This is a genomic window from Pectobacterium brasiliense (assembly GCF_013449685.1).
GTDB classification, from domain to species: Bacteria; Pseudomonadota; Gammaproteobacteria; order Enterobacterales; family Enterobacteriaceae; genus Pectobacterium; species Pectobacterium brasiliense_A.
On record NZ_JACDSF010000029.1, the window covers coordinates 1 to 87,350 of the forward strand.

The window sequence follows — 87,350 nt, forward strand, 5'->3', positions numbered from 1 at the left end:
TGTCACCGGGCGTACTTTCCACGCGACCAATCCGTCTCCCTATCCACTGCCCGCTAACAAAACGCGTACCACGCTTCGCTCCAAAACCCATAAAGGCAAAGGTTTTAACGAACTCAGCTTTGAGGATGCGACCGATAACGAAGAGATCTTCCTGCACGCCCAGAAAAATATGGCCGTGCGGGTGCTCAATGCTAAAGATGAGCGCGTGGACTATAACCGCACCACGAGTATCGGAAATGATGAAGAACTGGTGGTCGCCAACAATCGTAAAGTCACGGTGGAAGGCAGTCAGGATCACAAAACCACAGGCCATCATTTATCGCTGACCGAAGGCGATCAGGGTATACAGGTTAAGGGCGATCTGACGCAGAAAATCAACGGCGTATTCAGCGTGGACAGCAATGGTGATCTGACGCTGCAAAGCGGCAGCAAACTGACACTCAGAGTCGGGGGCAGTTTTGTGGTCATCCACGCTGGTGGGGTGGACATCAAAGGACCGGCGATTAACCTGAATTCAGGTGGCAGCCCGGGCGATGTTGCACTCCCTGCCGATCCGGCGATATTGAAAGCGGCCGCCGCCGCAGGGACGATGTTTGTCGCGCACTGTCCGGTAAAGGAGAAAGAAAACAGTGAGTGAAATCGTACAATATGCCGTTATCGACGGTTCCATTGAAGAGGGACTACTGGATTTTTTGGCTGAACACGATGCGCCGCATTGTTGCTTATATGCAGAGCCATTGCAGCAGGAGTTAATCCCGTTGGCTCCCTATTTAGTTGAAGTCACGCAGGAGGTTTCATCCTGGCTGGTGAATAAAACTTCTCCGTGGGGGATCTATTTATTTACGTCGGTAAGCATGAAGGATTTACGCCAACACTTGCGTAAATATTTATAGGTTCTTCTTCCCTCAGAAGATAAACCCGTGTTTTTCCGTTTTTACGATCCACGGAATATCTGGGATTTATGCCATGTTTTGAGTGAATGGGAATTGCATTGTTTTATGGGCCCGATTGAAAAAATGATGACTGTCCATAATGCAATAATCCGGGAAGCGCATTTTCAGCCCGTCCGTGCCCAGTTTCCGCCAACGGCTAAAAATCGAATGAAATTGTTCAGAATCAGCCAACCACAACTTGATTTACTGAATCACTATGCGGAAATGAAATACATCGGGGGGTTAACGACTAAAACGATTACTCAATACGCAGAAAAAATACAATATGTTGTACCGCATACTCCCGAATGGAAAATGAGCCAGACGGATGAGAGCTATCATGACTCACGAGATGAGCCAGAGCGCTTCACAGTCAAAGAGGCTGTGAACGAGTGTTATCATTTTTGTAAGGCAAAAGGCATTGAAGACGATCGCGCTATTCGCGGATTACTGCATTTGTTAATAGAAAAAGAGATGTATTCATTAAAAAAAATCCCGCCGCTATGGCTGGATTTATTAAGTAATGAAAACTTTCCCGGCCATTACCGGGTTGAACGTTTGCTTAAAGACACTCTGGGATATATTCCCCGCTAAAGGAAAAGCCTATGTCTGAAGGAAAAGTCTCACTTGCGGCGGGCAGTGCCTGCGCAAATTGCAATCATCCCGATCCCTGTACTTATGAGATAACGCTCGATGCATTCGATGAGAAAACGCATGCCTGGCCTGTTGAGCAGAACATTCATCTCAAAGTCTTAGATGATGGAACCGGCAGTCAGGGAACGATAAAAATAGAAGGGAAGTGTGAGAAGCCAACCTGTCCGCAGGCCACGTTGGAGAGTGGAAATGAGAAAATTGCGTTAAAGAACGGAACGCCAAACCCCATCACGCTCTATTACAAGAAACCGGCTGATAGTGAGCAGGATGATCCGCCCGTCGATCCGATATGGTCCTATTTCAATCGTATTCATTTGCCCTCTGATGCGATTGCCGCTCCCCATCGTTATCAACTGATTACACAGGGCTGTACGGGGAAAGCGAGTTATGCACAAATAGATGTTTATCCTGAAGTGGAGCTACGGGCTGTTATCGGTTTCAGCTATGCGCTAATGGGAAAAGAACGCACCTGGAAAGAGCGGCGGGATGAACAGGCGGCGGCCAGAAAAAAGATGGAGAATACCCAGCCTAAAAACGGCAATAAACTGCGGAGTGGCTGGACATTGCAGACCGATCAGTTTCAAATTACGCAGGAACAGAAGCTGAATATTGAGTACGGGCTGAAAATCGGTGGTACGGAATATTCGGCCAAGTTTGCGGAGATGACGCGCAATAAAGTCAAAACGATTAAAACGCTGGAACAGATCGGTAAAGTGGAGCGTTTTTTATCGAACATCAACAAATATCTCCTGCCTGAGCCCGACCCCGAAAAAAAGGGAACGCGCGAGTATCGCCTGTTTGATTTCTCCGTTGAGCCAATTAATCTGGGGGTATCCTACGCGTATCAGTGCAAAGACCGTGTTGAGGATGCCACGCATTTTATGGGGCTTTACGCGGCACCCTTCCTTAGCATGAGTATGAAAATAGACCTGATACAGCTTCTGGCGGCCTACTGTAAAGTAGAGCGTATTGCCGCGAAGTGCCGGGAATATATCGCGAAGGGCGGCAGTTCCCTCGAGTGTTATATAAAATTGACGGCAGAGCTGCATTTTTCTGTCGGCGCGGCCTATAAGCAAGCACAGTGGACCTTCGCGCCAGAGGACGACAACAATAAACTGGCTTTTGTTCTAGAAGGGGTTGTCAGCCAATCATTTGAAACAAAAGTACTCTTTGTTGAAATAACCTTAAAGGCAAAAGGAAGCCTCAAAACAGAAGCCGGAATGAAGCTGGATCCACATAAGGACGGTATCGATTTGGTGGGATATCACGATGGGATTAAGGCTGAGGTAGCATTATTGGCTGATTTTAACCGAAGTGAAAAAGAAGGAAAGGTCGACAGCAATCAGTACCAGTACACATCTACAACAGAACTAGCTGGGCCTTTAAAAGCGGATGAATCGGCAATGCGTATTAATCTGTTTGGTAAGGAGCGGGTCATTACCAAGCCGGAAGTGATCCCCGCCCAGCCATGGGCAATGGGATCGAACCCCAAATATAATACAGTACAAAAATCGAGTCGGGAGCCCTGGGGCATGGGCTCTAATCCGAAACGTTGAGCAACAAGGAAAGCACATGATAGGCAAATTTTTTCAATGGAAATGGCTACTACTGTCAGGAGTAATGATGATGTCTACCGCCAATGCTGCTGAGGAACCGTTACGAATTCGCAGCGTATTTGATATTAATTCGGCGTTTTGCGCCATCAAGACCAATGGCGTAATCGGTTTGGATAACCGCCGTTCGGCGGTGGCCGGAAGAGGATTTGGCACCTCCAGCACCAACGCATTAATGGTGCTGGAAAGCGGCGAAAATGAAATTACGGTTGAGATCGGCGCACTGGGCTGGTTCTCAAAAGAGGCTATCAGTGATGATGCACGCAAGGCGTTTAAGCCGGATGCAAGATGTAAAGTCGCCTTGACCGCATTTAAAGGCGAGCAGTCGAAGGTATTAAGCCAGCTCACAATCGCTATTGGTCAAGACGGTATTCCTTATGTGCAATCAGGCGCAGAAGCGGACAGCGCTAAAACTGAAAAGGTAACGGTAAGAAAAATTACTGCACAGCAGGTTGAAAAGGGACATATTCCTGATGATTATTTCAGAGAAAATAATTTCCCTGTCGGCATGGAACTCTATCAGTTTACTAAAAAAGTCCATCTTAAGAATATCCCGGAGTGGAAATGGACAAGAGCTACACCCTTTACTGGGAAGTCGGAGCAGATTCAGGCATTAAAGATTGCTTATCTCGATCTCTGGCATCTTTTTGCTGAAAAAAATAATCAGAAAATAAAGAAATACCTTAATGAGTCATTACAGACATGGGCTGTCACGACCGGGGACAGTGTTGATGAAATATACCGTAATGAGATTTTTTACGAGGATTTAAAAGATTCCTCATTCAAAATGATAAATATTGACTGGGGTGATTATGAGATTGAAATATTAAATAAAGGTAGAATGGTACGTTTTATTAATAAGTCTAACCCTAAATTTTCACCTATATCTTATTTTATCGGTAGCGATGAAGATACTAAGCAAATTGGCTATTTCTCTCCTCTCTTCTCTTTTGTTGATGGAAGATTTATTCCTGTTATCTAGTCTTTAGTAAAGTTTGAAACATATGGATGTCTGGAGTAAGTGAACCACTTACTCCAGTATTTTAATTTAACACCTAAAAATAGTCATGTTATTAGTTGAGGAAATAACAAGTTTAGTGATGAGTATCCTTGGCTGATAACGGAATTGTGTACATTAATTTTTTATTCGTTAAAATAATGTGTAATACTAAATTGAAAATGAGAAAATTTAGGCTGCTATTTTTATTTTAGTCATCGATAAAATTAGGGGGAAATCATGAGGGGGAAATGGTGTAAATGTATGCACGTGGTTTTTGTAGGGCTAATCATGATGTCTACCGCCAATGCTGCTGAGGAACCGTTACGAATTCGCAGCGTATTTGATATTAACTCGGCGTTTTGTGCTATCAAAACTAACGGTGTTATTGGGATGGATAACATCCTCGCTGCTCGCTCAAGCTGACGTAGCACTTATCTGCGAACTCGATGAGCCATAGCGTTTTAGGGGCAGTAATATGGTACGCATACAACACTAAGATCGGCGGTGTACTGACTTAGACTTTTGGTCCGTGAACCGATGAAATCTGTCGCAAATTATTGGCACTACTCAGGCTCTTTAATATCGGAATGATAATCCGCTATGAGTGGGCAGTTATGCCAAAGAAGTGCGAAGGATAATCATCTATCGGGGAATGGTATTTGTAATTTGTGAAAGACACCAATATCGAAAGGAAATCAAAATGGGCAACGCTGTTAAATTAGGCGATAGCGACACAGGGCACGGTAGCCATCCGCCGACGTCTGTCGCTTCAGGTTCATCAACAGTTAAGGTAGATGGCCTGCCGTTAGCTCGGCAAGGCGATCCGCTTACTCCTCATGGCCATGTTCATATCACGGAAATAGGGCAACGTGATCCCTCGCAGGAACAGGCATATGCTTTCATTCTAGTAGAAAAATTCGTCGGCTATACAGTGCCTGATGATAAAGGGAGCCGATTGGCTCCCTTTAACAGACACAGCATTGAGGGTATATCGCGTGATATAAGCGTGGTTTAACCGATAGCGTTTTCTCCTGTCACTCGAATGATTGGGATTAGAGGGGTTTAACGTGCTGCCTCATAAATCTTCTGGCTTTCTTCCAGCGTGATGTCGCGATGCTCGCCCAGAGCAGTCAGACCATGCTCGCTGAGTTTGGCGACCAGCGTCGGAATGGAACTGCCATCCAACTGATAGTCAGACATGTGGGTCGGCACGCCCATCTTCTCGAAGAAGTCACGCGTAGCGGCAATCGCGCCGTCGATGCGCTGATCTTCGCTACCGTCACGCAGGTTCCAGACGCGCTCGGCGTATTGCAGCAGTTTGTCGCGCTTCTGGGCTTTTCTTGCCGCCAGCATGGCGGGCAGAACGATAGCCAGCGTCTGGGCATGGTCAAGACCGTGCAGCGCCGTTAATTCGTGGCCCAGCATGTGGGTTGACCAGTCCTGCGGCACACCTGCGCCAATCAGGCCGTTCAACGCCATGGTCGCGCTCCACATCACATTGGCTCTGACCTTGTAGTTCTCCGGTTCAGCCAGCGCGCGCGGGCCTTCTTCAACCAGCGTCAGCAGTAAGCCTTCTGCAAAACGATCCTGTACTTTGGCATCGACGGAATACGTCAGGTACTGCTCAACGGTGTGAACGAAGGCATCGACCACGCCGTTGGCGATCTGGCGAGCGGGCAGGGTGTACGTCACGACCGGATCGAGCACGGCGAAAAGCGGTTGAGTGTGGCGTGAGCGGAAAGCGAGCTTATCGTTAGTCGATTTGCGCGTGATGACCGCGCCGTTGTTGGATTCTGAACCGGTCGCTGGCAGGGTGAGCACCGCCGCCATTGCGACGCCGCGATCGATTTCCGCGCCGCCGGTTTGCAGAATATGCCACGGGTCTTGTGCGGCCTGATAATCTGCGGCGGCAGCGATAAATTTCGTACCGTCGACGACAGATCCACCGCCAACTGCCAGTAGAAAGTCAATCTTCTCTGCCCGGACGACCTCGACGGCCTTCATCAGCGTTTCGTAAGTCGGGTTCGGCTCAATGCCGGAAAACTCACGGACATTGCGGCCCTCTAAGGCACGATAGACCTGATCCAGCACGCCATTGTGCTTCACGCTGCCGCCGCCGTAAGTGATGAGGATACGGGCATCGGCAGGAGTTTCTTTGCCTAATTCAGCAATCTGGCCTTCGCCAAACAAAATCTTGGTAGGGGTATGGAGTGTGAAATTTAGCATAGGTTATTTGTCCAGTTTAAAGCCCTGTTGGAGGATCGCGGGTAAGACTTTCGGGAAATAAATGTGCTGATAGTAGCTGGCGGTGTTATCACCCCAGTTGTCGCCGTCTGCGCGGCCGGTTTGCTGCCAGTGTGCCACCAGCGTGTGGTTATATTGCTCAATCGCCGCAGGCAGAACGTCCTGATGATAGGTTTCATCATGGCGGAAGGAATTCAGTGGCAGGCGCGGTTTCTGATGCGCAGGGGTATCCACATAGCCAATCGCAACGCCTGCAACGGGGAACGTCAGTTCAGGCAGTTCCAGAAAGTCGATCATCGCCTGTGGGTCGCGACGAATACCGCCAATCGGGACGATGCCTAGCCCAAACGAGCGTGCGGCGGCCATCAGCGTGCCGAGCGCGATGCCGACATCCGTTGTGCCGGAAATCAGGCTTTCGAGGCTTTCATGCGCGTGCTGCTGCTTGTCGCTCATGGCAATCCCAACCTGCGTTTTATGCATATCCAGCACTACGGTGATGAAGACCGGTGCCTGGGCAATCCACGGCTGGCCGCCAGCCAATTCGGCAATGCGTGCTTTGCGTTCTGGGTCGCGGGTGATGATGAGCGAGACCTGCTGAGAGTTCACGGACGTCGGTGCCAGATGTGCAGACTGAATAATGGCATCCAGCACGTCATCGGGAATCGCTTTATCAAGATAGCTACGTTCACTGCGGTGTGAAGTGAACAGTTCAATCGTTTTATTCATGTCTTTTCCCGTGGGATGAAAGGATAACGCTATGCTCAGTATTGTCATCAACCCACGTAAGACGTTCAATGCACATTTCTGTTTGCTTATTGCCTATTTCTCCAAAATACAGGAGAAAATGATGATAATAATTCGCAAATATGTCATTTTGCTGATTCTGTCAGGAGAGAGGCTTCGGACAGGAAAAGCGAACCCGTAGCGAGAGAACACCATTTTGACGCACACCCAATACATGTTAACGGACAGCCAAAGCATGTCGACGGAAAACCCATGTGGGCAGCTTGTTCAGCAATCAACGGTTCAGGAACCAGCCGCACCGCAACAGGCAGAACAGACCGTGCGGCAGCGCATCGTGCAGCAGGCAATACGCTGTTCAGCTAAAAGCTGGACCACGCCTTCGCTCGTCCCGCAGGTCAAAATTCTGTATACGGAACAGCACCATCCGCGTGTTCCAGTCATGTATGAACCGACGATCGTCATCATTTTTCAGGGTCAAAAGATTGGTTATCTGGGCGGGAAAACGTTCCAGTATGACCCGGAAAACTACCTGTTGATGACGGTGCCGCTGCCGTTCGAATGTGAAACGATAGCCAGCGTTGAACACCCGCTGGTGGGGATGGCGATCCGTATCGATATCCAGATGCTTCAGGATTTGCTGATCGACATCGGTGACGATGACAGCGCGATCCGCCCTTGCTCCTGTACGTGCGGCGTGAACAGTGCCCCGCTGACCGATGAAATTTTATGTGCCGTTGAACGGCTGCTGGATGCGATGAATAACCCGCGTGATGCCCGCGTGCTGGGGCCGGCGATTGTGCGCGAGATTATCTATCATATGCTCTGCGGTGAACGCGGTGCGGCATTACAGGCGCTGGTGAATCGGCACACGCACTTCAGCCAGATTGCCAGGTCTCTGCGACGTATCGAAAACCACTATGCCGATAGCCTGAATGTGGAACAGCTGGCGGCTGAAGTGAACATGAGCGTCTCGGCGTTTCATCACAACTTTAAGGCCGTCACCAACACATCGCCGTTGCAGTACCTGAAATCCTACCGCTTACATAAAGCGCGAGTGCTGATGATCAACGAGGGGCTGAGAGCAGGCGTTGCGGCGGCCCGCGTAGGGTATGAGAGCGTGTCGCAGTTTAGCCGAGAATTTAAGCGCTATTTCGGTGCGACGCCGAGCGATGAAGCCACAAGAGTAAAAGCCAGTAACATGGCAGTTGAAGAAAGCTGAAGACGTGAAGAAAGCGTGCCGTTGCCCGATTAGGCGACTGCACGTCTTTTGCGCCACACCATGACAGCCATCCCGATCAGGCCGCTAACCAGCAAAATAATCGGGAGCAGGATCAGGGCGGTCATCACCTGATCTTCATAGCGTTTGACCAGCGGGATATGGCTGAGCGCATAGCCGAGCGTGACAATCCCCCCGACCCACAGCAACCCGCTGAGCCAGTTGAAAATCTGAAAGCGTGTATTGTTTAACCCGGAAATTCCCGCCATTGTTGGCAGCAGCGTGCGGATAAAGGCTAAGAAGCGGCCAACCAATAGCGCCGTCAGGCCGTGGCGGTGGAACAGGTAATGGGCGCGCTGATGGTAATGAGCAGGAAGCTGCAACAACCACCCTTTTACCAAGCGCGTATCACTCAGCCAGCGTCCTTGAAGGTAGCTGAGCCAGCAGCCGAGGCTGGCGGCGATGGTGAGTAGAATCATCGTAGGGAAGAAGCTCATCACGCCTTTAGCAATCATTGCACCCGTGAGCAGCAACAGGCTATCGCCAGGCAGAAAAGAGGCAGGGAGCAGACCGTTTTCCAGAAACAGCGTCGTGAACAGAATGCCGTAAACGACCCAAACAACGTGGGGATCGGCCAGCGCACTAAAATCCTGCTGCCAGAGCGCCTGAATAATGTCGTGAACCACACTCATATTACTTCCCGCCAGTGACGATATTCACTATCTCTCAGGCTGCGGCGTGGGACGCTGGGCTACCTGAAATCTACTGCTTATCAAGCCCTAAAATCGGTATGGGCAAAACGCCTTGCCGCATAATGAGAATACGACAGGGCTTAATGCTTAGTTTTGGTTAAGATAACGCGGTTTTTGGGTAAGCGTTGACTCATTATTATCATAACGCATTACCCACCGCGCCGCAGGGGAAATCAATACGCGACGGTTTTATGGCCGTCACACTTTCTATATTTTATTTCCTACCTGTATTTTTTTCCAGCGGTGAGCTTGCTGACGCCTTGCCAGACTAGGCGCTCAGCCTGCTGAAACCCGCAGCAAGATCGTCAATCAGATCGTCACTGTCTTCAAGTCCAATATGTAAGCGAATAAGTGTGCCGGTAAAGTCCACGCCGCTCACAGGACGAATAGCCGCCAGTTCTTCTGGCTGGTTTGCCAGAATTAGGGACTCAAAGCCCCCCCAGGAATACGCCATACTGAAATGCTCAAAATGGTCCAGATAGTGCGCCAACGTTTCTTTGCTTAATTTCTCTTTCAGGACGAATGAGAACAAGCCGTTGCAGCCGTTAAAATCGCGCTCGTAGAATTCATGCCCTTTGCATCCTGGTAATGCGGGATGATTAACGGCGGCGACTTCTGGCCGTTCCGCCAGCCACTTCGCAATGCGGATGCTGCTTTCCTGATGCTGTTTGAGTCTAACGGCCAATGTGCGCAGGCCACGGCTGGCGACATAGGCGCTATCGGCGTCTGCCATTTGCCCCATCAGATAAGAATGTTCACGCAGCTGTACCCAGCAGCGTTCGTTAGCGACTGCCGTGCCTATCATGGCATCGGAATGGCCGACGATATATTTCGTACCGGCCTGAATCGAGATATCAATATCGAAGTCGAACGCCTTGAATAAAATGCCTGCTGCCCAGGTGTTATCAATCATGATAATAATGTCGGGATTGACGCGGCGCACGGCTTGGACGATGGCGGGGACATCGTGGACTTCCATGGTGATCGAGCCCGGCGATTCAAGAAAGACGACTTTGGTATTGGGCTGGATCAGTTCGGCGATATCGGCACCGATCAGCGGATCGAAATAGGTGGTGCTGACGTTCAGTTTGTTGAGCACTTTCGTGCAGAAATCCTGCGTAGGTTCGTAAGCCGATTCCGTTACCAGAATATGATCGCCTGCCGCGACGAAAGAAAGAATGGCGTTAGAAATGGCAGCCGCACCACAAGGGTACAGTGCGCAACCTACGCCACCTTCTAGTTCAACCATCGCTTCCTGAAACGAAAAGTGGGTCAGCGTGCCGCGGCGACCATAGAACAGCGCCCCCTTTGCTCGGTTAATCGTGGCGTTTTTTTTGTCCTGCACGGTATCGAATACCAGAGAGGACGCGCGCTGAATAACGGGGTTGACGGAGCCGTGGGTGAATTTCTTGCTGCGTCCTGCGGCGACCAATGCTGTTGCCGTTTTTTTGCTTGTCATAACCACTATCACCTTTTCTGTTCAGTTCTGCCGGATGACTCACTACACCGACGATTCCCAACGGCGAATGCAGAGGGAATTGTGGGGCGGGCATGATTGGATGTATAAGCGTTCGATTGATGAGGTCTACGTTATCACGGCTTGGACGGCGTGTGGGCGGGTTTTGTCACGGCGGGAAAATGCGCCGCACCGCTGGCATACCCGTGGAGAACNNAACGGGCTTTCTGCCCGTTCTGCGGTGAGAAGGTCGGAAGTAGGTGAAAATATTTCAGGTCAGAAAATGTCGGGAAAGCGCCATGTTGTTCTGCATTGCATTGAACAGCATGGCGCAATGGGGCGTGAGTTAACCCGTATGGACGCCAAAGAGCTTAGGCAGCCAGAGTGAGATGGCCGGAATATAGGTGACCAGCATTAGGACAACGAAAAGCCCGCAGTAGAAGGGCAGCATCGCCTTAACGACCTGTTCTATCTTCTGCTTACTCACTGCGCTAGCGACGAAAAGTACCGATCCCACCGGTGGCGTAATTAATCCAACCCCTAGGTTAACCATCATAATCATGCCGAAGTGCACCGGATCGATGCCGAGTGATACCGCTACCGGTAAAAGTACTGGAGTGAGGATTAGGATTAACGGCGCCATGTCCATCAGCGTGCCAAGTATCAGCAGCATGATGTTAATACACATCAGGATGACGTACTTGTTATCTGAAATGGAGGTGAAAAACGCGGTAATGCGGCTCGGTAGCTGCATATAAGTCATAACGGCCCCGAAGGCGGCGGCAAAACCGATCAGGATCATCACGATTGTGACGGTTTTCACCGTGCGGTACATCAGCGTAGGCAGCTCAGACCACTTGTAATCTTTATAGATAAACATGGTCACGAAGAACGACCACAGACAGGCGATAGCGGCGGACTCGGTTGCGGTAAAAATACCGGATAAGATCCCGCCCATAATAATGACAACCGTCATCAGTCCCCACAGGGTATCGACAAAGATTTTCAGCGCCTGACGAAAGGGAACTACTTCGCCTTTTGGATAACCCCGTTTATGCGCAAAGCCTACACACATGACCATGAGTGTTAAACCCAGTAAAATACCCGGTAGAATGCCTGCGATAAATAAAGAAGCTATAGACACTGAACCGCCAGCAGCCAGTGAATAAATAACGGAGTTATGGCTGGGAGGGATCAATATTGCCTGAACGGAACCGCTGGCAGTAACAGCAGCGGCGAAGTCTCGCGGGTACCCCTTCTTCTCCATTTCTGGGATCATCACTGAACCGATTGATGCGGTGTCTGCGACGGAAGAGCCGGATATTGCACCGAAGAACGTGGAAGCGACGATATTAACCAGCGATAAGCCGCCGCGAATAAAGCCAACAAAGATATAGGCAAAATTAACCAGACGGCGGGCGATGCCGCCTTCGGCCATAATGGCTCCAGCCAGAATAAAGAACGGGATAGCCAGTAATGAGAATTTATTGACTCCACTGGTGATTTGAATCATCACCGCTTCCAGCGGAATGTCGATCCAAAAGGCACCTATAATGGCACTCAAGCCAACGGAATAGGCGACGGGCACACCAACGGCGAGCAATATCGCTAATGATGCAAGTAAAACAAAGGCATCCATAATACTCGCTCCAGATTAGGCATTGCCCATTATGACCACAGGGCGTTTATCCTGTGGACCAAAGCAAATGCGTTCGATGATGAATAAAAAAGTGATAAATGAACCTATCGGAAGAGGTAAATAAGTTTGCCCAGCACTCAATAATGGAAATTCGGCAACCTGTTGTTCCCACAGTTCAAGACAAAGCTGAATTCCGTAATAAAGAATAAATAGTGTGATTAACATCATTAAAAGATCGGCAAGAAAAGCACAGCCTTTTTTCATCGTTTCTGGTAAACGATCGGTTAACATCGTGACAGCAATATGCGTACATGCACGGTAACTGACGGCAGCACCAATAAAAGTGAAAGTGACCATACAAAGAATTGATATGGGTTCTGGCCAGGATATTCCCTCATTCATGATGTAACGAGAGAATATGCCTATCGGAATAATTATAGTCATGATGAGTAAAGCAAGTCCGGATACCCACATAGCGATTTTATAGAGGATATCCATGGCTAAAATATATTTATTTGCCATCTTATTTACCTGATGAAGATAAGAACGGGTAAATGCATCGTGATTTACCCGTCTTTTTAGCGGTTATTTCACGTCGGCGACGGCTTTAATCAGATCCTGATATTTAGCGCCAAACTGATCGCGTACGGGCTGCGTGGCTTTAAAATAGTAATCGGGATCAATCTCATGGAACTGAACGCCGCCGGCTTTCATTTTATCCAGAGATTTCTGAGTATATTCATTCCACAGCACGCGCTGTTCTTGCTGTGCTTCCTTCGCCAGCTTCAGGATAAGATCCTGATCCTCTTTGGAGAGTTTGTCCCATTTGGCTTTGGAATACAGGAACAGCTCAGGAATAATGAAGTGGCGACTCCAGGTATAGTTTTTCACGACAGGCAGGTAGTTGTGTGCGACAAACGTTGGTGGGTTATTTTCGGTGCCGTCAATCACGCCGGTTTGCATGCCGCTGAAGACCTCACTGACGCCCATGGCAATCGAGTTGGCCCCCATCGCTTTCAGCGTGGCCAGCGCAACTGGGCTACCCTGTACGCGAATTTTCATGCCTTTGAGGTCTTCTGGTTTCACCACCGGATCCTTGGTGATTAAGTTACGCGTTCCCGCGTCCATCCAGCCCAGGAAAACCAATTTTGATTTACTACTCTGGGTAATCTTGTCACCAATTTCCTGTCCGATCTTTCCATCCAGCACTTTATGTAGATGATCTTCATCACGGAAAATATAGGGCAGTGTGAAGACTTCTATTTCCGGTAAAATCGCTGCAACAGGCGTCATTGATACGCGAATAATATCAATAGCACCGAGCTGCGCCTGCTCAATCATTTGTTTCTCATCACCCAATACTCCGCCGGGGAAGGTTTTAATTTCCAGTCTGCCATTTGTGGCAGCTTTTAATTTCTCTCCCATTTTCTGAACGGCGACGACATTCGGGTAACCTTCAGGGTGAACATCAGAGGCTTTAATTTGTTGTGCCTGAATCGCGTGGCTCATCAGGAGTGCAGTAGAACCCAGACAAACGCCGATCAATGTTTTCGACAGCTTCATTGAATTATCTCCAGAGGTGGGGTGACATTATCGATAATCAAATAGTGATTTAAAAATATAAACCCATGAAAAATAGCGTAATGAATAGCGGGTTTAATGATGAGAAGACGACCACCTATTACGTATTATTGTGGCACACGTCAGTATTCTCTGCGAGTTAAGCTAACCTATTATACAACTTCGTAGAATGACTCGTGTCACAAAAGAAAAAGCTAATATGAAATGCTGTTTTATATGGATTTAATTCCTATTTGACTTATAGGAATATACGTAAATTGTTGTTTTTGTTTTCTTTATTATGTGCTTGTGTATCTGTTTATTTCAGTAAACTTATCGCCAGTCATCATGAAATGGTGTGATAACTTAATGTTGATCACAAAAAACCGATCGTAAATATCTTGGCTATCGCACCGTGTTTTAGAGGGATCTCCCGCCTGATATATTCCTGAATGTTCTTCTTTTTGTCGTTCTTATGCTTTTCCTACAGATGTGTGATCAATACCCTCTGAAACCCTGTCAAAACGCAAGGAAAGTGCGTTATCTGATGTAAATAATAATGAGAACGACTATCAATTCGTTCAGGGTTTGGTATCATTTCAGGCTGCGTTATTGCGTCATAGTACCTGCGGGTATCGTACTGAATGAATGGTGGAGGCACAGCGTGAAGACGGCTGTCAGTAATACAACTCAACAGGTGTTATCAACCTGGCAAAAAAAACGTGGCACGTTCAGCGCATTTTCCCGTAGCGTGCTGGTCATCCTGCTGTGTACGGCGGGACTAAGTGGAAATGCGTTTGCGGCTCCTGCAACGGCACCGTTATCGACAGAGAATGCAGCACCCGTCGCTCAGCCTGCTGCTGCGTCGCCTTCCGCTGCGTCGCCTTCCGCTCCTGTGACGACCAATGCGCAGGCACCAGCGTCAGCCCTCGCGCTGCCTGCCAGTGCGGCACCGGGCACCAACAACCTGATGAAAACCGATTTGTCCGTCTGGGGTATGTACCAGCACGCCGATGCCGTGGTGAAAACGGTGATGATCGGTTTGCTGCTGGCCTCTGTGATTACCTGGGCGATCTTCTTCAGTAAAAGCGTTGAGATGTCTGGCGCGAAACGCCGCCTGCGCCGTGAGTATCTGGCGTTGGAACAGGCGAAAACATTGGACGACGCGCTGGAAACTGCGGACGCGTTCAAAGCCGGCAGCGTCGCACAGCAATTGCTGGTTGATGCGCAGAACGAACTGGAGCTTTCCGCACGTTCTGATGACAACAACGGAATTAAAGAGCGCACCGCGTTTCGTCTGGAACGTCGCGTGGCGGCTACCGGGCGCCACATGGGGCGTGGTAACGGCTATCTGGCAACGGTCGGCGCAGTTGCCCCGTTCGTGGGGCTGTTCGGTACGGTATGGGGCATCATGAACAGCTTCATCGGTATCGCACAGACGCAAACCACTAACCTGGCGGTCGTTGCTCCGGGGATTGCAGAAGCCCTGCTGGCGACGGCGATTGGTCTGGTTGCGGCGATTCCTGCGGTGGTCATCTATAACGTCTTTGCGCGTTCGATTGCTGGCTACAAAGCGATGGTCGGCGATGTGGCTGCACAAGTGCTGCTGCTGCAAAGTCGCGATCTCGACGTGGCTGCCAGCAACGATAACCGAGCGTCTTCAGCAGCGCATAAACTGCGGGTGGGTTAAGTCATGGCGATGCATTTGAAGGAGGACGTGAGTGATGACGGTGAAATGCATGACATTAACGTCACGCCGTTCATTGACGTCATGCTGGTTCTGCTGATTATTTTCATGGTGGCGGCGCCGCTGGCAACGGTGGACATTCGTGTCGATTTGCCTGCGTCATCGGCAGCGCCGCAGCCGCGGCCGGAAAAACCGCTTTATCTGACGGTCAAAGCGGATAAGCAAATGTTTCTGGGAGAAGAGGTCGTTAGCGAGCAGTCGCTGGCTCAGGTGTTGGACGCAAAAACCAGCGCTAACAAAGAAACAACGATCTTCTTTCAGGCGGATAAAAGCGTTGATTATGAAACCATCATGAGCGTGATGGATTCACTGCGTAAAGCGGGCTACCTCAAGGTTGGCCTGGTCGGTGCGGAAACCGCTGCCGCTAAATAACGGCTGAAGGTTGTGTGTTAAGAAGGAATGCGGGATGAATGTCCAAACCGCGTTCCTTTTTTTACGTCTATAGATTGATGTCGAGATGATAGCAGGAGGCTTTGTGCGTTAGCCTACGCCCGCGATTCAGGGTGACGCCAGTGAATCCGCGTCGGGATGTAGCGTCGATCTTCTTCGAGCGGCTGCTGTGCGATCAGGCTGGTTACCATCTCAAAGCTGTTGCGTGCCAGATTTTCACAATCCTGCGCCACGGTGTCGATTTTCAACGGTAAGCAGTCAAACAGATAGTGATCGTCAAAGCAGCATAGTCGGATGCCGCTTTCCATCAGGTTATGCTGGTTCATATAACGCAGCACGCCTTCCATCAGGCCACAGGCGGCGACAAACAGCGCTTTTGGCGGACGACCCAGCGTTGCGCACAGTTGGGCAAACATTTCATAACCCGCGCTGGGGTGATAGTTGCCGTGAATAATCCACTCCGGCTTGCAGTCGATACCTGCGCGCGTGAGTCCAAGTTGAAAGCCTTCCAGACGGTGGCGAGTCGGGGAGATTCGCGGCTGGCCGCCAAGGAAATAGAATTCATCACGATGCTGGCGGGCGATACGTTCGACCATTTCCGCCGTGGATTCTACCGCTTCGGAAATCACCATCGGCAGTGTGGAATCACCAATCACCCGGTCAAACTGTATGACGGGCAACTGCTGATTAATTTTCTGATATTCGACATCGCTTAACAGGCTGGAAGCGACAATCAGGCCATCGACCTGACGTTGCACCAAACTGTTGACCGCCATCATCTCCTGACTGGCGTTTTCGTCGGTGCAGGCAATCAGCAACTGTAGCCCTGCTTCACGACACAGCATTTCCAGCTCGCGGGAAATCACGGCAAAGCCGTAGTTGGTCATTTCCGGCACCACCAGCCCCAGCGTGTTGCTGCGTGAGGAACGCAGCGAACGTGCGTGAATGCTGGGCTGATAACGTTGCTCATGTGCGACGGCTAAAATGCGATCGCGGGTTTCATCAGAAACGCGAAACTCTTTGCTACGCCCGTTAAGCACCAGGCTGGCGGTAGATTTTGATACACCAGCCAGCGCGGCGATGTCACTGATTGTTATGCGTTTAGTCGGTTTCACCGCGAGGTCTGCTATCAGAAAAAAGGGAAGTTATTCTATCACGCATGGCGCTAACAGCCAGTGCTGTAGCATTAATCGCCCCGAGCCGCTGAATGTTATGATCGCCTCGCTTTCCGGGAAATAGCGTGCAGACATCACGGCTTCACCGTCGTTGATAAAAATTTCAACGCTGGAGCGATCGCACAGGATCTGCAATTGGTTCAGATCGCCGCACCAGTAGCGATGCTCGGGCTCGCCTGTGCGACGGTTACGTCGGCTCAGTGTGACGCGTTCACCGTCCCAACAGAGAACCAACTGGGAAGCGAGGCTGAGCTGGAATTCTCCCTGCACGGTGATAAGGATTTCCGCGCTGCTAGCGTTCAGCGGAGATGCGTAGTCTGCGGCACCCTGCCAGCGGTAATGCTGTCTGCGCAGCAACTGCAACTCGCGCGCAGGACGTTGATAAACGCGATCGTCATGCAGCGTGAGTTCACGCGGGCAGGTCATGGTATGGATCCAGCCATGTTCGATCGTCGGTTCAAAAAATTCATTGTCGTCAGGAATCGACATCCAGCCGAACAGCAGGCGTCGCCCGTCTTCACTCAGCGTGGTTTGTGGAGCGTAAAACTCGAAGCCGAGATCCAGTTCGTGGAAATCCTGATGCGGGTAAGCGCCGTTTTCGTAATTGAGTGAGCCGATGAAATAGCCAGCCTGAAAGGTATTCAGGTAGCGTTCCTCTTCGGCGGGAACACCCTGCGGGCAGCAAATCAGTACGTCTTTGCCATCCAACGGGAACAGGTCCGGGCATTCCCACATATAGCCAAAATCACCGAGCCCGCCCAAACGGGAACCGGCGATCTCGCCGATCTTTTCCCACGCCAGCAGATCGGCAGAACGGTAGAACAACACTTTACCTTGTAGATCGCGATCCTGTGCACCGAGCACCATGTACCAGTGGTCGTCATGACGCCACACTTTGGGGTCGCGAACGTGGCCAGTGTAGCCGTCGGGGAGCGTCAGAACCGCTCCCAGTTTGTCATATTCACCGTTAGGATTCTCACGGGCGAGGCACTGAAATGCGGTACGTGAGCCGTCATCGTATTTGACGTTACCGGTGTAAATCAGCGTGATCGCGCCATGATCCACCACGGCAGAACCGGAGTAGCAGCCGTGGCTTTCATAGCTTTCGCTCGGCACCAACGCGACGGGCTCATGCGTCCAGTTCACCAGATCGGCGGAACTCCAGTGCCCCCAGAATTTCGCTCCGTGGGCACAGGCTAAAGGATTCCACTGATAAAACAGATGGTAACGCCCGTTGTGATGAATAAATCCGTTCGGATCGTTGAGCAGACCAACGGTCGGAGACAGGTGCCATTCCGGGCGATACGGATCTTCCTGTTTCCGTGAATGGCCTGACATCAGGGCGTGCGCCATGCGCTTTAGTAAGTGGACTTCCTTCATTATTCGCTATCCGTTTTATATTTCAGCAGTAAGGAAAGGATAAAGGCAGCACCGAACGCAATTAACATCCCAATCAGGTAGTTAAGCATCGAGCCCCCTTGCACAATCGCCAGTCCCGGAAAACCGGTCAGCCCGACTGCCGTCATATTGACGTGATTGAAAACCACCCATGCGCCACCGAGTGCACCGCCTGCCAGCGCTGCCAGGAACGGTTTAATGAAGCGCAGGTTGATACCAAATATCGCTGCTTCCGTGATGCCTAGCAGACAAGAAAGCCCGGCGGGAACGGCAATCGCTCGGGTTTTGGCATCACGCGTTTTGAAGTACACCGCCAGACACGCGCCGCCCTGCGCCACGTTCGCCATCGCCCAAATTGGTAGCAGGAAGTTGACGCCAATATTCGGGTTGCCAAGCAGCCCAGCTTCAATGGCATGGAAGCTGTGATGGACGCCAGTGATCACGATAACTGAATAGAGGCCGCCGAACAGTAAGCCGGCCAGCCAGCCAGCGTGAGCAATCAATGTGCTGAGAACCAAAGAAATGCCATCGCCCAGTGCACGCCCAGCCGGACCAATGAGCAGCATGGCGACAAAGCCGGAAATGATGACGGTTAAAAACGGCGTGACGATAATGTCCAGCGCATCCGGTACGATCTTACGCAGGCGTTTTTCCACGATGCTCATGAACCAGACGGCCAGCAGGACCGGAAACACGGTGCCCTGATAGCCGATCATGGCGATGTCCATGCCGAAGAAATGCATGGTCTGGAAGCCCCCAGCGACGCCCCAGGCATTGGTCAACGCTGGATGAGTCAGGATACCGCCCAGCGTCGCACCCAGATAAGGGTTGCCGCCGAATTCCCGCGCAGCGGTAAAGCCGATCAGAACAGGCAGGATAATAAATGCTGCGGAGCTGAACATATCCAGCATGACAAAGATTGCGCTGCTGGAATCGACCCAACCGTAGGTCTTGATCATGCCGAGCAGCCCCATCAGTAGACCGGACGCGATAATCGCCGGCATGATAGGGACGAAGATGTTCGATAGCAGGCGCGCCAGACGTTGCAGCGGATTCAGTTTTTTCGCGGCAATCGAGGCGGCTTCGGATGTGCTCGATTCACTGATGCTTGCCGCTTTGATGAACTCGGCATACACCTTGTTGACCAGCCCTGTGCCGAAAATGATCTGCATTTGTCCGGCGTTCTGGAAGCAGCCTTTAACGCCATCGACGCTCTCGATCGCTTTTTTGTCAGCCAGACTGTCATCCTTTAGCACCAGACGCAGACGAGTCGCACAGTGAGCCGCGTTGGCGATGTTCTCTTTCCCACCGAGAAGGGGGATGAGTGCGGCGGCGGTTTTGTTGATATCCATGTTATTCCTCTTTGTATACCGTCACTTTGGCGCCGACTAGTGCATCGTCGACGCCAAGGCCGGACAATGGTTAGAACCAGGTTTCCATCTGGATACCGAAGTTCCATTCGCCGCCTGCTTTAAAGCCGGTGGAGCCAAACGTATCTTCCCTGGAGTAGTTATCCAGTCGTTTATCCCAGTCCATGTAGCTGGCAAACACGCGCAGTTCAGGGCGGCTAAAGAAGTTGCCGATATCGCCGACCTTGAACGTCGGTGCGAAGGTCAGCTTGTAGAAGCCGCCGCTAACCTGATTCAGGCTGCGATAACCGCGTGGATCGAGGTCCATGTATTGATAGCTGCCTTCATAGGCCAGTGCAAAGTTTTCGGTGATTTCCTGAATCAGGCGCGCATTAAACGTCACCCATTCGTAGCTATCGCCGTTGACGTAACGGTCTTTACTGGTTTGCGCCAGAATGGACGGTGCGAAGCTCCAGGTCTTGTTCAACGCTGTCGTACCGTAAGTCGCAAAGCGCCAGGTGTTAGCGTCGTTGGTCAGGTTGCCATCGGCACCGATGTTCTTCACTTCACCACCCAATCCGTGACCGTAGAGGATCGCAGTTTTCGATGTCCCGTCGCGCAAGCCGTAGAAGCTGTTGCCGTGGTAAGCCACCATCGCGTGATAGCCTTTGTCGCCCGCATTCACGTTGGTGACGGTAGCACCGGTATTAGAACGGGCTTCATTGTCTTTTGCCCTCATACCGCTCAACATGAACTGGAATGGCCCGACATAGTGATTAGTGGTTAGCACGTAGTTCTTAATATCTTGGTTGGTTGTCGTGTTCGAACCATCTGGTGAACCAAAGCTGCGGCCATACAGCGAGAAGTTACTCTTGGCGCTATCCGCCCATTTCACGTCATAGATCCCGCCGCCGGTGCCCGCGAGGAAGACCACATCGCTGTCCAGCCAATGAATATCGAAATTATCGCGATCGAAGCGTTTACCCGCCCACAGCGTGGTGTCCTTAAAGGCGCCAGTGAAGGTTGGCAGTGAACCTAGCTCGACGAAGGCTTCACGGATGTTCAGGTCGCTGGTGGCCGCCGTCCAGTCGTTATAGCTGCGCTGACCGTCCGCCATCATCACCTTGAAGCGGGTGGTTGCGCCGTTATCCAGCTTTTGTTTGTGTTCCAACTTGAGCTCGACGTAAGTGTCGTCTTCATTGCCTAAACGACCAATATGTCCGCCAGTTTGGCCCGCAGGGGACATCCCCGGCCCGATATCAGTTTTGGAACTGGTGGCGGAATCATTGATCGACAGACCGGAACGCGCGTAGCCGTGGAATTCAAATCCATCAGCGAATGTTTTTTGCTTAGCCAGTGCCGCTGTGCGCTGTTCCACCTGCTGGGTTTTTTGTTCGGTTTGCGTAGTGCGGGTGGTGAGCTGTTGGGTTTGCTTTTCAGCGGCGTCAGCTCTGGCCTCGGCGGCCTGAGCGCGGGCTTCAGCTTGTTGCAAACGCTGTTCCATGGCGTTCAGGCGAGCTTCAATGCTGTCGGTGTTGGCAGCAGCAACATAAAACGGGGAGGAGAGTAATACTCCTATCGTCACAGCAAGGTGGCTTGGTTTCATTTTTTCGTTCTCGTCGTGAAGGCGATGTATTGTTTTTTGATTTCCCATGTTTAGCTAAATTGCTAAACCGGTTTTTCATGGGAAAAATAAAAGCCAGCAGAAGGGTTAGCAAGAAATTTTACTCGCCCGATTCTGTAACTGTGATCCTGACTACAAAACCGGGCGGTAACCGTATTAAACGGAGGGGGTTATGGCTTGGCTAAGGGCGGGCGTGTAACTGCTGAGCGTAGGGGAGTGCGGTCATCGCGCCTTTCGCCGTGGTAGCCAGAGCTCCGCACCGCTGTGCCTGCGCGATAATGGTGTCCCAGCTCAGCGGCTGTGACAGGTCGTCATACTTCGCCAAGCCGTGCAGCAAACCGGCGACGAAGGCATCCCCCGCGCCGGTGGTATCGACGGGCGTCACCGACGGCGCGGCAAAGTGTTGTAGCTGATGGCGATCGTGTAGCCAGACGCCTTCGCCGCCCAGCGTCACCAGCAAGAGTTGGGTAGGATAGTGCTGCATAAACTGCTGAATCCCCGCTTCAACATCCGGTGTTGAACAGAGAAAGGCCAGTTCTTCACGCGACAGCTTCACCACGTCGGCCAGCATCAGCGCCTGTGTTAGACAGTCGCGCAGTTCCTGCTCGCTTTGCCAGAGGTCGTCACGGATATTTGGGTCGAAGCTGATCCATCCCTGTGCGGCTTTGACCTGCCGCATCGCCGCCAATGCGGTACTACGCGAGGGCTCCTGCGAGAGTGCGATGGAGCAGAGGTGCAGCCATTCTCTCTGGCTGAACACCGGCAGATCTTCCGGCTGCAAAAACAAATCGGCACTCGGGCGCACCATGAACGTGAAGGTGCGTTCCCCTGTTTCATCGAGGCTCACGACCACGGTTGAGGTTCGATGTAGCTGGTCGTGTGCCATGTAGCGAGTATCAACGCTTTCCCGTTCCAGCACTGTTCTCAGAAAATGGCCAAAAACATCGTCGCCAACGCGACCAACAAAGGCGCTGTTTCCTCCGAGTCTGGCAATGCAGACTGCCACATTGGCGGGCGCGCCGCCAGGGCATTTCAGATAGCGTTCCTCATCTTCTGGGATGAGATCGACAACGGCGTCGCCCATGACCCAAATTTTGTTTGCCATAACGTTACTCTTATCCATGATAATTAGACTGTTTGCTAAAATAAAAGAATCGGTTTAGCTACGCAATATCATTATGAGCATGTCTACAGGATAAAATAACAGGGAGGAAATACACTGGGGAAGAGATGGTGAGTTACAGGAATATTTTAAGTGTATGGATAATCATGTTTTTTTTGACATAAAGGCGTAGAAAAAGGAAAGTGAACGCGATCGAGTTTTTGAACACGCGGGCTAAATAAAATACATTTTTGCCCGATACTCTTTATGTCGTTTGGCGGTACTGCGTGACTGTCACAAGGAAGATACCAAGAAGGAGAGAATGGCATGGCTCATAAAATCTTGGATAATATGTTGGATGAATTAAAAACAGTGGTTAAACAGCATGTTGGTGATAGTGCTGATGTTCAGATTGACATACGCTATCTGGAAGGTGGACGTAAAGCGCTTCGTATTACCATTCCTGATATTTCCACCCTGGAAATTGAATTTAATCGGCGTTCTGATCGTGCGTAATTACAACTTGCTGTGGGGAATATGGGCGATATGGGCTTTATTGGTTATCGTCTGGCTGATTGATACCTATAGTGAATTTCCCCTTCGATATTACGGTCAGGGCGTGGCAGCCGTACTCGCCGCAAGTGCCACGATCGCATTTTTCTATATTGTTAAAAGGAATAACACGATGTTTTCATTCGATAAAAACAAAAAAGACGCAAAAGAATCACAAGAGCGCAGTGAAATAAATAGCTCTCCCGCTATCAGTCCATCGAACGAGTTGATTAATTCAGTGAACCCTGTGCGTGTGAAAAAAGACACCTTCATTTCTCAGGGCGCGTGTATGACGGGCTCTCTGGTCGTGGATGGCAACATTACCGTGGAAGGCCGGGTAGAAGGTGATGTGCAGTGTGATAACACGATTAAAGTGGATCACACCGGTCAGGTTAACGGCGAAATGAAATCGCAGCAAATCATCATCAATGGTCGTGTTGAAGGACGCATAGCCGCCAGCGTCGTCGCTATTCTGGCGCAGGGCAAAGTGTTCGGCGACATTTTCACCGATGAACTCTCCATCGAAAAAGGCGGTGTCTTCACCGGCCAATCCCACCCGCTGACCCCGCCCGCGCAGAGCCAGGAAAAACTGACCTACGTGGAAAAGAAAAAAGAGAAAACCAGCAAAGCCCCCGCAGAGCAAGAGAACGTCGTCGCGCTAGCGAGTAACGCGCCAATGGCGTGATATTGTCGGGAACGGTCACTCTGACAGGTAAAGTCTATGGACAAGGAAGGCAGTATCGGCCGGCGCTATTTTCAGTATTGGGGAAAAGCAAAAAAATCGGCAGATGCGCTGGAGGGGGATGATTATCATCTGCTGCCTTATCACGGTTTGGATGTGGCAGCCTGTGGTTATTTCTTATTAAAGGGAAACTATTTTCAGGCTAACCATGTGCTGCGTGAACTGGCATCTGGCGATGATGATGTCGCCGCGTGGTTTGCGTATTTTCTGGCCTGGCACGATATCGGAAAATTTGCCCGAGGTTTTCAGGGCAAATATGCCAACCCTGATTCCCCGTTAGTCCAGCATTCGGGGCAGTCAGGGAGGGACAGGCATGACGATCTGGGCTTCTGGCTATGGACGATGCGTGATGACATTCCCAATTTATTTCCTTTAGGGACGAAAAAGCTCACTTCGGTGGTGAAAAATACGCTGGAGATCTGGCTGAACATTGTTACCGGGCACCACGGCAAACCGGCGGCGGAATGCAAAGGCAGTCTGGCTTTTCATCGTGATGACTATCTGGCGGTAGAGCATTACCTGCATGATCTGGAAACGTGTTTTCCCGATGCGTCTACGCTCCCTGCCTGCTTCGCTGATAAAGGCTGGCGAAACCGGCTGAAGCAGCAAAGCTGGGCGCTGGCTGGTTTGACGGTTCTGGCAGATTGGCTGGGCTCGCGCCAGCAGGATTTCTGCTATTGCAGCACGCCGATGCCACTCGAAACCTATTGGCGTGAACACGCGCTGCCGACGGCAGAAAGGGTCATCTCGCGTTTGCCACGAACGCCGTCTACCGCTCCTTTCCATTCTATCCAACAGCTCTTTCCGTTTATCCAGCGCCCAACGCCGCTGCAACAGCAGGCGCTGGAGGCTGATATTTCTGCTGACGGGCCGCAGCTTTTCATTCTGGAAGACGTGACTGGCGCGGGGAAAACAGAAGCGGCGATGGTACTGGCGCATCGGCTGATGGCGCAGCAAAAAGCGAGCGGTATTTATGTCGGCCTGCCGACGATGGCGACAGCCAATGCCATGTACCTGCGGCTTGCCAAGGCCTACCGCGCATTATATTCATCAAAGCACAGCCCTTCGCTGATGCTGGCGCACGGAGCGAGGCATATGTCGTCAGCCTTTATGCAATCGTTGTGGGAGGGCGACAGTCAGGGGCAGACGCAGTACGACAAGAAGGAAAACGCCGCGAGCAAAGACTGCAACATTTGGTTTGCGGACTCGCGCAAGAAAGCGCTGCTGGCGGATATCGGCGTGGGGACGCTCGATCAGGTGTTGATGGCGGTGATGCCGTTTCGTCACCAGTCGCTGCGGGTGTTGGGGTTACAGAACACGCTGCTGATTCTTGATGAAATACATGCGTATGACGCCTACATGAGCAAGCTGATCGAGTTGTTGATTGGTTTCCATGCTCAGCAGGGCGGTAGCGTGATTATCCTCACCGCAACCTTGCCGCTTAATCTGCGGGAAAGGCTGACGTGGGCGTTTTCGCAGGGGATAGCGTGTGAAGCTGTACAGCTTAATCCTGACGCGGCTTATCCGTGGTTGACGCAGTTAACGCGTGAGGGGCTACGGGAAACGCGGTTGGATACGCGGGCGGAAGTGCGACGTGAGGTCAAGATTGGCTGGTTGACGGAACGGTTGCAGGGCATCGAACGTGTGAAGGCTGCTGTGGCGGCAGGGCAATCGATCTGTTGGATCCGGAATACGGTGGATGACGCTATCGCCGTGTACCGCCAACTCATTGAGGCGGGTATTGCAGAGGAAAATATATTGCTGTTCCACAGCCGTTTCGCCTTTTGCGATCGCATGGCGATTGAGGAACAGGCGCTGACGTGGTTTGGCAAAGACAGTACGCCGGAGCAGCGTGGTGGCAAAGTACTGATTGCCACGCAGGTGGTTGAGCAATCGCTGGATATTGATGTTGATAATATGATTAGCGACCTTGCGCCGATCGATTTGCTGATTCAGCGTGCAGGGCGGCTACAGCGGCATATCCGGTTTCTCGACGGGCATCGTAAAACAGAGTCGGACACGGCGCCGCTAACGGATGAGCGCTCGGCGGCGGTACTGTACATTATGGCACCGGTCTGGCAACCAGAAGCAGGAGCCGACTGGCTAGGCGATGAACTGCACAATAGCGGCTACGTTTACCCCGATCATGCTGCGCTGTGGCGCACGCAGGCGATATTACGCGACCACGGTGCGATAAAAATGCCGGAAGCGGCGCGACAGCTGATCAACAGCGTGTATGAAGAACAGATCGCGGTGCCTCCGGCCTTGGAAGCGATAGCCTGCACGGTTTTGGGGAAAAACTACGGCCAGCGTTCTTTCGCACTACAGTCTGCGCTGGCGTTGGTACACGGTTACTGTGCTCAATCCAGCGACTCTGGCTGGAGCGATGCGGTGGATATCTCCACCCGCATAGGAGAGGAAACGCTGGATCTGTATCTGGCGTGGAAACCGGAAAACGACGGCGACCTACCACAGCCTTACGCCACATCGGACACCTTCGGCTGGGAGCAAAGCCGCGTGCAGGTGCGGTTAAGCTGGTGGCAGAAGCGTAAAACCGGATTGCCAATATTGGAAGGTGACGCGTTAGAACGGTTTCAGCAGCAATTACACCGCCCACAGGCCGAGGTTCTGCTGCTGAATCGGGGTGAAACCCACGCGTTTTATAGCGAGCGGGTGGGGTTGATGCTCAGTCAATAAATGTCTCAACAGGCACATTAAAGTAGCGAGAAAAGTCCTTAACTTGCTGTAATGTCATGGTTCGCTTACCGTTAATAATGTCAGAGATGACGCTTTGCGTTGCAATTTGCTTCAAATCTGACTGCTTCAGCCCTCTTTCTTCAATAAAAAAAGCTAAGGCTTCAGCCTGACTGACGTGGGGCACATCCTGATTTTTCTTTTCATATTCATAGACTCTGTCTGTGATGAGCTCTGCGAAAGTGGCTGGAATATCATTGACATCAGAAGAGTAGAGGTAAAGCTGATTGATGCACTCCATTCTTTCCTGAAGATCTTTATCGTCTTCAATAGGTTCCATACAGGCAGTGAGCAAAACAGACAGACTGCTAAGCTGCTCAGAGGCTTCCTGAAGCAGAAGAGGTAAATTTTCGATGAGCCCGCTGATTCCTACAGGACTGTTAGAACCCAGAGATGTATTTCGCATAATTCACCTTTTTGTCTTCGTTTGAGCTTTCCACCACTTATCGTACTCGGCGTGAGAGCACACGTCTTTCACATACAAAGAACCCGTATTAGGGTTTAACCATGCTATGATTCTGCAATTGTTACCATGTATATCAAATACATATATATCAAGTGGTCCTTTGCGGCTTTCGTTTTCTAGCAATGTGAAAGGTATGCGATCGACATTCCAGCAAGATGTATTTCGCCATACATGACATAACTGTTCGTAGGACTCAAACCGCAGTGATGGCTTGTCAAAAACATCCAGCCATAACTTCAAACCAACTTTCCATTTCGCATGCTTTTTCATCGCATCGGTGATGGCCTTGGCTGAGATGACTCTCATTCTTGCTCCCTAATAATATCGCAAATTGCGATAATTGCAAAAAATACGGCACATTCGGTACCCCACAGAGCGCGCTGTTAACATACAAAATATCCCTTTTTGCGGAATATCTTTTTCTGCTATTCCCTGTGTTTTCTGCCAATTAAATAGCGCTTGCTGAGTGAGTCTGGCAGACGTTAAGCGATCGCGTGACGCTTTGAAGTCATTCGGATGCTCACGCCCGGTATAGCAAGATTAAACGAGACCGAAGCCTATTTTTATGCGGTAAATGACATCACTAATAGAGCCAGATATACCCAAATTTCTTAAATTAACGTTTTCGTTGGGTAAAGCAGCTAAAAATATCTCCATGTGGATTCGAATGTCATCGGGTATTTCTATTTCGTTTTCAGTTAGTTGACCAGAAAGCCGAATGACATCGTTGCGATGTTTATTTATGGTTTTGGTATCGATGGTTTCACCTGCTTTTTTACGATTTGAAAGATCGAGCCAAGCATGCATTTTGAAGGGAATTAGTCGGTCTGCACCGATGTACGATAAGTGTTCAGTTTGTTGAAGACCATTCTTCAGAAAAGCGTAGTAATTGTCGTCGAGCAGAATAGCCGAAAGGCTAGAAATATCCTCTCCCGTTGGTATGGGAATGATAGATGCATCTTTAGGTGGAGTTATACCTTCTGGTGAACGTGAAAAAATCTCTATTTGTACTGGATAAGTGCTGTCTTCAGGGTTCTTAAAACGATAGAAGATTGATTTTTCGCCACCGCTTTGGCGATGTTCATAGCCTCCTGCTTTGATGAACTCCCAGAATTTATTCAAAAACTCAGGGGTCAAGGTTTCAATGATCAAAACGATGTCTAAATCTTTAGTCGATCGGAATGGCTCCCCGACCTCATCGAGAGTAATCCAGGAGGCTACTCCGCCGATCAACACATATTGATCTTGATAATCCTTGAAATATTCACCAAAAAGGCCTAGTCCGCGAATTTCATCCATGGGTAATTTTCCTTAATTTCATCGAGCGATAGTTGAATTCTTTCATCAGGATTATCCTTAAAAGCCAGATAAAGGGATACTTCATCAACGACATTAGTTGAAGATTTAGGGCTACGATAGCGCCAGATCTCGATAGTGGCTTTTGCGCTGTCAATATCCGTCACCTCTTTAAACTGGCCGCTCTCCAAAAATGTTGTGTAGATTTTCTGCGTCATCGCGAATACAGGGTGTCGGCCTGATGAAAGTAGGGTGTATTTCGCCAGAGCAGTATCACCGCTATAACATACGTCTTTACCTAATTTTGGGATTTTGTTCACCATAACCGTTTTCTTAACAGGGCTACGCATCATCGGCAGGGCTTTTTTAAAGGTATCTTTTTGCGAATGGGTAAAAGTATAACGTTTGGTTGTAAATGCCTCTTCAGTATCAGGAATGAGTATATCTGCGTTGATTAGTTCTGTAGTGACTTTGGAAAGCGTTACCCTGCTGTACTTATAAGGTGCCATGAGTTCATAAGCGTTGTAGGCTAAACCAGATTGGTTCCATCCGTCATAAAGTAACCGGATTAGTATGGCTTGGGTTGCGGGAGAAAATTCAGTGCCCCTTTCCTGATTCTGTTTCCTCATTCTGAATGCTTCGCGCAAATCCATAGCCAATTCAGGAATAAAGAATTGCCGGTCAATGGAGATGAAGTTAATTTGTTGTTCAATAAGGCTTTTTCTTTCTACAAAGGAGAGCGTATCAGTAACGTAAACGACAACCCTTTCCGTTTTTTTCTCGATAACAGCGAGGCGTTTTTTTAGGGCAACAATACCTGGGTATTCTCCATCGTGCTGGATGATGGCCAACAGAGGTATGAGTGCACCGTTTGGCAGGTAGATGTCTAATTCGAAGAACTGGAAAGCATCCTGGATGCTGAATGGGACATTGAGCTTTGTTTTAGCAGCCTTAATTTTAAATCCTAATGCAGATTGAATATAGTTTTTTAACTCGGTTATTTTCATTGTCATTTTTGCTCTCCGTGTAAACTTACTTTTTGTAATGTATATCAGGTAACTTTCAACGGCAAAAAATTACTTTACACGAAAAGATATCACAGGTGTTTTGTCTGTTATTGCTGCTTTGGCAAAGGAAAGATATAAAGGGGGTTTTGCAAGTGCCGCCGCACCCCACCTGTACTATCCCAGCGCTAAGCCACAAACGTGAGCCATCTCTCTGGCGTCGCGGGCTGAATGCGTTAAAAAAGAGACTGTAGAACCAGCCGTAATCGGCTTGCCGCAAGGACGCGGCGTACACAGGAGGTACGATGTTTTCATTGATTGAAGAACCTTGGTTGCCCGCCGTCTTTGCGGATGGCCAGATAGATAACATTTCCCCGCAGCAGCTCTCCGACGACACTATTATCGATCTTGCCTGGCCGCGTGCCGATTTGCAGGTGGCGGGCTATCAGCTCCTTATCGGCCTGCTGCAAACCGCCTATGCTCCTGTCGATGACGATGGCTGGAGTGAGATCTGGGAGGGCGGGCTTGGCTCCGACTTTTCGCAAGCGTTAGCCACGCTGGCACCGGCGATGCAGTTTGGCGCACAGAAGCCCGCGTTTATGCAGGATTTTGCCACGCTCGACAGCGACCCGACACCGATTTCCGGACTGCTGATCGATGCCCCCGGCGGCAATACGCTCAAGCTAAATAAAGATCACTTCATCAAGCGCGGCATGGTCAGCGCGGTGTGCCCACACTGTGCGGCAATGGCGCTGTTCACGCTGCAAACCAATGCGCCATCCGGCGGGCAAGGGCACCGCACTGGGATGCGCGGCGGTGGGCCAATCACTACGCTGCTTATGCCGGAAAAATCCGGTCTGCCGCTGTGGAAAAAGCTCTGGATGAACGTGGTGACGCAAGAGGTGATGCCCAAGGGTAAACCCGATGCCACGGTGTTCCCGTGGTTAGCGGCTACGCCCACCAGCGATGGTACTCACCCGCCTGTGACGCCGGAAAATGCACATCGGCTGCAAGCCTATTGGGGCATGCCGCGCCGTATTGAGCTGGATTTCACCACGCTACAGACGGGTGAATGCGATCTGTGCGGCACGGAATCGACCGCATTGCTCACGCAGTATCGCACCAAGAACTACGGCATTCAGTATGACAGCTGGCGGCACCCGCTCACTCCCTATCGTCATGCGCTGAAAGGCGATGCCCCTTTTCTGTCGGTGAAAGGGCAACCGGGCGGGCTGGCGTACCGTGACTGGCTAGGATTGCTGGTGGCGGTGGAGGATAAAGTCAATCACACATATCCCGCTGCGGTCGTGCACCACAATGCCCAGCGAGATGAACTGCGTAGAGAATCGGGGCTGTGGTGTTTTGGCTACGATATGGACAACATGAAGGCGCGTTGCTGGTATGAGCACCATGTCCCGCAGTTGTTTGCCCTGGCCCGTTTTCGTGATGATCCTCTTGCGCTACGTGAATATAAAGACCATTTGCAACTGGCGGTAGAACTGGCGCGGGACAGTGCCACGCTGCTGCGTCAGATGATTAAAGAAGCCTGGTTTTCGCGCCCTAAGGACGCAAAAGGGGATTTCAGTGCCATTGATGTCGCGTTCTGGCAGGAAACGCAGCCTGATTTTATGCGGCTGTATCAGTCGCTGGCTCAGGGGGATGCCCCCGCTGCGGCGCTGAAAACCTGGCAAAAGGCGCTCTACCGTTATCTGTTGGAGAACTACGATGCCCGCGTGTTTAGCAACCCAGACGAACACCGGGATCTGGCGAAGGCAGCGGGAACGCGGAAAAAGCTGAGCGCGTTTTTCTATAAGCAAAAAGCGTCAGAAACCATTAAACAAATGCAGGAGGCAGTGGATGGCAAACACGGCTGATTTTTTGGTCATCAACAAGGATGACGAAAAAAAAATTAGTGACTGGTTCGAGGTGCTACAAAATCGCCATAGTGCTGCGGGCAATGGTCGTGCGCGCCGAGCAGAGTTGCGCCGCGCTACACCGCCTTATGGCGTGCTGACCTGTCAGGGGTATCACGATCTGGCGGGGAAGCTGGCAGCGCGGCTGGAAAAGGAACACCACATCGTGGCGCTGGCGATTTTTGTTTCTGTCGCGGCACATGCGGAGAAAAACACGTTGAAGACCAGCTTCGCCGCGCAGCTAGGTGAAAAGCAGGGCGGCGACCGTCCTTTTCTTTCCCCTTTGCGTTTTGAACGGCTCCAGCGGGCGCAAACGCCGGAAGAACTGTATCGCCAGCTTTTCCGTGCGGTGCAAATACGCGGTGAGGCAGGTGTCAACCTCCCTTCACTGGCGGACGGTATTTTCCTGTGGGTGGACGAGTGGCAGGCGCGGCAGGAAAACCGCGCGCCGGCGCTTCACCCTTTACGACGCAACGCCGTGCGCTGGGCGTGCGAGTATGCGCAGGCGTCACAAAACATCACCGCCGATGAGCCAGACACGACAGCAATGTTAACGACAGAAACGTCAACGACAGCTTCAGACAAGGAATAACTGATGACCACTTTTATCCAACTTCATTTTTTAACCGCTTATCCGTCTTCTAACCTGAACCGTGATGATGCGGGGCGTCCGAAAACCGCCATCGTTGGCGGCATCGAGCGTTTGCGGGTGTCCTCGCAAAGTCTGAAACGTGCATGGCGTACCTCTGAGGTGTTTGAGTCCGCAATGGACGGCCATATCGGCACCCGCAGTCGTCGCATTGGGCGTGATATCTACACTGCGCTGATTGCCGGCGGTATGAGTGAAAAGTTGGCCGATGAGGCGGCGAAGAGCATTGCTGAGCAGTTCGGTAAAGCGAAAAAAGAAGAGAAAGGCAGTAAAGACCCGCTGGAAAAATACGATATCGAACAGCTTGCTCACTTCAGCGTGCAGGAAAGGGTGTTGATCGACCAACTGGTTGCTCGCCTGATTGCTGAATCACGTAAGCCAAATAGCGAAGAGCTGAAACTGCTGCGCAAAGATGCCGCCAGCGTCGATATCGCGCTGTTTGGTCGTATGCTGGCTTCCAGCCCAGAATTCAATATTGAAGCAGCCTGTCAGGTAGCACACGCGCTGGGTGTGAGTGCCGTCACCATCGAAGACGACTTCTTCACGGCGGTGGATGATCTGAATACGTCAGCCGACAGCGGATCGGCGCATATGGGCGAACAGAGCTTTGCTTCGGCGCTGTTCTATCACTATGTCTGCATTAACCGCGATCTGCTGCTGGAAAACCTGAATAACGATGAAAAGCTGGTGGCGCGAACCCTGCGTGCGCTGACGGAAACGGCGCTGACCGTATCGCCGGGCGGCAAGCAGAACAGCTTTGCCAGCCGGGCGCTGGCAACCTATGCGCTGGCAGAAAAGGGAAGCGATCAGCCGCGTACCTTGTCGGTCGCGTTTTTCAAACCTATTCGCAGTGACGATCAGGTCAATAACGCCATCGAGCTGCTGCGTAAACAAAAAACCAAATTTGACCGAGTGTACGCCTCTGTGGGCAGCGTTCCTTTCTATGAGTTGAACGTTGAAGCCGAAAGCGAGGGCGGTTCGCTGCAAGGGTTACTGGATTTCATCAGCCAGTAGGAGCGCGATATGGATAACTATCTGGTCTTCCAGGTCTACGCCCCGCTGGTGTCGTGGGGGGAAGTGGCGGTGGGTGAAGTGCGCCATACCTCTACAGTGCCCAGTCGCTCGGCGTTGCTGGGGTTGCTGGCAGCGGCGTTGGGGATCCGGCGTGACGATAGGGCCGCGCTGACGGTTTTCAACCAGCATTACCACGTGGCGGTGCGGCCGCTTTCCAATCGTGAAACCTGGCTGAATGACTACCACACGGTGCAGATGCCGAAAGAAAACCGCAAAGTGCCGCGCTACACAAGACGTGATGAATTGCGGCCGGAGGCGGGGCAATCGCTCGAAACCATGCTGACCTCACGCGAATACCGCTGTGATGCCTATTACCACATCGCCATTAGTGCCACACCGGATGCACCTTACTCGTTAAGTGCACTGCGGGATGCGTTGCTATCACCGGTATTTACGCTCTATTTCGGGCGTAAAAGCTGTCCGCCTGCGCTGCCGCTGGCACCGCACCTGTTTGCCGGCACGCTGGCTGAGGTGTGGCAGTTAGCAAAGCAAACGCCAGCACTGAACGACCTTGCATTAGAGACGATCGGTCGTGCCGAAGGCGTGTGCTACTGGGAACAGGAAAGTGACACGGGATTAACGGCGCAATACCGCGTCTCACGGAACGATCAGCCCGCCGATCGACGGCGCTGGCAATTCACTTCCCGCGTGCAATATGCCGGCAGTGAAAAGGGAGAGGAATGATGTATTTTTCCAGAATAACGCTGCAACTCAATGCATTGCCGCGCGTGATGGCGGAAAAGCGGCTGCACGCGGGGGGCTATGCCAGCCACCAGTGGCTCTGGCAGCTCTTCCCCGAGCATCTTCAGAGATCGTTCCTGTTCCGTGAAGAGGCACATGAAACAAAAAGTCTGTTTTACCTGCTCTCTGAACAGGCACCGCAGGCAGGCCATAACCTGTTTCAGGTGGAAACCAAACCCTATCAACCGCAGTGGCATAACGGCATGATGCTGGCGTTTTCGCTACGAGCTAATCCGGTGGTCACGCGGGACGGCAAGCGTAGCGATGTGTTGATGGATGCACGTCATCAGGCGAAAGCTGCCGGGCTATCTGGCGTAGAACTGTGGCAGCATCAACAGCAGCGTGCTCATGACTGGCTGGTACGTCAGGGGGAATACGCGGGCTTTACGGTGTCGTCGTGTCGGGTCGATGGCTATCAACGCCATCGCCTGAACAAGCCCGGCCAGTCGGCGGCGATTATGTTCAGCAGCGTGGATTATGATGGGGTGCTCCACATTACAGATGCTGAACGCTTTGCGACGGCTGTCCGGCAGGGGTTAGGGAAAAGTAAAGCATTGGGATGTGGCCTGCTGCTATTGAAACGGGCGTAGCCTGCCCCGTTACAGGGAGAGTTGACGATGTATGTTCCGCTCAACCCGATCCCGCTTAAGGATCGGGTTTCACTCATCTTTCTGCAATACGGGCAGATTGATGTCATTGATGGTGCGTTTGTGCTGGTGGATAAAACCGGCGTGCGCACGCATATTCCCGTGGGGTCGGTTGCCTGCATCATGCTGGAGCCGGGCACGCGGATTTCTCATGCGGCTGTGCGTCTGGCTGCGACGGTCGGGACGCTGCTGGTGTGGGTCGGCGAAGCCGGTGTGCGGCTGTATGCGTCTGGCCAGCCTGGTGGCGCGCGGTCAGACAAGTTGCTCTATCAGGCCAAGCTGGCGTTGGATGAGGAACTGCGCCTTAAAGTGGTGCGCAAAATGTTTGAGCTACGCTTTGGTGAACCTGCGCCGAGCCGCCGTTCGGTCGATCAGCTCAGGGGAATTGAAGGTGCCCGCGTGCGCCAAACGTATACGCTGTTGGCGCAGCAGTATGGCGTGAAATGGAATGGCCGACGTTACGACCCGAAAGACTGGGAACGAGGCGACAAGGTTAACCAGTGTATTAGCGCGGCGACGTCCTGCCTGTACGGCATTACTGAGGCAGCCGTGCTCGCGGCGGGGTATGCGCCAGCGATCGGGTTTGTGCACAGCGGCAAGCCGCTCTCTTTTGTCTACGACATTGCCGACATCATCAAATTCGAGGGTGTAGTGGCGAAAGCCTTTGAAATTGCAGCCCGCAATCCTGCCGAGCCGGATCGTGAAGTGCGGCTTGCCTGTCGTGATATTTTCCGCAGCCAGAAAACGCTGAGCAAACTGATTCCCTTGATTGAGGAAGTCTTGTCTGCGGGGGGCATTACGCCGCCGCTGCCGCCGGACGATGCACAGCCGCCTGCAATCCCAGAACCGAAACCGTTTGGTGACAGCGGCCACCGGGGGCAGGGTTAAATGAGCATGTTGGTGGTGGTGACGGAAAATGTCCCGCCGCGTTTACGCGGCAGGCTGGCGGTGTGGCTACTGGAAGTCCGCGCAGGCGTGTATGTCGGTGATACGTCACAACGGGTGAGGGAAATGATCTGGCAGCAGATTATCGAACTGGCAGAACAGGGCAACGTGGTGATGGCGTGGGCGACGAATACGGAATCCGGTTTTGAGTTCCAAACCTGGGGAGAAAACCGCCGAATGCCGGTAGATCTGGATGGCCTACGGTTAGTCTCTTTCTCACCTATTGAAAATCAATAAGTTAGCGATCTTTAACAACATGGAAAAATCGGTGGGATTTTTTATGCCGAAAAAAGTATTATAAAACAATGCTCTATTTTTAGAGTGTTCCCCGCGCCAGCGGGGATAAACCGCATTCGTTTTCCTTTTCCCGCTAGCTCGTCAGCGTGTTCCCCGCGCCAGCGGGGATAAACCGATGGGATACCCCTTGTTGAGGTTCCTCAAACCGTGTTCCCCGCGCCAGCGGGGATAAACCGCGTACACAAGTTCATTTTTCAGTGGCAACGCCGTGTTCCCCGCGCCAGCGGGGATAAACCGCAGCGCAAACATAGGTTTTGCGTCGTCAATGCGTGTTCCCCGCGCCAGCGGGGATAAACCGTTGTTGCTATTTCCCGCCTGACTGCCAGCGGTGTGTTCCCCGCGCCAGCGGGGATAAACCGGGCCGCGATAGGAGATAATCAAGATGAAACAGGTGTTCCCCGCGCCAGCGGGGATAAACCGCGCGGTCGGCGTGGTGAGGTTACGGCTCTTGAGTGTTCCCCGCGCCAGCGGGGATAAACCGGGGCATACTCCAGAGATGGAATGGCCAGACCAGTGTTCCCCGCGCCAGCGGGGATAAACCGATCGCGCCACGTCCTGAAGTATTTCTATTGCTGTGTTCCCCGCGCCAGCGGGGATAAACCGTCGCCAAGTCTAAAGAAATGAGCATCGTTCAGGTGTTCCCCGCGCCAGCGGGGATAAACCTCAAAAAAAATCCCGCCGATTTCTGGGCGGGACGTGTTCCCCGCGCCAGCGGGGATAAACCGGCCCAGAACAATAAAATGTGGCCACTTTTAGAGTGTTCCCCGCGCCAGCGGGGATAAACCGGAACGCCGTGGTTTCAGTCCATCCTCGGAAAAGTGTTCCCCGCGCCAGCGGGGATAAACCGTTATCGCTGGGTGCCTGAATCGCTGCGCTGCTGTGTTCCCCGCGCCAGCGGGGATAAACCGCCTGCCGAGTGTCGGCTTGGCTTTTTTGACCAGTGTTCCCCGCGCCAGCGGGGATAAACCGTCGCCGCAAGGCGCTGCCCACGCACTGAACACGTGTTCCCCGCGCCAGCGGGGATAAACCGATGCCGAGCCACCAGCGGGGTTTATGTTACGAGTGTTCCCCGCGCCAGCGGGGATAAACCGTTAACGTTATCCGAATGGCAAAGGATTTATAACGTGTTCCCCGCGCCAGCGGGGATAAACCGCTGTATTGTTTTGTATTGCGTAATATCGCTCACGTGTTCCCCGCGCCAGCGGGGATAAACCGCGTAGGTTTGGCTTTTCTTCTGGCTCCGTTGGGTGTTCCCCGCGCCAGCGGGGATAAACCGCTATGAAGAAATGAAATTTTTCTGGGTGTGGGGTGTTCCCCGCGCCAGCGGGGATAAACCGCACGTGGCGCATGGCATGAGCATTCCACCGATGTGTTCCCCGCGCCAGCGGGGATAAACCGGATGACGTTATCGAATCCCGCGCCGTTCCCCCGTGTTCCCCGCGCCAGCGGGGATAAACCGAATGCTCGCACCAAGAACACCTACGACCGCGCGTGTTCCCCGCGCCAGCGGGGATAAACCGACTTGAGCGCGTGGCTTGTGTGATGTTAAAAAGTGTTCCCCGCGCCAGCGGGGATAAACCGGATTATCGGTATAGTTACACTCAATGATGAGAGTGTTCCCCGCGCCAGCGGGGATAAACCGCGCAACTACTGAATAACTCACCTCATCACCGTGTGTTCCCCGCGCCAGCGGGGATAAACCGGAACGGAAGAGAAGATAAAATGCCAAAATCAGGTGTTCCCCGCGCCAGCGGGGATAAACCGCGCGTCGTCAGCCTACTGTATGGGTTCGTCGCGTGTTCCCCGCGCCAGCGGGGATAAACCGCCATAACCTATCTGATCGGTTTCTTCTTTTGGGTGTTCCCCGCGCCAGCGGGGATAAACCGCACACCATTGCTGTTCCTCTGTCATCCACATAGTGTTCCCCGCGCCAGCGGGGATAAACCGGTATTGCCTCTGGTGTTTTGCGCGGAGAGGAAGTGTTCCCCGCGCCAGCGGGGATAAACCGGTAGGGAGATCATTCATTACAGGAGTTTCCTCGTGTTCCCCGCGCCAGCGGGGATAAACCGCTGATCGGCTCAAGCGGCGTGGTATGCGTGTAGTGTTCCCCGCGCCAGCGGGGATAAACCGCGCCTTTCTTTCGCCGCAACTGGACGCGAGCAGTGTTCCCCGCGCCAGCGGGGATAAACCGGCCTTTTACTGATCTGTACTTGCAGTAATTCCCGTGTTCCCCGCGCCAGCGGGGATAAACCGCGCTATGTCTATCCGGCATACAGTAATCATTTGTGTTCCCCGCGCCAGCGGGGATAAACCGTGCAATCAGTGAATCACTCCCACCCTCCAGACGTGTTCCCCGCGCCAGCGGGGATAAACCGGCCAGCTATCCTCACCAGCTTCTGCGCGTAATGTGTTCCCCGCGCCAGCGGGGATAAACTGGGCTTATACCCCTTGTTGCATGTTGGTCTAAATGTCCCCCGCACGGAACCAAATCCCGCCTCTGGCTGGCGCGATGGGGGATTACGTGTCAGTATTAAAGCACGCCATTTTTGCACTCATCGTCACAGTGAGGCGCGATGCCAATGATTTTGTCTTCCATACGTTACCCGTAAGGAGGTGATATGAAAGTTGAAGCCGCAGAGTCGTCCGTTTTTGCCAGCCAGCAGGTGATGGCGAAGCGTTCCACAGAGCATGCAGAGAAAGCGGCGCTGTCCGAACAGCTTCAGTCTTATCAGGCGGGCAGCGGTGCCGTTCCTGTGGGTCAGACGACGCGGTATGATTTCACCCGCATTAGCCCTGCCGAGCTGTATGAAACGGTTGAAGGCCTTGTCAGCAGTGGGCGGTTGGGACGTGAAGAAGGTTCCGCGCTGCTGGGTTTTGTCTCGTCGCCGAGAGCTGAAGGGGGAAGTATTCCGCCTTCCAACGTGTTCCAGCCGATTAATGTCTTCGACACCATTCAGCAAGGCGTCGCGGGTGCATCATCCCGTAGCGAAGTGCAAAATACCGAAAGCCTGCAACGTGCCGCAGAAGCGCTGAACCGCTTTCAGGGACAGGTCTCCAGCATTAGCGTTTACGTCTAGCGCATGTCGGCACGCATAATTTGCTAAATTCCTTTTTTCTATCCCCGCGTTTGCGGGGATAGTCGCTTTATACCGCGCTCAGCGCTTTAGGCTTATCTTAACGTGGGGTTCGGGCTTTGATTTCCGTCAGCAGCGTGATTAGCGCCTGCACGTTATCGTCCTGCGTGCGCCAGGATGACACGCTGATGCGCAGTGCCGGACGCCCCTGCCAGACGGTGCCGCCAAACCATGCCTTGCCCGACGCCTGTAGCGCTTCTCGTATCGCCGTGGTTTGGCCGTCGGTTTCCCCCCGCAGCAGAACCTGATTAAGCACAACCCGATTCAGTATCTCAAAACCCGCATGGCGCAGGCCGTCGGCGATGAAGGTTGCCTGTCGGCAGTGTCGTTCGACCATCTCTGCCACGCCGTCGCGCCCCAGCGTACGCAGTGCTGCCCACACCGGAATGCCGCGCGGCCGACGGGAGAACTCGAGTGTCAGGTTCTTCTGCGCATCTCGCGCCGCACTGGAATAGACGGCATCCGCGTTCATCGCTTCCGCCAGCACGTCCGCATCGCGGCAAATCGCCATCGCACAATCGTAAGGGGTGTTCAGCCATTTATGCGCGTCCGTTGTCCAGCTATCGGCTAGCTCGATGCCGTCGGTGAGCGCCGCGTGGGACGAGGCTCTGGCCCACAGCCCGAAGGCGCCATCAACGTGAACCCAGGCACCCGCTGCTTTCGCGATGGGAATGATCTGCGCAAAGTCATCGAACTCGCCCGTGTTGACCTCGCCCGCCTGCAAACAAAGAATCGTGCGGTCGTCCAGCGAAGGAAGCTGCGCTACGTCGATCTGCCCAAACGCATTCACGGGCGCGATACGTAAATGGCGTAGCCCAAAGCCGAGTACGCGCAGCGCTTTCTTCACGGTGATGTGCGTCAGTTCTGAAATCACGACCTTAATTTCAGGTGCGCCGTTCAGTCCATCGTTGTCAAAATCCCAGCCCTGTTTTGCCAGCAGAGCACGACGTGCGGCGGCCAGGCAGGAAAGTGTGCAGACGGTGGCGCTAGTGCCGAAACCCACGGCGCTTTCTTTGGGCAAGTTCAGCGCATCGAGTACCCAGCGGCTGGCGAGGCGTTCCAGCGTGGCGGATACCGGCGAGTTATCAAAGGTGGAGGCGCACTGATCCCAGGCGATCATTAATCGCTCGGAAGCGGCGGCGACCGGCAATGAGGCACCGATAACAAAGCCGAAATAGTTCGGGCCATTGGAAGCGGTGGTGGCTGGTGAGCCGACCTCATCCAGCAGCGTCAGCGTGCTTTCGGGCGAGAAGCCCTGTTGCGGCAGCGCTTCATCAAAACGTCCCAGTGCGGCGAGGGCTGCGGCATCGGGGAAAACCCGACGCTGTGCAGTCTCAGCCAGATAGCGTCGGCCGCGCTCGTCGGCATCAGCCAGTAACGTCAGTTCGCTCATGTTTTTCCCTTATCAATAGGCTTGTGTGTTTATCAAGCAGCGTTGTTTCGCTATCACGATGGCGTGGAAGCGGCCGGTGACGGCACTGAGGCGTGCAGCGTCACTTTCCAGAAAAGCAGCGCCGTCAGGCTGACGGCTGCACCAAGGAGGCACACGCCTGACCAGCCCGCAGCGTCATACGCTGCTGTCGTTGCCATCGCGCCAAGTCCGCTGCCGATGCTATAAAACAGCATATAACAGCCAACCAGACGGCTGTGCGCATCGGGATGCGTCTTGAAAATCATGCTTTGGTTGGTGACGTGAATGGCCTGTCCGCCCAGATCGAGAACGATAATGCCGGCCACCAGCGCGAAGAGAGAATAGGGCGCTAACCACAGCGGTAGCCACGATGTCAGCAGCAATAATAGGGCGATGCCGCTGACCCACTGTTCGCGGCCTTTATCAGCCAATGAGCCCGCTTTTACCGCCGCCAATGCGCCGAGAATCCCCACCAGACCAAACGCACCGATAACCGTATGAGAAAAGAAATACGGTTCGCGACTCAGCGGCAGAACCAGTGCGCTCCAGAAAATGCTCAGGGCAGCAAACATCAGTAAAGCGATGGTGCCGCGTATTTGCAACACCCGTTCTTGACGCAGCAGGGTCAGCATAGAAAGCAGCAACGCGGAATAGCGTGGGCGCTGCCGGGCAAGCGGCTGATGCGGCAGTGTGCGCCATAAAAGCACGGCAAGCAGGAGCATCAGCAGCGCGGAGAAAAAGTACACGCTGCGCCAGCCTGCAACATCGGCGATAAAGCCGGACAGCACGCGCGCCAGCAACAGCCCAATCACCACGCCGCCCTGTGCTGCACCCACCACGCGTCCGCGCTCCTGCGGTGCGGCAGCCGTTGCGGCATAAGCAATCAGACCCTGAGTCATTGCCGTACCGAGCATGCCCACGGCCAGCATGCCGAGCAATAGAGCCAGGGGCGTGGTGGATAGCCCAACGGCGATCAGCGCTACGATGAGCGCACTCAACTGGGCGAGCATCAAATAGCGTCGATTGAGGATATCACCCAGCGGTACGAGCAGAATTAACGCCAGTGCACAGCCAAGCTGTGTTGCGGTCATCACGCCGCCAACGGCGGCGATACTGATGTGAAAATCTACCGATAGCGCATCCAACAGCGGCTGTGCGTAATACACATTGGCGACGCTGAGGGCGCTGGCACAGGCAAACAGCAAAACTAACGCACGCGGCAATGTCGTCTGCGTGCTGTAAAGATCGCCTTCGGTAACGGATGACGTGGTATGAATAGGGCTTGTTTTCATCGTATTGGCTTTCATGGCTCAACTTGGTTTCAAAATAAAACCACTTGAAGCATAAATACTCTGGTTTTATTCTGCAACCAAAAAACATGCGGTCAGTTTTCCGCCTGTGGGTAAGGCAGGCAGGATGAACAGGAAAAAGGGGAGGAAGTATTCATGGTGAAGCGCAAAAGTTTGAAAGAGGATGCGTGTCCCGTCGCCCGTGCGCTGGATGTGGTTGGCGATCGCTGGGCGTTGCTGATTATCCGCGATGCCTTCGACAATCGCCGCCGTTTCGGCGATTTTCAGCGCAGTTTGGGCGTTGCCAAAAATATTCTTACCGATCGTCTGCGCGCCCTGGTTGAGGAAGGCATTTTGTCCGTTCAGCCCGTTTCCGAAAGCTCGGCCTATCAGGAATATATCCTGACGCCAAAAGGTGAACAGCTATTCCCGCTCGTTGTGGCGTTACGTCAGTGGGGGGAACAGCAGCTGTTTGCAGAGGGAGAACCGCACTCCCTGCTATTGGATAAACACACCGGCCAGCCTCTGCAAACCATGCTGCCGCACTCTGCGGAAGGGCAGTTAGTGGTCGGGCAGGATACGTTCGTTCAGAAAGTGGATTGAGGCAGCGTAATGCAGAAAAAACTGAGAGAAACAGGTAGCGATCTTGAGGCAATCTCCCGCTATTTGAAGAAGTTGCACGTACTGACGTTATGTGTAGGTGAAAATTCGGAATTATGGTGTGCGAGTTGCTTCTATACTTATGACGATCAACAGATAGCCTTCTATCTAATGACGGAGTTGCAGACGCGCCACGGAGAAATAATGGCAAGGCTGCCGCAGGTGGCCGGTACGGTGAGCGGCCAGCCGAAGAGCGTCATGCTGATTAAGGGCGTGCAGTTTCGGGCGCAGGCGGTGCAGTTGGAAGGGGATGACGCGCAGCAGGCCAGAGCGCGATACAACGCGCGTTTCCCTATTGCCCGGGCATCGCAAGCGCCGATTTGGCGGCTCGATCTGACAGAAATCAAAATGACGGACAATACGTTGGGCTTTGGTAAGAAGCGCCACTGGCAGCGCTAACGTTTGTCATAACTAACATTTTCCATACATAACAATTTTCCATACATAACAACAGCAACGTAAAAAGATGGGATAGTGAAAGACGCTGAGCAAGGGGGGAAAACCGATGAGCCGAGTACTGTTATTAGGTGCAACGGGGTTAGTGGGGCACGAGTTGTTAGCGCTGTTGAAAGCCAATAATCGGGTAGAGACGATCTATGCGCCAACCCGTAAGCCGCTGGCACCGTCAGAGAAAGTGGTCAATCCGCACGATCCCGATCTCTCTGCCGCGCTGGCGCAATTGACCGAGCCTGTCGATATCGCGTTTTGCTGTCTGGGATCGACGCTAAAGACGGCAGGCAGTAAGCAGGCGTTCCGCTATGTGGATTACACGCTGGTGGTGGAAGGATCAAAGGTAGCGCTGGCGCTAGGCGCGACGCACCTGTTAGTCGTCAGTTCGCTGAGCGCGAGTGCGACGTCGCCTTTCTTCTATTCGCGCGTGAAGGGAGAAGCGGAAAAATCGCTGCGTCAGCAAGGCTGGCAGCATCTGACACTGGCACAGCCGTCGATGCTGCTGGGGGAAAGAGAAGATAGTCGTCCGCTAGAAAGTCTGGCCGCGCCGCTGTTTCGCCTGTTCCCAGCAAAATGGCGAGCCATTGAAGGGAAAACGGTCGCGCAGGCGTTGCTGAATCAGGCGTTCTCACCCGAGCCCAAAGCGCGGGTCACCGTGCTCGAATCCGATCAATTACGTTCACTGGGTAAGCAGCAGGCGCTTCAGTAACCTCTTGTCGATCAACGCAGACGGTGGACAACCTGATTGCTGCTGCCGCGCCAGATCAGTGCGGGATCTTTCAGGTCTTGCACAAATTTTCCATCGACTAACACGTTGATGAGATCGACCACCCGCTGTTGCTCCGGCGTCAGTTCCGCCAGCACGTAGCCCGTCCAGACCCAGATATCTTTGCCTGGGCATTCCGTGCGTATCCGTTCGACCAGCCGCAGGATGTCAGGCATGTTCTGTGGGTGAAGCGGATCGCCACCAGACAGCGAAATGCCCTGCCGTGGGATCGCCGTATCCTGGAGATCGGCGATGATCCGATCCTCCAGCTCCTGCGTAAACGGCTGACCGGAGTTGAGTCGCCAGGTACTTTTGTTGTAGCACCCCACACACTCATGCACGCAGCCAGCGACAAACAGCGTGCAACGGGTGCCAGGGCCGTTGACGACATCAACGGAATAATACTGGTGGTAATTCATACGGTAGAGCCCATGTTGTAAAGCGGGCGCGTGTTGACGGTGCCGCGAAAGGTGGGCCGCATTGCTGCGGCCCGGAAGGGATTATCCCAGTTGACCGTTACCTAAGTGCTTGATTCGACGCTTCACTTCTTCCTGCTTACCGGCGTTGAATGGGCGTGCATCCGGGCTGCCGAGGTAGCCGCACACGCGGCGCGTGACGGAAACGCGGGCCGAATCGTGGTTGCCGCATTTCGGGCAGGTGAAGCCTTTGCTGGTGCACTCAAATTCACCGGTGAAACCGCACTCGTAGCATTCGTCGATCGGCGTGTTGGTGCCGTAGTAAGGCACGCGGCTGTAGCTGTAATCCCACACGTCTTCCAGCGCTTTGAGGTTGTGTTGCAGGTTCGGGTATTCGCCGTAGCAAATGAACCCCCCGTTAGCCAGCGGCGGATAGGGCAGTTCGAAGTCGATTTTCTGGTAAGGGTTCACCTTCTTCTCCACATCGAGGTGGAAGCTGTTGGTGTAATACCCTTTGTCCGTCACACCCTGCACGACGCCAAACTCGGCGGTATCCAGACGGCAGAAGCGGTCACACAGGTTTTCGCTCGGCGTGCTGTACAGGCTGAAGCCGTAACCCGTTTCGTCTTTCCACTGTTCGGTGGCGGCTTTCAGGCGGGCGATAATAGCCACGGCTTTGGCACGTAGCGTCTCGTCATCAAACACATGCGTTTGGCTGCCGAAGAGGGCGTTAATCGTTTCATGCAGGCCGATGTAACCCAGTGAAATCGAGGCGCGTCCGTTCTTGAAGATATCCGCAATGCTGTCGTCCGCTTTTAAGCGCACGCCGCACGCGCCTTCCATATACAGGATTGGCGCGACGCGAGCTTTCACGCTTTCCAGCCGCGCAATGCGCGTCATCAGCGCTTTCTTCGCCAGCGCCAGACGCTGATCGAGCAGTGTCCAGAAGCGGTCTTCATTGCCTTCGGCTTCCAGCGCAATACGCGGCAGGTTCAGGCTGATCACACCTAAGTTATTGCGGCCGTCGTGAATCTGCTGGCCATCTTCTTCATAAACGCCGAGGAAGCTGCGGCAGCCCATTGGCGTTTTGAACGAACCGGTGACGTTCACGACCTGATCGTAGTTCAGGATATCCGGGTACATACGCTTGCTGGCGCACTCCAGCGCGAGCTGTTTGATATGGTAATTCGGATCGCCCGCTTTGTGGTTCAGGCCGTCGCGAATCGCAAAGACCAGTTTCGGGAAGACCGCTGTTTTGTGGTTTTTACCCAGTCCGGCAATGCGGTTGCGCAGGATCGATTCCTGAATCAGACGCGATTCCCAACTGATGCCGAGCCCGAAGCCAAAGGTCACGAACGGCGTCTGACCGTTAGCGGTGTGCAGCGTATTGACTTCATATTCTAGTGACTGGAAGGCGTCGTAGCACTCTTTTTCCGTGCGGGTTAAGGCATAGTTTTCCGCATCCGGAATCTGCCACTCTTCTGCCACCGCTTTATGTTTCGCATGGCTGGCGGTGACGAACGGCGCCAGAATTTCATCAATACGGTTAATCGTGGTGCCGCCATAAATGTGGCTGGCGACCTGCGCGATAATCTGCGCGGTGACGGCGGTAGCCGTGGAGATCGACTTCGGCGGCTCAATCTCCGCATTACCCATTTTGAAGCCGTTGGTCAGCATGCCGTTCAGGTCGATCAGCATGCAGTTGAACATCGGGAAAAACGGCGAGTAGTCGAGATCGTGATAGTGAATCTCACCGCGCTCGTGTGCCAGTACCACATCACGCGGCAGGATGTACTGTTTGGCGTAATGCTTGGCGACAATACCGGCCAGCAGGTCGCGCTGGGTGGGAATTACTTTACTGTCTTTGTTGGCGTTCTCGTTTAGCAGCGCCATGTTGCTCTGCTCGACCAGACCGCGAATTTCCTGATTCAGACGACCGTGGCGTTCACGTGCAATATCGCGGTCATGGCGGTATTCGATGTAGGTACGCGCCAGTTTTTTATAATTGCCGGACATCAGCAGGTTTTCGACCGCGTCCTGAATCTCGCGGATATCTACGCGCGATTTATCCTGCATTTGTTGAGCGACCGCACAGGCCACAGTTGCACAGTAGTCTGCATCATTGACACCGGCTGCATGTGCCGCGCGTTCGACCGCCTCTTTGATTCGCACTTCATCAAAAGGCACCTGGCAACCGTCCCGTTTAATCACTACTGGTTTCACGTTTTCTTCCTCTGGAAAGGTTATCCACAGGCGAAAACCGTAACTAACAAGGGTTACAGAGGGCTGTGGATGACACTGTGGATAAACACTATATGTAGTTCATGTTTACAGGATAGGCACTATATATTGAAATTGCGTCGGGGTGTTTGCGCTTTTATCGCTGTAAAATTGATGTAGAGCAAAGAAATTCCCGCCTAGTAGATAAATCGAACTTGAACAACATTTGACCAAGTTGAGTGCGGGGGGCGCGAAGGCTTACACGGTGTGCTCTGATGGTCTGTCGGGTGTTTTTTTATTGTGAGTGAGAAGAGCGATACAGAAATATCTGAAATACCCGATACCGTTTCCGGCATTCGTCGTCATGCGTGGCGCTGACTCTCGAATGCCGATGACCGATGAAGGGGCGAGTTACTGTTGACTATCAGGGAAGGGGGGAAGCTGACGGAAGGTATTTACTAGCCCTTCTGACCAGGCTTTGCGGATCGTGTTGAAATAGGCGTTGTTTTCGGTAATACGTTGCTGTTCAGTGCTGGCAAAACTGCCAGTGCGGTAAATCATCACGTCCAGCGGCAGGCCAACCGACAGGTTGCTGCGCAGGGTGGAGTCGATAGAAATCAGCGCACAGCACATGGCTTGCTCCAGCGGTGTATCCATCGTCAACACGCGATCGATGATCGGTTTGCCGTACTTACTCTCGCCGATCTGGAAATAGGGGGTGTCTGGCGTGGCCTCAATGAAGTTGCCTTCAGGATAAATGTGGAACAGTCGATGTGTTTCACCACCAATCTGGCCGCCTAGCAGCAGGTTGCAGCCGAAATTGGTATTACTGCCGCTCTGCTGCGCGCTGCTATCGCGGTGAATCACTTCTCGCACGGTTTCCCCGAGTAGCATCGCGGCGTCATACATGGAGTTAACCTGCATGAGATTGGGCGTATGCTCCGCGTCAATACGGGCGTTGAGCAGGCTGATAATGCTTTGCGTTGTCGCCAGGTTTCCCGCGCATTGGATCACTAACACGCGTTCATTCTCATGCTGGAAAACATAGAGTTTCTTGAACGTTGCAATGTGATCGACGCCCGCATTCGTGCGGGAATCGGAGGCAAAAACCAGGCCGTCAGACAGACACATGGCGACACAGTACGTCATAAGGTACCTTTTCGTTAAAAATTCTACTGTTGCTGCTGCACCTGCTGTTGCTGTTCAAACAAGCGGACCTCAGCTTCTGAAAACATCTCTTCGCATCCCCCTCCCAGTCGTGTACCGCGAACCGGGCAGGCATCCATATAATCCATGCCTACGGCCAGTCGCAGATGCTGATGGAGCTGTCGGGCATTGTTGGTAATATCAAACCCTTGCCAGTACCCGTTTAGCCACACCTCTGCCCAGGCATGCATGGCGACATGGTGGGTATCCTGACTGTACACGTAACCGCTGACATAGCGTGCTGGAAGACTTAGGCTTCGGCAGCAGGCGAGAAACACATGCGTGTGATCCTGACAAACGCCTTTCTGCATGGCAAATGCCGCCGCCGCGGTATCCTGTACCTGCGTCGCGCCGGGAGTATACGGCATTTTCAGCCGTAATTCCGCCATCAGCGTATTCAGGCTTTCCTCTGCGGCATCTGGACGGTAATAGCGTTGTGCAAATGCTCGAATATCGCCATCGGCTTCGGTCAGCGGCGTCGGGCGTAAAAAAACTAACGGTGACAGCCCATCCTGTATTGCGTGATTTTCTGCTGCGCCGCCGTCGAGAATATCGACCACGCCTTCCGCATAAATCGTGATGTCCTGATGCGGGTGATCGAGTGTCAGCACATGCAGTACATTACCATACGCATCGGTGGTTTGAACCGCTGAGGTGGGTAGCGTTAGCTTCCACTCCCGTATTCTCTGATGGGCGGAGTTTTGCGGCGTCAGGCGCAGGTACTGGGTGCTAAACTTCACTTCTTCATCGTAGCGGTAGTGAGTGAGATGGTTGATGGTGAGTTTCATAGCGCCTCCAGATAGGTATGACGAATGCTGTCTGCCAGTTCATTGATTTTAATTATGAAATTGTTGAGGTACGTGGATAAATCCTGCGCCAGAATGTCGTCCAACGTACTGAAACGTAGCTCGACGTGCAGCAGATGAGCGAGCCGATGTGGCACTTTGGCACGTTGACTGCCGATGGCTTCCAACTGAAGCACCAGATCGCCGATGCAGGCGTGTAGCGAACGCGGGACGTCCTCGCGTAAGACTAGCAGTTCGGTAACGGTTTCTGGGCTGATAGGCTGGCGATAGATGCTGTGGTAAGCCTCGCGTGCGCTCACTGCACGCAGCAGGGTATCCAGACGATAATACTCGCGTACTGGGTCGGGGTCGTTATTGAGCTGTTGGTGTTTCACTTTCAGCAACTGCGCGGTTGCACAGGCGCGTTCAATCAGTGTGCCAACACGAATGAAGCACTGGGCGTCATTGCGCAGCAGTGTGCCGAACATCGCACCGCGAAACAGATGGGAACGCTCTTTCACCCAGTCAAAAAACGCATCAATCCCGATATGATCAACACCCTGATGCCGCAGGTTCCGAATGTCGATGCGTGTGGCGTTAATACACTCCCAGACCTCGGAGGACAGGCTGCCGCGCACGGCGTGTGCGTTGTTCCAGGCCATTTCGATGCAGTTGTAGATGCTGCTGGGGTTCTCGCTATCCAACGCGAAGAAATTCAGCAGGTTATTCATGGAAAATTGGGGGTAGCGCTGCTGAAAGAGTTCGTGTGTGGCAGTCAAATTCAGGGGCAGAGCCAGATCGCGCTGCTGCTGGCTGTGGCGAGGCATCATCGAAAGCTTGTAGGTCACATCCAGTACACGGACGAGGCTTTCTGCCCGTTCCAGATAGCGTGCCATCCAATACAGTTCACTGGCAGTACGGCTTAGCATGATTCATCCTCCATGACCCAGGTATCTTTGGTGCCGCCACCCTGTGAGGAGTTGACGACCAGAGAACCTTCCGTGAGAGCGACACGCGTCAGGCCGCCGGGAATCAGTCGGATTTCCTCACCGGACAAGGCGAAAGGGCGCAAATCGATATGTCGGGGAGCCAGACCGTCATCGATGAATGTTGGGCAGGTGGAGAGCGCTAAGGTTTCCTGACCGATATAGTTGTTCGGGTGCGCGAGTAAACGCTGGCGGAAGGTTTCGATTTCCCCACGCGTGGCCCGCGGGCCGACCAACATGCCGTAACCGCCTGCACCGTGAACTTCCTTCACTACCATGCTATCCAGATGATCGAGCACATAGCGCAGATCGCTGGGGTTGCGGCACTGCCAGGTAGGAATGTTGTGGAGAATCGGCTCTTCAGACAGGTAGAAACGGATCATCTCAGGGACATAGGGATAAATGGATTTATCGTCGGCGACACCGGTGCCGATAGCATTCGCCAGTACGACGCCACCAGCACGATACACAGACAATAGGCCGGGTACGCCGAGCATCGAATCTGCGCGAAACGCCAGTGGGTCCAGGAAGGCATCGTCCACGCGGCGATAAATCACATCCACTTGGCAGGGGCCTTCCGTGGTGCGCATATAGACCGCTCCTTCTTTCACGAATAAATCCGCGCTTTCTACCAGTTCGACACCCATTTGCTGCGCTAGAAAGCTGTGTTCAAAGTAGGCGCTGTTGAAGCGGCCCGGTGTCAGCACAACCACAGTAGGGTCGTCAACGAGTGTGCTTTCACGCAGGGTCTGTAGCAGATAGCTGGGGTAGCGTTCAACAGGGGCGATGTGCTGGCTGGCAAAGAGATCTGGGTAGAGCCGCATCATCATTTTGCGGTTTTCCAGCATGTAGGAGACGCCGGATGGGGTGCGCAGGTTGTCTTCCAGCACGTAATAATGCCCGTCGCTGTTGCGCACCATATCGATCCCAGTGATGTGGGCGTAGATGTTGTTGTGTAGATTCACACCCTGCATACAGGGTTGGTACTGCTCATTCGCCAGCACCTGTTCACTGGGGATAATACCGGCCTTGAGTATGTGCTGCTGATGGTAAATATCGTAGAGAAAGGCGTTCAGTGCCTGTACCCGCTGACGGATGCCGCGATCGAGCAATTGCCATTCGTGGGCGGGAATAATGCGCGGTACGCTATCGAAGGGGATTAAGCGCTCGGTGCCTCCTTCCTCGCCATAAACGTTAAACGTAATCCCCACGCGGTGAAACAACAGTTCCGCCTGTTCCTTCTTCTGTTTAATGGCCTGTTGGTCGGTTTGTTGAAGCCATTGCCAATAGGAATTGTAATGTTGACGTTGTTGGCCTTGTGACGAAAGCATCTCGTCATAATAAGGCGCAGATGGAAGTTTCATTTTTATCATTGTTATCCCCAGGCAGTACGCTTAATAGCGATAATGGGACAATGCATAAAATGCGCCATTTTGAGAAAAGCGTGATGTAGTGAGGATGGTGCCCGATTTTTTCCTCTAATTGGTGCGTAGCAAGGAAAGTCTGCACTGAGGGGGGAGAATAAAGGCGCTAGAAATCAGCAAGACGCAGCCATAATGGTGCGTCTTGAGAAGGTGACGATCAATAATGGTGCTTAGCGACGAACGGCGATCGCTTCGATCTCGATCTTCACGTCTTTTGGCAAGCGTGCGACTTCAACGCAAGAGCGAGCCGGGAATGGTGCGCTATGTTCGTTGAAGAAGGCTTCATACGCGGTGTTGACCAGCGCGAAATCGTGCAGATCTTTCACAAATACGGTCATTTTCACGATATCGGAAACGTTCAGGCCAGCGGCTTCTACTATCGCCTGAACGTTTTCCAGTGACTGACGCGTCTGGGCGGTGATGTTATCTGCCACCAGACCGCTTTTCGGGTTCACCGGAATCTGGCCGGAGGTGAAGATCATGCTGCCAAGGTCGACGCCCTGAACATAAGGGCCGATGGCGGCTGGGGCGTGCTCAGTGCTGATAATGCGTGACATGGTATCTCCTTGATGGGGGCGTAAAAGGAACGCGGACGCCGCCATTATTCAAAAAAGCCCCGCGACAGGCAATGTCCATCGCGGGGCAACGCAGAAAACTAGCGATCTTGCAGTACCGCCTGACGCTCAAATTCTTTCTCGCAGTACTTACATTTGAGGTGAACGTCGCCGTCGCGCTGCTTCACGCTGAATGACGATGAAACCGGTTCGCTGCGGCTGATGCAGTTGCTGTTCGGGCAAGTGAGCACGCCAGTAATGTGGTCTGGCAGCGTCGGCACCAGCTTGCGCACGACGTCATAATCATCGATCTGATTGACGGTCGCCTGCGGTGCGTAGATTGCCAACTGATTCGCCTGCTGTTCGGTCAGGAAGACGTTCTCGATCTTGATCAGATCTTTGCGCCCAAGATGGTTGGACGGCAAGTTCAGGCCGATGGTGATGCGCTGGTCTGTCGCGGTCAGTTTAAACAGCGTCAGCAGCTTAAAACCCACCTGTGCGGGAATGTGGTCGATCACCGTGCCACGTTTGATCGCTTCAACCTGTAATTTATTATCGTGTGTCATGATGGCTTCTTCCTCTTACAGAACCAGTTCGCGATTCAGGACCAGCGCTAGCAGCGCCTGACGAGCATAAATGCCGTTGCCCGCCTGCTGGAAATAATAGGCGTAAGGCGTGGCATCCACATCAATGGTGATCTCATCAACGCGCGGTAGCGGGTGTAGTACTTTCAAATTCGGGCGGGCGCTGTGCAGGTCATCAGCGCGCAGGATAAACTGGGATTTGATGTTGATGTATTCGGACGGATCCAGACGCTCTTTCTGCACGCGCGTCATGTACAGAATATCTAGCTCGCTGACGACGTCGTCGATGCTGTTGTGCAGGCTGTAAGCAATATTCTTCTCTTTCAGCATGCTCAGAATGTAGTCCGGCATTGCCAGCGCGTCTGGGGCGATGAAGTAGAAGCGGTTGCCTTCAAACTTCGCCAGCGCCTGCGTGAGTGAATGCACGGTGCGGCCATATTTCAAATCACCGACCATCGCGATATTGATGTTATTCAGCCGACCCTGCGTTTCCTGAATGGTGAACAAATCGAGCAGCGTCTGCGTCGGGTGTTGGTTCGCGCCGTCGCCAGCGTTCAGAATCGGAATACCGCCGGAGAACTCGGTCGCAAGGCGGGAAGCGCCTTCCTGCGGGTGACGCATCACGATGGCATCCACGTATTGGCTGATGACGGAAATGGTGTCGGCCAGCGTTTCGCCTTTTTTCCCCAACGACGTGTTGTTGCTGTCAGCGAAACCGACGACGGATGCGCCCAGACGATGCATCGCGGTTTCAAAGGATAAACGCGTCCGGGTGGAGGCCTCGAAGAAGCAACTGGCAATCACTTTATGTTTCAACAACTCAGGCTGAGGTTTGGCTTTCAGGCTGGCGGCGACACGCAACGCCAGTTCCAAATCTTCCCGACTGAGGTCGTTAATTGAAATAATATGTTTTTGATAGAGCGGATTGACCATGTTGTCTTTCTCCTAACGTGTACACAGGAAATGTCGTATCGGGTTGCCCAGATTGTGGGCCAAAAAAAAGCCCCTCATTGAGGGGCTTTCTTCATTGAATAATTGAGCAACGGAAAGGAAAACGCTAGCTGGCTGCCGGATGGCAGTTGTGGTTGAGAACCAACATAAGCAGCGGATTTTTTGGTGTAACGGTGCATGACCCCTCCCAGCAAACTGTCGGGAATTATACGCGCCGACTAGGCTATTTCAAGCAGAAAACGTGGTTTTTTACGCATCGCAATCGGTTGCGGGTCGCGTGCGGTATGCATAACGTGCGTGCGTGGGAGAAGGCCAATGGGGAAGAGTGGTGGGCAGTTCACTTTTTCGTATTAACACGCTGGCGGGCGTCACATTTGGAGAGTATAAGGATTATAAAACATGGTTTCATTTTTATATCAATGAGGGTTTTTATGATTACTGGCAACGTCCACCACCTTGAACTGGTTCCTTATCTGCCTGCAAAACTGCTCGAAGCAATTGAATACGTGAAGCAAAACATTACGGCAGACACGCCGCTGGGCAAGCATGATATCGAAGGCAACAGCGTGTTTGTGCTGATCTCCAACGACAGCACCGATCTGCTGGAAAAACGCCGCGCTGAGTATCACGCCAAATATCTGGACATTCAGATCGTGCTGTCTGGTGTGGAAGGGATGACGTTCAGTAACCTGCCTGCGGGCAAGCCGGATACCGACTGGCTTGCGGATAAAGACATTGCTTTCCTGCCTGCGGGCGAGCAGGAAAAACAGTTTGTGATGCAGGAAGGGGATTTTGTCGTCTTCTTCCCGGGCGAAGTGCATAAACCGCTGTGTGCCGTTGGCGAACCTGCGCACGTGCGCAAAGCCGTGGTGAAAATCGACGCGTCACTGGTGTAGGATTTTTGTGAACAAGGAACGTTCACCATAAAATGGAAGAAAATAATAGCAATAATTCCTCAGATGCCTCGCGGTAGTTTCCCCCTTCGGTCGAGTAGTAAAAGAAAAAACACGTAAATACGGTAAGATCTGCAAAAAAAACAGCCAGTCAGTTGCTTAACTGACTGGCATTATTCAGAAAATGATTTTCTTGCTAGAAAACTTCATGACTTTTGATTATAGGTATATTATTACTTTAAACTATGTAGGATGTTTTCCTTGGTATTGGCCTGTCATAGACTTTTTATTCTATTTTAGTTTTTATAAACAGGTGTATATCAGGTACGGCATATTTTATGTAGGGTAATTTTAATGTAGGGATACACTGATGAAAAAAATTGCATTACCTGACAGATTAATCGCAATGTTTGAACGCGATCCTCTCGTTGGTTGGGCAGTAAAAGATACAAACTCCCGTTTTATTTATGTCAATAACACCTTTAAAACCTGGCAAACTATATCAACTCGTTATGATTATGAAGGCTTGAATATTAGGGATATCCCTGTTCCTGTCGCCGAATTTTCAGACATTTTTAACCAGCAGGAACGAGAGATAGAGCGTACAGGTAAGGCGGTGAGAGCCATTACAACGCATATTCAAGGCACGGAAAAAATAATGCAGCCTGCCTACAATATTCAGGAGCCAATCTATGATGAACATCGCAACTGTGTAGGCACAGTTATCAGCGTCAGACATGTTAGGATCATCACACCGACCTCGTTGCTAAATGGAACAATAATTCAACATTCCACCTTCGAGCCCCCTTCTAAAATATTTACCGAGAAGGAATGGGAGGTTATTTACCTGCTGGTCTGTGGGATGATGCTTAAAGATATAAGCAGTATCCTCTCAATCACCGTCGATGCCGTTAACAGCAGACTCCGGAGCTGCTACAGGAAAACAGGCTTGAATTCACTCTCAGGCTTAAAGGAATACTGTAGAGATAACAAATTTGATAACTACATTCCGCTGTTCTTTCTGAAAAAAGGACATATCATTATCAGAGGCTAACCTGATGGATCCAGATTTGACTCCTGTTGAGTATTACTTTAATCACTCTTTGTTTGGCTGGGCAATAAAGGATCGAAACTCCCAGTATGTTTATGGCAATAAGATGGTATGTCAGTATTTCGGCGTAACAGAAAACAAATTTTTAGGCTGTATCGACACTGACTTAACGCCCGATGTCAGCGAGCACTACGACCGTATACTGTATGACGACCAAAAAATATTGACCACAAATGAAATGAGTATCGTCCTCAAAACATTTGATTACGGAAGACGGAATAGACTCCGGTCGTTTCTGGTAGAGAAGCGCCCCTGGCGGCTCAATGATGGCAATGACGGTATTGTTTGCACTTACATAGAAATCACCAATGTTTACTTTTCAACCTTTCTTATGTCATGCGAAAGGAAGCCCGTTGTATTCACCCGACCGGCAAATATTTTTACAGACAAAGAGTGGGAAGTCGTTCTTTTGCTGCAGAGTGGGGTGAAGCAGAACCGTATCCCGGACATACTCGGTATAAGTTCTTCAGCGCTTCGTAACAGAATAACGCGTTGCTGTGATAAAGCAGGTGTGACAAACAGCACCGCCCTGATCCAACACTGCAACCAAAAAGGTTGGGATAACTACATTCCTCCTTTTTTTCTGATAAAAGGGCATGTGTCGATTACCTGAGGGACTGCCCACCTCTGATCTGTTTTTAAAACATATCAAAGGCGGGCTAAATCCTAGTCCTAATCCTGTACCAGCGTGGCGACCATCACCGCTTTGATGGTGTGCATGCGGTTTTCCGCCTGATCGAACACGATGCTGTGCGCGGATTCAAAGACCTCGTCCGTGACTTCCATTCCACCGTGCAGACCATACTGCTCCGCCATTTGCTGGCCCATCGTCGTCTGATCGTCGTGGAACGCAGGCAGGCAGTGCAGGAACTTCACCTGCGGATTGCCTGTCGCGGCGATCATTGCCATGTTCACCTGATAGGGTTTCAGTAGCGCGATACGCTCTTTCCAGGTCTCTTTCGGTTCCCCCATAGAAACCCAGACGTCGGTATAAATGAAATCTGCGCCCGCGACGCCCGCGGCGATATCTTCCGTCAGCGTAATGCTGCCACCGGTTTGTTCTGCCGCCGCCTGACACTCAGCCACCAGACCAGCATCCGGCCAGCAGGCTTTTGGCGCAACGAGGCGTAAATCCAGCCCGGTCAGTGCCGCCGCTTCCAACATGGTGTTGCCCATGTTGTTGCGCGCATCGCCAACATAAACGAGCGTCATCTCTGACAGCGGTTTACCCGGCAAATGTTCCTGCATCGTCAGCAGATCCGCCAGCAACTGCGTAGGGTGGAATTCATTCGTCAGCCCGTTCCAGACCGGAACGCCCGCGTATTGCGCCAGCGTTTCGACAATTTGCTGGCCGTAGCCGCGATATTGAATGCCGTCGTACATTCTTCCCAGTACGCGTGCAGTATCCTTGATGGATTCTTTATGGCCGATTTGGCTGCCGCTTGGGCCGAGGTAGGTCACTTGCGCGCCCTGATCGTATGCAGCAACTTCGAAAGAGCAGCGAGTACGAGTCGAATCTTTTTCGAAGATGAGTGCGATGTTTTTACCTTGCAGGCGACGGGCTTCTGTCCCATTTTTTTTGTCGGCTTTCAGTTTCGTTGACAGGGCTAAAAGATTGGCAATTTCTGCGGGTGTAAAATCCATTAACCTTAAAAAGTGACGCTTATAGAACGGTTGCATGATGTACCTCTCCATGTGGCTCAACACCATTGGTTGAATTAAAATTCACTTTATATGTGTAATTATTCAAATTCAAGTGGTGATATCAAACTTTGTGGTGGAGCAAGCCGCAGGGCTGTGGGACAATAAGTCATATTACGTCGTTTAATGAGGACTGAGGCATGGCAAACCGCGAATTACTGGAAGAGCAACGGGAAGAGACACGCCTGATCATTGAAGAACTGCTGGATGATGGCAGCGATCCTGACGCGCTCTATACCATTGAACACCATTTCTCTGCTGAGAAGTTTGAAGTGTTGGAAAAAGTCGCTGTAGAAGCCTTCAAGTTGGGTTATGAAGTGACGGATGCGGAAGAACTGGAAGTGGAAGATGGCGTGTTGCTGATGTGCTGCGATGCTATCAGTGAAGTTGCGCTGAAGGCCGAGATAATCGACGCGCAGGTAGAACAACTGCTGGCGCTGGCAGAACGCCACGGCGTGAATTACGACGGTTGGGGCACCTACTTCGAAGATCCAGATGGTGAAGGCGAAGAAGACGTGGATGATGAAGATTTTTATGATGAAGATGATGACGGCAAGCGCCACTAATTATTGAGTCATTAACTCGAAAGAATACGCCTCACTGAAAACGCCGCCGGAATCCCTGCGGCGTTTTTTATTCGGTATGACAGCGCGTGATTGTCGTACTTTCAGCCTATTACAGTACCTTCAACATCGTCACTTCACAGTCGGTGTGGCCCGTGTTACCCATTGAGTGGGGAATCAGCTCGAAGCCCAGTGACTCATACAGCCGGATCGCGCTAGTCAGGTGGCCGGTTGTTTCCAGATAGCAGCGGCGAAAGCCGTGCTGACGCGCAAAATCAAGCGCCTGTATCGCCAATTGACGTGCCAGCCCTTTTCCCCGCACGACGGGTAGGAAATACATTTTCTGTAATTCACACACATCTTCTTCACCTGCGACCAGCGGGGCAATGCCGCCACCGCCAACCACGCGGCCTTCATATTCGACCACCCAGTAGGCGCTTTTCGGCTGGCTATAGAGGGCAAACAGCGCGTCCAAATTAGGATCGGAAACGGTGTAGCCTTTATCGGCCGTCAAACCAAACTCAGCAGAAACCTGACGGATGACCTGAGCGATAGCGGCATCGTCTCGCGCAGTGATTGGGCGTACCTGAAGATTGGCGGAGGTCGCGGTTGTCATAATACGTACTCTTGCTCTTACGGTTTACGAGGGGAATGATCCTGGCCGATTGTAATACCATTTCAGACCACATTGATGCAACGTCTATACCCATTCTTCCTGCTGTTCTTCACGTGGTATCTGCGGTGATTTTTATTCCATATCCACACTCACGCGCCAGCATTTTCTCCTGTTAATGCCATAATATGACACTCTGGGGATTGAATTATCTAAGATATAAGTAAAATTTCCTGCAATATCTTAAGATATAAATATTTAGGTAGCACTATTCCTTACGATTTATAAGACTACTCAGTTGTTTAATTACTGTTAACTTTTATTGTTGTCGTTAACAAGACATGCTTAAATAAGCCGCTTTTTGTATGCCAATAACGTGTCTAATGAAACGTTTATTAGGCTTATTTCTTTTAGGATGAAAGGTTTATGACTATCAATACTTCAGAAAATAGTGCGCAGCATCGCGTGCAGTTTCATGGCAAGGCTGGGGAATATTTTGCAATTTGGTTGGTGAATGCGTTATTAACGGTTATCACTTTAGGTATTTATTCTGCCTGGGCGACAGTGCGCCGCCGCCGTTATTTTTACGGCAACACGGAAATTAACGGTGACCGTTTTGATTACCACGCACAACCCATTCAGATCCTCAAAGGACGTTTGCTGGTTATAGCCGGTATTGTTCTGTTTTATATCGTATTAGCGATGTCACCGACGTTAGGAACTATTCTCGCATTGGCATTTGCGGCATTGATTCCGATTATTGTAATCCGCAACTGGCGTTATGACGCCATTATGTCCAGCTATCGCGGCATCCGTTTTAACTATCACTGCCAGACGGGCCGCGCGTATTGGGTGTTGCTGCTTTGTCCTATTTTGCTGCTGCTGGCGTTTTATGCCGTGTTGGCTGTAGCACTGTTGATTGGTTCGCAGAGCGATAGCCCAATTCTGATTGGGTTTATTGTGTTGGCCGTTGCTATTCCCGGATTTGCCGCAGTGAATGGCATCATGAAAATGATGCAGCTCGATTTCTATGTTAATAATCTGTTCTTCGGCAACACAGCGTTTAAAGCGGAATTGGCAAAAGCAGCATTTATTAAGTTCGCCCTGATTAGCCTGCTGATTTTTGTTCCTTTCCTGATCGCCGCGCTGTCATTCATGAGCTCATTCTTTTTCACGCTGTTCCAAACTATTATGATGGGCGGCGGAAATGAAGATCTCGTACTGATGCTGCTGCTGAGCAATGTCTTCAATATGGTCATGATGTTCGTTGTGGCGCTGCTGGGTGTGCTGGTGTCCAGCAGTTATCTGGTGGTCGCACAGCGTAATTATCTGTTTAATCAGACGTCGCTGAATGGTGGTGTGAAATTGCATTCTTCCATGCAAACCCTGTCTTACATGGGGCTGCTGATAACCAATAGCCTGATCACTATTTTCTCTTTGGGTTGGGCTGCACCGGTGGCAGAGATTCGTCACGCGCGCTATATTGCGAATGCGACAGCGGTTGAAGGCGATCTGGCACTGCTGCATGTTCAGGCTCATCAGGACACAGCAAACAGCGCACTGGCCGAAGAAGCCGTGCAGGCGCTCGATTTGGGTGTCGGTCTCTAAGGCAGGAATATGAATATTGAGGGGCATTATCAATACCCCGGATTGGCGGCCCGCGTGGCCGCTTCTCTTCATTTAACGGACAACGGTTCGATGATGGTGTTGAACACCGGGTCATCGAATACGACATTTGCATTAGAGCAGGTCACGGTTTCCGATGCGCTGGGCTCGATTCCTCTAACGCTCACCTTTCCTGATGGTGGTCGCTTTGTTCCTGCCGACGATCCCACTTTTCGCACGTGGTATTCTGCACGACGTCGCCCGGGACTTGTCCATCGTCTGGAACGCCATAAGCGTGGTGTCATTCTCACGCTACTCGCCACAATCTTGCTCGTCATAAACTACGTTTACGTGGTACTGCCGTGGGCAAGTTCCGCGCTGGCGCTACGGATGCCTAGCGCTATCGAACAGCAACTGGGGCAAAATACGCTAAAGCTGTTACGGCACAGTGATTTTAAGCCTTCTGAACTGCCTGTTGAGCGCCAGCAGGCGATGCAAACGCTGTTTCAACAGGTTATGCCCGCGGACATGCGGGAAGACAAAACGCCACTGCGTCTGGAGATTATGTCTGCGCCTATCGGGCCGAATGCTTTTATGCTGGCAGATGGCACGCTGATTATCAGTGACGATCTGGTGAAGCTGGCGAAAAATGACAACGAGCTGGCCGCGGTGATGCTGCATGAAATGGGGCACCACGCCTATCGCCACCCAATGCGCATGGTGGTGCGTTCATCGCTGGTATCGCTGACGTTCATGTGGATGACGGGAGATGTCAGCGGCGTCGGGGATACCCTGTTGCAGTCTGCCGCTTTTATCAACGAGATGCAGTTTTCTCGCGATATGGAACGGGAAGCCGACGCATGGGCAATAGCCGAAATGCAGCAGCAAGGACGTTCGCTTCAATCGATGCAGGCAATGTATCGGGCCTTGATCGCTAACGACCGTGGTCAGGATGAAATTGATTCGCTGGATTTACCGGCTTGGCTAAGTACGCACCCGGATATGGATGAGCGGCTGAAAGCCATTGAAAGCGAGATAAATAAGTACTAATCCTCAGGTCTCGATTCTCACCTCCGATCTAACCCTGCCTTATGTCGATCGTGTGCGGTGTCACCGCACACGATCTCCTTCTGTACTCGTCATACTTCAAGTTACATGTGCGTTGGCTACGTTCAGTCACCCGAATCACTTACCTGAGTAAGCTCATCGGGATTCCTTCGCTTGCCGCCTTCCTGAAACTCGAATTATTTAGAGTATGATTAGATATTTGAGCAAAAAAAGCGCGATTTGTTGTTTTTATAAACGTGAATGTCGAGTGAAAAGCATGAACTGCGTAGCCGGACGATTAACAGGAATACGTTAAATATCATCCTATTAAAAACTATCTGTAGAATCTCTCGCGATAAATAAAAAAACCAGACAATAATCTCTTTTTATTATTAGTTCGCTTATGTTTATTGGGATTTTTCCTAATAGACATTAAAATCGCGGCTTCACGATTACCGAAGAGCTGTCTATGATTAATCGAATTCTATCAGGGGTGCTGGGTGCATTTCTGTTAATGCTGTCACCATTAACGCATGCACAGGCCAATTTCCCAGAGCCCAAAGAAGGCGACTGGATTGCGCCAGAATTTACCTTCAACAGCGGCGAAAAATTAAAAGATCTGCGTATTCACTACTACACGATCGGTGATAAAACCAAGCCCGCTGTCTTACTGCTGCATGGAACGAACCAGCCGATTAAATCACTGCTAGCCAATGGCTTTGGCGGGGAGCTGTTCGGGCCGGGTCAGGCGCTGGATAGCAGCAAATACTTTATTATCATGCCGGAGAGCATCGGTTCTGGAAAATCGTCCAAACCGTCAGACGGCTTACGGATGAAATTCCCGCAGTACGACTATAACGATATGGTGCAGGCACAATATCGCTTAATCAAAGAAGGGCTGGGCATTAACCACCTGCGTCTGGTGATGGGATATTCCATGGGCGGCATGCAAACCTGGCTCTGGGGTGAAAAATACCCAGACATGATGGATGCGCTGGTGCCAATGGCATCGCTGCCAAATGAGCTGTCTGGCCGTAACTGGATGATGCGCCGCATCTTGATTGAATCCATCAAGAACGATCCAACGTGGAATAACGGCGATTACACACAGCAGCCGCCAACGCTGAAAACGGCCAGCATTATGTTCAGTATCGCCACCACTGGCGGCACGCTCGCGTATCAGAGCAAAGCACCGACGCGCGCGCAGGCGGACAAACTGGTAGAAGATCGCCTTGCCGCTCCGTCGACCAGCGATGCGAATGACTTTATTTATATCTGGGGCTCGTCTGCAAATTATAACGCGGCACCGGAACTGAATAAAATTAAGGCACCTGTGCTAGTGATTAACTCTGCGGATGATGAGCGTAATCCTATTGAAACAGGCATCCTGGATAATGAGCTGAAGAAAATTAAGCAGGCGACGTTGTTCCTTATTCCCGCCAGCAAAGATACCAGTGGGCATGGCACTATGATGTCGGCGAAGTTTTATAAAGATGAGCTACAACGTTTCTTAGAAAAGAATCCGTCTCAGAAAAATAATAAAAAATAAATACTCATGACCGGCAGAAAATCTCTTTCTGTCGGTCATCGTTTACTTGTTACCTTTCTTTATTTTATTACGGTTTTATAACGGATTTATTTCAGTTCGTGGGAATTCACTCGTCTGGAAAATGAATAACGACTATTACGTAAATAACGGAACGGCTCTGCTCTGGAGCTCATCCTTTCTTATTTTAGGCCACAGGGATAATTTATGTTTCGTAAGATAAAGATCCGTACTGCACTCAGCATGATGGTGTTTTCGTTAGCGGCGTTACTGCTTTTCGTCGGCGTGTTAGGGTTGGTTGCCGTTCAGTCAGGGAATAAATCATTTGCCCGCGTCGATATGGAAGTGCTGCCAGGGCTGGTTGCGCTGAATGACAGCTCAGAACTGCTGTTGCGTGGTCGGTTGGATTTGCGTCTGTACGAATCATTAATGGGGAAAGGGGATGTTGAGGCAGCTAAAGTCGCGCTAGGGCGCGCCAGAGGCAAAGTCGACGGTGCCAGTGAAAAGTGGCAGGAATACCTGAAATACCCGCAGTCCGAAGCGGAAAAAGTCATTTCTTCGGACATGGCCGAGAAACGCAATACGCTGATGCAGGAGTTTATCGATCCGGCATTTGCGGCGCTTAACGCAGGGAATCTGGATGAATATCGCCAGCGCGCCGGGAAATCGACAGTGCTGTATGCCGCGTTTGATAAATCCTCTAAAGCGCTGGTTGCCTTCAAGCTGAAGAGCATTGATGAAGCCTACGCGGATTCAAATGGGCGTGTGCAACTGATGGAAACTATCCTGTACGGCGCGATCGCCTGTGCGCTGTTGCTGGCGGCTCTGGCCTGGTCTGTGATGACCAACATGATCGTGAAACCGCTGAATCAGGCGATTTCCGTCTTTGACCGCATCGCCGAAGGCGACCTGCGGGCGCAGATTGATAGCAGCGGAAAAAATGAGATCGCGCACCTGTTTGCTGCGGTTCAACGTATGCGCGACGGGCTGGAAAATATGGTGCGCGTGGTGCGTAACGGAACCGATGCGATCAGCGTCGGTGTTGAGGAAATTGCCTCCGGCAACATCGATCTTTCCAGCCGTACTGAACAGCAGGCGGCCTCGCTGGATGAAACCGCTTCAAGCATGGAACAGATCATGTCGACGGTGAAAAACAACGAAGACAACACGCGTAAAGCCAACGATCTGGCGCTGAAAGCCTCTAATTCCGCGTCTCGCGGTGGGAATGTTGTCTCCGAAGTGGTGGATACCATGCGTTCCATCAAGCAGAGTTCTGCCAAGATCTCCGACATTGTTGGTGTAATCGACGGTATTGCCTTCCAGACCAACCTGCTGGCGCTGAACGCTGCGGTAGAATCTGCACGTGCGGGTCAATACGGTAAAGGCTTTGCTGTGGTGGCTTCCGAAGTGCGGATGCTGGCTGCGCGCAGTGCGACGGCAGCGAAAGAAATTGGCACCATGATCGATGATTCTCTCAGCCGTATTGAAAAAGGCGCGGGTCTGGTTGAAGTCGCCGGTAACACCATGGACGAAGTGCTGATGGATGTGAAAAAAGTGGTCGATATCATGGATGAGATCACGCTGGCTTCCAGCGAGCAGAGCCGCGGCATTTCGCAGATCAATATTGCCATCAATCAGATGGATGGTGTGACCCAGCAGAATGCGTCCTTGGTATCAGAAGTGGCGACCTCGGCGAATTCACTTCAGGAGCAGGTTGTTAATCTGCAACAGTCCGTTTCCCGTTTCCAGATCGCAAGGGAAAACATGGAGTTGGACAATGTGCTGCCCGGTTTGCGCCGGAACATTGCGCTGGCCGATGCGCGCTAATCGTTAACCGATCCCCATCGCCTGTTTTCGCTCATGCTGGTTGGGCAGCGAAGACAGGCGATTCATGTACGCACTCATCAATCCATAAATGGTGTGGTATCGATAAACGGCACGGGAACCGTCAACGTTAACCAGACACCGTTGTCCGCCTGATAAAAAACGAACCCCTGCTGATGCATTTCCCGCGCCTTTATTGTTAATACCACGGGCTTGCCGTGCCGTTGGCCGACGTTTATCGCTGTGGCTTCATCGGCAGACAAGTGCACATACTGACGTGAGCCAGGAAGCAAACCCTGCTGATTTATTGAGTCGACAAATCGGGTTGCTGTTCCATGGTAAAGAAAGTCGGGCGGTGTTTTAGGCTCGTAACGCAGATCGACCTGTGATGACGAGTGTCCTTGTGCTGCGCGGATTGATAACCCATCCGGTGAAATAGAAAAGCGCTTTTTATCACTGCTATCGACGACATCTTGAATCACTTCTCTGGTAAGAAGGCGTCCGTCTTTTGCCGCACCGCTAATCAGTTCCGCTATGTTTGCCCATCCTTCGCTGTTCAGCGTGAGCCCAATGGCTTCGGGCTTGTGCCGTAAAACGTAGCTCAGAAATTTGCTGACTTCAGCATGATTCGTGTTGCTCATTGTGTTCTCCATCCATGCATTTTGCTAAGCGAATAGATTGTAATTGAAATACTTTTTACTTTTTACGCGAATAAAAAGTAAAAAGCCTCGTTTTTCAACGAGGCTTTCGTACTTACCATACTACCGCTAGAAAATCGGTGAGCGTTACAGCGCAGCGATGACTGCGTGCTGCTCCAGCAGTTTGGCTTTCGCTACGGCGTAACCGTCCAGCTTCTCACGCTCTTTGGCGACGACCGCTTCCGGTGCGCGTGCCACAAAGCCTTCGTTGGACAGCTTGCTTTCGATGCGCTCAATCTCTGCTTCGATTTTCGCTACTTCTTTCTTCAGACGATCCAGCTCTGCCTCTTTATCGATCAGGCCTGCCATCGGAATTAACAGCTCGGCACCATCAATGAGTTTAGTGACGGAAACCGGACCTTTATCGCCCGCAGGCAGCAGCGTAATGCTTTCCAGACGCGCCAGCGTTTGGATAAAGCTGCGGTTCTCTTCCACGCGACGCTGTGCTTCACCAGTGACATCACGCAGTAAGACTTGCAGCGGTTTGCCCGGCGCGATGTTCATTTCTGCACGAATGTTACGCACGGCGATAATCGCCTGCTTAATCCACTCCAGATCGTTCAGCGCCAGCGTATCTTCCTGCGCGGCATCAAACTCAGGGAACGGCTGCAACATGATGCTTTCATTTGTACGAACAGCGGCGCTAATGCCTTTCAGCGCTTTAACGCGTAGCCAGATGGTTTCGGTAATGAACGGAATAATTGGATGTGCCAGACGCAGCAACGCTTCCAGTACGGTAACTAACGTGTGACGCGTACCGCGCAGTTCCGCTTCTGAACCGCCATTCATCACTGGTTTCGTCAGCTCCAGATACCAGTCACAGAACTGGTTCCAGGTGAACTCGTACAGAATGTTGGCCGCAATGTCAAAGCGGTAACCATCCAACGCCTCACGGTAGGCTTTCACCGTGCGGTTGAATTCTGCCAGAACCCAGCGGTCAGCCAGTGACAGCACTTTCTCACCTGCGCCAAAGCCGCAATCCTGATCTTCGGTGTTCATCAGCACAAAACGGCTGGCGTTCCACAGCTTGTTACAGAAGTTGCGGTAACCTTCCAGACGCTTCATGTCCCAGTTGATGTCGCGGCCGGTAGAGGCCAGCGCCGCCAGCGTGAAGCGCAGAGCGTCCGTACCGTGCGGCTCGATGCCGTTCGGGAACTGTTTCTCGGTGCGCTTGCGGATTTTTTCCGCCAGCTGCGGCTGCATCATGTTGCCGGTACGTTTTTCCAGCAGCGCTTCCAGCGAAATGCCGTCCACCATATCCAGCGGGTCGATCACGTTCCCTTTGGATTTGGACATCTTCTGACCTTCATCATCACGGATCAGGCCGGTCATGTAGACGGTATGGAATGGCACCTGTGGTTTGCCGTCTTCATCTTTGATGAAGTGCATGGTCAGCATGATCATGCGGGCAATCCAGAAGAAGATGATGTCAAAGCCGCTGACCATCACGCTGCTTGGGTGGAACGCTTTCAGATCGGGCGTTTGCTCTGGCCAACCCAGCGTAGAGAACGTCCACAGCCCGGATGAGAACCAGGTATCCAGTACGTCTTCGTCCTGATTCAGAACGACATCGTCAGCGAGGTTGTTTTCACTGCGTACTTCCGCTTCGGTGCGACCCACATAGACGTTGCCATTGGCATCGTACCAGGCCGGAATGCGGTGACCCCACCACAGCTGACGGGAGATACACCAGTCCTGAATGTCGCGCATCCAGCTGAAGTACATGTTTTCGTACTGTTTTGGTACGAACTGGATGCGGCCATCTTCTACCGCTTCCACCGCCGGTTTAGCCAACACGGCAGCACGCACATACCACTGGTCGGTCAGCATCGGCTCAATGACAACGCCGCCACGGTCGCCGTAAGGAACGGTCAGATCGTGCGCTTTGATCTCTTCCAGCAGGCCAAGCTCATCGAATGCGGCGACGAGCGCTTTACGCGCGGCAAAACGCTCCAGACCCTGGAAGGCTTCTGGAATCTCGCTGCTGCAAGCGGTGCTGGCTTCGCCATTGGTATCAAAAACTTCAGCGCTCTGACGGATATCGCCGTCGAACGTCAGGATATTGACCATCGGCAACTGGTGGCGTTTACCGACTTCGTAGTCGTTGAAGTCGTGAGCTGGCGTGATCTTCACGCAGCCGGTGCCTTTTTCCATATCGGCATGTTCGTCGCCAACGATCGGAATACGACGGCCAATCAGCGGCAGGATCACCTCTTTGCCGATCAGATCTTTATAACGCGGATCTTCCGGGTTAACGGCGACGCCAGTATCACCCAGCACGGTTTCCGGGCGGGTAGTCGCGACGACCAGATAGTCTTTCCCGTCAGCGGTTTTCACGCCATCGGCCAGCGGATAGCGCAGGTGCCACATCGACCCTTTCACTTCGCGGTTTTCGACTTCCAGATCGGAAATTGCGGTGCGCAGTTTTGGATCCCAGTTCACCAGACGCTTGCCACGGTAAATCAGGTCTTCTTTATACAGACGGACGAAAACTTCTTTCACCGCGTTGGACAGGCCTTCATCCATGGTGAAACGCTCGCGCTCCCAGTCAACGGAGTTGCCCAGACGGCGCATCTGATTGGTGATGTTGCCACCGGATTCGCCTTTCCACTGCCAGATTTTGTCGATGAACGCTTCGCGGCCGTAATCGTGGCGAGTTTTGCCTTCTTCTGCGGCGATCTTGCGCTCAACGACCATCTGCGTGGCGATACCGGCGTGGTCGGTACCTGCCTGCCACAGGGTATTTTTACCCTGCATACGCTGATAGCGAATCAACGTATCCATAATGGTTTGCTGGAAAGCGTGACCCATATGCAAGCTGCCGGTGACGTTGGGCGGCGGGATCATGATGCTGAAGCTTTCTTTACTCGTGTCGCCGTGCGGCTTGAAGTAGCCTTGCTTTTCCCAGTGTTCGTAGAGCGGCTGCTCGATATCTTGCGGGTTATATTTCGTTTCCATTATGCTCAAAATTCAGTGAGTTGGCGGCGTAGCCGTGGTCAATTGGAAGCCGACGCTGCGATAGGTTTTATAGCGGTCGCGCGCCAACTGTTTCAAGGATTCTTCGTAAGGGACAAAGTCTATCACTTCATGGAAAGCGGTGGCAAAATCTGCGAACTGCGGCAATAGGCTGATCAGCAGATCCCGTGGCGCGTTGCCACGCCGTTGCGGCCAGGCCAGTTCGACCGGCGCACCGTGACGCGGCCCTTCGCCTGCCAGATTGTGCGGCACGAATGCGTTGGGATCGCGCTGCCACAAGGCTTCGTCCAGTCTGATGGCCTGCTGTTCGTCTTCACAGGCAATCAGCACGCGCTTTCCTGCTCGCCAACGTTCTGCCGCCAGATCGCATGCCAGTGCCTCATGGGCGCTGAGCTCACCGCTTTTGCTGTCGTGTTCGAGAAGATAGAACGTTGCGTTTTTCATTGTTTACACTATTGATTGCTAAGAGCCAGAAAGTGATAAGGGCCGGAAGTCCGGCCCATAAGACGGCAATTACTTTATAAGAATAAGGCAATCGCTGGCGCTGGTCATCGCCGTTGACGTGAAAGTCTTATTCTACGTCGTTCTGTCCGGCGCGGTTAAGCAGGAACTGTGATAACAGCGCGACCGGGCGACCCGTTGCGCCTTTGGCTTTACCAGAACGCCAGGCGGTGCCTGCGATATCCAGGTGCGCCCAGCTGTACTTACGCGTAAAGCGCGACAGGAAGCAGCCTGCGGTAATCGCTCCGCCTGGACGGCCGCCAATATTCGCCATATCGGCAAAATTGGATTCCAGCTGTTCCTGGAATTCGTCGGTCAGCGGCAGACGCCATGCGCGGTCGCCAGACTGCTCGGACGCGCTCAACAGCTCGTGCGCCAGCGGATTGTGGTTCGCCATCAGCCCAGTGATGTGGTGCCCCAGCGCAATCACGCACGCGCCGGTCAGCGTTGCAACGTCAATCACCACGTCCGGCTCATAACGCTCAACGTAGGTCAGCGTATCACACAAGACCAGACGGCCTTCCGCATCGGTGTTCAGTACTTCTACCGTTTGGCCGGACATCGTAGTCAGCACATCGCCCGGACGGTATGCGCGCCCATCGACCATGTTTTCACAACCCGCCAGCACGCCGATGATATTCAACGGCAGCGCCAGTTCTGCCGCCATGCGCATCACGCCGTAGACCGTGGCCGCGCCGCACATGTCGTATTTCATTTCGTCCATGCTGTCGGCAGGTTTGATGGAAATGCCGCCGGAATCGAACGTCAGCCCTTTACCGACCAGCACAATCGGGCGGGTTTCCGGATTTGGATCGCCTTTATATTCGATCACGGACATCAGTGATTCATTCTGCGAGCCCTGACCCACGGCCAGATAGGCATTCATGCCCAGCTCTTTCATCTGCTGCTCGCCAATCACGCGCGTGATGATGTTCTGGCTATAGGTATCGGCCAGTTGACGCGCTTGCGAAGCCAGATACGCGGCATTACAGATATTCGGCGGCATGTTGCCGAGGTCTTTTGCGGCTTTGATGCCTGCAGCAATCGCCAGACCGTGCTGAATGGCACGTTCGCCGCTGGTCAGCTCACGGCGCGTCGGCACGTTGAAGACCATTTTGCGCAGCGGACGGCGCAGCTCGACCTTGTTGCTCTTAAGCTGATCGAAGGTGTACAGCGTCTCTTTTGCGGTTTCGACCGCCTGGCGTACTTTCCAGTACGTGTTACGGCCTTTCACGTGCAGCTCGGTCAGGAAGCAAACCGCTTCCATCGAGCCGGTTTCGTTTAGGGCGTTGATCGTTTTCTGAATCACCTGTTTGTACTGGCGTTCATCAAGTTCGCGCTCTTTACCGCAACCAATCAGCAGAATGCGCTCGGAAAGAATGTTAGGTACATGGTGTAAGAGCAATGATTGCCCCACTTTGCCTTCTAATTCACCACGGCGAAGCAACGCGCTGATGTAGCCGTCGCTGATTTTATCGAGTTGTTCGGCAATAGGGGACAGACGACGCGGTTCAAACACGCCGACGACAATGCAGGCACTGCGTTGTTTTTCCGGGCTACCGCTTTTTACGCTGAACTCCATGTACTCTCCTGAATCTTAAAGACAACCGCGGGGGCAACGGCTAGAATGTGACACTCCGTAATACTTCCCGCCGTTGCGTTAACATAACCTGTGTTAATCTTAACGACGTAACGAACCTGTTTTAGTGACTAATAAGCAGGTTCTGATACAACAGCTCAAACGCAGTGTGTTGTAATACAGTTTTAGCTAAGAAGGCAGCCAAAAATGAGTATAAATGGCGCATTAGCGAAGAAACTATCGATTTTCCTGCAAAAAGACAAGTTTTCACAGGCGTAATTAAGCGTGATCATCATTCGATATCTGGTACGGGAAACCTTTAAGAGTCAACTGGCCATCCTTTTCATTCTGTTACTGATTTTCTTTTGCCAGAAATTAGTACGGATACTGGGCGCCGCTGTTGATGGTGAAATCCCGACAAATTTGGTTATCTCCCTGTTGGGATTGGGCGTGCCAGAAATGGTGCAGCTCATCCTGCCATTAAGTCTATTTCTTGGCGTATTGATGACGTTTGGCCGCCTCTATGCGGAAAGCGAGATCACCGTCATGCACGCTTGCGGGTTGGGCAAACGCGTGCTGCTGAGAGCCGCGCTGGTCCTGGCGGTGTTCACTGCCATCGTCGCCACCATTAACGTCATGTGGCTCAGCCCGTGGTCGTCGCGGCATCAGGAAGAAGTGCTGGCGGAAGCAAAGGCGAACCCCGGTATGGCGGCATTGGTTGAAGGGCAGTTTCAGTCCGCACAGGGTGGCAACGCGGTGCTGTTTGTCGGCAATGTCAAAGGGTCGGAGTTTGAACACGTCTTTCTGGCACAGCTGCGCCCCAGCGGTAATGCACGGCCTTCCGTCGTCGTCGCCGATCGCGGTCATATCAAGCAAAACGAAGACGGCGTGCAGGTCGTGACCTTGGATAACGGTTCGCGTTACGAAGGCACGGCGCTGCTGCGTGATTTTCGTATCACCGACTTCACCAACTATCAGGCCGTGATTGGTCATCAGAGCGTGACGCTAAATAATAGCGACGTGCAACAAATGGATATGCAGACCCTCTGGCATTCGGATGCACACGATGCGCGTGCGGAGTTCCACTGGCGGCTGACGTTGATTCTTTCGGTGCTGATCATGGCGCTGATGGTGGTGCCGCTGAGTGTGGTGAATCCACGTCAGGGCAGGGTACTGAGTATGCTGCCTGCGATGCTGCTATACCTGATTTTCTTCCTGCTGCAAAGCTCGCTGCGTTCTAACGCCAGTAAAGGCAAAATCGATCCGATGGTCTGGGTTTGGCTGACCAACTTGATGTACTTCGGTATCGCGGTCATGCTTAACCTCTGGGATACCGTGCCGATGCGCAAAGTGCGCGCCCGCTTTAAGCCTCTTGCGCTTAGAACACAAGGAGCGGCCTGATGTTTGGTGTATTAGACCGCTATATCGGCAAAACGATTTTCACCACCATCATGACGACACTATTCATGCTGGTGTCGCTTTCCGGCATCATCAAGTTTGTCGACCAGTTGCGTAAAGTCGGGCAGGGCGAGTATTCGGCGCTGGGCGCAGGGTTGTACACGCTGCTCAGCGTACCCAAAGATATTGAGATCTTCTTCCCGATGGCGGCGCTGCTGGGCGCGTTGCTCGGGCTGGGCCAGCTTGCGACCCGCAGTGAACTGGTGGTGATGCAGGCTTCTGGCTTTACCCGCTTGCAGATTGCGACGGCCGTGATGAAAACTGCGATTCCGCTGGTGCTGCTGACGATGGCGATTGGCGAGTGGGTGTCTCCGCAAGGGGAACAGATGGCGCGCAACTACCGCTCTCAGATGATCTCCGGTGGGTCGATGATCTCTACGCAGGGCGGACTGTGGGCAAAAGACGGCAATGACTTTATCTATATCGAACGAGTGACGGGCGATAAAGAACTGTCTGGCGTCAACATCTACCACTTCGACGATAAGAACAAACTGCTCTCTGTGCGCTATGCTGCCTCTGCCGAGTTTCAAGATGACAGGAATGTCTGGAAGCTCTCGCAGGTTGATGAATCTGATTTGAGCGACGGTAAACAGATTGGCGGCAGCCAGACGTTCAGCGGAGAATGGAAAACCAACCTGACGCCGGATAAGCTGGGCGTGGTGGCGCTGGAGCCGGATGCGTTGTCGATCCGTGGGTTACATGATTACGCCAAGTATCTGAAACAAAGTGGGCAAGAGTCGAACCGCTATCAGTTGAACATGTGGAGCAAAATCTTTGCCCCAGTCTCAGTGGCGGTGATGATGCTCATGGCGGTCTCTTTCATCTTCGGCCCGCTGCGCAGCGTGTCGGCGGGTTCACGCATCGTGATAGGTATCAGCTTCGGCTTCCTCTTCTATCTGCTGAATGAGATTTTCCGCCCACTCAGCCTGGTCTATGGTATCCCACCGATCCTGGGCGCGATCTTGCCGAGTTCGGTGTTTCTGTTCATCAGCGTAGCGCTGCTGCTAAAACGTCGATAGCACCAGCTACACTAGAGAAAGCGCCGAGTGGATGATTCCCTCGGCGTTTTTTATTGGTCGTGACAAATTTCCTTCGGCAACGTTCATTACCACTTTATATTAAGGTGAAGCGGGCATAACACGTTGCTAGAGATGATTTTTTCAGCACTTAAGCGAATGCAGAGTGGATTAACGTTGCGCGTGGGCCGTCAAACGGTATAATGCACCCGTTTTCCGCATACTACTTCTGTGCCGAAGTGGCGAAATCGGTAGACGCAGTTGATTCAAAATCAACCGCCGCAAGGTGTGCCGGTTCGAGTCCGGCCTTCGGCACCAACAGTATGTAAATAGACCTCAACTGAGGTCTTTTTTTATGCCTAAAATCCAGTATTTATCCCCCTTTCCCGCTATATTAGCTCTCTCAGGGTCAACCGACTTCAACGTACATCTACCAACAGTTGTTGGTACAGATGATGGTATTTCCGGTTCGATAATGCATATACCAACAGGGAGGGCCTAAACATGGCGCTTACTGATATCAAAGTCAGAACAGCCAAGCCTGCCGATAAGCAATATAAGCTTACCGACGGCAACGGCATGCATCTGCTGATTCATCCTAATGGTTCAAAGTACTGGCGCTTACAGTATCGCTTTGGCGGCAAACAGAAGATGCTGGCGCTAGGTGTCTATCCCGATGTCTCTCTGGCCGATGCCAGGGCGCGTCGTGATGACGCTCGTAAGCTACTGGCGAACGGCAGTGACCCTGGTGATAAAAAGAAATCCGATAAGATTGAACAGAGCGAGGCGCTAACCTTCCGAGAAGTTGCCATTGAATGGCATGCCACCAATAAAAAGTGGTCGGAAGAGCACAGCCGCCGCGTGCTGAAAAGTCTGGAAGATAATCTTTTCTCCGCTATCGGCAAACGCAACATTGCCGAGCTTAAAACCCGTGACCTGCTTGCGCCCATCAAGGCAGTGGAACAGTCAGGTCGTCTTGAAGTGGCGTCACGCCTTCAGCAACGTACAACCGCAATAATGCGCTATGCGGTACAAAGCGGATTAATTGACTACAACCCCGCGCAGGAAATGGCGGGCGCTGTAGCGTCCAGTAATCGACAGCATCGTCCTGCACTGGAACTAAAGCATACTCCCGAGCTGCTTCAGCGTATTGATAGCTACACCGGCAGGCCATTAACGCGTTTAGCGGTCGAGTTGACGCTATTGATCTTTATCCGCTCCAGCGAACTGCGCTTTGCCCGTTGGTCAGAGATCGACTTTGAAACTGCAATGTGGACCATTCCCCCTGAGCGTGAACCCATCGAAGGGGTGAAACATTCCCATCGAGGTTCTAAGATGCGAACTCCGCATTTGGTGCCACTGTCCCAACAGGCGTTAGTTATCCTGAAGCAGATACAGCAATTCAGTGGCGACTATGAACTGATCTTTATTGGCGATCACGATCCGCGTAAGCCAATGAGTGAAAACACGGTGAATAAGGCACTACGGGTTATGGGGTACGATACCAAGGTTGAAGTCTGCGGCCACGGCTTCAGGACAATGGCCTGTAGCTCGCTGATTGAGTCAGGGTTATGGTCGAGGGATGCGGTAGAACGGCAGATGAGCCATATGGAACGTAACTCTGTGCGAGCAGCGTATATTCATAAAGCCGAGCATCTTGATGAGCGCAAACTGATGCTGCAGTGGTGGGCGGATTTTCTGGATGCGAACCGGGAGAAGGCGGTTAGTGCGTTTGATTTTGGGAAGGTTAGTAATCAACTAAAATAGAAACTTTTCTTTTCCTGCATCTGTTCTGAAAAATTTCACATAAATGGCATTCTCCACTGATTTTTGCGTAGGTGAAGAATGTCGTTTATTTTTTTGTTGTGGTTACTGTCGGATTTTTTATATCAATATGCTGCTCAGGATATTTAGAAATATTCGGCCATTTTGGCCTGCAACAGTCGAATGCTTAGCGCTGGTTAAGTCATTGCCCAACCTCAGTGTTCATTTCGTTGCCCTGTATCGTTTGCGATAACCTTCGTTGCAGGTATTATTTTGTGAATTACATTCTAAAACTGAATTTATGCTTGAGCATCTTTGCGCTATGGCAGTGATCTCTTCTAAGGATTTTCATGACTAACACTAACTTTTCTCAAACGGCTGCCTTCATCTGGTCAGTCGCTGATCTGCTTCGTGGCGATTTCAAGCAATCACAGTATGGGCGTGTGATTCTGCCTTTTACTCTGCTGCGTCGGCTTGAGTGCGTGTTAGCCGCGAGTAAAGAAGCAGTGGTAGCGGAGGCTGAAAAATTAAAGGCCAGCCCTTTGCCGGAAGAAGGGAGAGAGAAGTTTCTGTTACGCGCTACTAATGGCCTGTCGTTCTTCAATACTTCGCCGATGGATCTCGGCAAGATGGGGCAGAACGACATTAAGGCGAATCTGGAGAACTATGTTCAGTGTTTCTCGAAGGATGCGCGTGAAATCTTTGAACACTTCAAATTTAGTGAGTTTGTTGGCCTGCTGGATGACGCCAATTTACTGTTCAAAATTGTTAAAAAATTCGCCACTACGGACCTCAGTCCGAAGGCCATTTCAAACTATGAAATGGGGCTGGTGTTTGAAGAGCTGATTCGTCGTTTTGCGGAAAGTTCGAATGAAACAGCAGGGGAGCACTTTACTCCACGCGATATCGTACGTTTAACGACCTCGCTGGTGTTTATGGAAGATGATGCGGCGTTATCTAAAGACGGCATCATTCGTACTATCTACGACCCCACTGCCGGTACAGGCGGCTTCCTCTCTTCGGGTATGGAATATGTGCATGAACTTAACCCGAATGCGGTGATGCGTGCGTTTGGTCAGGAGCTGAACCCCGAGTCTTACGCCATCTGTAAAGCCGATATGCTGATTAAAGGGCAAGATGTTAGCCGTATCAAACTGGGTAACACCCTTTCTAACGATCAGCTACCGCAAGACCAGTTCGACTACATGCTGTCGAATCCACCGTTTGGTGTGGACTGGAAAAAGATTGAAGGTGAAATTAACGACGAGCATCAGTTGAAAGGCTTTAACGGTCGTTTTGGTCCTGGCTTACCTCGCGTCTCTGATGGCTCTCTGTTGTTCCTTCTGCATCTGATCAGCAAAATGCGTGATACCCATAATCCAGATGGTTCAATCAATGGTGGAGGGCGCATCGGTATTATTCTTAACGGTTCTCCGCTGTTTACCGGCGGTGCGGGTAGCGGCGAGAGCGAAATCCGTCGCTATATTCTGGAGGCCGATTTGCTGGAAGGGATTGTCGCGTTGCCAACGGATATGTTCTACAACACCGGGATTGCGACTTACATCTGGATACTGTCGAATAAGAAAGCGCCAGAGCGTAAAGGCAAGGTTCAACTGATTGATGGTACCAATTTGTGCGGCAAGATGCGTAAGTCGCTGGGTTCCAAGCGTAATCTGATGGGTGAAGAGGACATCAAGCTGATCACCCGCACGTTTGGCGATTTTGAGGTGGTTGAGGCGATTTCTCTTGAAGCATTAGGCCTGGAAAAAGCACCGGAGCAAAAATCCAACCGTGGTCGTCAGTCTGCAACGGCCAAAACGGAAGCGCCGAAAACCTTCGCCAGCAAAATCTTCAACAGTACCGATTTTGGTTACCGTCGTCTGACCATTGAGCGTCCGCTGCGTTTGTCTGCACAGGTGACCGATGAAGCCATTGCCAGCCTGCGCTTTGCGCCGAAGCCATTTAACGCGCCGATGGAACGTTTGTATGACGAATTCGCTTCGCAGTGGCAGGGCGCTCACTACGGTGATTTTGAAGAAATTGAGGCAGAAGCCCGCGCCATCATTAAAGCGGAATTTTCTGAGCTGAAAGAGAAGCAAATTAAAGACCTGCTGGACAGCAAGCTGTGGCTGGCGCAGCGTGCGTTAATGGAAAAAGCGCAGCAGATTCAAGCGGCGTTAGGCACACAAGCCGGTGGGAAAACGCAGGTCAGCGACGACTTTAACCAGTTTCAGCTTACCCTGAAAGGCGCGTTGAAAACCGCTGCCGTTAAGCTGGATACGAAAGAGAACAAACAGTTTATCGACGCGATTACCACTAAAAATCCGGCTGCTGAGCCTGTCGTGAAGAAGGTGTTGAAAGAGGCGGCTCAGCCGCTGTACGGTGCGTTTGAGTATCAGGGGAAAGTGGTGGAATTCGAGCAGGATGGCGATCTGCGTGATAACGAGAACGTACCGTTAAATCCTCAGATTGCTACCAGCACGCTAATTGAAGACTACTTCAAAGTGGAAGTACTGCCGCATGTTGCCGATGCCTGGATTAATGCCGATAAGCGCGATGCTAAAGATGGTGATATTGGTGTTGTCGGCTATGAGATTCCGTTTAACCGTCATTTCTATGTTTATCAGCCACCGCGCCCGCTAGAAGAAATTGATGCCGATCTGGATGCGGTCAGCGCCGAGATAATGAAGCTGTTGCAGGAGGTACATTCCTGATGGCTAAATATAAGGCATATCCTGAATATAAGGATTCTGGGGTTGAGTGGTTAGAGAATACTCCTACTCATTGGACCGTCGCACCCATAAAATACTTAGCCTTAGATGCTAGTTCCTTATTTTTGGATGGTGACTGGATTGAAAGTAAAGACATTTCTGAGGCAGGAGTTCGTTATATAACTACAGGTAATGTAGGGGAAGGTAGCTACAAAGAACAAGGGGCTGGATTTATAACTGAGAATACTTTCGAAAAACTTAGTTGCACGGAGGTTTTTGAAGGGGATATTTTAATATCCCGATTAAATAACCCAATAGGAAGAGCATGTTTAGTTCCAAACCTTGGATATAAGATTGTTACATCAGTTGACAATGTAATCTTGCGAATCGATAAAGAATATAATAAAAAATATCTTATTTATCTTTTTTCAAGTAAAGATTATTTCCAGCATACAGGGAACCTTGCACGCGGCACTACCATGCAAAGAATTAGCCGAGGACTTCTTGGAAATATTAGACTCTCGCTACCGACATTTTCAGAGCAAATGTCGATAGCATCCTTCCTCGATCACGAAACCACAAAAATCGATGACCTAATCGAGAAACAACAGCAACTGATTGAACTGCTAAAAGAAAAACGTCAGGCAGTAATAAGCCATGCTGTAACCAAAGGATTAAACCCAAATGTGCCGATGAAAGACTCTGGTGTTGAGTGGTTGGGGGAAGTGCCTGAGCATTGGGTTATCGCTCAATTAAAATTTAATACTTTGGAAATGCAAACAGGTCCATTTGGTAGCCAATTACATGCTGAAGATTATATAGTTGACGGTATTCCATTAATAAATCCAGCACATATGTATTCAGGTGAAATTATACCGGATTTGCAAGTCACAGTTGATGAATCAACACAGAAAAGATTAGAGCGGCATAAGTTATTAGAGGGGGAGATCATCTTTTCTCGTCGTGGTGAGCTAGGGAGATGTGCGGTTGTAAAAAAAGAACATGTAGGTTGGCTATGCGGGACCGGTAGTCTAAAAGCTAAACTCACAAAGAAAATAGTTCCGGAATATGCATATATTCTAATTTCTTCAGATGGCGTTGTTTCAGAGCTCACATTAGAGTCTAAAGGCTCGACAATGGCAAACTTGAATACTGAAACCTTAGGACGAATTCGATTACCTGTTCCGACAATTAGCGAGCAAAAGGTAATATTAGATTATATTAAAGTGATCTCTGATAAATATGATCATTTAATTCTTTCAGCAAATACTGCAATTCAGCTTATGCAGGAACGCCGCACCGCCCTTATCTCCGCAGCCGTTACCGGTAAAATCGACGTACGTGACTGGGTCGCGCCAGCGAATAGCGAAATGGCGAGCATTGAGGAATCACAGGAGGTGAATGCATGAGTATGGACTCGACCAAAGAAGCCATCTTTCAACGTGAGATGATTGCACAGATGGTTGAGCATGGCTGGATTATCGGCAAAGGTGATGGCTATGACCGTGAACGTGCGCTGTATTCGCAAGATGTGCTGACTTTCGTTAAAACAACCCAGCCGCAGGAATGGGAAAAGCTGGTTAAGGTTTTCCCTACCGATACCGAGCGCCATTTCCTTGATGCGCTGGAGGCTCAGCTTAAAAAAGCCGACATCAACGCTACCGATAAACTTTCACGCACCTACGGTACGCTGGGTGTATTGCGCAATGCGCTGAAGATCCGCAATGCCCGTTTTACGCTATGTCAGTTTAAACCCGAACATAATTTAAACCCGGAAACTCTGGCACGTTATCAGCAGAATATCTGCCGTATTGTGCCGGAGCTGGTTTATAGCCCGTATGCATCGAAGGCTGTGTTTGAAGAAACCGGTTCAAAGGCGAAAAAGTGGCGTATCGATCTGGTGCTGTTTGTTAACGGCCTGCCGGTGGCGACGCTGGAATTGAAATCCGAGTTTAAGCAGGCGGTACAAAACGCGATTAAACAATATAAGAAAACGCGTTTGCCGAAAGACCCGGTAACCAATAAGCCTGAACCGCTGCTGACCTTCAAACGTGGTGCGTTGGTGCACTTTGCCGTCAGCCAATATGATGTGTTTATGGCCACGAAATTGGCTGGCGATGACACTTTCTTCCTGCCTTTTAATAAAGGTACGGCAGACGGTGGAGCAGGGAACGATATTCCCGAAGATACCAACGAGTACGCCACCAGCTACTTGTGGAATGAAGTCCTGCTGCCGGACAACCTGCTGAATATTCTTGCGCGTTTTGTACATTTGCAAATTGAGGAAAAAGAAGACTGGAACGGATTAAAGGTTAAAAAAGAGAGTTTAATTTTCCCGCGTTATCACCAGTGGGATGTGGTAAATAAACTGATTCGCGCCGCCACGGAAGAAGGCACCGGTAATAAATACCTTATTCAGCACAGTGCAGGTTCCGGTAAGTCCAATTCTATTGCCTGGACGGCTCATCAGCTTTCTACGCTCTATGATGAGAAGGGCGAGAAGCAGTTCCATTCAGTGATTGTTGTCACCGACCGTACCGTATTAGACGATCAGCTTCAGGATACGATTTACCAGTTTGAACATGCAGATGGTGTCGTCGGGCGCATTAATAATAAAGAAGGCGACGGCTCTAAATCAGAGAAACTCGCCAGTGCGCTGGAAAACTCCCAGCCGATTATTATCGTTACCATCCAGACTTTCCCGTTTGTGCTTAAAGCCATCGAAAACAGCGTCAGCCTCAAGCAGCGCAAATATGCAGTGATTGCTGACGAAGCGCACTCTTCTCAAAGCGGTTCCACGGCGCGTCAGCTAAAAGAAGTACTGATGACCGAAGAAGCAGATGATGATGTGGTGCTGTCTTCGGAAGATATTTTGGGTGCCACCGTTGCCGCGCGAAAAGGCAGTAATAATCTTAATTTTTATGCATTTACCGCCACGCCAAAAGCCAAAACGCTGGAGCTGTTTGGTCGTCGTCTTAATCCACTTGAACCTGCATCCAAGACGAATAAGCCGGAAGCATTCCACGTTTATTCGATGCGCCAGGCCATTGAAGAAGGCTTTATTCTTGATGTGCTGAAGAACTACACCAACTACAAAGTGGCGTATAAGCTGCTGCAAAAGCTGGATGATCCCGACAGGGAAGTGGACAGTAAAAAGGCCAAAATTAAGCTGAACCAGTGGGTGACGTTGCACGAACATAACGTATCACAAAAAGTAAAAGTGATTGTCGAGCACTACCGAAAAAACGTTATGCATTTACTCGGCGGACAGGCGAAGGCTATGGTCGTGACCAGTTCACGTAAAGCGGCGGTGCGCTACAAGCTGGCGTTTGATCAGTATATTGCTGAGAACCACTACCTGAAAATTAACGCGATGGTGGCGTTTTCAGGCGAAGTGGAGTTTGTTGAAAGCGATCAAAATAGCCTTGCATTGTTGAACAAGAAATTCACTGAAATCAATATGAATCCAGGGCTGAAAGGCCGGGATATGCGCGAAGCCTTTGATAGTGATGATTATCAGGTCATGTTGGTTGCCAATAAATTTCAGACGGGTTTTGACCAGCCCAAGCTGTGCGCCATGTATGTGGATAAACCCCTTGGCGGGGTGGAGTGCGTGCAAACACTCTCGCGTCTGAACCGTATTTATCCGGGCAAAGCGCAGTCTGGCACCTTCGTGCTCGATTTTTACAACGAACCGGATGATATTCTGGGGGCCTTCCAGCCTTATTATCAGACTGCCGAACTGACAGATGTCAGCGATCCACAATTAGTCTTCGAACTATTCGAGAAGCTCCGCGCCAGCGGTATTTTCTTGTGGAATGAAGTGGAGCAATTCTGCGACGCGTTCTTTACCAAAAATAAATCCAACGCGGCAATTAGCAATATTTGCAAACCTGCTGTTGAGCGCTGGAAAAAGCGATATACCTCGGCCATTGATGCTTATGTGTTGGCAAAAGAAATTTTTGAACGTACGAAGAAAACCAACGATGTTGTGCTGATCACCAATGCTGAAAACAGCTTTAAAGGCTGCAAGCAAGAGAAAGACAAGTTGGACATCTTCAAGAAAGATCTCGGTAGTTTTGTCCGTTTCTACGAGTTTATGTCACAACTCGTGGAGTTCGATGATAAGGAACTGGAGAAACTCAGTCTGTTTGCCCGTCATTTACGGCCCTTGCTACATGAACAGAATGTTGAAGAAGATGAGATTGATTTAAGCAATGTGGAAATGAGCCATTACCGCTTGTCGAAAATTCATGAGCAACATCTGAAACTTCAGGAAGACGCCGAAGAATACAAAATAAAGCCGGGCAATGATATTGGCACTGCCAAGCCGAAGGATAAGAAAGAAGAATTTCTCTCGCATATTCTGGCACGCCTTAACGAGCTGTTCATTACTGACAATCTGACCGATAAAGACATGATTAATTATGCTTTTAGCGTGCGAGATAAGTTATCAGAAAATCAGGCGGTGATGACGCAGATTGCGAATAACACGCGCGAACAGGCTATGCTGGGCGATTTCCCTAAAGCCATTGATGACGCGGTGCTGGATAGCAATGACGCCCAGCAGGACATGATGATGCAATATCTGTCTAATCCTGAACTGGCAAGAGGGTTTGCCCGAGTGGTATTTGATATGTTGAAAGGAGCTTGAGTTTTTCACTGACCGGATATCACCGTCTGGCTGATGGACCATAAAAACGGAGGCTGTATGACAGATAAATATTTACCTCAAGCCCCTGCCGGTGAATTCATCATGTTTACCAGTCAGGATGGCAAAATACGTATTGAATGCCGTTTCGAAAGCGATACGTTATGGTTATCGCAGGCGATGATCGGTGAGCTATATGGTAAAGCCAAATCGACTATCAGCGAGCATATCAAAAACATCTTTGAAGACGGTGAATTGGATGAAAATTCAGTTGTTCGGTTTTACCGAACAACTGCCAGCGATGGAAAAAATTATCAGGTTCAATACTTTAATCTGTCATTGGTACTGGCCGTCGGTTATCGCGTCCGTTCAACCCGAGGTATCCAGTTCCGGCAATGGGCTACGCAGACCTTGCAGGAATACCTGATTAAAGGTTTTGTAATGGATGATGAGAGGCTGAAAAATCCACCCGTCGGCCCGTCAGTTGTACCTGATTATTTTGGTGAGATGCTGGAACGCATCCGTGATATTCGGGCCAGTGAACGGCGCGTTTATTTACGGGTACGGGAAATCTTTGCTCTTGCAGCGGATTATCAACCCTCACTGAAAGATACCACTCTATTTTTCCAGACTATCCAGAATAAACTGCATTTCGCCTGTACCGGCAAAACAGCCGCTGAGCTGATCCACCAGCGCGCCGATGCCACTCTTCCGCATATGGGGCTGACCAGCTTCAAGGGCGATGAAGTGCGCAAAGGCGATGTCACCGTCGCCAAAAATTATCTCAATCAACGCGAAGTCGATGAACTGAACCGCGTGGTCAATATGTGGCTGGATTTTGCTGAAGATCAGGCTAGACGCCGTCAGCAGATATTTCTACGTGACTGGCAGGAAAAATTAGATCAATTCCTAGAATTCAACGATCGTGATGTATTAAAAGGTGCAGGTACGATCAGCAAGAAAATGGCAGATGACAAGGCTCTGGCTGAATATGAACACTTTGCCGAGCAACAGCGCCGTTTAAAAGAAGCAGAGGGCGAACGGGATATCACTGAACTATTACAGTGGCAAACCAGCCCGAAAGCTAAGGATGTGCCATAAGTATTCCGCATGCGCAAACTCAAGGCAGAATAAAGCATGGAGGTTCATGCACTGACATGACTTACAAGCTTGGTTTCGGCTGCATCCCGTGTGATGCGTGCTGATTAAAGTACATTCAGATTGCCGAGTAGTTATGTGATTCTACATGAACTGTGTCATATCGCTGAGCATAACCATAGCGAACGTTTTTATCGGCTAATGGGACAGGTGATGTCAGAATGGGAAACGATAAAAGCACGTCTGGATGGCATGGCGGGAGCCATATTTTCCGGTCTATGCTAGTCGGGTACATACTTTAGCTTGGCGGTGAAATTGTTGTACAACACACTGATCCACAATGTCTTATCTAGCATACTGTAATGATTCAGTTGTTTGGTCTCTAATCATTAGAAAATATCAGCAGGGATGTATCTATGACTGTACCAACCTACGATAAATTTATTGAGCCTGTACTGCGTTTTTTAGCTACTAAGCCCGAGGGGGTGCCTGCGCGTGATGCGCACGAAGCCGCTGCTGATATGCTTGGCCTTGATGATAATCAGCGTGCGGTGATGATTGCTAGCGGTCAGTTGGTGTATAAAAATCGAACTGGCTGGGCGCATGATCGCTTGAAACGTGCGGGGTTATCTCAAAGCCTATCAAGAGGAAAGTGGTGTTTAACCACGGAAGGACTTCACTGGATACTGGCTCATCCACAACCGCTGACGGAAGAAGAAGTGAATCATCTGGCGTTTGATTTCATGGATGTCAAACTCAAGCAACAATCTGATGCCGTAGAATTGGATCAAAGTCCAGCGCTGCTGACGAATGAAGAATTGGCGAAAAGCAGCCCTGACGATCGCCTCGATCAAGCGTTAAAAGAGCTACGTGACGCTGTTGCTGTTGAAGTGCTAGAAAATTTATTACAGGTTTCTCCGGCACGTTTTGAGGTCATTGTTTTGGATGTGCTGCACCGACTGGGCTATGGCGGACATCGCGACGATCTTCAGCGCGTAGGCGGTACTGGGGATGGAGGTATTGATGGCATTATTTCGCTTGATAAGTTGGGGCTAGAAAAGGTGTATGTGCAGGCCAAACGCTGGCAGAACACCGTCGGCCGCCCAGAACTTCAGGCTTTCTATGGCGCATTAGCGGGACAAAAAGCAAAGCGTGGTGTATTTATCACTACATCAGGTTTCACTGCACAGGCGAGAGATTTTGCTCACTCCGTTGAAGGCATGGTGTTAGTTGATGGTGAACGTTTGGTCCATCTGATGATCGAAAATGAGGTGGGTGTATCTTTCCGCTTGGTTAAAGTGCCTAAATTGGATATGGACTACTTTGAATAGTTGAGTACTAAACATGATTTTTATTTTAAAGATAGGCGAAGGAATTAGAGTGCTAAGTTTTTACTCAGGTCATTAATATAAACACTTCCATAAGATCTCAATATTTAGGTCTCAAACATTGAGATCTTTTAGTTTTCATAAGTGCTTTAGCTGTGTTGTGATAAGGTAATTTAATTTTTCAATTGCATTCTTTAATGTTTTTTGGTGATTTAATTTCACTGTTAATTACGTGGGGAGATCTTTCATATATCAAAGAAGTTCTTGGCTATTTTTACTTGAGTCATATAAATATCTAATGTTATAGATGGAATTATACCATATTTTAACTGTAAAGTTTGGTTGTGATTCACTAAGGTTTTTGTGAAAATTATCAATCGTATTTTTGCATTCATTTATCGAAGATGCACTGGAGCTGATCGACAGTAGTACATTCATCTTATCTAATGCAACTGAGTCTCCTTTTCGTGGGTTGCCATAAGCAAAGCATTCATCGAGAAATCCAAAATGATGAACGACTTGTCTCAATGAACCGATGTTATCACCTTTTATTTCACGGCCATTAATAAAATACTGGATCTTATCGATATATCCATTTCCCAGTCCTGCATTGTAAATATAATACCCATACTCATTTTTACTACCATCAATCGTTGGTACAAGTGTTATGTAAGGCTGAACGGAAATCTCATAATTTTTCTTCTGTAAATAACCTTGATAAACAGACAATCCTAGCGCACATAAAGCTACGATAACACTAGCAAGCGATATGGATAAACTATTTTTGGCTAATCTGTTATCACTCATTCAGATACAACTCCTTTTTTACAATGGCTCAATGCGCCAATAAATATAGGTCAATAGTAAGCCTGATAAAAATAAGAAAAACCTACAGGACAGGTTCTAAATGGGTATCTATATTCTAAAAACCTGCTCCCGATGCCATTCAACAAACTGTTCAAGTGGGTAATACTCCCGCTTTTTAGGCAGAAACAGCGGTTTTCCCTCGAAATCCCAGAATAGCCTTTCGACGATCCTACTGCCGTTCACGCCTTCTGAAACCATCAACTTCATACTGTCATCAATACCGATAACGCCAATATCAAATGCAGAATGATGTACCGAGCATAAGGCAAGCCCGTTGGTCACGGTGCAAGGGCCACCGTATTGTTTCCATTTGATGTGTGCCGCTTCGAGGCCGACAGGCGTTGTATCGTGCCGTAAATCATAACCGCAGACCGCACAGCGGTATTGATACGCACGTAGTACCGTTTGACGGAAATGAGGATCGCGAGACTTGCGTACATCATCTAGCGATAGTTCCAGACGGTTGGCAATGACTTCCTGAACACTTTCAGGAAAATGCTCGCTTAAAATCTGCTGAGCGAGTTTATCGATAAGTTGAGGTTGTTTGCATAATAGTTGATAGCTGGCTTCATTAAATCCCCCCATGACACCGTGCTGAATCAGCTCGCGGTTTGGCGGCTCTCTATTCCCTTTCTGCGGTGAACAATGCTCGTCGTTCTGCAACTGCCAAAAACCATCTCCCTTCAGCCGCCAGAATGGCATTTCAGGGTAATGAGCACGCCGCTGTGGCCCAAAGCTGTTTAAAAGCGCCAAGAGTTGCGGACGGATTTCGTCGCCATAGTGAAACAGGCGAGGGTGTCCTTGCTGATAGGCCGATAGGACATAAAGCAGCAACAATGGCTTATGAGGCGCACGTTGATCGCCTTTACGCCATATAGATATATTGGAAATTGCGGTTTGAAGTTCCTGGACAGATGGCATACGCAATACAAACAGAAAGGGAATATATTGCGATAATGCTCGCAAAATCAGTGAGATTCAAGCGTCCTGTCACTCTCAGACCTTACCTCACGCCACCTTATCAACGTAGATAACCTTGTGATTTTCGGCGTCAGTAATACTTTGCATATGTGAGATTCTGGCGATGAGTAAAAAGGTGAGCAGATCCTTTATGCCATATTTTCTGTAGATATTATTTTTCATATTGTTGGCGGTTTTATGGGTTATCGCCATCTTTTTGGCGATGGTTTTTATTGCAACACCATCCAGCCAGTAGCCGAAAAATATTTTCTCATTCGGTGATAACGATATCATCTTGCCTTTTATTTCCCTGAACGATGACAGGGCAGAGATCACTTTTTCGAACGTGCTAATTGGTGCATGTTTTGATAACAGCAACACCTTTTTAGCCACCATCAAGGGTGTATGTTTACGGTTATTTAGAATAATAATGAATGCCCGTTGATGGTCGGTAATGATGTGAGTCAGTAGCGTCATGTCGATACCGTGTTCAATATCAACAACAGTGATGGGTACATTACCGCCATCCTTATTTCCCAGACAGGTAAACGCCGCCGTGGTGAAAGGGCAGCGGCTGAATATTTCAATGCTCATGGCGATAGTGGTTCAGTGGAAAAATAGCAAAGTGATATCTGACGACGCATCATCCCTGTAACAGCTTTAATACGTTTCCCGACTGCTGATTGGCTTGCGACAAGACGGCCATCGATGCCTGCTGTAGGATCTGGGCTTTTGTCATCGCGGAAACCTCAAGGGCATAATCCGCATCCAATATGCGAGAGCGGGCGGCAGCGGTGGCAATTGTCTCCTGTGACAGTACGGCGGTTACTGATTCGAAGCGGTTCATCTGGCTGCCGTATTCACTGCGGTAACCGTCCAGTTTTTTCAGCGCATTATCGAACGTGGCTAATGCCGCTCTGGCCTGTTCAGGTGTACCCAGCGTCACAGAAGAAAGCCCCAGCGATTGGCTATCTGCTGGCGTTGGGTTGAGGGTGACCGTTTGCAATGCATCACCGAAACTCGCTCCGACGACAAACGTCGTTTCTTTGCTGATCGGCACTGAGGGCGGCAGTGGCGGTGCAGGCTCTGTCGGTGTGGGAAGTTCATCCCAGCTTGCACTGCTATTAAATACGCCGCTGCCAACCACTATGATAATCAGATCTTCCGTCACCTCATCTATGTGAATTTTTTCCAGTCGGTTTGCTGCCCCCACATTCCCATCGTTAAATCCCCCGGTGTTGGCATCTTCAAAGCGGTCACCATCACCACTGTAGGTGATGGTCATGCCCTGATAAGTGGTCTGCGCCCCTGTGTTGATATTGTATTCCCCGGCTTGCAGCAGCGAATCTGCCGAGTAGGTGGCATTGGGTAAAAAGCCGTTATCTTGCGTAATCACGGCGGTATTCATGGTGCTTTCATCCGTTACGCCGTTTGCTGACCAGACAATATCGGCGTCTGCGCCTTCTGCGGGCGTACCGGCCAGATGCCTGCCATCTCGCGCAAATAGCTGGATATCGTCATCGGCGCTTAATGAGTCGATGGTGATGGTAATATTTTTTGCGCCAGCAGGAATGTAAGCCAGCGAAATCACCCCAGAAGGAAATTGATGATTGATATTGGGGACAGGAAACTTTTCAGCCAGTGGCAACGTGTCGCCCAGTTTGGCTGGCTGAGGACCCGGTTCAGCAGGGGCCAGCGGGTAACGACCAAAGATTTGAGTCGATGAAGCGATACGGTCGATTTCTTCCCTAATCTGCTGATATTCACCGTTCAGGCTGGTCTGGTCTGTATCGGACAGCGTACCGTTTGCCGCCTGCACCGCGAGTTGCCTGCCACGTTGTAGCAGATTATTGATGGCATTAAGCCCGCTCTCAGCCGTTTGCATTAGGCTGAGGCCATCTTTCATTCCGTTAGTGATGGCGCTGTTGGCATTCAGATTAGCGGTCATCCGGTTGGCAATAGCCTGACCAGCGGCATCGTCCTTCGCACCATTGATGCGCAGACCCGAAGAAAGCCGTTCAATCGCCTGGCTCAATCGGGTGGCCGATTTATCCTGTTGATTCCGTATCGTTAAATGAAGAGAGGTAATCGGAGTCATTGCGCACCAGTCCTGATTTGGCAAAAACAATGGAATGATTTTTATCTGCTGATTATTGATTTACCAGATAACAGGCAATAGTCAGTCCTTCCCGATAATGGAAATAAAAACAGATAAAACATTACGTTATGGTTATTCTCGGCAATAGCTTATCGACGGTGGTGATCAAAAGATAATCGTTTTGATAGATCGATGCGATCGTATCGATCGGCGTTACCGATCAAAAGCGCT

The 87,350-nt window shown here is 51.2% G+C and carries 76 protein-coding genes, 1 tRNA gene, 3 pseudogenes and 1 CRISPR repeat array; of the genes and pseudogenes, 42 read left to right on the plus strand and 38 right to left on the minus strand.

Annotation, left to right across the window (positions count from 1 at the left end):
* From H0248_RS12895 to H0248_RS12915, 7 genes and pseudogenes are all read left to right on the plus strand, one after another.
* The coding region (locus H0248_RS12895; protein ID WP_445482656.1) for a bacteriophage T4 gp5 trimerisation domain-containing protein at nucleotides 1–637 on the plus strand (637 nt) is incomplete at its 5' end.
* Nucleotides 630–893, plus strand: a complete 264-nt coding sequence (locus H0248_RS22175) for a DUF4123 domain-containing protein (RefSeq protein ID WP_308415663.1) — start codon at nucleotides 630–632, stop codon at nucleotides 891–893. The genes H0248_RS12895 and H0248_RS22175, both read left to right, overlap by 8 nt.
* Before the next feature lie 105 nt (nucleotides 894–998).
* The gene (locus tag H0248_RS22180; protein WP_240345965.1) at nucleotides 999–1,526 is read left to right on the plus strand and encodes a hypothetical protein; all 528 of its coding nucleotides are present in this window, start codon (nucleotides 999–1,001) and stop codon (nucleotides 1,524–1,526) included.
* Between the two features lie 11 nt (nucleotides 1,527–1,537).
* Nucleotides 1,538–3,142 carry a hypothetical protein gene (locus H0248_RS12905; RefSeq protein WP_240345964.1) on the plus strand — a complete coding sequence of 535 codons (1,605 nt, stop codon included), beginning with the start codon at nucleotides 1,538–1,540 and terminating at the stop codon, nucleotides 3,140–3,142.
* Between the two features lie 16 nt (nucleotides 3,143–3,158).
* Nucleotides 3,159–4,181, plus strand: coding sequence for a hypothetical protein (locus H0248_RS12910; RefSeq protein ID WP_180786228.1), 1,023 nt, complete (start codon nucleotides 3,159–3,161; stop codon nucleotides 4,179–4,181).
* A 412-nt stretch (nucleotides 4,182–4,593) separates the two neighbouring features.
* Nucleotides 4,594–4,850 (plus strand): annotated as a pseudogene (locus tag H0248_RS22360) (IS1 family transposase); the annotation flags it as partial.
* Nucleotides 4,851–4,899: 49 nt separating this feature from the next.
* Nucleotides 4,900–5,214 carry a PAAR domain-containing protein gene (locus H0248_RS12915; protein WP_180786227.1) on the plus strand — a complete coding sequence of 105 codons (315 nt, stop codon included), beginning with the start codon at nucleotides 4,900–4,902 and terminating at the stop codon, nucleotides 5,212–5,214.
* A 47-nt stretch (nucleotides 5,215–5,261) separates the two neighbouring features.
* Here the strand turns inward: H0248_RS12915 and yqhD are convergent, their stop codons facing one another.
* Together yqhD and H0248_RS12925 are read right to left on the minus strand one after the other, a co-directional pair.
* On the minus strand, nucleotides 5,262–6,425 hold the full coding sequence (gene yqhD / locus H0248_RS12920) for an alcohol dehydrogenase (RefSeq protein WP_180786229.1): 1,164 nt from the start codon (nucleotides 6,423–6,425) through the stop codon (nucleotides 5,262–5,264).
* A 3-nt stretch (nucleotides 6,426–6,428) separates the two neighbouring features.
* A complete protein-coding gene (locus H0248_RS12925) occupies nucleotides 6,429–7,169 on the minus strand; it encodes an NADPH-dependent oxidoreductase (RefSeq protein WP_180786230.1) in 741 nt (246 codons plus the stop codon).
* A 232-nt stretch (nucleotides 7,170–7,401) separates the two neighbouring features.
* Between H0248_RS12925 and H0248_RS12930 the strand changes: the two genes are divergently transcribed.
* Nucleotides 7,402–8,406 (plus strand): AraC family transcriptional regulator, encoded by a 1,005-nt coding sequence (locus H0248_RS12930; RefSeq protein WP_180786284.1) that lies wholly within the window; start codon nucleotides 7,402–7,404, stop codon nucleotides 8,404–8,406.
* A 29-nt stretch (nucleotides 8,407–8,435) separates the two neighbouring features.
* On the opposite strand, the gene H0248_RS12935 is transcribed toward H0248_RS12930, so the two are convergent.
* The 5 genes from H0248_RS12935 to H0248_RS12955 form a co-directional block, all read right to left on the minus strand.
* Nucleotides 8,436–9,095 (minus strand): DedA family protein, encoded by a 660-nt coding sequence (locus H0248_RS12935; RefSeq protein WP_180786231.1) that lies wholly within the window; start codon nucleotides 9,093–9,095, stop codon nucleotides 8,436–8,438.
* Between the two features lie 328 nt (nucleotides 9,096–9,423).
* Nucleotides 9,424–10,614, minus strand: a complete 1,191-nt coding sequence (gene metC, locus H0248_RS12940) for a cystathionine beta-lyase (RefSeq protein ID WP_180786232.1) — start codon at nucleotides 10,612–10,614, stop codon at nucleotides 9,424–9,426.
* A gap of 343 nt (nucleotides 10,615–10,957) precedes the next feature.
* The gene (locus H0248_RS12945; RefSeq protein WP_180786233.1) at nucleotides 10,958–12,250 is read right to left on the minus strand and encodes a TRAP transporter large permease; all 1,293 of its coding nucleotides are present in this window, start codon (nucleotides 12,248–12,250) and stop codon (nucleotides 10,958–10,960) included.
* 15 nt (nucleotides 12,251–12,265) lie between these two features.
* Nucleotides 12,266–12,772: a TRAP transporter small permease gene (locus H0248_RS12950; protein ID WP_180786234.1), complete on the minus strand. Its 507-nt coding sequence runs from the start codon at nucleotides 12,770–12,772 to the stop codon at nucleotides 12,266–12,268.
* Nucleotides 12,773–12,835: 63 nt separating this feature from the next.
* Nucleotides 12,836–13,813: a TRAP transporter substrate-binding protein gene (locus H0248_RS12955; RefSeq protein WP_180786235.1), complete on the minus strand. Its 978-nt coding sequence runs from the start codon at nucleotides 13,811–13,813 to the stop codon at nucleotides 12,836–12,838.
* Between the two features lie 661 nt (nucleotides 13,814–14,474).
* Between H0248_RS12955 and exbB the strand changes: the two genes are divergently transcribed.
* Both exbB and exbD read left to right on the plus strand, forming a co-directional pair.
* Nucleotides 14,475–15,500 carry a tol-pal system-associated acyl-CoA thioesterase gene (gene exbB, locus H0248_RS12960; protein ID WP_180786236.1) on the plus strand — a complete coding sequence of 342 codons (1,026 nt, stop codon included), beginning with the start codon at nucleotides 14,475–14,477 and terminating at the stop codon, nucleotides 15,498–15,500.
* 3 nt (nucleotides 15,501–15,503) lie between these two features.
* Nucleotides 15,504–15,929 carry a TonB system transport protein ExbD gene (exbD, locus tag H0248_RS12965; RefSeq protein WP_010280259.1) on the plus strand — a complete coding sequence of 142 codons (426 nt, stop codon included), beginning with the start codon at nucleotides 15,504–15,506 and terminating at the stop codon, nucleotides 15,927–15,929.
* 113 nt (nucleotides 15,930–16,042) lie between these two features.
* Here the strand turns inward: exbD and H0248_RS12970 are convergent, their stop codons facing one another.
* From H0248_RS12970 to H0248_RS12990, 5 genes are all read right to left on the minus strand, one after another.
* Entirely contained in the window at nucleotides 16,043–17,062 is a 1,020-nt protein-coding gene (locus tag H0248_RS12970; RefSeq protein WP_180786237.1) for a substrate-binding domain-containing protein, read from the minus strand.
* A 30-nt stretch (nucleotides 17,063–17,092) separates the two neighbouring features.
* The gene (locus tag H0248_RS12975; protein ID WP_180786238.1) at nucleotides 17,093–18,502 is read right to left on the minus strand and encodes a glycoside hydrolase family 32 protein; all 1,410 of its coding nucleotides are present in this window, start codon (nucleotides 18,500–18,502) and stop codon (nucleotides 17,093–17,095) included.
* On the minus strand, nucleotides 18,502–19,872 hold the full coding sequence (locus tag H0248_RS12980) for a sucrose-specific PTS transporter subunit IIBC (protein WP_180786239.1): 1,371 nt from the start codon (nucleotides 19,870–19,872) through the stop codon (nucleotides 18,502–18,504). Before H0248_RS12980 ends, H0248_RS12975 begins: the two co-directional genes overlap by 1 nt.
* A 70-nt stretch (nucleotides 19,873–19,942) precedes the next feature.
* Nucleotides 19,943–21,475, minus strand: a complete 1,533-nt coding sequence (locus H0248_RS12985; protein WP_180786240.1) for a carbohydrate porin — start codon at nucleotides 21,473–21,475, stop codon at nucleotides 19,943–19,945.
* A gap of 199 nt (nucleotides 21,476–21,674) precedes the next feature.
* On the minus strand, nucleotides 21,675–22,598 hold the full coding sequence (locus H0248_RS12990) for an aminoimidazole riboside kinase (protein ID WP_180786241.1): 924 nt from the start codon (nucleotides 22,596–22,598) through the stop codon (nucleotides 21,675–21,677).
* A 324-nt stretch (nucleotides 22,599–22,922) separates the two neighbouring features.
* On the opposite strand from H0248_RS12990, the gene H0248_RS12995 reads away from it, so the two are divergent.
* From H0248_RS12995 to cas3, 3 genes are all read left to right on the plus strand, one after another.
* Nucleotides 22,923–23,111: a hypothetical protein gene (locus H0248_RS12995; protein ID WP_110162805.1), complete on the plus strand. Its 189-nt coding sequence runs from the start codon at nucleotides 22,923–22,925 to the stop codon at nucleotides 23,109–23,111.
* Nucleotides 23,112–23,280: 169 nt separating this feature from the next.
* Nucleotides 23,281–23,832, plus strand: coding sequence for a bactofilin family protein (locus tag H0248_RS13000; RefSeq protein WP_180786285.1), 552 nt, complete (start codon nucleotides 23,281–23,283; stop codon nucleotides 23,830–23,832).
* Between the two features lie 36 nt (nucleotides 23,833–23,868).
* Complete coding sequence (gene cas3, locus H0248_RS13005) at nucleotides 23,869–26,586, plus strand: CRISPR-associated helicase Cas3' (RefSeq protein WP_180786242.1); 2,718 nt, start codon at nucleotides 23,869–23,871, stop codon at nucleotides 26,584–26,586.
* Here the strand turns inward: cas3 and H0248_RS13010 are convergent.
* The 4 genes from H0248_RS13010 to H0248_RS13025 all read right to left on the minus strand — a co-directional run bounded on the left by H0248_RS13010 (nucleotide 26,576) and on the right by H0248_RS13025 (nucleotide 29,418).
* Entirely contained in the window at nucleotides 26,576–27,049 is a 474-nt protein-coding gene (locus H0248_RS13010) for a helix-turn-helix domain-containing protein (protein WP_180786243.1), read from the minus strand. The genes cas3 and H0248_RS13010 overlap by 11 nt on opposite strands.
* A gap of 3 nt (nucleotides 27,050–27,052) precedes the next feature.
* Nucleotides 27,053–27,415 (minus strand): type II toxin-antitoxin system HigB family toxin, encoded by a 363-nt coding sequence (locus H0248_RS22500; protein WP_180786244.1) that lies wholly within the window; start codon nucleotides 27,413–27,415, stop codon nucleotides 27,053–27,055.
* 234 nt (nucleotides 27,416–27,649) lie between these two features.
* Nucleotides 27,650–28,408, minus strand: a complete 759-nt coding sequence (locus H0248_RS13020; RefSeq protein ID WP_180786245.1) for a hypothetical protein — start codon at nucleotides 28,406–28,408, stop codon at nucleotides 27,650–27,652.
* Complete coding sequence (locus tag H0248_RS13025; protein WP_180786246.1) at nucleotides 28,387–29,418, minus strand: hypothetical protein; 1,032 nt, start codon at nucleotides 29,416–29,418, stop codon at nucleotides 28,387–28,389. Before H0248_RS13025 ends, H0248_RS13020 begins: the two co-directional genes overlap by 22 nt.
* Before the next feature lie 296 nt (nucleotides 29,419–29,714).
* Between H0248_RS13025 and casA the strand changes: the two genes are divergently transcribed.
* The 8 genes from casA to H0248_RS13065 all read left to right on the plus strand — a co-directional run bounded on the left by casA (nucleotide 29,715) and on the right by H0248_RS13065 (nucleotide 38,752).
* On the plus strand, nucleotides 29,715–31,283 hold the full coding sequence (gene casA / locus H0248_RS13030) for a type I-E CRISPR-associated protein Cse1/CasA (RefSeq protein ID WP_180786247.1): 1,569 nt from the start codon (nucleotides 29,715–29,717) through the stop codon (nucleotides 31,281–31,283).
* Complete coding sequence (gene casB, locus H0248_RS13035; protein ID WP_180786248.1) at nucleotides 31,267–31,914, plus strand: type I-E CRISPR-associated protein Cse2/CasB; 648 nt, start codon at nucleotides 31,267–31,269, stop codon at nucleotides 31,912–31,914. Before casA ends, casB begins: the two co-directional genes overlap by 17 nt.
* A gap of 3 nt (nucleotides 31,915–31,917) precedes the next feature.
* Nucleotides 31,918–32,985 carry a type I-E CRISPR-associated protein Cas7/Cse4/CasC gene (cas7e, locus tag H0248_RS13040; protein ID WP_180786249.1) on the plus strand — a complete coding sequence of 356 codons (1,068 nt, stop codon included), beginning with the start codon at nucleotides 31,918–31,920 and terminating at the stop codon, nucleotides 32,983–32,985.
* A 9-nt stretch (nucleotides 32,986–32,994) separates the two neighbouring features.
* Nucleotides 32,995–33,729: a type I-E CRISPR-associated protein Cas5/CasD gene (gene cas5e / locus H0248_RS13045; RefSeq protein ID WP_180786250.1), complete on the plus strand. Its 735-nt coding sequence runs from the start codon at nucleotides 32,995–32,997 to the stop codon at nucleotides 33,727–33,729.
* Nucleotides 33,729–34,376 (plus strand): type I-E CRISPR-associated protein Cas6/Cse3/CasE, encoded by a 648-nt coding sequence (gene cas6e / locus H0248_RS13050; RefSeq protein ID WP_180786286.1) that lies wholly within the window; start codon nucleotides 33,729–33,731, stop codon nucleotides 34,374–34,376. The genes cas5e and cas6e overlap by 1 nt, the downstream gene beginning before the upstream one ends.
* Nucleotides 34,377–34,403: 27 nt before the next feature.
* Nucleotides 34,404–35,321 carry a type I-E CRISPR-associated endonuclease Cas1e gene (cas1e, locus tag H0248_RS13055; protein WP_180786251.1) on the plus strand — a complete coding sequence of 306 codons (918 nt, stop codon included), beginning with the start codon at nucleotides 34,404–34,406 and terminating at the stop codon, nucleotides 35,319–35,321.
* Nucleotides 35,322–35,615, plus strand: a complete 294-nt coding sequence (cas2e, locus tag H0248_RS13060) for a type I-E CRISPR-associated endoribonuclease Cas2e (RefSeq protein ID WP_102117148.1) — start codon at nucleotides 35,322–35,324, stop codon at nucleotides 35,613–35,615.
* An 84-nt stretch (nucleotides 35,616–35,699) separates the two neighbouring features.
* Nucleotides 35,700–38,111: direct repeats of the CRISPR family, unit length 29 nt; unit sequence GTGTTCCCCGCGCCAGCGGGGATAAACCG.
* Between the two features lie 182 nt (nucleotides 38,112–38,293).
* Nucleotides 38,294–38,752: a hypothetical protein gene (locus H0248_RS13065; protein WP_014913932.1), complete on the plus strand. Its 459-nt coding sequence runs from the start codon at nucleotides 38,294–38,296 to the stop codon at nucleotides 38,750–38,752.
* A 97-nt stretch (nucleotides 38,753–38,849) separates the two neighbouring features.
* Here the strand turns inward: H0248_RS13065 and H0248_RS13070 are convergent, their stop codons facing one another.
* The gene (locus tag H0248_RS13070; RefSeq protein WP_180786252.1) at nucleotides 38,850–40,202 is read right to left on the minus strand and encodes a pyridoxal phosphate-dependent decarboxylase family protein; all 1,353 of its coding nucleotides are present in this window, start codon (nucleotides 40,200–40,202) and stop codon (nucleotides 38,850–38,852) included.
* Between the two features lie 53 nt (nucleotides 40,203–40,255).
* Nucleotides 40,256–41,512: an MFS transporter gene (locus H0248_RS13075; RefSeq protein WP_180786253.1), complete on the minus strand. Its 1,257-nt coding sequence runs from the start codon at nucleotides 41,510–41,512 to the stop codon at nucleotides 40,256–40,258.
* A 153-nt stretch (nucleotides 41,513–41,665) separates the two neighbouring features.
* Between H0248_RS13075 and H0248_RS13080 the strand changes: the two genes are divergently transcribed.
* From H0248_RS13080 to H0248_RS13090, 3 genes are all read left to right on the plus strand, one after another.
* On the plus strand, nucleotides 41,666–42,112 hold the full coding sequence (locus tag H0248_RS13080) for a winged helix-turn-helix transcriptional regulator (RefSeq protein WP_014913935.1): 447 nt from the start codon (nucleotides 41,666–41,668) through the stop codon (nucleotides 42,110–42,112).
* A 9-nt stretch (nucleotides 42,113–42,121) separates the two neighbouring features.
* Entirely contained in the window at nucleotides 42,122–42,568 is a 447-nt protein-coding gene (locus H0248_RS13085; protein ID WP_039282711.1) for a YhbP family protein, read from the plus strand.
* A 106-nt stretch (nucleotides 42,569–42,674) separates the two neighbouring features.
* A complete protein-coding gene (locus tag H0248_RS13090) occupies nucleotides 42,675–43,328 on the plus strand; it encodes a hypothetical protein (RefSeq protein ID WP_180786254.1) in 654 nt (217 codons plus the stop codon).
* A gap of 11 nt (nucleotides 43,329–43,339) precedes the next feature.
* Here H0248_RS13090 and nrdG read toward each other — a convergent pair whose 3' ends face one another.
* The 9 genes from nrdG to pyrB all read right to left on the minus strand — a co-directional run bounded on the left by nrdG (nucleotide 43,340) and on the right by pyrB (nucleotide 52,493).
* Entirely contained in the window at nucleotides 43,340–43,804 is a 465-nt protein-coding gene (gene nrdG / locus H0248_RS13095) for an anaerobic ribonucleoside-triphosphate reductase-activating protein (protein ID WP_180786255.1), read from the minus strand.
* 81 nt (nucleotides 43,805–43,885) lie between these two features.
* Nucleotides 43,886–46,024 carry an anaerobic ribonucleoside-triphosphate reductase gene (nrdD, locus tag H0248_RS13100; RefSeq protein ID WP_180786256.1) on the minus strand — a complete coding sequence of 713 codons (2,139 nt, stop codon included), beginning with the start codon at nucleotides 46,022–46,024 and terminating at the stop codon, nucleotides 43,886–43,888.
* 408 nt (nucleotides 46,025–46,432) lie between these two features.
* The gene (locus H0248_RS13105) at nucleotides 46,433–47,170 is read right to left on the minus strand and encodes a proteasome-type protease (protein ID WP_180786257.1); all 738 of its coding nucleotides are present in this window, start codon (nucleotides 47,168–47,170) and stop codon (nucleotides 46,433–46,435) included.
* Nucleotides 47,171–47,193: 23 nt separating this feature from the next.
* Nucleotides 47,194–48,015 (minus strand): transglutaminase family protein, encoded by an 822-nt coding sequence (locus H0248_RS13110; protein ID WP_180786258.1) that lies wholly within the window; start codon nucleotides 48,013–48,015, stop codon nucleotides 47,194–47,196.
* The gene (locus H0248_RS13115; protein ID WP_180786259.1) at nucleotides 48,012–48,941 is read right to left on the minus strand and encodes an alpha-E domain-containing protein; all 930 of its coding nucleotides are present in this window, start codon (nucleotides 48,939–48,941) and stop codon (nucleotides 48,012–48,014) included. The genes H0248_RS13110 and H0248_RS13115 overlap by 4 nt, the downstream gene beginning before the upstream one ends.
* Entirely contained in the window at nucleotides 48,935–50,371 is a 1,437-nt protein-coding gene (locus H0248_RS13120) for a circularly permuted type 2 ATP-grasp protein (protein WP_180786260.1), read from the minus strand. The genes H0248_RS13115 and H0248_RS13120 overlap by 7 nt, the downstream gene beginning before the upstream one ends.
* A gap of 221 nt (nucleotides 50,372–50,592) precedes the next feature.
* Complete coding sequence (ridA, locus tag H0248_RS13125; RefSeq protein WP_116167214.1) at nucleotides 50,593–50,979, minus strand: 2-iminobutanoate/2-iminopropanoate deaminase; 387 nt, start codon at nucleotides 50,977–50,979, stop codon at nucleotides 50,593–50,595.
* Between the two features lie 98 nt (nucleotides 50,980–51,077).
* Entirely contained in the window at nucleotides 51,078–51,542 is a 465-nt protein-coding gene (gene pyrI, locus H0248_RS13130) for an aspartate carbamoyltransferase regulatory subunit (RefSeq protein WP_010284552.1), read from the minus strand.
* Between the two features lie 15 nt (nucleotides 51,543–51,557).
* Entirely contained in the window at nucleotides 51,558–52,493 is a 936-nt protein-coding gene (pyrB, locus tag H0248_RS13135; protein WP_180786261.1) for an aspartate carbamoyltransferase, read from the minus strand.
* A 449-nt stretch (nucleotides 52,494–52,942) separates the two neighbouring features.
* Here pyrB and H0248_RS13140 point away from each other — a divergent pair, with 449 nt between their 5' ends.
* The 3 genes from H0248_RS13140 (at nucleotide 52,943) to H0248_RS13150 (ending at nucleotide 55,128) form a co-directional block, all read left to right on the plus strand.
* Nucleotides 52,943–53,407: a YhcH/YjgK/YiaL family protein gene (locus H0248_RS13140; RefSeq protein WP_180786262.1), complete on the plus strand. Its 465-nt coding sequence runs from the start codon at nucleotides 52,943–52,945 to the stop codon at nucleotides 53,405–53,407.
* A gap of 367 nt (nucleotides 53,408–53,774) precedes the next feature.
* Nucleotides 53,775–54,458 carry a helix-turn-helix transcriptional regulator gene (locus tag H0248_RS13145; protein ID WP_180786263.1) on the plus strand — a complete coding sequence of 228 codons (684 nt, stop codon included), beginning with the start codon at nucleotides 53,775–53,777 and terminating at the stop codon, nucleotides 54,456–54,458.
* A gap of 4 nt (nucleotides 54,459–54,462) precedes the next feature.
* Complete coding sequence (locus H0248_RS13150) at nucleotides 54,463–55,128, plus strand: helix-turn-helix transcriptional regulator (RefSeq protein WP_180786264.1); 666 nt, start codon at nucleotides 54,463–54,465, stop codon at nucleotides 55,126–55,128.
* A 59-nt stretch (nucleotides 55,129–55,187) separates the two neighbouring features.
* Here H0248_RS13150 and argF read toward each other — a convergent pair whose 3' ends face one another.
* Both argF and argL read right to left on the minus strand, forming a co-directional pair.
* A complete protein-coding gene (gene argF, locus H0248_RS13155; RefSeq protein WP_180786265.1) occupies nucleotides 55,188–56,195 on the minus strand; it encodes an ornithine carbamoyltransferase in 1,008 nt (335 codons plus the stop codon).
* Nucleotides 56,196–56,217: 22 nt separating this feature from the next.
* Nucleotides 56,218–56,265: pseudogene (gene argL, locus H0248_RS22625) on the minus strand (putative translational regulatory protein ArgL); the annotation flags it as partial.
* A 91-nt stretch (nucleotides 56,266–56,356) separates the two neighbouring features.
* Between argL and rraB the strand changes: the two are divergent.
* Nucleotides 56,357–56,782: a ribonuclease E inhibitor RraB gene (rraB, locus tag H0248_RS13160; RefSeq protein ID WP_180786266.1), complete on the plus strand. Its 426-nt coding sequence runs from the start codon at nucleotides 56,357–56,359 to the stop codon at nucleotides 56,780–56,782.
* A gap of 109 nt (nucleotides 56,783–56,891) precedes the next feature.
* Here the strand turns inward: rraB and H0248_RS13165 are convergent, their stop codons facing one another.
* Nucleotides 56,892–57,395 (minus strand): GNAT family N-acetyltransferase, encoded by a 504-nt coding sequence (locus tag H0248_RS13165; protein ID WP_039282688.1) that lies wholly within the window; start codon nucleotides 57,393–57,395, stop codon nucleotides 56,892–56,894.
* 423 nt (nucleotides 57,396–57,818) lie between these two features.
* Between H0248_RS13165 and H0248_RS13170 the strand changes: the two genes are divergently transcribed.
* The 4 genes from H0248_RS13170 (at nucleotide 57,819) to H0248_RS13185 (ending at nucleotide 63,417) form a co-directional block, all read left to right on the plus strand.
* On the plus strand, nucleotides 57,819–59,000 hold the full coding sequence (locus H0248_RS13170) for a YjgN family protein (RefSeq protein WP_180786267.1): 1,182 nt from the start codon (nucleotides 57,819–57,821) through the stop codon (nucleotides 58,998–59,000).
* 9 nt (nucleotides 59,001–59,009) lie between these two features.
* Nucleotides 59,010–60,047 (plus strand): M48 family metallopeptidase, encoded by a 1,038-nt coding sequence (locus tag H0248_RS13175; RefSeq protein ID WP_180786268.1) that lies wholly within the window; start codon nucleotides 59,010–59,012, stop codon nucleotides 60,045–60,047.
* A 466-nt stretch (nucleotides 60,048–60,513) separates the two neighbouring features.
* Nucleotides 60,514–61,593, plus strand: a complete 1,080-nt coding sequence (locus H0248_RS13180; protein ID WP_180786269.1) for an alpha/beta fold hydrolase — start codon at nucleotides 60,514–60,516, stop codon at nucleotides 61,591–61,593.
* Nucleotides 61,594–61,797: 204 nt separating this feature from the next.
* A complete protein-coding gene (locus H0248_RS13185) occupies nucleotides 61,798–63,417 on the plus strand; it encodes a methyl-accepting chemotaxis protein (protein ID WP_014913948.1) in 1,620 nt (539 codons plus the stop codon).
* Nucleotides 63,418–63,494: 77 nt separating this feature from the next.
* Here the strand turns inward: H0248_RS13185 and H0248_RS13190 are convergent, their stop codons facing one another.
* The 4 genes from H0248_RS13190 to pepA all read right to left on the minus strand — a co-directional run bounded on the left by H0248_RS13190 (nucleotide 63,495) and on the right by pepA (nucleotide 69,171).
* Entirely contained in the window at nucleotides 63,495–64,055 is a 561-nt protein-coding gene (locus H0248_RS13190) for an RNA 2'-phosphotransferase (RefSeq protein ID WP_014913949.1), read from the minus strand.
* A gap of 144 nt (nucleotides 64,056–64,199) precedes the next feature.
* Nucleotides 64,200–67,070, minus strand: coding sequence for a valine--tRNA ligase (locus tag H0248_RS13195; RefSeq protein ID WP_180786270.1), 2,871 nt, complete (start codon nucleotides 67,068–67,070; stop codon nucleotides 64,200–64,202).
* Nucleotides 67,071–67,082: 12 nt separating this feature from the next.
* Complete coding sequence (locus H0248_RS13200; RefSeq protein WP_005973664.1) at nucleotides 67,083–67,532, minus strand: DNA polymerase III subunit chi; 450 nt, start codon at nucleotides 67,530–67,532, stop codon at nucleotides 67,083–67,085.
* 127 nt (nucleotides 67,533–67,659) lie between these two features.
* Nucleotides 67,660–69,171 (minus strand): leucyl aminopeptidase, encoded by a 1,512-nt coding sequence (gene pepA, locus H0248_RS13205; RefSeq protein WP_010284628.1) that lies wholly within the window; start codon nucleotides 69,169–69,171, stop codon nucleotides 67,660–67,662.
* A 282-nt stretch (nucleotides 69,172–69,453) separates the two neighbouring features.
* Between pepA and lptF the strand changes: the two genes are divergently transcribed.
* From lptF to H0248_RS13255, 10 genes and pseudogenes are all read left to right on the plus strand, one after another.
* The gene (gene lptF, locus H0248_RS13210; protein ID WP_180786271.1) at nucleotides 69,454–70,569 is read left to right on the plus strand and encodes an LPS export ABC transporter permease LptF; all 1,116 of its coding nucleotides are present in this window, start codon (nucleotides 69,454–69,456) and stop codon (nucleotides 70,567–70,569) included.
* A complete protein-coding gene (lptG, locus tag H0248_RS13215; RefSeq protein ID WP_180786272.1) occupies nucleotides 70,569–71,645 on the plus strand; it encodes an LPS export ABC transporter permease LptG in 1,077 nt (358 codons plus the stop codon). The genes lptF and lptG overlap by 1 nt, the downstream gene beginning before the upstream one ends.
* Before the next feature lie 230 nt (nucleotides 71,646–71,875).
* Nucleotides 71,876–71,960: transfer RNA gene (locus H0248_RS13220), tRNA-Leu, on the plus strand.
* Nucleotides 71,961–72,146: 186 nt separating this feature from the next.
* Nucleotides 72,147–73,409, plus strand: a complete 1,263-nt coding sequence (locus H0248_RS13225; protein ID WP_180786273.1) for a tyrosine-type recombinase/integrase — start codon at nucleotides 72,147–72,149, stop codon at nucleotides 73,407–73,409.
* Nucleotides 73,410–73,756: 347 nt separating this feature from the next.
* On the plus strand, nucleotides 73,757–76,120 hold the full coding sequence (locus H0248_RS13230) for a type I restriction-modification system subunit M (protein ID WP_180786274.1): 2,364 nt from the start codon (nucleotides 73,757–73,759) through the stop codon (nucleotides 76,118–76,120).
* Nucleotides 76,120–77,526 (plus strand): restriction endonuclease subunit S, encoded by a 1,407-nt coding sequence (locus tag H0248_RS13235; protein WP_180786275.1) that lies wholly within the window; start codon nucleotides 76,120–76,122, stop codon nucleotides 77,524–77,526. The genes H0248_RS13230 and H0248_RS13235 overlap by 1 nt, the downstream gene beginning before the upstream one ends.
* Complete coding sequence (locus H0248_RS13240; protein ID WP_180786276.1) at nucleotides 77,523–80,771, plus strand: type I restriction endonuclease subunit R; 3,249 nt, start codon at nucleotides 77,523–77,525, stop codon at nucleotides 80,769–80,771. The genes H0248_RS13235 and H0248_RS13240 overlap by 4 nt, the downstream gene beginning before the upstream one ends.
* A gap of 57 nt (nucleotides 80,772–80,828) precedes the next feature.
* Nucleotides 80,829–81,869, plus strand: a complete 1,041-nt coding sequence (locus H0248_RS13245; RefSeq protein ID WP_180786277.1) for a virulence RhuM family protein — start codon at nucleotides 80,829–80,831, stop codon at nucleotides 81,867–81,869.
* Between the two features lie 100 nt (nucleotides 81,870–81,969).
* Nucleotides 81,970–82,151, plus strand: a pseudogene (locus H0248_RS13250) (YgjP-like metallopeptidase domain-containing protein); the annotation flags it as partial.
* Nucleotides 82,152–82,282: 131 nt separating this feature from the next.
* Nucleotides 82,283–83,197, plus strand: coding sequence for a restriction endonuclease (locus tag H0248_RS13255; RefSeq protein ID WP_180786279.1), 915 nt, complete (start codon nucleotides 82,283–82,285; stop codon nucleotides 83,195–83,197).
* 249 nt (nucleotides 83,198–83,446) lie between these two features.
* On the opposite strand, the gene H0248_RS13260 is transcribed toward H0248_RS13255, so the two are convergent.
* The 4 genes from H0248_RS13260 to H0248_RS13275 all read right to left on the minus strand — a co-directional run bounded on the left by H0248_RS13260 (nucleotide 83,447) and on the right by H0248_RS13275 (nucleotide 87,119).
* Nucleotides 83,447–84,001, minus strand: a complete 555-nt coding sequence (locus H0248_RS13260) for a hypothetical protein (protein WP_180786280.1) — start codon at nucleotides 83,999–84,001, stop codon at nucleotides 83,447–83,449.
* A 108-nt stretch (nucleotides 84,002–84,109) separates the two neighbouring features.
* Nucleotides 84,110–84,982 carry a phosphorothioated DNA-binding restriction endonuclease gene (locus H0248_RS13265; RefSeq protein WP_180786281.1) on the minus strand — a complete coding sequence of 291 codons (873 nt, stop codon included), beginning with the start codon at nucleotides 84,980–84,982 and terminating at the stop codon, nucleotides 84,110–84,112.
* A gap of 87 nt (nucleotides 84,983–85,069) precedes the next feature.
* Complete coding sequence (locus tag H0248_RS13270; RefSeq protein ID WP_180786282.1) at nucleotides 85,070–85,615, minus strand: helix-turn-helix transcriptional regulator; 546 nt, start codon at nucleotides 85,613–85,615, stop codon at nucleotides 85,070–85,072.
* Between the two features lie 49 nt (nucleotides 85,616–85,664).
* Nucleotides 85,665–87,119: a flagellin N-terminal helical domain-containing protein gene (locus H0248_RS13275; protein WP_180786283.1), complete on the minus strand. Its 1,455-nt coding sequence runs from the start codon at nucleotides 87,117–87,119 to the stop codon at nucleotides 85,665–85,667.
* Nucleotides 87,120–87,350: the final 231 nt, after the last annotated feature.

Coding starts and splice junctions, on each gene's coding strand:
- H0248_RS22180 (WP_240345965.1), top strand. CDS start 999: ATGGGCCCGATTGAAAAAATGATGACTGTCCATAATGCAATAATCCGG.
- H0248_RS12905 (WP_240345964.1), top strand. CDS start 1,538: ATGTCTGAAGGAAAAGTCTCACTTGCGGCGGGCAGTGCCTGCGCAAAT.
- H0248_RS12910 (WP_180786228.1), top strand. CDS start 3,159: ATGATAGGCAAATTTTTTCAATGGAAATGGCTACTACTGTCAGGAGTA.
- H0248_RS12915 (WP_180786227.1), top strand. CDS start 4,900: ATGGGCAACGCTGTTAAATTAGGCGATAGCGACACAGGGCACGGTAGC.
- yqhD (WP_180786229.1), bottom strand. CDS start 6,425: ATGCTAAATTTCACACTCCATACCCCTACCAAGATTTTGTTTGGCGAA.
- H0248_RS12925 (WP_180786230.1), bottom strand. CDS start 7,169: ATGAATAAAACGATTGAACTGTTCACTTCACACCGCAGTGAACGTAGC.
- H0248_RS12930 (WP_180786284.1), top strand. CDS start 7,402: ATGTTAACGGACAGCCAAAGCATGTCGACGGAAAACCCATGTGGGCAG.
- H0248_RS12935 (WP_180786231.1), bottom strand. CDS start 9,095: ATGAGTGTGGTTCACGACATTATTCAGGCGCTCTGGCAGCAGGATTTT.
- metC (WP_180786232.1), bottom strand. CDS start 10,614: ATGACAAGCAAAAAAACGGCAACAGCATTGGTCGCCGCAGGACGCAGC.
- H0248_RS12945 (WP_180786233.1), bottom strand. CDS start 12,250: ATGGATGCCTTTGTTTTACTTGCATCATTAGCGATATTGCTCGCCGTT.
- H0248_RS12950 (WP_180786234.1), bottom strand. CDS start 12,772: ATGGCAAATAAATATATTTTAGCCATGGATATCCTCTATAAAATCGCT.
- H0248_RS12955 (WP_180786235.1), bottom strand. CDS start 13,813: ATGAAGCTGTCGAAAACATTGATCGGCGTTTGTCTGGGTTCTACTGCA.
- exbD (WP_010280259.1), top strand. CDS start 15,504: ATGGCGATGCATTTGAAGGAGGACGTGAGTGATGACGGTGAAATGCAT.
- H0248_RS12975 (WP_180786238.1), bottom strand. CDS start 18,502: ATGAAGGAAGTCCACTTACTAAAGCGCATGGCGCACGCCCTGATGTCA.
- H0248_RS12980 (WP_180786239.1), bottom strand. CDS start 19,872: ATGGATATCAACAAAACCGCCGCCGCACTCATCCCCCTTCTCGGTGGG.
- H0248_RS12985 (WP_180786240.1), bottom strand. CDS start 21,475: ATGAAACCAAGCCACCTTGCTGTGACGATAGGAGTATTACTCTCCTCC.
- H0248_RS12990 (WP_180786241.1), bottom strand. CDS start 22,598: ATGGCAAACAAAATTTGGGTCATGGGCGACGCCGTTGTCGATCTCATC.
- H0248_RS12995 (WP_110162805.1), top strand. CDS start 22,923: ATGGCTCATAAAATCTTGGATAATATGTTGGATGAATTAAAAACAGTG.
- H0248_RS13000 (WP_180786285.1), top strand. CDS start 23,281: ATGTTTTCATTCGATAAAAACAAAAAAGACGCAAAAGAATCACAAGAG.
- cas3 (WP_180786242.1), top strand. CDS start 23,869: ATGGACAAGGAAGGCAGTATCGGCCGGCGCTATTTTCAGTATTGGGGA.
- H0248_RS13010 (WP_180786243.1), bottom strand. CDS start 27,049: ATGCGAAATACATCTCTGGGTTCTAACAGTCCTGTAGGAATCAGCGGG.
- H0248_RS22500 (WP_180786244.1), bottom strand. CDS start 27,415: ATGAGAGTCATCTCAGCCAAGGCCATCACCGATGCGATGAAAAAGCAT.
- H0248_RS13020 (WP_180786245.1), bottom strand. CDS start 28,408: ATGGATGAAATTCGCGGACTAGGCCTTTTTGGTGAATATTTCAAGGAT.
- H0248_RS13025 (WP_180786246.1), bottom strand. CDS start 29,418: ATGACAATGAAAATAACCGAGTTAAAAAACTATATTCAATCTGCATTA.
- casA (WP_180786247.1), top strand. CDS start 29,715: ATGTTTTCATTGATTGAAGAACCTTGGTTGCCCGCCGTCTTTGCGGAT.
- casB (WP_180786248.1), top strand. CDS start 31,267: ATGGCAAACACGGCTGATTTTTTGGTCATCAACAAGGATGACGAAAAA.
- cas7e (WP_180786249.1), top strand. CDS start 31,918: ATGACCACTTTTATCCAACTTCATTTTTTAACCGCTTATCCGTCTTCT.
- cas5e (WP_180786250.1), top strand. CDS start 32,995: ATGGATAACTATCTGGTCTTCCAGGTCTACGCCCCGCTGGTGTCGTGG.
- cas6e (WP_180786286.1), top strand. CDS start 33,729: ATGTATTTTTCCAGAATAACGCTGCAACTCAATGCATTGCCGCGCGTG.
- cas1e (WP_180786251.1), top strand. CDS start 34,404: ATGTATGTTCCGCTCAACCCGATCCCGCTTAAGGATCGGGTTTCACTC.
- cas2e (WP_102117148.1), top strand. CDS start 35,322: ATGAGCATGTTGGTGGTGGTGACGGAAAATGTCCCGCCGCGTTTACGC.
- H0248_RS13065 (WP_014913932.1), top strand. CDS start 38,294: ATGAAAGTTGAAGCCGCAGAGTCGTCCGTTTTTGCCAGCCAGCAGGTG.
- H0248_RS13070 (WP_180786252.1), bottom strand. CDS start 40,202: ATGAGCGAACTGACGTTACTGGCTGATGCCGACGAGCGCGGCCGACGC.
- H0248_RS13075 (WP_180786253.1), bottom strand. CDS start 41,512: ATGAAAACAAGCCCTATTCATACCACGTCATCCGTTACCGAAGGCGAT.
- H0248_RS13080 (WP_014913935.1), top strand. CDS start 41,666: ATGGTGAAGCGCAAAAGTTTGAAAGAGGATGCGTGTCCCGTCGCCCGT.
- H0248_RS13085 (WP_039282711.1), top strand. CDS start 42,122: ATGCAGAAAAAACTGAGAGAAACAGGTAGCGATCTTGAGGCAATCTCC.
- H0248_RS13090 (WP_180786254.1), top strand. CDS start 42,675: ATGAGCCGAGTACTGTTATTAGGTGCAACGGGGTTAGTGGGGCACGAG.
- nrdG (WP_180786255.1), bottom strand. CDS start 43,804: ATGAATTACCACCAGTATTATTCCGTTGATGTCGTCAACGGCCCTGGC.
- H0248_RS13105 (WP_180786257.1), bottom strand. CDS start 47,170: ATGACGTACTGTGTCGCCATGTGTCTGTCTGACGGCCTGGTTTTTGCC.
- H0248_RS13110 (WP_180786258.1), bottom strand. CDS start 48,015: ATGAAACTCACCATCAACCATCTCACTCACTACCGCTACGATGAAGAA.
- H0248_RS13115 (WP_180786259.1), bottom strand. CDS start 48,941: ATGCTAAGCCGTACTGCCAGTGAACTGTATTGGATGGCACGCTATCTG.
- H0248_RS13120 (WP_180786260.1), bottom strand. CDS start 50,371: ATGATAAAAATGAAACTTCCATCTGCGCCTTATTATGACGAGATGCTT.
- ridA (WP_116167214.1), bottom strand. CDS start 50,979: ATGTCACGCATTATCAGCACTGAGCACGCCCCAGCCGCCATCGGCCCT.
- pyrI (WP_010284552.1), bottom strand. CDS start 51,542: ATGACACACGATAATAAATTACAGGTTGAAGCGATCAAACGTGGCACG.
- pyrB (WP_180786261.1), bottom strand. CDS start 52,493: ATGGTCAATCCGCTCTATCAAAAACATATTATTTCAATTAACGACCTC.
- H0248_RS13140 (WP_180786262.1), top strand. CDS start 52,943: ATGATTACTGGCAACGTCCACCACCTTGAACTGGTTCCTTATCTGCCT.
- H0248_RS13145 (WP_180786263.1), top strand. CDS start 53,775: ATGAAAAAAATTGCATTACCTGACAGATTAATCGCAATGTTTGAACGC.
- H0248_RS13150 (WP_180786264.1), top strand. CDS start 54,463: ATGGATCCAGATTTGACTCCTGTTGAGTATTACTTTAATCACTCTTTG.
- argF (WP_180786265.1), bottom strand. CDS start 56,195: ATGCAACCGTTCTATAAGCGTCACTTTTTAAGGTTAATGGATTTTACA.
- rraB (WP_180786266.1), top strand. CDS start 56,357: ATGGCAAACCGCGAATTACTGGAAGAGCAACGGGAAGAGACACGCCTG.
- H0248_RS13165 (WP_039282688.1), bottom strand. CDS start 57,395: ATGACAACCGCGACCTCCGCCAATCTTCAGGTACGCCCAATCACTGCG.
- H0248_RS13170 (WP_180786267.1), top strand. CDS start 57,819: ATGACTATCAATACTTCAGAAAATAGTGCGCAGCATCGCGTGCAGTTT.
- H0248_RS13175 (WP_180786268.1), top strand. CDS start 59,010: ATGAATATTGAGGGGCATTATCAATACCCCGGATTGGCGGCCCGCGTG.
- H0248_RS13180 (WP_180786269.1), top strand. CDS start 60,514: ATGATTAATCGAATTCTATCAGGGGTGCTGGGTGCATTTCTGTTAATG.
- H0248_RS13185 (WP_014913948.1), top strand. CDS start 61,798: ATGTTTCGTAAGATAAAGATCCGTACTGCACTCAGCATGATGGTGTTT.
- H0248_RS13190 (WP_014913949.1), bottom strand. CDS start 64,055: ATGAGCAACACGAATCATGCTGAAGTCAGCAAATTTCTGAGCTACGTT.
- H0248_RS13195 (WP_180786270.1), bottom strand. CDS start 67,070: ATGGAAACGAAATATAACCCGCAAGATATCGAGCAGCCGCTCTACGAA.
- H0248_RS13200 (WP_005973664.1), bottom strand. CDS start 67,532: ATGAAAAACGCAACGTTCTATCTTCTCGAACACGACAGCAAAAGCGGT.
- pepA (WP_010284628.1), bottom strand. CDS start 69,171: ATGGAGTTCAGCGTAAAAAGCGGTAGCCCGGAAAAACAACGCAGTGCC.
- lptG (WP_180786272.1), top strand. CDS start 70,569: ATGTTTGGTGTATTAGACCGCTATATCGGCAAAACGATTTTCACCACC.
- H0248_RS13225 (WP_180786273.1), top strand. CDS start 72,147: ATGGCGCTTACTGATATCAAAGTCAGAACAGCCAAGCCTGCCGATAAG.
- H0248_RS13230 (WP_180786274.1), top strand. CDS start 73,757: ATGACTAACACTAACTTTTCTCAAACGGCTGCCTTCATCTGGTCAGTC.
- H0248_RS13235 (WP_180786275.1), top strand. CDS start 76,120: ATGGCTAAATATAAGGCATATCCTGAATATAAGGATTCTGGGGTTGAG.
- H0248_RS13240 (WP_180786276.1), top strand. CDS start 77,523: ATGAGTATGGACTCGACCAAAGAAGCCATCTTTCAACGTGAGATGATT.
- H0248_RS13245 (WP_180786277.1), top strand. CDS start 80,829: ATGACAGATAAATATTTACCTCAAGCCCCTGCCGGTGAATTCATCATG.
- H0248_RS13255 (WP_180786279.1), top strand. CDS start 82,283: ATGACTGTACCAACCTACGATAAATTTATTGAGCCTGTACTGCGTTTT.
- H0248_RS13260 (WP_180786280.1), bottom strand. CDS start 84,001: ATGAGTGATAACAGATTAGCCAAAAATAGTTTATCCATATCGCTTGCT.
- H0248_RS13265 (WP_180786281.1), bottom strand. CDS start 84,982: ATGCCATCTGTCCAGGAACTTCAAACCGCAATTTCCAATATATCTATA.
- H0248_RS13270 (WP_180786282.1), bottom strand. CDS start 85,615: ATGAGCATTGAAATATTCAGCCGCTGCCCTTTCACCACGGCGGCGTTT.
- H0248_RS13275 (WP_180786283.1), bottom strand. CDS start 87,119: ATGACTCCGATTACCTCTCTTCATTTAACGATACGGAATCAACAGGAT.